This window comes from Pseudomonas sp. COW5 (assembly GCF_026240005.1).
GTDB classification, from domain to species: Bacteria; Pseudomonadota; Gammaproteobacteria; order Pseudomonadales; family Pseudomonadaceae; genus Aquipseudomonas; species Aquipseudomonas kribbensis.
In genome coordinates, this window is record NZ_JAPHVP010000001.1 from 3,886,924 (window position 1) to 4,001,210 (window position 114,287).

Below are 114,287 nucleotides of genomic sequence, written 5' to 3' on the forward strand. Positions count from 1 at the left end.
GCCTTCGATGTCCACTGCCACCGGTTCCGGCGCGTCCAGTGGTTTACGATGATCTTTCTCGCAGCGTGCCTCGATGCCATCGAGAATCCGGTTCGCTTCATCGAAACGGCCATGCTGGGCCAGCCAGCGCGGCGACTCCGGCAGGCGTTTGCGCAGCCACCAGATGAAAAGTGCAAACACCGCACTTGCCAACACCACCCAGCGCCAGCCGGACACCCCGAACGGTGCCTGCGGTACCAGCCACCAGGACATCAGCGCCACCGCCGGTACCGACAGAAACTGCACAAAAAACGCGAAGGCAAACGCCGAACTGCGCATGCGTTTTGGCACCAGTTCCGAGAGGTAGGCGTCGATGGTCACCAGCTCGATGCCGAGGCCGATGCCCACCAGAAAACGCATGCAGATGATTCCCAGCGCCGAACTCTGCACGCCCATCAGCACCGTGGCCACGGTGTACCAGACCAGCGCGAAGGTGAAGATCGCCCGTCGCCCGAAGCGATCCGCCAAAGGGCTGAGCAAGCTGGCACCGAGAAACAGGCCGAGAAACGTCGCCGAGGCGAACGCGGCCTGATCGGAGAAACCGAACACGCCCTGATTGCCGGTAGAGAAGATGCCGTCACGAATCAGGCCCGGGCTGATATAGGCGGTCTGGAACAGGTCGTAGAGTTCGAAGAAACCACCAATCGACAGCAGCGCCACCAGCCGCCAGATCGTGGCGACTGCCGGGAGGCGGTCGATGCGAGCGGAAATCTGTGCGGCGCGTATCGGGTCGATGCCGTCGCGTTGCGCGGCGGCGGGGGCGTGTGCAGTCATGGGCCGATCCATTTTTTTTATGATGGAAAAGCTTAGCCTGCTATCGGAAATCAAGGATTACTTATATCGGCGGCTTAGGCAGGAAAACCGCCGATTTCTTGCAATATCCGCTCACCAATAAGTGATTCATGCTGCGGGTGCCGGATCCGGCAGCGCCGAGGCCGGCAAACCGAACACCTTATCGAACAGCCAGTTGAAGGCGAAGGTGTAGCAGGGGATGAACACGATCAGCGCCAGATCCAGCAGAAAGGCCTGCACCAGACTGATATCCATCCACCAGGCGATCAGCGGAATCAGGAACACGATCAGTGTCAGTTGAAAGCCGACGGCGTGAGCGATGCGCCGTTTGACTGTGCGAGTGCGCGAGACCTGACGGCTTTCCCAGCGCTCGAACAGCGAGGTGTAGATGAAGTTCCAGGTTACGGCGATGGTGGTGATGATCACCGCCAGCGGGCCGGTGCTGCCGGGCGAAGTGCCGGACAACAGGGCCAGGCCGAGGGCCGAGAAGGTCATGCCGATCACTTCATAGAGCGACACGTAGACCAGTTTGCGTTTGACGCCTTGCATGGGGAATTGCCTCTTTCTTGCGACTTGTGGCCAACGGGGCTGGCGAAGGCGACGAAAGATAGCTTCAATAGCGATGATAGAAAAAGTCAGAAGATTTCAGTTTTATTGATAGGTAAAAGATGTGAATTTCAACAGCGAAAGCATCGAGCTGTTTCTCGCCGTGATCGAGCGCGGCTCGTTTTCCGCGGCTGCCAGGGCGTTGGGCAAAGTCCCGTCAGCGGTAAGCATGGCCATCGGCAATCTGGAGGCCGAACTCGGTTATTCGCTGTTCGACCGCAGTCACCGCGAACCGCAACCCACGGCCATGGCGCTTTCGCTGGTGCCCCATGCGCGACTGATCGCCGATCAGCTCAAGCAATTGCAGGTGCATGCGGTGCAGCTGTCGTTGGGGCTGGAGAGCAAGTTGTCGATCGGCGTGGCGACGGATATCGATCGCCGACGGTTACTGGCGGCCATCAAGGAAATCAGTGAGCGCCATCCGCTGCTCGACATCGAAGTACTCACCGCGCCGCAGGATGACGTGCTGGCGCTGCTTCACAGTGGCCGGGTCAGCGTGTGCCTGGCGTTCGCCGGGTTGAGCGTGAACGTGCTGGAGCGCTTTCAGTTTGTCGGCAGTGAACGGATGATCGCCACGCTGGCAGCGGACAGTCCGCTGTTGCAGGGGCAAGATCTGTTTCTCGAGGATCTGGTGCATGTGCGGCAGATCGTGGTCGGCAGCCGCGATTTGCCGATCAGCGAAACCCGGCCGCTGGTGGCCGAATCCCACTGGCGCACCGACAGCCTGGAGACGGCGCTGGAGATGGTCGAGGCGGGGTTGGGTTGGGGCAATTTTCCGTTGTCGGTGGTGCAGCCGTGGCTCGATAGCGGACGATTGAAACGGTTGAATTTCCGCAACATCGAAAACGGTCTGGTACTGCCGGTGCACGCGGTGTGGCTCAAGAGCCAGCCATTGCAGAAGGGCGCGCTGGCTCTTGTGGAGTTGCTGGGCGGTTGAGTCAGGTGCTTTCGCGGATCTTCAATTCGAAGCCCATGTCCTCCACCGGCCGCGCCACGCTGTTGCCGGCCATCAAGGTCAGCATCTGCTCCGCCGCACGCCGGCCGATGGCTTCGCGCGGGGTGTTGATGCTGCTCAGGCGCGGCACCATGTGTTCCGACATCGGCAGGTCATTGAAGCCGAGGATCGCCACTTGCTCGGGGATCCTGATGCCGTTGCGCAGCGCCTCGAGCAGGGCGCCCTGAGCCAGGTCGTCGTTGCCGAAGAAGATCGCATCGACGTCCGGATGCGCCGCCAGCAGTTGCAGGAACAACTCGCCGCCCAGACCCACGGAGGATGAACGCGGGGTCAGCACTTCCAGATCCGGGTCGTAGCGACCGGCCTTCTGCAGTGCTTTACGAAAGCCTTCACCGCGCAACAGGGTGCGCTGGTCGAGCTGCGCGCCGATGTACGCCAGACGCTTGCGGCCACGGGACAGCAAATGTTCGGCGGCGGTTTCCCCGGCGCTGAGCTGGGAGAAGCCGACGCAATTCACGCCAGCGGCGCTGTCCAGCTCCATCATGTACACGCAGGGAATGTTGCTGGCCTCGATCATCCGCCGCGAGGTTTCGGTGCGGTCGAAGCCGGTCAACAGAAGGCCGCGTGGCTGATAGGCCATGTAGTTGCGCAGCAGGTTTTCTTCTTCATCGCGGGAGTAGTGGAAGTTGCCGATCAGCACTTCGAAGCCCTTGGGCGTGAGCACCCGATGAATGGCTTCCAGGGTATCGATGAACAACAGGTTGGCCAGCGAAGGCACCAGCACCACCACCGAATGGCTCTGGGCCGAGGCCAGGGCGCGGGCGGCGGGGTTGACCACGTAGTTGAGTTCCAGCGCGGCTTTCTGGACTTTTTCCACCAGTTCGGTGGCGACGGTGCTGACCCCGCGCAGGGCGCGGGAGGCGGTAATCGGGCTGACGCCAGCCAACCGGGCAACTTCATTGAGGGTGGGACGGCCGGTGGTGCGGGTGTTTTTATCGTTTTTAGGGGTGGTCATCGGGCGGCTTGCCAAACAAAAATCAAGGCACTAAGGTAGCGCTGTCCTTATGCAGCTGCAAATGCGTGAGCGAGGTCCTGCCTGATCCTCGCTTTTTGGCGTTGGGACAAAACCTGCTGCAACCCAAAAAAACGACAAGAAGGCGTCGGCAACTTCTGCCTGTGCACTAGAGTCATAGCTAGCAAAGGTAGCGCTGTCTGCGCGCTGAGGTGTTACATGAATCATCCCATCACCGCCCTGGTCATCATGGGCGTTGCCGGTTGCGGCAAGACGTGCGTCAGCGAGGCCCTGTGCCAATTGAGCGGCGCCACTGCCATTGAAGGCGATACTTTCCATCCGGCCGCGAACATCGAAAAGATGAGCGCGGGGATCCCCCTGAACGACGAAGACCGTGCCGGCTGGCTCGACAGCCTGTGCGATGAGCTGCGTCGTGTTGACGCGCTGGGCGAACGCCCGGTGCTGACTTGCTCGGCCCTCAAACACATTTACCGCGAACGTCTGCGCAGCGCCTTGCCGGGCCTGGGCTTCGTGTTCCTCGAATTGACGCCGGAAGTCGCCGCCGACCGCGTGTCCCATCGCCCGGGCCACTTCATGCCGGCGACGCTGATCGAAAGCCAGTTCGCCACCCTCGAATCGCCGGTAGGCGAGCCGTTGACCCTGGCCCTGAACGCTTCGATCCACAGCGTTGAAGAACTCGCGTCGCAAGCCCACGTCTGGTGGCAGGCCCATGGCCTGAAACAGGCGGTATGAGTGTGATTGTGAAGACAGCGCTGTCCTTTCGACTTCTGATTAACCCGCTTTAATAACAACAACAAACCAGGAGAGACCCCCAATGTTTGGCATGTCCCATGACGCCTACCTGCTGCTTGATGCAGTAGTCACGGTGATCGGGCTTATCGTCCTGATCACCAAGTTCAAGATTCACCCCTTCATTGCCCTGACCATTGCCGCCGCGTTCCTCGGCCTGACGTCCGGCATGCCGATCGGCACCATCATCAAGGCGTTCCAGGACGGCTTCGGTGGCGTGCTCGGTTTCGTCGGCATCATCCTTGCGCTGGGCACCATGCTCGGCAAGATGATGGCCGAATCCGGCGGTGCCGATCAGATCGCCCAGACCCTGATCCGCGCGTTCGGCAAAGAGCGCGTGCAGTGGGCGATGATGTTCGCCGCGTTCCTGGTGGGCATTCCGCTGTTCTTCGAAATCGGCTTCGTGCTGCTGATTCCGCTGGTGTTCATCGTTGCTCGCCGCACCGGCGTGTCGATCATCAAGATCGGTATCCCGCTGCTCGCCGGCCTGTCCGCCGTGCACGGCCTGGTGCCACCGCACCCGGGCCCGCTGCTGGCCATCGGCGTGTTCGGTGCCGACATCGGCAAGACCATTCTCTACGGTCTGATCGTCGCGCTGCCGACCGCCATCATTGCCGGTCCGATCTTCGGTACGTTCATCGCCAAGCACATTCCGGGTACGCCGAATCAGGAACTGGTCGATCAACTGGCCCGTGAAACCGATTCGACCAAGCTGCCAAGCTTCGGCATCACCCTGGTCACCGTGCTGCTGCCGGTGTTCCTGATGCTGCTGAAAACCTTCGCCGACGTGGCGTTGCCGGACGGTCATTTCTTCCGCACCTGGATGGACATGATCGGTCACCCGATCTCGGCGCTGCTGCTGGCGTTGCTGCTGTCGCTGTACACCTTCGGCCATAAGCAGGGCATCGGTTCCCAACAGATGCTCAAGTGGCTGGATGCGAGCCTGGCGCCCACCGCCGCGATCATCCTGATCATCGGTGCCGGCGGCGGCTTCAAGCAGATGCTGGTGACCAGCGGCGTGGGCGACGTGATCGGCCACATGGCGGTCAGCGCGCAGATCTCGCCGATCCTGCTGGCGTGGCTGGTGGCGGCGGTGATCCGTATCGCGACCGGTTCGGCCACCGTGGCGACCATCACCGGTGCGGGCATCGTGGTGCCGGTGGTCGGGATGATTCCGGGCGTGAACCGTGAACTGCTGGTGCTGGCCACCGGTGCCGGTTCCCTGATCCTGTCCCACGTCAACGACGCCGGTTTCTGGCTGGTGAAGCAGTACTTCAACATGACCGTGGCCGAGACCTTCAAGACCTGGACCGCGATGGAAACCATCCTGTCGGTGGTTGGCCTGGGCTTCATTCTGTTGCTGTCGCTGTTCGTCTAACGGCGAATCGCAGGCACAAAAAAACCGCAGCGATGCGGTTTTTTTGTGGGCGACATTTGCGAGTTACCTGGTGCCCAGGCCATCCGCCCGGAACATCCCGCGAATCCCGCGTACCGCCTGACGAATCCGGTCCTGGTTCTCGATCAGTGCGAAGCGTACGTGATCGTCGCCGTATTCACCGAAACCGACACCCGGCGAGACGCAGACCTTGGCCTCGGCCAGCAGCTTCTTGGCGAACTCCAGCGAACCGAGGTGCGCGTAGGCTTCGGGAATCTTCGCCCAGACGTACATCGAAGCTTTCGGGTTCTCGACCATCCAGCCCAGCTCATGCAGGCCCTTGACCAGCACGTTGCGGCGCTGGCGATACTGCTCGGCGATGTCGCGCACGCATTGCTGATCGCCTTCCAGCGCAGCAATCGCGGCCACCTGCAGCGGGGTGAAGGTGCCGTAGTCGTGGTAACTCTTGATCCGCGCCAGGGCGCTGACCAGTTCCGGGTTGCCGACCATGAAACCGATGCGCCAGCCCGCCATGTTGTAGCTCTTGGACAGGGTGAAGAACTCCACCGCGATGTCCTTGGCGCCCGGCACCTGCATGATCGATGGGGCTTTCCAGCCGTCGTAGACGATGTCGGCGTAGGCCAGGTCGTGCACCACCAGCACGTCGTACTGTTTGGCGAGGGCGATCACCCGCTCGAAGAAATCCAGCTCCACGCACTGCGCGGTCGGGTTGGACGGGAAGCCGAGGATCATCATCTTAGGTTTCGGGATCGAGCCGCGAATCGCCCGTTCCAGCTCATCGAAGAAGTCCACGCCCGGCACCAGAGGCACCGACCGCACCTGGGCGCCGGCAATCACGGCACCGTAGATGTGAATCGGGTAGCTCGGGTTCGGCACCAGTACGGTGTCGCCCTGATCCAGGGTCGCCAGCATCAGGTGCGCCAGGCCTTCCTTGGAACCGATGGTGACGATGGCTTCGCTTTCCGGGTCGATGTCGACCTCGTAGCGGTCCTTGTACCAGTTGGAAATCGCCCGGCGCAGGCGCGGAATGCCTTTGGATGTGGAGTAACCGTGGGTGTCTTCACGTTGTGCAACCTGCACCAGTTTTTCAACGATGTGCGGCGGCGTGGCGCCGTCGGGGTTGCCCATGCTCAAGTCGATGATGTCTTCGCCACGACGTCGGGCAGCCATCTTCAGCTCGGCAGTGATGTTGAAAACGTAAGGGGGGAGTCGATCTATGCGCGCAAAGCGGCGCGGCGAACCTTGTTCAGCCATTGTTGCCTCGGATAACGTAAGCGCCCGGAACCGTCCGAGCGACGCTGGTCACTGCGGTGACCTGTGGCGGAAGATAAGGGCAGCGATGGCAGACTGTCCAGCGTGCACGACAACAATTTTTTTCCCAAGGAAAACGGTCAATGGAATTCACCAGCGGCTTCTTGCTGAGCCTTTCGCTGTGCCTGGACATCGGCGTGGCCAACATCGCGATGATCACCCTGGCCATGCAGCGCGGCTATTTTCAGGGTTTTGCCCTGGGCCTCGGCACCTGCGTCGGTGACCTGATCTATGCCGTTCTGGCCCTGGCCGGAATGACCGTTTTGCTGCAATACGAAACCGTGCGCTGGGTGCTGTGGATCGGTGGTTCGGCGCTGTTGATCTACTTCGCGGCGAAGATGATCTATTCGGCAATCCATCACGAGGCGCAACTGGCGGCCACGGCCGAAGTCGGGCAGAACTCCCATCGCAAGGAGTTCTTCCGCGGGATCTTTCTCGCCATGTCGTCGCCGAGCGCCATCCTCTGGTTCGCGGCCGTGGGCGGCACATTGATTGCCCGATCCGGTGGCGGCGGTCCTCTGAGCTCGGCGCTGTTCCTTGGCGGTTTTCTGTGTGCCGGGCTGCTGTGGTCGGCGGGCCTGTGCTTCGCCGCGAGCCATGGCGGCAAACTGCTGGGCGACAAGCTGCTGCGCTATTCCTATATGGCATCTGCAGCGATCTTCTGCTATTTCGCGGTCTACGTGATCGTATCCGGCTATAACGAATTCGTCGGCTCCGGCGCCGCCGATGCGCTGCATACGCTGTAAATGTGCGAATCGGGTTTGGCTTCTATACTCCCAGCCGAACCCACTTTTTTCGTTCCAAGGAGTCGAGTCATGGATGAGCAAAAACGCGTCGAAGTGGCTGAACCTCGCTTCGAACATGGACACTTCCTGCTGATTGCAGGTTTTCGCGATCGCTTCACCAAAGAGACCGTCCAGGACATCCCTGCGCTGTGGGAAAAACTGATCCCGCACATCGGAAATATTCCGGGGCAGAAGGGTGAAGTGACCTACGGCGTGTGCAGCAATTTCGACGGCAACGGCGGTTTCGATTACATGGCCGGGGTCGAAATCAGGAAGCTGGATGACTTCCCGCAGGAAAAGTATCCGTGGATCGAAATCCTCCCGCGCCAGTACGCGGTGTTCGAGCACAAGGGTTCGCTCGACCTGCTGCCGCAGACCCTTGAGTACATCTATAAGACCTGGCTGCCGGCCTCCGAATACAAGGGGCTGAATGCCCCGGAGCTGGAGCGCTACAGCGCCGATTTCAATCCGAAGCTCAAAACCGGCAAGCTGGAAATCTGCGTCCCGGTCGAAAAGAAAACCTGATGGGCAACCGGCAGCGCGAACCTGTTTCGCGCTGCCGTTCTAGCCCTATTTGCCCTTGATCCGTCGCGCCCGCAACAGGTCGATGCCCAGGGTGATGAAGCCGAAGAAGCTGATGCCCAACACCATCAACAAACCGATTTCCACGCTGCTCATAAGCTGTTTCCCCTTCGGGTGATCAGAGACAGTGCTCAGGAATAGACCGTCCCGATTGCGAAGAAAAGCGCTTATACGCAGGCTTTACGCCGCCCGTGCGGATCGATATGAACACCTTATTCCTTTATCCTTGGCGTCCTTGTTTTCACTGATTTCGAGCCGCCATGAACACCGTCATCCGCCACGTCACCGCCGCCGACCTGGACCGCTGCTACGCCATCGAAACCCTCGCCTATGAAGGCGACGAAGCCGCGACCCGCGAGAAGATCGCCACGCGCATCGCCACCTGGCCGGACGGTTTCATCGTCGCGGAAGTGGACGGGCAGGTAGCCGGGTTCATCAACTCCGGCGCGGCGTTCGAGGTGCAGATGTCCGACGAGGCGTTCAAGGAACTGATCGGCCACGATCCGGCGGGGCCGAACGTGGTGATCATGTCGGTGGTGGTGCACCCGGATTATCAGGGCCTGGGTCTGGCCAAGCGCCTGCTGGGCGAGTTCATCGAGCGCATGCGCGCCCAGGGCAAGGCGACGATTCACCTGATGTGCAAGGAACGGCACATCCCGCTGTACGCCGGATTCGGTTTTGCCTACATCAAACCGTCCGAGTCTGACCACGGCGGGATGGCGTGGCACGAGATGATTCTGACGCTGTAAAAACCTCAGTAGAGCGTTTCACGCACCCGCGCCGGGGCCTCGCGATCATAGGCCTCGGAATCGAATTGGCCGTCGTTCAGACGCTTGTGAAACGCGCCCGCCGTCGGCAGTGCCGAGCGCGGTAGATGAGTTTGCGGATTCCACGCATCCGAACGCACAAACGCTTTCGAGCAATGAAAGAACGCCGCGTCCACCGTCACCAGCAACACCGTGCGCGCCGGTTTGCCGTTGACCGCAAAGCTTTCCAGCAACTCCGGATCAGCGCTGATAATTGCGGTGCCGTTCACCCGCAACGTCTCGCCGATCCCCGGAATGATGAACAGCAGCGACACCCGTGGATCGTGCAGCACGTTGCGCAAGGTATCGATGCGGTTGTTGCCCGGACGGTCCGGCAAAGCCAGGGTGCGTTTGTCGATGATTCGCACAAACCCCGGCGCATCACCACGTGGTGAACCGTCGATGCCGTCGGCCCCCACCGAACTGACAATCACCAGCGGCGAAACCCGGACCATCGCCTGATAGTCCTCGTTGAGAAAGCCGATCTGCTTGCGCACTGCCCGCTCGTGGGGCAATCCGTAAATGGCTTCCAGCGCTTCGATTGAATCGATCATCGTTGCTCCCTCGACGATTAGAAGAACAGGCCCATGCGCCGCTCGTAACCGATGCGACCCTTGTACGCTTCGCCGCTGTCGACGAAGCCATATTTGGCGTACAGCGCAATCGCGGCGTCGTTGTCGGCGTCCACCGACAGTTCCAGCCCTTTGATTTCCGGCCAGGCCTGACGCGCCACGTCCGGCAACGCCAGCAGACAAGCCTTGCCATAACCCTTGCCCTGGGCGCGGTGATCGACCTGCAAGGCATGCAGGGTCGCGCTGTGCTCATCGGCCCATTCCGGCAACACCGGCGGGCGCTTGAGCAGCAAGAATGCCACCGGTACGTCTTCGGCCAGCAGCGCAAAACCTTTCACGCCGGGGCCGGGTTTCGACAGCAGCGTGTGCAGGGCGCCGTGGATGTCGCCGGAGAACTTGATCTGCTCGGCGTGGATTTCAATGGCCTCGACCTGTTGGCGTTGGGTGGCGTTCAGGCTTTCGTAAGGCACGAGTCGAGCCGACACGGGAATTTCCTTTTTCCTACAAAGATGAGTCCCGGATTCTAGCGATTTTGTCTTCTTCGGAATTTTTTTGTTTCAGCTGTCGATCCGCCCAGTCGCCGAACGACAAAGGGTGTCTTCACAACAAAAACCAGGGAGAAAACCCATGAATACGCAAGCGCAGATTCAAGCCATCATCGACACCTACCGTCAGGCCGTCATGACCAAGGACGTGGAAAAGGTCATGACCCTGTACGCCGACGACATCCTCTCGTTCGATGCGATCAAGGCCCTGCAATTCAAGGGCAAGGAGGCCTACCGTGCCCACTGGGTGGCCTGCATGGAAATGTGCCCCGGCCCGCACATTTTCGAATTCCACGAAATCGCCATCGAGACGGGCGACAACATCGCCTTCGCCCACTGGGTCGCCAACTGCGGCGGCACCAATGACAAGGGTGAAACCCAGAGTTGCTGGATGCGCGCCACTGCCTGCTATCGGCTGGTCGGCGGAGCGTGGAAAATTGCCCACGAACACTGGTCGGCGCCGTTCGATCCGATGACTGGCTCGACGCTGTTCGATGCGAAACCCTGATCTTCAGCCATAGTTGATCCGTCCGATTCAGGAGAACGCCATGAAGTATTTATGCCTGGTCTACAGTGATGAGCGCCTGCTGCATTCGTCGCCCGACAGCCCGGAAGACGCCGAGTGCTGGGCCTACGCCGAGTCGATCCAGGGCAGCGGCCGGATGGTCGCCGCCGAAGCGCTGGAGTCGGTGCAGACCGCCACCACGGTGCGCATGCGCAACGGCAAGTTGTCGATCACCGACGGCCCGTTCGCGGAGACCAAGGAGCAGTTGGCCGGTTTCTACCTGATCGACGCGCGGGACCTCAATGAAGCGATCCAGGTCGCCGGCAACATTCCGGCGGCCCGGGTCGGCAGCGTCGAAGTGCGTCCCGTGCGGCAGTTGAATGTCTGAGGTCGCGGCCAGGGTCGCGCAGGTCTATCGCGAAGACTCGCGGCGGATCCTTGCGACCCTGATCCGTCTGCTTGGCGATTTCGACCTCGCCGAAGAAGCCTTGCACGAGGCGTTCTTTGTCGCGGTCGAGCGCTGGCAGCAGGATGGTGTGCCCGACAACCCTCGGGCGTGGCTGGTGTCCACCGGGCGCTTCAAGGCCATTGACGTGTTGCGCCGCCGCGCGCGGTTCAAGGCCTCGCAGCCGTTGCTGCTGGCGCAACTGGAAGAGCTGGAACAGTCCGAGTGGGACGTTGAAGACGTGGAAGACGATCGCCTGCGCCTGATCTTCACCTGCTGCCACCCGGCGCTGGCGGCCGATGCGCAAGTGCCGCTGACCCTGCGCGAAGTCTGCGACCTCACCACTGAAGAAATCGCCCGGGCGTTCCTCTCGGCCCCGGCGGCGATTGCCCAACGCATCGTGCGGGCCAAGGCGAAGATCCGTGATGCAAAAATCCCTTATCAGGTCCCGAGCCTGAGCGAATTGCCTGAACGCCTCGACAGTGTGCTGCGGGTAATTTATCTGGTGTTCAACGAAGGCTATTCGGCGTCCGGCGGCGCCCAGGTGACCCGCGAGGATTTGACCCGTGAGGCGATTCGTCTCGGGCGTCTGCTGCTCGAGTTGTTGCCGGATCCGGAGGTCATGGGGTTGCTGGCGTTGATGTTGTTGCATGAATCGCGGCGCTCGGCGCGCTCTTCGCCGGATGGGGAGTTGATTCTGCTGGATGATCAGGATCGCGGATTGTGGAATGCCGAGCTGATTGCCGAAGGCTGTGAACTGGTGGAGCGGGCCCTGACCACGGGGCGTTTCGGGCCTTACTGCCTGCAAGCGGCGATTGCGGCAGTGCACGCCGAAGCATCGACGGCCGGGGAGACGGACTGGGAACAGATCGTCGGGCTGTATGACGTGTTACTGCGGGCGGTGCCGTCGCCGGTGATCGAGTTGAACCGGGCGGTAGCGGTGGCCAAGCGTGATGGGGCGCTGGCGGGGTTGACCTTGATCGAAGGGATTCTGGAGCGCGGGGAATTGCAGGATTACCACCTGGCGCATTCGGCGCGGGCGGAGTTTTGTCGGCAGTTGGGGCGGGTTGAGGAGGCGCGGGTGGCTTATTCGCGGGCGCTGGAGTTGACGCGGCAGGAGCCGGAGCGGCGGTTTATTGAAGGGCGGCTCATGGCTCTGGACCGTCGGCCCTCACCCTAGCCCTCTCCCAGAGGTAGAGGGGACCGATCCGGGGATATTGCAGAAATCCGCCGACCTGAGCGATTTGCTGTGAATCCATAATCGACTCGGTATTTCAGGTCGATGGATGACGCAAGACACTGCGGTCAGTCCCCTCTCCCTCCGGGAGAGGGTCAGGGTGAGGGGGCTTTTGATTTTGCCTTTCGCCATTAGGCCTGTTGCCGAGTAGCAGCCATCACCATCTCCCGAATACAAACCCCCTGCGGCTGCCCATACGCATAGGCAATCGCCGTCGCCACATCTTCGGCGTTCAACACCGTCCCACCCATGTCCTGCTTCCACGCCTGATACCCGGTCTTGATCGCCTCATCCGTGGTGTGGCTCAACAACTCGGTCTCGACCGCCCCCGGCGCAATAGTGGTTACCCGTACGTTATGCGGCGCCAGTTCTTCACGCAGGTTCTCCGACAACCCGTGCACCGCAAACTTGGTGCCGACATACGCCACATGGTTCGGGAAGGTCTTGCGCCCGGCCACCGAGCTGACGTTGATGATGGTGCCGTGCTTGCGCTCGATCATTCCGGCGACCACCGCGTGCACGCCGTTGAGCAGGCCTTTCACGTTGACGTCGAGCATCTGGTCCCACTGCGCCGGGTCCTGTTTGCTCATCTCGCCCAGCAGCATCACGCCAGCGTTGTTGATCAGCGCGTCGGCCGGGCCGAACTGTGTTTCAGCCTCGGCCACAGCGGCCAGCAGCGCGGCGCGGTCGGTGATGTCGACGCGGCGGCTGAGGGTGTTCGGCAGCGCCAGTGCTTCAAGGCGTTCGATGCGCCGGGCCAGCAAGAGCAGCGGATGGCCGGCAGCGCTCAAGCGGCGGGCGGTGGCTTCGCCGATGCCCGAACTGGCACCGGTGATGATGATCAGTGGCTTGCCCATGGTTGGACTCCTGAAATAAGAAAAACAAATAACCAGATTCGGGACGCAGTATATTTAGCCCGCCGGAGGCTGAAAAATGCCTTATTTCTCTGTCTGTCATCGGAATTTCCTATGGATATCCGCCATCTCAAAGCCTTCCTCGCGGTGTTCGAGGAACGCAACATCACCGCCGCCGCGCAACGGCTGTTCATCAGCCAGCCCACGTTGTCGGTGACCATCAAACAGCTGGAAGAAGAACTCGGCGCGACGCTGTTCGTGCGTCAGCCCCGTGGTGTGGAAGTCAGTGACGAAGCCCGGTTGCTGTACCCGCAGGCGCGCCGGATGGTGGCCGAATCCGAGGCGTTGAGCCGGATGTTTCGCGGCCGCGAAAACCGTGCGCCGCTGACCCTCGGCATCGAGGGCGATATCGCCGCCAGCCACATCGAAGCCTTCGTGCGCATGGCCCATCAGGCGTTGCCCAATCTGCTGCTGACCCTGGAAGAAGGTTGTCACGGCGACGGTCGGTTGGCGGTGGAGGAAATGTGCTGCGAGGACGAACTGTTCCTGCCGCTGTGGGAAGAGTCCTATGTGATGGCGCTGCCCCTCGATCATCCGATGGCAAACGTGCAGGCAGGCTGGGCGCCGATCGAGGACTGGATCACCTGCCCGCAACATCCTTCGCATCAGCGGTTGATGGCGCTGTACGGACGCTCGCCGGAAGCGGTGGCGGGGCATGCCGGTTCACTGCAACAGGCGTTGCACATGGTGGCGGCGGGTGTCGGTGTGGCGATGTTGCCGCAGTCATTGGTGAGCGGGCATGAGCGCATCGTCGTGCGTGCGCTGCACCTGCCGGCGCCGACCCGGCGGGTGGGGTTGTGTTATGCGGCGCAGGCGCTGGAATTACCGACGATGCGCGGGTTGCATGAGTTTTTCCAGCACAACCGGCCACCGGCCATTGCCGCTGCCTGAGTCTTCACTCAAGCATCTTGCTTAACAACCAGCTCCCCGCCGGCCCCGGCGGGTACAGCCGCGACCACAGCGCATCGACGAACACCGGTTTCGGCCAGCCGCGCACCTTCAGTTCGACCAGCGAGTCATTGCCGAAATGCTCCACCAGCCAGCGCGGCAGTGGCGCCCAGCCGAAGCCTTTCTGGGCCATTTCCAGCAGCATCAGATAACTCGGCGCCGACCACACTCGGCCTTTGCCGCGACTGTCATAGGGATTGACGATGGTGGCCAGACGCAGCTCGCGATGCTGTTCAAGGACTGTTTGATCGACGGATTCCTGCGTCGTCAATGGATGGTTTCGACCAACGAACAAGGCGATTTCAGTACGTTCGGCAACGGTCGCGGTCGCCAGATCCGGCGGGTAGCTGTCCTGCATTTCGGCGAATGCCAGATGCGCTCGCCCGCGCTGCACCAGTTCGATCAGGTCATCGCACTCGGCGATCAGGCATTCCAGCTCCAGATCCGGATAACGCTGCTCGAACCCCACCAATGCGGCTTCGAAACGGTCGGACTGATAAGTGTCGGAAATCGCCACCGTGAGTTTCGGCTCGACACCCTGAGCCAATTGCCGGGCGGTCATTTCCAGACGGCTGGTGGCGGACAGAATCGCTTCGGCCCGTTGCAGCATCACGTGGCCGGCCGGGGTCAGGGTCGGTTTGCGGCTGCTGCGGTCGAACAGCACCAGGTCCAGGTCGATCTCCAAACTGACGACGGCCGCACTGACGGTGGACTGACTGCGCCCGAGTTTGCGCGCCGCCGCCGAAAAAGAACCTTGGGTCGCCGCCTGGACAAACGCCAGCAACACTTCCTGAGAGGCCATGAGCTATCGCCTTGGTCGATGGTTATTGGTTATGAAGTATCGGTGTGGTGCTGGATCATGGCAACCATCTTCACAGAGGACTTCGGCCATGACTGCCAACAAATCCATCACTGAACGTATCTTCCAGGCCATCGGTTTCGAACTGCTGGCGATCCTGATCTGCACGCCGTTGCTGGCGTGGATCATGGGCAAACCGCTGGTGGAAATGGGCGCCGTCACCATCGCTATCGCGATGTTGGCCCTGGGCTGGAACGTGGTGTTCAACGGCTTCTTCGACCGGATGCTCAAGCGCTGGAACATCGCCCACAACGCCTGGGTGCGGGTGGCACATGCGCTGCTGTTCGAGGGCGGGCTGATCGTGATGGGCGTGCCGCTGATTGCCTGGTGGCTGTCGGTCAGTTTGTGGCAGGCGTTCCTGCTCGACATCGGCGTGCTGCTGTTCTTCCTGCCATACACCTACATCTACCACTGGAGTTATGACGTGGTGCGCGAGCGGCTGGTGATGCGCAATGCTTGCCAGAACTGAAAACAAAAAATCGCAGCCTGCGAGGGCTGCGATTTTTTTGTCCGGACTTTTTCGGGCTTAAAGAAACATCCCGCCCGACGCTTCAATCCGCTGACCGTTGATCCACTGCGCCCCCGGCGACAGCAACAGCGCCAGCGCGCCACCAATGTCATCCGGCTGCCCGGCACGGCCCAGGGCGGTGTTGCTGGCGACCATCGCATTCAGCGCCGAATTGTCGCGCACCGAGCCGCCGCCGAAGTCGGTTTCGATGGCGCCGGGTGCCAGGATATTCACCGCGATCTGTCGCGCACCCAGTTCCTTGGCCTGATATCGGGTCAGCACTTCCATTGCGCCTTTCATCGCCGCGTAGGCGGCATAACCCGGCAGGGTGAATCGGGCCAGACCGCTGGAGATGTTGATGATCCGCCCGCCATCGTTGATCAGCGGCAGCAGTTGCTGAGTCAGGAAGAACGGCCCTTTCAACTGCACATTCATCAGCAGGTCGAACTGTTCCGGCGTGGTGTCGGCGAAGGACGCATGCACACCAATCCCGGCGTTGTTGATCAGGAAATCGAAGCGCGGTTGCCCGAGCTGTTGCAGCGCTTGTTCGATCCGCACGGCGAACTCGGCAAAACCTTCGCTGCGGCCGACATCCAGTTGCAGCATCACGGCGTTGGCGCCAAGTGTTTTCAGTTCCTCGACCAGCGATTGCGCTTCATCGGCGCGGCTGTTGTAGGTGCCAATGATGTCCACGCCTTGCGCGGCGAGGTGCAGGGCGGCGTTCTTGCCGAGGCCACGGCTGGCACCGGTGATCAATGCGATTTTGCGGTTCATGAGATTTCCTCGAGAGCAGTGACGGTTGATGCAGCAAAGTTTATTTATCCGCCGTGGGGTGATAAACAGGCTGAAACCGGAATCACTGGTCGGTCATGCCGAACAATCAACAGGTGGCCCATGAACAAACTGGAACTGCTGCGCACCTTCGTCCGGGTCAGCGAATTGTCGAGTTTCACGATGGCAGGGGAGAGTCTGGGGCTGCCGCGTTCGACGGTGTCCGAGCAGGTGCAGGCGCTGGAAAGCCTGCTCGGCACGCGTCTGCTGCAACGCACCACGCGCAAGGTCCAGGCGACTCAGGACGGCCTCGCGTTGTACGAGCGCAGCAAGGATCTGCTGTCGCACATGGACGAAATCGAAAACCTGTTCCGTCAGGACGAAGCGTCGCTGACCGGGCGGATTCGGGTCGATATGCCGAACATTCTGTCGCGGCGGCTGATCATGCCGAAGCTGCCGGAGTTCATGGCCCGCCATCCGAACCTGGAACTGGAAATCAGCAGCACCGATCGCCGGGTCGATCTGCTCGCCGAAGGCTTCGATTGCGTGGTGCGCATCGGTGCGCAGCCCGACCAATCGGTGGTCGCCCGGCATCTGGGGGACTTCAGCATGATCAACTGCGCCAGCCCTGCGTATCTGGAGCGATACGGCGTGCCGCAGACCCTTGAAGATCTGGCGCAGCATCGGCTGGTGCACTACGTCGGTGTGCTGGGTTCGCGTTCGGAGGGATTTGTCTACGAGCAGGACGGGCAGGTCCATCGCGTACCGATGGCCGGCAGCGTGACGGTCAACAGCACCGATGCCTACGAGTCGGCGTGTCTTGGAGGATTCGGTCTGATCCAGGTGCCGCGCACCGGGATGAATACTTATCTGGATACCGGTGAGGTGGTGACGGTGCTGCCGCAATACACCGCGCCGGCGATGGGCATTTCACTGCTGTACGCCAGGCAGCGGCATCTGCCGTTGCGGGTGCGGGTGTTCATGGACTGGCTGGGGGAGTTGATTCGCTCGACGCTCTGATTCCTGCCGCAAATCCCTGTGGGAGCAAAGGCTCTCACAGGGATCCGGGTTAATCAGAATATCTGGGTAAACAACCAATACAGGCTGCCCGACAGCAGAATCGCCGCCGGTAAGGTCAGCACCCACGCCATCAGCAGATTGCGGATGGTCTTCATCTGCAGGCCGCCACCGTTGGCGACCATGGTCCCGGCCACGCCCGAAGACAACACATGAGTGGTCGACACCGGCAGGCCGAACATGTCGGCGGCGCCGATGGTCAGCATCGCCACGGTTTCCGCCGACGCGCCCTGGGCGTAAGTCAGGTGGGTCTTGCCGATCTTCTCGCCGACCGTGACCACGATCCGCTTCCAGCCGACCATGGTGCCCAGCCCCAACGCAATCGCCACGGCGATCTTCACCCACAGCGGAATGAACCGCGTGGCGTTGTCGATCTGCTGTTTGAACAATTGCAGCTTGCCGGTGGTGTCGGCGTCGAAGGTGCCGACCTTGTTCTTGTCCATCAGGCGAATGGTTTCGCTGGCCAGGTACATGTCGTTACGCACGTTGCCCATGGCTTCGGCCGGAACTTTCGACAGCGAACCGTAGCCTTTCACCTCTTCACCGATATGCCCGGTCAGCGCGGCGAGGGCCGGGATCAATTGCGGCGTGGCTTCCTTGCTGCGCACGTAATCCGAGAGCACCGGACGCGGATCGGCCGGGGCCGGCAGCGGGGCGCTTTTCACCAGCGCCTGCTGGGTGACTTCGGCCACCGCCGCGAACTGCAACGTTTGATCCGCAGGCATGGTGCGGTTCAGGGCGTAAGCCATCGGCAAGGTGCCGACCAGAATCAGCATGATCAGGCCCATGCCTTTCTGGCCGTCGTTGGAACCGTGGGCGAAGGACACGCCGGTGCAGGTGGCGATCAGCAGACCGCGAATCCACCATGGCGGCGGGGTGTTGCCTTCCGGTGCCTTGTACAGCGAACGGTTCTTCACGAACGCACGCAACGCCAGCAGCAACAACGCGGCGCAACCGAAACCCACCAGCGGCGACAGCAGCAGTGCGTAACCGATCTTGGTGGCCTGGGCCCAGTCCACACCACTGGTGCCATCGCGACCGTGCATCAGGGCATTCGCCACGCCGACACCGATGATCGAACCGATCAGCGTGTGCGACGACGAGGCCGGCAGGCCCAGCCACCAGGTGCCGAGGTTCCACAGAATCGCTGCGATCAGCAGGGCGAAGATCATCGCGAAACCGGCGGACGAGCCGACCTGCAGAATCAGCTCCACCGGCAGCAGCGCGATGATGCCGAACGCCACCGCGCCGCTCGAAAGCAACACGCCGAGGAAGTTGAAGAAACCCGACCAGACCACGGCCACGTTCGGCGGCAGCGAGTGGGTGTAGATCACCGTGGCCACGGCGTTGGCGGTGTCGTGGAAGCCGTTGACGAACTCGAAACCCAGCGCAATCAGCAGTGCCACGCCGAGCAGCAGGAACGGCGTCCAGGTGGTGACCACCGTGCCCAGTTCGTGCATGTCGTGCATCAGGCTGTAGGCGGTGAACAGCATCCCCATGGCCAGCACGGCGAAGAACACCACGTAAGTGAAGGGGCCGGTTTTTTTGTCGAGCGCCGGCCTGCCGCTGGAAGCGGAGGCCGGGCTGGCGGTCAGGGAGGGAGTAGCCATGGGAGGACAATCCTGAGCGAGGGAAGGAGTGTCGCCCATGATCGTTGCTAAATATTACAGAGAGACTGCGGCAGATCAGTGTTCGGTGGATTAGCCGATCCACTGATCTGAATTCAGCCTGTAACACTGTGGGAGCGAGCTTGCTCGCGATTGCGGTGTGTCAGCAAAGGAGATGTCATCCAGCTGTCCGCATTCGCGAGCAAGCTCGCTCCCACAAGGGGAATCAGCTCTTAATAATCCCCGCGCTTGCGAAACGCCCAGCGCCCGGCAATCACGGTGAACGTGGCCACCAGCGCCACCAGAATCCAGAACCCTTCCGGATCGGTAGCCAGCGGCACGCCGCCGACGTTCATCCCGAAGAAACCGGCAATGATGTTGATCGGCAGCGCCAGCACTGTGACCACGGTCAGGGTGAACAGGGTGCGGTTGCTCTGCTCGTTGAGGTTGGCGGCGATCTCTTCCTGCAACAGCTTGATCCGCTCGCCGAGGGCCGTAAGGTCGTTGATGATCAGCGCGAACTCCTCGGTGGATTTGCGCAGCTCCTTGACGTCTTCCTTCTGCAACCAGGACGGCGGCCGGTTGAGCAGGCGCAGCAGCGAGCCCGGCTCCAGTGCCAGCAGCCGTTGCAGACGCACCAGCACTCGGCGGTTGGCGCCGAGTTCGGCGCGGTTGGTCGACAGCCGCGAGGAGAGCAGTTCGTCCTCGACCTTATCGACGCTCATGCTGGTCTTGCGCACGATCTGGGTCAGCACTTCGCCCTGGTCGCGCAACAGGTGCACGAGCAATTCCGACGGCGAGCGAAAACATTCGCCGGCCTTCACCGATGAACGCAGCTTGTCCACCGAGTGCAACGGTTGCAGGCGCGCACTGACGATCAGTTTGCTGCGCACGCAAACCCACAGCGTCGACACGTCCGACGACACCATGCTGCTGAGGTTGAACACCACGTCGTTGACCACCGCCAGCAACGCCGAATCGACATGTTCGATGCGGGTCGAGCGCGAACCTTCATGCAGCGCCTCGAAAAATTCCTGGGGCAATTGCAGATGACTTTTCATCCAGCGCTCGCACGCGGCGTGGGCCAGATTCAGGTGCAGCCAGAGGAATTCGCCGCTGTCGCTGTCGTCCTGCAGACAGCGCAGGGCGGTCGCCGAATCCACTTCGCGCCCGCGCTCGCCCGGACGAAAACGGAAGCCGTAAAGCAGGCCAAACAGATCAGGATCGCGATGGCTGATATCCAGGCTGTGGTTCATGAAGTCTCGCTGCAAGGAAGGCGTCTGTTGCGGGATTTGCAGATTCACCTGAGCCGCATCATTGCAATGCAGTGTGACGTTTTGGTGACAGGTAAATAACACCAGAATCAATGCCTTACCGGCGGTCGGATATTTCTCAAGAAGCCCTATGGCACGCCGATCACGCATGAGTTAGGTTGCGCGCCTTCGGCCAAGAGCCAAGGTTCGCCGACATGGATGTCCGGCCACAATTCACGTCTTACCGGACGTGCCTCATCCCTGTCATGAGTACCTGCGATGCTGCAAAAATCCCTGAGAGCGCAAATTCTCGCCCTGCTGAGCGGCAGCCTGTTGGCGATGCTGTTGATCGCGCTGGCCTGCTTTCATTTCCTGTCCAACGGCGTGCAAAGCTACAGCCAGTTGATCGCCGGTCCCTTGCACACCTCGCAACTGATCGACGAAGCCAACCTGCAATTCAAGGTGCAGGTGCAGGAGTGGAAAAACGTCCTGCTGCGCGGCAAGCAATCGGCAGACCTGGCCAAATACTGGGGCCAGTTCGAAGATCGCCAGCGCGATGTGCAGAACATCCTCAGTGAACTGGCCAACCAGAAAGGCCTGGAGTCTTCGCTGAAAACCCGCATCGAACGTCTGCGTGAAGAGCATCGTCTGCTCGGCGCCGCGTACCAGAAAGGTCGCGATGCCTACGTAGCCGCTGGCGCCGATCCGACGGCGGGCGACGTGGCGGTCAAAGGCGTCGACCGCGCCGCCAGTGACCAGATGAGCGAGCTGGTGGCCGAGCTGCGCAAGCAGGGCACCGAGCAGTCGGCACTGATCAGCGCCAGCGCCGATCGCATCGTGATGCTGGGGATTCTGGTGATGCTCGCCTCCGGTCTGTTGATCGGTCTGCTGAGCCTGTGGCTGGTCAACCGCAACCTGGTCGAACCGATCCGCAAACTCATCGACTACGTCACCCAGCTGAGTAAGGGCCGTCTGGTCGAGCGTGTGGTCAGCGACCGTCAGGACGAACTGGGCAATCTGGCTGCTGCGGCCAACACCCTGCGCGATTTCCTCGCCGAAACCTTCAACCACCTGCAGCGCAGCGCCAAGGACCTGGACAGCGCCAGCGGCGAGTTGAACGCCATCGCCACCGTGATGGCCGGCGGCACCAACGAGCAGTTCAACCGCACCGATCAGGTGGCCACGGCGATGAATGAAATGTCCGCCACCGCCCAGGAAGTCGCCCGTCATGCGGCCGACGCGGCGCGTGCTGCCGACGATGCCGACCAGTCCGCCCAGCAGGGTGAGAAGGTCATGCAGAGCACCATCCACAGCATCACCCAGATGCGCGGCGAAATCGCCAACACCGCCACGGTGATCCGTCGTCTGGAAGCCGACAGCGGGCGCATCGGCAAGGTGCTGGAAGTGATTCGCGGCATCGCCGAGCAGACCAATCTGCTGGCGCTCAACGCCGCCATCGAAGCGGCCCGGGCCGGTGAAGCCGGGCGTGGTTTTGCGGTGGTGGCCGACGAGGTGCGCAACCTCGCGCAGCGCACGGCGGAGTCGATCATCGAGATCAACCAGATCATCCAGAGCGTGCAGACCGGCGCGGTGGATGCGGCTCACGCCATCGACAGTGGCCAGACCCGCAGCGATGAAAGCGTCGAGCAAGTGACCCAGGCCGGCGCCATGCTCGAGCGCATCACCCACGCGGTGGAAGCGATCCGCGACATGAACCGCCAGATCGCCACCGCTGCCGAAGAGCAGACCTCGGTGGCCGAAGACATCTCGCGCAACCTGACCGAGATCACTTCGATCGCCAGCACCAACCTCGACAACGTGCAGCGCACCGAAAGCGCCAGCCAGAACCTGCACGGCCTGTCCGGGCAACTCAACGACGTCACCGCTCGCCTGAGCGTCTGACCCACCAGCGACTGTGTACCGGCCTGGTTACCGAGTCGGTACACAGTCGATCTCAAATTCATGTGTGCATCGCCGATGGCCGGTTATCTATAACCGGCATTGGAGATTTCCCATGGTCAGCATCACGTCTGTTTCGATCAATCAGACCGTCACTACACCTACCAGCAAAACATCGATTGCCGACACGGGCGACGACACCTCGACCTCTGCGGCGGCCAGCATCGGGGTGAAGGCCGACACCAGCAAAGTCGCGGCGGGCGGTGGTGCTGCGCCGTCGGGTGACAGCAGCTCCAGCAATGATGAATCGGATACCGTGAAGGAACTGCGCAAGCAGATTGCCGAACTGCAAAAACAATTGCAGGAACAGCAACAGGCGCTGCAAGCGGCTCAGGCCAAGCAGGAAAGTCAGGATGCGAAGGCGGCGGATGTTGCGGCTGCGCAATCGCAGATCGCGACGACGTCGGCTTCGTTGCAGACGGCGACGGCGGCGTTGTTGGCGGCGTTGCAGGAGTCGGATTCGAGTACGTCGGGGGCGTTGGTCAGTACCTCCGCGTGAGGCCTGTTTCCCTCACCCTAACCCTCTCCCGGAGGGAGAGGGAACCGACCGAGTTGAATGTTCGAGTTACGCCGACCTGACAGTTCTGAGTCGAACTCAAGATTTGAAACCCATGGAGATCTGCTCCCTTTCCCCTCTCCCCCTTGGGGAGAGGGCTGGGGTGAGGGGGTGGTTCTCACAGGCGAAACAGAAGTTCCGTCAAACACCAGATACAAAAAAACCGCACGATCCAAAAATCGTGCGGCTTTGTCTTGCAGGGCAATCAGTGATCCTGCTTGTTGCTCAGAACCTTGCCGGTGGCCGCATCCAGATCAACGCCCCATTCCTTGCCATCGGCAGTACGCAGCTCGACTTCGTACTCATAGCCATTGAAGTGATTGTCCAGGTCGGTGTCGACGATGGTCGCGCCCGGGTGCAGGGCCAGGGCAATCTTGTTCAGCTCTTCCAGTGGCTTGATCTTGCCGGATTTGACCAGCTCAGGGATCTGATCGACACGAACATCAGCCTGGGCCAGGCCAGCGGTGAGGGTCAGGGCAGCAGCGGTAAACAGGGCAGTCAGGGTTTTCATCGGTTATTCCTTTGGGTGATTCGTTCAAGTGAGTTCAGGTTAGTCACCGCAACTTAATTCACCCTTAAAAAGCGCCGCAGGTGTTTGCGTCATTTGTTCAATCGCCGTTCGCGGGCAACTTTCATGCTCGGCCTTCGATCAAGGGAGGTGGACATGAAACGCTTTTTTTCGTGGTTGTACGCGCCGGTATTCTGGGTTGGATTCATCGGCGGCGGTATTGGATTGGCGGGGCATTCGCTGCTGTGGTTGATGCCGCTGTTTGTTGTGGCGCTGGCGGTGTCGTTCGCGGCCGAATGGCTGCTGCCTTATGAAGTGAACTGGAATCGCCCGGCCGGCGATCGACGTCGCGACATGCTCCACGCGCTGGTCAATGAAGCGCTGAACGCCATCGGCCTGTTGGCGTTGCCGGGGCTGGTGACATTGCTGGCGATTGACGGTGCATGGCCGTCGAACTGGCCGCTGTGGCTGCAAGTCGGCCTGGCGATTTTCATCGCCGATGCCGGCGTGAGCCTGATGCATTACGCCAGCCACCGGGTGCCGTGGATGTGGCGGTTGCACGCGATTCATCACAGCGTCGAGCGGCTCTACGGGTTCAACGGTTTGATGAAACATCCACTGCATCAATTGCTGGAAGCGACGGCGGGGTTGTTGCCGTTGCTGGTGCTGGGCATTCCGTCCGAGGTAGCGGTGTTGCTGGCGTTCGCCATTGCGATCCAACTGTTGCTGCAGCATTCGAATGTGGACATGCGTGTCGGCCCGTTGCGCTGGATCTTTGCCTGGGCGCCGCTGCATCGCTTTCATCACATGAAGTACGGGCGCGCCGGTGACGTCAATTTCGGGCTGTTCTTTACCTTGTGGGACTGGCTGTTGGGGACCGGTTTTTACACGGCGCATTACCGGATCGGCGAGGGCGATCTGGGCATCGGCAGTCGTCCGGATTTTCCGCGTGACTACGTGGCGCAGTTGCTCGATCCGTTCGAACCGGCAACGCTGGGCAAGGAACCGAAAGTGCCGGACGGCTTGCGACGTTGAGTCAGTCCAGCAGTTGCAGTTCGATGTACTGCAACGCCTGGCGGGCGGTGACGCCGAAGAGTTTTTTCAGGCTGCGGGAGAAGTGCGCCGAATCGGCAAACCCGGCGGCGTGGGCGGCGTTGGTCACCGGACTGCCGGCGATTATTGAAGCCATCGCCAGTCGCAATCGTCGCCACAAGACGAGTCGCCGCACCGGCAAACCGACCTGACTGACGAACAATCGCTGCAACTGACTCATGGACACGTGCGCAGCATCGGCCACGGCACTGGCGGCGACTTTGCTCGACAGCGAGGCATCGACAGTGGCGAGGGCGCGTTCGATTCGCGGGTCATTCAGCGGGCGTCGTGGGCATTGGCCGATGGCGTGATCCAGTGCCGACAACGACAGCTCACTGTCGAACAGCGCATCACGCAGCACTTGGGCGTCAAACCGCAAGGGTTCGGCATACACGGTGAACACGGGATCCGGCGCCTCGACAATCGCATGGCGAGTCTGGGACGTAATCAATAGGCGGGAAGTGGTGACGGTTTCGCCCTCGACCAGCAATGTCACTGGCCGGTCAGGCGCAAGAATCAGTTGATGCGCATAGTGGGAGTGGGGCGCAGTGCGCCCCGACATCCCGTGGATCAGGCCATGGTCGTGCCCCAGCCAGAGGCGGCCTGTCCACGGGGTGTCCGGTTGCATCAGAAACCGTTGTTCTTCAACACCTGATCCACACTGGCGGCGGCCGGGCGTTTGTAGAACTTCAGCAGTTCGCTGGCGCGGTTGGTGAAGATGCCGTCGACGCCGGCAGCCATGACTTTTTCGTAGTCCACCGGCTCATCGACGGTGTAGACGTGGACCAGCAGGCCCTTGTCGTGGGTGTATTTGTTCATCCATGGCTGCACGAGGTCCGAATAGCTCTGATCGCCGCCGTGGGTCAGCTTGGCCGAAGGACCGGTGCCGATGGCACCCTGGGCCTTGGCGTAGTCGATCCATTGCTTGAATTCAGCTTCGGATTTCGGCTCTTGCTTGCCGTAGAAAACGTTCTTGTCCTTCTCGCCGGACTCGGCAAAGGTCACCTTGGATTTCGGTTCGATGCTGCCTTCGCCGACCCACAGCAACAGGATCTTCGGCACCTGCGGCATTTCCTTTTGCAGCAGTTCGAGGCTGTTTTTCTCGAAGGTCTGCAGGATCACCTTGCCGTTGCTCTCGCCGACGCTGGCGACGTTTTTCGCCGGTTTGGCGCCGGCCGGGATCAGCAGGCCGCGAGCCTGGAGTTTTTCCTTCAGGTCATGCTCGATGCCGGGGAACAGTTGCGGTTCCTTGGTCTCGATGTACAGGCCCGGCTTGTGCTGCGGGTTGGCCTGGGCGATGTCGATGATTTCGTCCAGGGTCAGAATCTGCAGGCCGACGTAGGACGGACGCGCGCGATCCGGGTAGGCCTTGTTGTACCAACTGCCGGCGTCCAGAGTTTTCAGTTCGGCCATGGTGAAGGCGTTGGCCGGGCTGTCCTTGCGATCCGGGAACTTGGTGGCGACGTCGGTGGTGCGTTGCAGGTTGTTGTCGTGCAGGGCGAATAGCACGCCGTCCTTGCTGCGCTGCAGGTCCATTTCCAGGTAGTCGGCGCCGAGGTCCCGGGCCAGTTTGTAGGAGGCTGCGGTGGATTCCGGTGCGTCGAAGGAGGCGCCACGGTGGGCGATCACCGCCGGGTGCGGAATGCCCTCGGAGGCAGCGAGTGCAACAGGGCTTGGCTGGGCGGCGGCATGGGCCTGGCCGAGGCCGAGCATCAGGCTCAGCAGCAGAGCGCTTTTGGTAAACGTGGCGGGCATGTCGAGGTCCTTTCGCAGGTATTTTCGAAGATGTCCCTTTTAGCAACTCAAACGAAAACGTGCTATCGCAAGACCGACATAAACGTACTGAAAGCGAAAATTTCCGCACTTTTGTGCGTTTGTTTGCAGTACGCTTGGCCACGGCAACCACCCCGGCAGAGGGTGTGCCTCAATGCCCTGCGTGTAAACCTTCGATCACTCTTGTGAGGTTTACCATGCGCATCACATCCCAACTCATCTGCCAGGCGGCCGACGACCTCAAGGGCTTTGTCGGCCTCAACCGCAAGACCGGCCAGTACATCGTACGTTTCAGCGAAGACTCGTTCGGCATGGACGTGGCCGATGACGGCATCATTCCCGCCAGCGAATTCGTCTGGGCCCCGACCACCGAAAAGACCATGACGTTGAAGCGCGAGCTGATCCAGTTGCTGCTCGATCAGCACATCGACGACCGGATCAACATCACCGAGCCGTTGCGGGTTTACATGAGCAAGCGCGAAGTGCCGGAGATTGAGGCGGTGCGCAGCCTGGTGAAGGGCTGAGGTTCCGCAGCGATTCATTTGCCGCCATCGCCAGCAGGCTGGCTCCCACAATGGATCTGTGGCGTCCACAAATCTCCCTGTGGGAGCGAGCCTGCTCGCGATGAGACCAGTGAGCATACTCCGTGACTCACTTCCCGAACCGATATTCCCGCTCCACCCGACACACCCGCGTATGAAACGCCGAATACCATTCGGCCCGCCCACGCGCCTGAATCACCCGGTGCTCCGGATGCTCGCGCCAGGCCAGAATCGCCGCCTCGCTCTCCCAGTACGAAATCGTAATCCCCACCCCGTCCGCGCCCCGGATCGAATCGATGCCGAGAAACCCCGGTTGCCCGGCCACCAGTTGCATCATGCGCTCGGAGGCCTCGGCGTAGCCGTTGTCGCCCTCGGTGCGGGTCGAAGTAAAGATCACGGCGAAACACTCAGTGTCCGGTTTCATCGAGGTTGCTCCGCGCAGGCTTCGACAAATGCTCGCACCAGTGGTGGCAATTGCCCTTTGAGCGCTGCACGTTCCGGCTGGAACAACGTCGCGACAAAGAACACATGGTTTTTCAGTTCGATGGCGCGCAGATCACCTGCAGAATCGTGGCCCACGGCGTGCAGGTCGTGGGTCAGCAATTCCCGCTCGAACTGCGGATTCACACCAAAACGGCAGCGATAGCCTTCGCGAATCTCGGACGTTTCGTACGCCTTGGCGATCAACGAACCGGGCACCAGATGAATGCTGTCTACCGCTTCCACCAGCGAGCAGGTCAGTGGCGAGAGCACCGCGCGGCTGGAATCGGGTGAGGTTTCGCCGTGCTCGGCATCGGCCCAGCCCAATACGTTGCGGGAAAACTCCAGTACCGCATGTTGAAAACCGCCGCAGGTGCCAAGGAACGGTCGCTGCTGTTCGCGGGCAAAACGGATGGCCCGTAGCGCGCCAGCTTCACTCTTGTAAGGGCTGGCCGGGACGCACCAGAAACCGTCGAAACCTTCGAGCGGTGTATCGAGGTGAATCCTGTCCGTGGCAAACCATTCGAAATCGACGGGTCGGCGAATGTGTTCTGCCGCCAGGCCGAAGGCGACGGGGATGGCTTGGTGGGCGGTGACTTGTGGATCGTAGTCACCGATCAGGGCGATGCGCAGGGCTCTGGATTCCATGAGTGCTCGCTGTGCTTGTTGAGGGATGACGCTCACTATAGATTGGCGTTCACGCACTCAATATGGGCGTTTCCCCAAGTGATTAATGCAGCGACGCACTATCGACTCGACTTCCCGGATCTGGCGCTGATCCTCGCCCTGGTGCGTGGAGGATCTCTGGCCCGGGCCTCGCAGCTGCTGAAGGTCGATGTCTCGACGGTGTTTCGCGCCGTGCGCCGACTGGAAGCCGCACTCGGTCAGCAACTGTTCGAAAAAAGCCGCGCCGGTTACCTGCCCACCAGTCTTGCGCAGACCCTGGCGGAGCAGGCCGAACGCGCCGAGCAGGCACTGGAAGCGGCGCGCATCGGTGTGGAGCAGGGCGGCGAAGTGGTCAGCGGCACGGTGCGCCTGACCTGTACCGATTCGGTGCTGCAAGGTCTGCTGCTGCCGGCACTGGCGCAGTTCATGCCGAACTACCCGGCGCTGACCATCGAACTGAGTACCTCCAACGATTTCGCCAACCTCAGCCGCCGCGATGCCGATATCGCCCTGCGCCTGACGCGTACGCCGCCGGAGCATCTGGTCGGACGGGAACTGGCGAAGATTTCCTACCGGGTCTGTGCCAGTGAGCGTTATCTGCAAAACATCGATGCATCCGATCTGACCGCCATGACCTGGATCGCCCCGGACGATTTCCTGCCCGATCATCCGACCGTGGTCTGGCGCCGCCAGCACTTGCCCGGCGTGACACCGGGCTATCGCTGCAACAGCATGCTGTCGGTGACGGAACTGGTGCGTGCCGGACTCGGCGTCGCGGCGTTGCCGGACTTTCTGATCACCGAAGGTCTGCAAGCCTTGAGCGAACCGCTGCACGGTTACGACACCGCACTGTGGCTGCTGACCCGCCCGGACTGCCGCGCGTTGCGCTCGGTGGTCACGCTGTTCGATGAACTCGGGCGGGCGCTGCGTTTACCGTGATCAGGCCTGCGGGTTCTGGCGCATGTGATCGTGCAACTCGCGGGTCAGGCCTTCGATACGTTCGGTGAGGTTCTTGGTCATTTCGGTGAGCCGGGTGTTCTGCTCCAGCAGCTCCAGCAATTGCGCGGTGTTCTTCGCGGCCTGGACCTGACGCTCGGAATTGGCCACGGCCAGGGCTTCCCGGTGCTGGGCGTCGGCGTCCGATTGCGCTTTGTCCCGTGCGGCCTGACGGGTCTGGGCCAGCAAAATCAGCGGTGCGGCATAGGCCGATTGCAGGCTGAACGCCAGGTTCAACAGGATGAACGGATAAACGTCGAAGGTCGTGATGCCGGACATGTTCAGGCACACCCACAGCACCACGATCAGGGTCTGGGCACCAAGGAAGGTCGGCGTACCGAAGAACCGCGCAAACGCCTCGGCTCGCAAGGCGAACTTGTCGTTGCCGAAGGTTGTGTTGAGGTGGGCGTGGGGGCGGTGGAAGCGCAGGTGATCGACAGGCGCGGCGGGGGATTCGTTTTTTTCGGTGGTCATGACGGACTCGGCAGGGCTTGGGACGTTGAATCACTATAGCCCTGCGTCGCCCGTGTCGGCCTATCCCGGCGCTCGCTCGTTGGCGAACATGCTCACCGCTTCCACGGCTTCGCTGGCGCCATCGCGAATCTGCAGAATCACCGTCCCCGCCTGATCCGCCAGTTCGACGCCTTGCGCCGCGCGTCCACGAGTGCCGTCCATGCTTTTTATCGCCTGGCGGGTTTCGCTCTGGATCAGGCCGATCATGTTGGAAATCTCTGCCGTCGAGCCGCTGGTGCGTGCCGCCAGTTGCCGCACTTCATCGGCCACTACGGCAAAACCACGCCCTTGCTCACCGGCCCGTGCCGCCTCGATTGCCGCGTTGAGCGCCAGCAGGTTGGTCTGGTCGGCAATCGCACGGATGGTGTTGACGATGGCGGTGATCTGCTCGGAGCGCTCGCCGAGCTGGGCGATCAGGGTCGACGACTCGGCAATGTCATCGGCAATTTCGCGCATCTCGCTGGCCGCTTGCTGAATGACTTGAGTGCCTTGCTCGGCGACTTTTCGGGTGGCGACCGAGATGTGGTAAGCGGCGCTGGCGCTGCGGGCGTCCTGCTCGTGCTGCTCGACCCGGGCGGTGACGTCCGAGGCGAATTTCACCACTTTGCACAGGCGCCCGGCGGCGTCGTAGACCGGGTTGTAATTGGCTTCCAGCCAGACGGTTCGCCCGTGTTTGTCGATACGTTCGAACTGCCCGTGGAAAAACTCGCCCTGATTGAGCCGGCGCCAGAAGTCCTGGTAGGCGCTGCTGTTGACCAGATGCGCGGGGCAGAACAAACGGTGATGTTTGCCCTTGAGTTCGGCCTGGGTGTAGCCCATGCGCGTCAGAAAATTCTGATTGGCCGTAAGAATGTTGCCGTCGAGATCGAACTCGATCACCGCCATGGCCCGGTCGATGGCCTGTAACTTGGCGTTGGCTTCGCTTTCCTGCTGCACCTTGGCGGTGACGTCCATGGCGTACTTGACCACTTTCACCACGCGGCCCGACGCATCCTTGATCGGGTTGTAACTGGCTTCAAGCCAGATCGGCCGGCCCTGGCTGTCAACGCGTTCGAAGGTGCCGGACTGGAACTGACCGTTTTTCAGTCGCGACCACAGTTCGGTGTACTGGCTGCTGCGGGCAAATTCCGGTGGGCAGAACTGGCGGTGGGACTGACCGATCACCTGTTCGGCCTTGTAGCCCGTGGTCTTCAGGAAGTTGTCGTTGGCGCGCAGGACCACGGCGTCGAGATCGAACTCGATGACGGCCATGGAGCGGTCGATGGCTTCGAGCAAACCGGATTGCTCGGTGATGGTGTGTTGCAGGTCATCGATGACGGACTGATGGCGATTGAAAAACATGCGGGGTGCGCTCCGGAAATAGGGCTGAGGTGTTGTCCCTGTTCCTGCGCTGGCCGGCCGAACGAGCTGACGACATTGGGCAATGACCACTAAAGTGCCAGCATCCAGGCTGGCGACTCGATCTTATACAAACTTATTAAACTTGTACAAGAAAGTGCAGTGTCACTTTGTCGTACAAATCCTGTCAGGCATTGGAGCGGCTCAGCGCGACGCTGATTGTGTTGCGGCCCGTATGTTTGGCGGTGTACAGCGCCTTGTCGGCATCATCCAGCCAGTGCAGCGCATCCGGGTAGGTCGGGTGAAAACGTGCCAGCCCGATACTCAGGCTGACCCGCAACTCCGGCACATCGGGATGACGGTATTGGTGCAGGGACTGGCGCAGTTGCTCCATCAGCGCTTCGGCTCTGCTCAGTGGCAGGTTGGGCAGGATCACGCAGAATTCGTCGCCGCCGTAACGGCCGGCCAGCTCGCTTTCAGTCAGCAAGGATTTGAGTTCGCGACTGAGTTGCTGGAGCACCGCATCGCCGACGATGTGCCCGTAACTGTCGTTGATCACCTTGAAGTGATCGACGTCGATCAGCGCGAGGGTGGCCTGGCTGTTGTGTTCGCGGCACTGCTGGAACTTGAGGTGCAGCAGGTCTTTCCAGGCCCCGTGGTTGAGCAGACCGGTCAGGCTGTCGGTGCGGCTCAGGGCACTCAGGGTGCGTTTGTGTTCGGCGAGTTTGATCGCCAGCCGATAGCAGACCATGCCCAGCGCCAGCGGATAAAGAGTGAGCATCGGCAGGCACGCCCAGACCTGGGTCTGCGTCGCCGTCAGGGTGAACTTGACCCCGAACAGCGACCAGCCCAGCAACACGCCGATCACTTGGGCGAGGGCGCCGAGCAGGAACAGGCGTCGGCCGCCGGCGGCGACGTTGTTCATGGTCATCATCGACAGAATGGTCACGGTGACCAGCGGATTGAACTGGAAACACGCGGTCCAGAAGCCGCCGAACACCGAGTCATAGAGCAGATTGCGGCGCTCGGCGCGGTAGGGGAAAGCCGAGCGGGTCGACCATTGATAGGCGACGTGTGGCCAGAGAAAACCGTTGAACAGCAGCAGCGCCCAGAGCCACGCCGGCACATTCAATGGATACAGCGCGGCGCCGACGCTGAAGAAACCGATCCCCAATCCAATGGCACGTGGCAAGTAGATACGTCTGGCGAATGACAAGCCTTTGCCGCGTTGGTTTTCCATGATGTTCTTCGCCAGATTCATTCTGAAACACTTTGCAGTGTAATTCTTCAGAGCGACCGTTCATCGGTCAATGACAGACATTGTCATTTATTCCAGCGGGAAAATTCAGTGTCCTTGTGAGCCATTTACGCGGCGCAGACGTGATCTAGAGCTGATAGCAGGCCAGAAACATGTCCAGTGCCGAATCGACCACGGCATTTTGCGTGGCGCTGTCGAGCGAGGGCTGGCCCATGGAAATCTGGGGCCAGAAGGCGAAAGATTTGAGCAGCCCTTGTACCTGATGCGCGGCGAACTCCGGATCGACCGCTTTCAACCGGCCATCTGCCTGGGCAGCGCGGATCCACACGGTCACGCTTTCCTCACGTTCGCCCATGCGCGCCACCATGTTCTGCGCACGCTCGGGTGAGTGGATCGCGGCGGCGATGGCGACCCGGGCCAGATCCATGAAATTGTCGTCCGCCATCATCTGCAGTTTGGCCAGCAGCATCGTTCGCAATTGATCGCGCAAGGGTTGGTCGGGTTGGTACGACACGGCTTGCTCGGTGCTGATCCGTGCCCACAACTGGTTGAGAATTTCGGCGAACAGCTCTTCCTTGCTGGGAAAGTGGTTGTACACCGTGCGCTTCGACACTCCAGCGGTGGCCGCGATCTTGTCCATGCTGGTGACTTCGAAACCGTTGGCACGGAATTCGGAAATGGCCGCCAGGATGATGGCTTCGCGTTTGCGGTCGGTGAGGCGCGTTGGAGCTGTCATAAATTCGATTCGGCAGGAAAAAGGAGGAAATTACACTCGGCAGTTTACTTGTCATCCGGTTTGATGCAACCTAGAAAGTACACCGATCAGTGTAATGTTGCGTTAATCGGTGCAACCTAAAACCAGATGTCCGGCTGATGCGTGCGTGCCTTGGCCATTTATCGTCCCACCGTGGAAAACCGTGAATTGCGCGGTTTTTCTGGAGTCATTCAGTCATGGCCAAATCAATTTCTTCCGCGGTCAGTCCTGTACCTGAAGCTTCGCGCCAGGCCGAAGGGACGTTCCGCAACCACGCGCCGGTGCAGCGCGAAGGTGTGCGCAAGATGCTGCGCATCATGTGGAACATGATCTTCCACAAACCGCGCAATACCCGACCTGCGTCGGCCATTCCTGTGCAGGCACTGACCCGCGCCGACCTGATTGCTGCGCCGAACCACAGCGTCTATCGCCTCGGTCACTCGACCCTGCTGCTGAAGCTGCAGGACAAGTTCTGGATTACCGACCCGGTATTCGCCGAGCGCGCTTCGCCGGTGCAATGGGCCGGCCCGAAACGCTTCCACCAACCACCGATCAGCATCGACGAGTTGCCACCGATCGAAGCCGTGATCCTGTCGCACAACCACTACGACCACCTCGACTACGAAGCGGTGTTGAAACTTGCGGACAAGGTCAACGTGTTCCTCACGCCGCTGGGCGTCGGCGACACGTTGGTCAAATGGGGTATCGATGCCAGCAAGATCCGCCAGTTCGACTGGTGGCAGGGCACCGAAGTCGCCGGCATCCGTTTCATCGCCACCCCGTCGCAACACTTCTCCGGCCGTGGCCTGTTCGATGGCAATCAGACCCTGTGGGCTTCGTGGGTGATCATCGATGGCGACACGCGGATCTTCTTCAGCGGCGACAGCGGCTATTTCGACGGCTTCAAACGCATCGGCGAACAGTTCGGCCCGTTCGACCTGACCCTGATGGAAACCGGCGCCTACAACGTCGAATGGCCCCACGTGCACATGCAACCGGAAGAAACCCTGCAAGCCCACATCGACCTCAAGGGCCGCTGGCTGTTTCCGATCCACAACGGCACGTTCGATCTGGCGATGCATGCCTGGCACGAACCCTTTGATCGCATTCTTGCCTTGGCCTGGGAACGCAGTGTTTCCATCACGACGCCGAAAATGGGTGAGGCGTTTAACTTGATGCAACCCCAGCGTGGGGACGCATGGTGGCTAGAAGTGGAACAGGAGATGTCAGAAAAAGGGCGCGTTGCTTGTAGCGGCTACAAGGCTGGGTGAGTTTTCCTACCAGTACTGGTTCTTGTTGCTGACAGCCGTTTCCTGCGGCTTCGGTAGGCTTGGTCGCGAGTGAAATGACTCACTCGTGATTGGCTTAAACAAGGATTAGAAAATGAAATGCCGCTTTAAACGCAACATGAATACGCTGGCGCAGGCCATCCTGCTCTCGCTGGCCAGCAGCGCTGCCCTCGCGGCGCCTTCCGGTGCTGAACTTGAATACGCAAGCGCCAGCGAGCTCAGTGCAATGATGGTCAGCAACGAACTGACTTCGGTTGCGCTGGTTCAACACCTCATCGCGCGTGTTGCAGATCTGGACAAGCAAGGTCCCACCCTCAACGCCATTATCGAAATGAATCCCGAGGCTCTCGACATCGCGACGGCGATGGATGAAGAGCGTGCGCAAGGCAAGATCCGTGGCCCGCTGCACGGAATTCCGGTCCTGTTGAAGGACAACTTCGATACCGCTGACGCCATGCAAACCAGTGCCGGCTCAATGGCCATGGTCGGACAGCCGGCGACTCAGGATGCTTTTACGGTTCAACAGCTTCGCGAGGCCGGCGCCATCCTGCTGGGCAAAGCCAACATGAGTGAATGGTCGGGCATGCGTGATATGTCACTGCCTTTGGGGTGGAGCGGGCGCGGCGGCCAGGGGAAAAATCCTCACCTGTTGAGCGCAAGTACCTGTGGTTCCAGTTCCGGTCCGGCAACCGCAGTGGCCGCCGGTTTCACACCGCTGGCAGTGGGCACAGAAACCAATGGCTCGATCAGTTGTCCGGCCTCGGCCATTGGCGTAGTCGGCGTCAAACCGACGCTTGGACTGTTCAGTCGTTCCGGCATTGTGCCGATCACTCGCCTGCAAGACACACCGGGCACACTGACCCGTACTGTGCGGGACGCTGCATTGATGTTCAACGTCATGCAAGGCACCGATGCTGCGGACAGCGCCACTGCCAACGCCCCCACAGGAATCGACTACACGGCATTGCTTTCCGATGCCGCTCTGCAAGGCAAGCGGATCGGCTATCCAATCGCGTATACAGGATCCCACGACACGTTACTGACCCCGAATCCGGAGATGCTCGCCGCGATGGCTGTCTTGCGGGAGCAGGGCGCTACGCTGGTCCCATTGACCGTGCGTCTTCCAGACATCGAGGGCTACCTCAATGGTCTGATGGGCGCGATGAAGCATGAGTTGCCCGAGTACCTGGCCAGCCGTCAGGGCTTGCCGATTGATTCATTGCAGACGCTGATCGACTTCAACCAGGCCAACCCCGGTGATGAGCATTACGGCCAGCAGATGCTGGAGGCAATCAACGCCGTTGAACTTACCCATGAGGAGGCGAGTGCACAGATTGCAATCATCAGCCAGAACTTCAAAGACGCTATCGATGAGCAACTGCGCGAACACAACCTGGACGCACTGTTTGCCGAAAACGATGGTTATTCCCAGTTTTCTGCGGCTACCGCAGGCTATCCGGCAATCACCTTGCCCTCGGGCATGAGCGATGACGGTACGCCGACTTCCGTGTTCTTATACGGCCAGCAATGGAGCGAGCCGCAGTTGTTGGCGATGGCGTACAGCTACGAACAGGCTTCGATGGCATTGCGGCAGCCGGGGTTCAAGGAGTAATCAGGCTCACGAGGGTTTCATTGCAAACGGCAGTGAAACCTTCCTTTTGAGTGAGTGGCCGCAATCGCTTTTTTGCGCACGGTTATTCGGCCATGGCCAACTCACCGTGTATTTCTGCAGGGCTGCATCTCCTCACATTCCCCCCACGCCCCGGCGCAAACCCCGGAAAGAACACCAGCCCCTGCGCCTCGAACCGATACGTCAACGCCAGCCGCGCCGAGTCCGCCACTTCCTGCTGCGCCTCGAACCGCTGGATGTCGTCTACCGAAACCTCTGCCTCCCGCGACAGTTGTTCCACACTCCAGCCCAACATCCCTCGGGCCTGGGCGCAGTGGGTCGGGGTGAACTGGAAAAGGGCGATACGTTCGAGGATGAGGTTCATCGCTGAAGAGGCCATGGTGTGCTCCGGGCTCGAGAGTGCTGATGGAAAATCTACTGTGTTTTTGTACAGTTGTTTTCGGCCGGGATCAAACGCATTTTTTGATTTGCCCTAGTTCGCCGCCTCCAACCAGACGGACGGTGCCTGACCGAGGATTCGGCGGAACATCGTCGAGAACGCCGCCGGGCTGTCATAACCGACATCCAGGGCAATCCGCGTCACCGCTTCACCCGCCGCCAGCCGTGCCAGCGCCAGTACCACGCAGGCGCGCTGGCGCCATTGACTGAAACTCAGGCCGGTCTGCTGGCGGAACAACCTGTTGAAAGTGCGCAAGCTTACGTGCAGTTGATCGGCCCAATGCTGGGGGGATTGGTGGGCATTCGGCTGATGAAGAAAGGTCTGACACAGTTCGAGCAGTCTTCCGTCAGATGGCAGCGGGATATGCAAGGGAAGCGGTGCGCTACGCCGCAATTCATGCAGCAACAAATTGATCAGTACGCCGTCACGCCCGGTCAGGTCATACGTCAGCGGCAGCTCCACCGCCTCCATCAGCAATTGCCGCATCAACGGCGACACACTGATCACCTGACAACGCTCACCCAGATCCACCGCCCCCGGCTCGATATACAAACTGCGAGTGCTGACCCCCAGCATCAATACCTCATGCGCCACCCCCGGCGGAATCCACACCGCTCGCTGCGGCGGCACCACCCAGTTGCCGTCATGCGTGCTGACCTGCATCACCCCGGTCGCGCCGTACAACAATTGCGCCCGCCGATGCGTATGACGTGGCAACAGATAGCCGTGGGAATAATCCCTACCGATAGCCACCACCGGGCGCGGCGTGTCATCCAGCAGATTGATCGAAACATTGCGCATCGAGCGGCACCCGGCAGTTGGCGTAAACGCAAACATTATTGGCTGACTTGCTGAAGCAGGCCAAGCGCCGCCGCTCTATCGTCGACCGCTCCCAAGCAACGGACGACGCGCCATGTTCTACCTCCTGCTGACACTCTTCGGCTGCCTGACCGGCGTCACCGCCGTGCTCTTCGGCTTCGGCGGCGGCTTCGTTGTCGTGCCGCTGCTGTACCGCATGCTCACCACCAGCCACGGCACGGACGACCCGATCAGCCAATCCGCCATGCACATCGCCGTCGCCACCTCGACTTGCGTGATGATCGTCAACGCCCTGGTCGCCACCGGCAAACATCGCCGCGCTGGCAACCTCATCCGTGACTACCTGTGGCCCTTGGGCGGTTTCATCGGATTGGGCGCGGTCGTCGGCGCAATCGCAGCGGTGTGGGTCAGCGGCGAAGTCATCCGTTATGCCTTCATCGCCTACCTCGGCGTGACGATTGTCGACTGCCTGCTGCGACGCGGGTTTCTCACACCGTCCGAAGGCGTCATCCCACGGCGATTGGGAACGGTGGAAACGTCCGGCGGTGGGGTAGGCATTGGCGCCATCGCGACGTTTCTCGGCGTAGGAGGAAGCGTCATGACCGTGCCGTTGTTGCGGCGTTGCGGGTTGAGCATGTGCCAGGCGACGTCGATGGCCAATCCATTGAGCGTGCCGGTGGCGCTGGCGGGGACGCTGACGTACATGTTGATGGCGGGGTTCAGCGAGACAGACCTTGGACTATGGTTTATCGGATATCTGGATCTGCTGGCGTTTGCGGTACTGACGTTGGGCTCGATGCTGGGGATTCGATTGGCCACACCGTGGATCGGGCGGATACCGGATCGGGTGCATGCGTGGGTGTATATCGGGTTGCTGGTGATTGTGATGATCAGCATGTGCGTGAGCTGATCCGGACGAAGCTCGATTCCCCGCTACAACATCGACATAATCCGCGGTCACTTTTTGCGGCATTTGCCCGCTTGCTCAAGGAAGAATTGATGTTTCACGGATTGTTGCGCCTTTCCGGCATTTTGGTACTCGCCGTTTTCTTCCATCCCTTGGCATGGGCGGAAAACGCTACGCAGGTTTACACAGGAACGTTGGGCAAGACGGCGATCGTTCTGGAGATGAATACCCGAACGGGAGAGGGGCGTTACTTCTACCAGAAGTACCGTAAGGATCTGGAACTCGAAGGTTCCAGGGATGGGGACACGCTCGAACTCAGCGAAGGTTCGATGATGGACGGAGACTCCCGTCCAACGCTTCGTTTACAGGCTATCGGGAGCAATTGGTCCGGTGAGTGGAGTAATCCGGCCGGGAAAACCCTCAAGGTTGAGTTGCAGCCCGCAATGATTCCGCAAGCCCCCGTCGACTCATTGCCCTATATCGTCAGCCTGCGTGAGACGGCCCCTTACGAGTTTCTGCGGCTGCAAGGAATGAAACTGCAAAAGGGCAAAACCGAAACTTTCATGGGCTACACACTGCAATGGTGGAGCGAGCCCAAATCACAGGCTTCGCTTTTTGAAGTGGTGTCCGGTTATTCCCCGCAAGTGCTTCAACGCATCAACCAACAATTGATGGGCCGATTGTGGGGGGAGGTGATCACGTATTTCGGTTGCTCGGGTGATTACTCTCAATCCAGCCAACCTCTGTGGATGACGCCTTCGGTAATGAGTGTGCGGATTTCAACGGATTATTACTGTGGCGGCGCCTACCCGGACCAAAGCAACGACGCGCTCAACTTCGATGCCTCAACCGGTCAGACACTGACGCTCGAGGACGTTTTGTGGGTAGGGCAAGGTCAGCCGTTGCACTATGAACAACACGATGATTTCAATGCGGGCTCACCCGGTTCTTCTGATGCCTGGTCGAAATACCGTACTACAGAGTTGGCACCCTGGCTGGTCGCACAGCTGCTGAAACTGTATCCCCGGCAAATGACCGTCACCGCAGAGGGCGATAACGACTGTCACTACGACGAGAGCGATCCCTGGCAATTCATGGGGTGGTACTTCACGGAGCAGGGCATCAAGTTTGATCCGTCGTATCCGCATGTCGCGGCAGTGTGCGGATTCGTAGACTGGAGCATCTTGCCGTACTCCCTCGTCAAACAACACCCCGGCGCCGTCAAACTGCAACTACCCCAGGGCTGACCCTCACGCCAGACCTGGCGCTTCACGAATAATGAAGTGATCCAGGTTCTCGATATTGGCATTGAAGACCTCGAAAGGCTTTTCGGGGTTCTTCTTGCCCGGCACCTGCTTCAACTCCGGTGTCACACCATAGAAGAAGCAGAACAACTCCTTGCCGCTGTCGATCGCGTGCTTGATCTCTTCCAGAAACGCCTTGCGCTTGCGGTAGTTGTCGATCAGCTTTTTGTTGAGATAGACACTGACCGGATAAGGCTTCTTCTTGCTGTCATCCGGCTTCTTGAACCAGACCTTGTCCTCGAAATCGATCCGGAAACTGGCGCTGTGAAAGTCCTCGATCTTCTTGATCCGGCCCCAGTAAATCAGCCCCTTGTTGTCCATCAAGTACTCGATTTTCTTGAAGAACGAACTGTACGGCGCCGTATGTTCGCCAATCTTCAACGGCATGCGCTTGAGCAAATCCTTGTCCGCGAAGTTCGAAACGAAACACTCCACGGGGTGGGCGAAGACACTGGTCTTGTCCGGCGCCGTCTCACGAGTCGGCGATTCTTTTGAAGGGGAAGTCGCCACCCGCACCGGATCATCCCGCAACACATCCGCCGCCCCCGTTGGCGCGGCAGGCTTGCGCACATACTCCCGGCGCGTCAGCAACAACTCCGACGGGAAATGCTCCTCTCGCCCGTCATCCAATTCCCCATCCGCCGCCTCAACCCCCGACGCCGACGTCTTCACACTCACATACGGACAACCCGCCACATGCTGCGTACCGGGCAAATTCTTGAAGTGCGGCGTGCGCACGTAATTCACATTCTTGGCGTTGAACGTACCCAACTCGTTGGAAGCATCGAACGCCGAACGACAGGCGTCGTTGGGGCACTGGAAATGCTCCTTCGCAGAATCGAACGCCACCGTCTCATCGAAATTGAGATCGCGAACGTCATAGATCGACAGCTTGTCGTCGAGACTGAGGCAGTAGGCGAGGTCGAATTTCATGGTGGGGCTCGGGTCCTTGAGTGAGGGGAGGGGATTTATCCCCGATGGGTTGTGAAGCTGCCCCAAAACAGACAACTGGGTTAAAGCGTTCTAACTGGCTGACTGCCAAATACCTTGTAGCTATTCAGCCTCTAACCCCTCGACGCTTCTATAAAACTTAGCAGTGAACTCTTCTTTGTCGCTCGAGTAATGGCAACGTCGATGGCAGTTCGGGCACAGGGCTACTGCGTTGCTCGTACGGTCTGTCCCCCCGTTAACGAGATGTTTCAGATGATGAACTTCAAGAAAAGGTTTGCCATCAGCATCTTGGAATGGCGCTTTTTGGCCACACCCTTCGCAAACGCCTTGAGAACGTTTCAAAACCCATTTTTTCACATTTAATTTGCGCGAAAGCCTAACTACCGTCGCGCTAGTCTGCTTCGGGTTGAGTACACCTGGGGGGGCATCATTCAATTCAGGTGCGGAAGGTTCGATCAGCCGGAGTCGAGTCAGCTGAGCGCCTCTTCGTGAGCTGTTTCGTATCGCTTCCATGTCTTTTTTAGCCAGAATCTCTTTGATACGCGTAATGACACCGGAGCCGAGATTTTTCGCGGAAACATAGCCTGTAATTCTCGGCAGCCCCAATAAATCCATCACAGCAGAGATGTTCTGCATGCGGTACTCGACTGACGAGGCGCTGCGTTTGCTCAGCGGGCCTTTTCGCAAGAGTCGATTCTCGTCCGCTTTATTGAATGGCTGATTTTGTTGTTCAAGAACCAGCATTTTCAGATAAGCGTCTACGGAAGCTTCTAGCTCCTCATCACTCCAGCCAGTTTTTTCTTTCGAGGTGTCCATACAGTCGCCGAGGGTTGAAAACCCTCGGACGATACTGAGTGGCCATCACAACTGTCTACGAAAATTCCTACAGAAAATATCGACGTATCTTGCGAGGTCCTACGACCACCATCACTAGCCCATCAAATACTTTGAAGACTGAAACACCCGCGCAACCCTTCGCCACCAAGGCTTCCCCGGTCTCCGCCCTTGTGTCTGATCATTCAGCAGATAAGGCATATCCCGCAGTCGAATCCAGCCCTCATCCTGCCAATGCAGCAAGCTCAACGACATCTCCGGCCAATCCAACAAACTCAACTTCGGCCGATCTGAATGTCCCGAGTGTTCTGCATCACGCAAGGCCGGCACCACCTGCTGAGTCAACCACTCCCGCAACAACCGGTTCCCCGGAACGTAGTGGTACACCAGCAGCGCATACACACCTGATTCGCTGAGCATCAGTTGCTTTTCGGGTTGCCGAAAATACTCAATCCACAAAACGCGACGTTGATCCTTATCTAGCTTGTTGACCATGCGTTCGCACAGATGGAAACCCATCAAACGGCCGACATCGCGGGCGCAGAACCACGTTTGGTTTTCGAGCAGAAGGGCGTGTAGTGCGAGGTTGTGACGCGAGAAGACTGTTACAGAAAAAGGATCGGGCATATCCATTACCTCTACGTTTAGATTTTTGGAGGGCCTGAACCCAACGTAGAGTGGACTTAAGAAATCCCAACGAGCGAGGCAGCTCCACTGACGACATGTGCGTCTGTGTGAATGGCCAAGCTTTCTACGTTGGGTGTTTCTTAGGCACCTGCAATTGAGCTTAGAGGTGCTTGCAGTTGGCTTCAATGCGAAGCGGCTGTAAGTGTTGTAGGAGATTGAGCGCTGCAACGTAGGGATGGAAAAGGACTACCAGCCGCCCATAAAAAAGCCCCGATAAAAAATCGGGGCTTTTTACTTTCTCAACTCGACGACTCAGCAGCAATCGTCAAATCGTGGCGAGCGAGACGATTAGTCCCAGCTCAACGCACCACCAGTTTGGTATTCGATCACACGAGTCTCAAAGAAATTCTTCTCTTTCTTCAAGTCCATAATCTCGCTCATCCAAGGGAACGGGTTAGTAGTCCCTGGATATTCTTCTTTAAGGCCGATCTGCGACAGACGACGGTTAGCGATGAACTTCAGGTAGTCCTCCATCATCGCAGCATTCATACCCAACACACCGCGAGGCATGGTGTCGCGGGCGTATTCGATTTCCAGCTGGGTGCCTTGCAGGATCATCTGCGAAGCTTCTTCCTTCATTTCGGCATCCCACAGGTGTGGGTTTTCGATTTTGATCTGGTTGATCACGTCGATGCCGAAGTTCAGGTGCATGGATTCGTCGCGCAGGATGTACTGGAACTGCTCGGCGACGCCGGTCATTTTGTTGCGGCGGCCCATGGAGAGGATCTGGGTGAAGCCGCAGTAGAAGAAGATGCCTTCCAGAACGCAGTAGTAGGCGATCAGGTTGCGCAGCAGTTCTTTGTCGGTCTCTACGGTGCCGGTGTTGAATTCCGGGTCGGAGATGGCGCGGGTGTATTTCAGGCCCCAGGCGGCTTTTTTCGCGACCGACGGGATCTCGTGGTACATGTTGAAGATCTCGCCTTCATCCATGCCCAGCGATTCGATGCAGTACTGGTAGGCGTGGGTGTGGATCGCCTCTTCGAATGCCTGGCGCAGGATGTACTGGCGGCATTCCGGGTTGGTGATCAGGCGGTACACGGCCAGGGCCAGGTTGTTGGCAACCAGGGAGTCGGCGGTGGAGAAGAAGCCGAGGTTGCGCATCACGATGCGGCGCTCGTCGTCGGTCAGGCCTTCCGGGTTTTTCCAGAGGGCGATGTCGGCGGTCATGTTGACTTCTTGCGGCATCCAGTGGTTTGCGCAGCCGTCCAGGTATTTCTGCCAGGCCCAGTCGTACTTGAATGGCACGAGCTGGTTGAGGTCGGCGCGGCAGTTGATCATGCGCTTTTCGTCAACGGCGACACGGGCGGCGGAGCCTTCGAGTTCGGCGAGGCCTTCGGCGACGTCGAGGGAATCCAGTGCAGCCTTGGCGCGGGCCACGGCGGCCGAGTCTTCGGCGGTCACGGCGCGGGCTTCGAGGGCGGCGGCACCGCCGGCGCTGTCGAGGCGGTCCATGTTGGCTTCGGTAGCGTGGCCGGCGTTGGCGCCTTTTACTGCTACTTCACTGTCTTCTTTGTCGAATTCGTCCCAGCTCAGCATGACGTGTCGTCTCCTGCGTGAGGGCCTGTGCCCGTGTGAAAACTGATTGGTTGGTTTTTCACACGGCCGTACAGGCCGCGTTGGATGTCGTTTTTTGCAGCGGTGCAACGCAGGCAATAAACAGAAAATTTTTACGGGTTTCCGAGAGCCTCTGACGGGCGCGAGTCAGCGTGGACGCTGCTGCGGGGCTTCAGAATGGCTTTGATCCCTGTAAGGGAATATTGCTGACCCGATTGGGCGGCATTATAGGGAAAAAAACACCGGCGTGGGGGAGGGCGAAACAGCGCAGGGCGGTCGAGCGGGAGGGTGATTTCGTTTGGAGCGAGGGTTTACAGGGCTTTCGCCGGGATTGGCCCCGGAGAATTTTTTTTCATTAATTTTTCTGCGTGTGATTGGTTGCTCAAAAAACGAGCAAAAAACCGCGCTTTTCACTATATCTTGTGTTTTGCAACCCTTTTACGTCCCTTCAAACACAACTGAGCCCGACCGAAGCCGGGCTGGAATCGACCCTCGATGTTGCGCTGAGTGATCCGATTCGGTGCAGTCTCAAACCATCAATTGGTGCAGCCGTTACCCATCACGCTGTAACGCAGGATGTGACGCTGGCCAGTGGAGTCGTCGTACTCCATTTTCATCGGTACCACTTCGCAGACATTCGGAACTTCGCTCATCGATACAACTTTGGCGATGTCCAGGTGAGTGGAGTAAGTGTATTCCTCGATGGCCGGTTGTTGCTGTGCGACATCAGTCGGGACCTCGTCTGCCATGGCGGTTGCGCACAGACTGCTGAGGGCCAGAACCAATAAAGCTTTCATTTGAAATTTACCTTCTTGAGGTCGAGTGGGGTCACGCAACCTTTTTGGGGTTGCGTGTGGAACTTCATCGTTTGGTTTGTTACTTCAGAGCTGGATTAACGGCCTTCGTGGGGGCTGTAACGTTGTTAATCACTTTGCCTTGTCGGCGAGGCAGATTTTAGGGAGGCGGGGTGGGTGTAAACAGATGGGGTTTTGATAAACACCTTTGGCAGATTTGGTAACAATCGCTGCCAGGCCAGTAGATTCAAGGCCTGCGAGGTCATCGGCGGCGAGCATCGGGATTATCGCCACGACCTGTAGGGGCTTGTTACTACCATCGTCGAATGGTTCTATACGGTCGCCCCGGCTACAACAGGGTCATACAAAAACAACTATTACACCGAGGTAGGAAAGATGAGTGCGGCTTCTCTGTATCCCGTTCGTCCCGAGGTTCTGGCCAATACGCTGACCGACGAGGCGACCTACAAAGCCATGTACCAGCAGTCGGTCGTCAACCCTGACGGCTTCTGGCGCGAACAAGCCAAGCGCCTCGACTGGATCAAGCCTTTCACCACGGTGAAACAGACTTCGTTCGACGATCACCATGTCGACATCAAGTGGTTTGCCGACGGCACCCTGAACGTTTCCTACAACTGCCTCGACCGTCATCTGGCCGAGCGCGGCGATCAGGTCGCCATCATCTGGGAAGGCGACGATCCTTCCGAAAGCCGCAACATCACCTACCGCGAACTGCATGAACAAGTCTGCAAGTTCGCCAACGCCCTGCGTGGTCAGGACGTGCACCGCGGCGACGTGGTGACCATCTATATGCCGATGATTCCCGAAGCCGTGGTCGCCATGCTGGCCTGTACCCGGATCGGCGCGATTCACTCGGTGGTGTTCGGCGGTTTCTCGCCGGAAGCCCTGGCCGGTCGCATCATCGACTGCCGCTCGAAAGTGGTGATCACCGCTGACGAAGGCATCCGTGCCGGCAAGAAGATTTCCCTCAAGGCCAACGTCGACGACGCCCTGACCAACCCGGAAACCAGCAGCATCCAGAAAGTCATCGTATGCAAGCGCACCGGCGGCGACATCAAGTGGAACCAGCATCGCGACATCTGGTACGAAGACCTGATGAAAGTGGCGGGCACCGTTTGCGCGCCGAAAGAGATGGGCGCCGAAGAAGCGCTGTTCATCCTTTATACCTCCGGCTCCACCGGCAAGCCGAAGGGCGTGCAGCACACCACTGGCGGTTATCTGTTGTACGCGGCCATGACCCACGAGCGCGTGTTCGACTACCGTCCGGGCGAAATCTACTGGTGCACCGCCGACGTCGGCTGGGTCACCGGTCACTCCTACATTGTCTACGGCCCGCTGGCCAACGGAGCGACCACGTTGCTGTTCGAAGGCGTGCCGAACTACCCGGACATCACCCGGGTGGCGAAGATCGTCGACAAGCACAAGGTCAACATCCTCTACACCGCGCCGACCGCGATCCGCGCGATGATGGCCTCCGGCACCGCCGCAGTCGAAGGCGCGGACGGCAGCAGCCTGCGTCTGCTCGGTTCGGTGGGCGAGCCGATCAACCCGGAAGCCTGGGACTGGTACTACAAGAACGTCGGCAAGTCCCGTTGCCCGATCGTCGATACCTGGTGGCAGACCGAAACCGGCGGCAACATGATGAGCCCGCTGCCGGGCGCCCATACCCTGAAGCCAGGTTCGGCCGCACGTCCGTTCTTCGGTGTGGTGCCGGCGCTGGTGGACAACCTCGGCAACATCATCGAGGGCGAGGCCGAAGGCAATCTGGTGATTCTTGATTCGTGGCCAGGACAGGCGCGCACTCTGTACGGCGACCACGATCGTTTCGTCGATACCTACTTCAAGACCTTCCGTGGCATGTATTTCACTGGTGACGGCGCGCGTCGCGATGCCGATGGTTATTACTGGATCACCGGTCGCGTGGACGATGTGCTCAACGTGTCCGGCCACCGCATGGGGACCGCCGAGATCGAAAGTGCGATGGTCGCTCACCCGAAAGTCGCCGAAGCGGCGGTGGTCGGTGTGCCGCACGACATCAAGGGGCAGGGCATTTATGTCTACGTCACCCTGAAGAATGGCGAAGAGCCGAGCGAGCAACTGCGCCTGGAACTGAAGAACTGGGTGCGCAAGGAGATCGGGCCGATTGCTTCACCGGACGTGATCCAGTGGGCGCCGGGGCTGCCGAAGACCCGTTCGGGCAAGATCATGCGCCGAATCCTGCGCAAGATCGCTACCGCCGAATACGAAGGTCTGGGTGACATCTCCACCCTGGCCGATCCAGGCGTGGTGCAGCATCTGATCGATACGCACAAGACCATGAACGTCGCGTAAGCGGCGGGTCTGAAGTGCAGAAAGCCCTGTCCGGTTTCGCCGGGTGGGGCTTTTTTGTGTCTGATGTTTTTGTAGCGTCGGGGTGGGCCTCTTCGCGAGCAAGCCCGCTCCCACAGGGGGCGTGTTTGGCGCGGGTCAAGTGTGGGAGCGGGCTTGCTCGCGAAGACGGCCTGTCATTCTCCTCAGTGTTCCCCTGTCTTGCCTCATCGGCATCCAGCCAATAATTATCGGTGTCACCTGTCAGAGCATTCCCACTGTTACCCGTCATCCTTCAAGTAACTGAATGTGTAACCGCCCGCCCCGCAACGGGGCAATGAGAAACGCATCGCCCCGTTTTAGAGCCTCAAAACGACCGGTGAAAAATAAGACATCACCCCGCGCTTGCCGGATTAGAAGGGTTTGCGAATAATAGGCCCGCAATTTGCAGCATAGATCGGTTCACTGTCTTTCGCTCTTGCATGAAATTGCGGAGCTGTCAATGTGCTCAAGCGGGTTTCTCGGTGCTTCTGTAATTAGTTGTCGCATTGAAGAAATATCGGCTTCGGGCCTGTCGTTAGAATGCCGATCACTCGCTCGTCGTGGCTCGCGTTGAAGCCTTCAGGGTTTTGTTCGGAAATATCGCACGCACGCAGCAACCGCTTTCGTTCCACCCATTCGCATATTGGGCTGTCGCTCACTCTGCCGTTTTTGCCCTTTACCGATGGAGTCCCAAGATGAAGAAACTTGTGCTGCTTGGCGCCCTGGCACTGTCCGTGCTGTCCCTGCCGACATTCGCCGATGAAAAGCCTCTGAAGATCGGTATCGAAGCGGCTTACCCTCCATTCGCATCCAAAGCCCCGGACGGCAGCATCGTCGGTTTCGACTACGACATCGGCAACGCACTGTGCGAAGAAATGAAGGTCAAGTGCCAGTGGGTCGAGCAAGAATTCGACGGTCTGATCCCGGCACTGAAAGTGCGCAAGATCGACGCGATCCTCTCGTCCATGTCGATCACTGAAGACCGCAAGAAGTCCGTGGACTTCACCAACAAGTACTACAACACCCCGGCCCGCCTGGTCATGAAGGAAGGCACCGTGGTCAGCGACAAACTGACCGAGCTCAAGGGCAAGAACATCGGCGTGCAGCGTGGTTCGATCCACGAGCGTTTCGCCCGTGAAGTCCTGGCTCCGCTGGGTGCCGAGATCAAGCCATACGGCTCGCAGAACGAAATCTACCTCGACGTGGCCGCCGGTCGCCTCGACGGCACCGTGGCGGACGCCACCCTGCTGAACGACGGCTTCCTGAAAACCGACGCCGGCAAAGGCTTTGCGTTCGTCGGCCCGCAGTTCACCGATGAAAAATACTTCGGCGACGGCGTAGGCATCGCGGTACGCAAGGGCGACGCCCTGAAAGACAAGATCAATACTGCCATCGCGGCCATCCGCGAAAACGGCAAGTACAAGCAAATCCAGGACAAGTACTTCGACTTCGACATTTACGGCAAGTAAAGACGTCGCTCGACCCGTCCGAAATGGCGCAAGCAACAGGATCTCTGCGGTTTGCGCCATTTTTTCATCCCAACTTTCGAGGACCTGAATCATGTTGAAAGGCTACGGGGCTGTCATCCTCGATGGCGCTTGGCTGACGCTTCAGCTCGCCTTGTCGTCCATGGCCCTGGCCATCGTTCTCGGGCTGATCGGTGTCGCATTGCGCCTGTCGCCAGTGCGCTGGCTGGCCTGGCTGGGCGATCTGTATTCCACGGTGATCCGCGGGATTCCCGACCTGGTGCTGATCCTGCTGATCTTCTACGGCGGTCAGGACCTGCTCAACCGCGCCGCCCCGATGCTCGGCTATGACGAGTACATCGACCTGAACCCGCTGGCCGCCGGCATCGGAACCCTTGGTTTCATCTTTGGTGCGTACCTGTCGGAAACCTTCCGTGGTGCGTTCATGGCGATCCCCAAAGGTCAGGCCGAAGCGGGCATGGCGTACGGCATGAGCAGCTTCCAGGTGTTCTTCCGGGTGCTGGTGCCGCAGATGATCCGTCTGGCGATTCCGGGGTTCACCAACAACTGGCTGGTGTTGACCAAGGCCACCGCGCTGATTTCCGTGGTCGGTCTGCAAGACATGATGTTCAAGGCCAAGCAGGCGGCCGACGCCACCCGCGAGCCTTTCACCTTCTTCCTCGCAGTGGCGGCGATGTACCTGGTGATCACCAGTGTCTCGTTGCTGGCGCTGCGTCACCTTGAGAAGCGCTACTCGGTAGGCGTAAGGGCGGCTGATCTATGATCTTCGACTACAACGTCATTTGGGAATCGCTGCCGCTGTACCTCGGCGGCCTGGTGACCACCCTCAAGTTGCTCGCGCTGTCGCTGTTCTTCGGTCTGCTCGCGGCGTTGCCGCTGGGGCTGATGCGCGTCTCCAAGAACGCCGTGGTCAATGGTGCGGCGTGGCTCTACACCTACGTGATTCGCGGCACGCCGATGCTGGTTCAGCTGTTCCTGATCTACTACGGTCTGGCCCAGTTCGAAGCCGTGCGTGAAAGCTTCCTCTGGCCGTGGCTGTCCAGCGCAACGTTCTGTGCGTGCCTGGCGTTCGCGATCAACACCAGCGCCTACACCGCCGAAATCATCGCCGGCAGCCTGAAGGCCACGCCGAACGGTGAGATCGAAGCGGCCAAGGCCATGGGCATGTCGCGGGTCAAGATGTACAAGCGCATCCTGCTGCCGTCGGCCCTGCGCCGGGCGCTGCCGCAGTACAGCAACGAAGTGATCATGATGCTGCAGACCACCAGTCTGGCGTCCATCGTGACCCTGATCGACATCACCGGCGCGGCCCGTACCGTCAACGCGCAGTTCTACCTGCCGTTCGAGGCATACATCACCGCCGGCGTGTTCTACCTGTGCCTGACCTTCATTCTGGTGCGCCTGTTCAAGCTGGCCGAGCGTCGCTGGCTGAGCTACCTGGCCCCGAGGAAGCACTGATATGGAACGCATCGACCACGTTCTGCCGTGGAGCCACCTGGGCAGCGAACGCCGGATTTCGGTCTTTCGCTTCGGTGGCGGCGAGCGCAAGGCCTACATCCAGGCCAGCCTCCACGCTGACGAACTGCCCGGCATGCGCACCGCCTGGGAACTGAAAAAACGCCTCGGCGAACTCGAAGCCAAAGGCCTGCTCAACGGCGTCATCGAACTGGTGCCGGTGGCCAACCCGCTGGGTCTTGGCCAGTTGCTGCAAGGCAATCATCAGGGGCGTTTCGAGGCCGGCAGCGGCAAGAATTTCAACCGTGATTTCGTCGAGCTCAGCGCCCCCGTGGCCGCAAAGCTTCAAGGACAACTCGGTGATGATCCGCACGCCAACATCCGTCTGATCCGTCAGGCGATGGCCGATCATCTGGCCGCATTACCCGAAGCAAGCAGCCAGTTGCAAGGTATGCAGCGTATCCTGCTGCAACACGCCGCGACTGCCGATGTGGTGCTGGACCTGCATTGCGACTGCGAAGCCGCGCTGCACATGTACGCCTTGCCGCAGCACTGGCCGCAGTGGCGTTCGCTCGCCGCGCACCTGGATGTGAAAGTCGGCCTGCTGGCGGAAGATTCCGGCGGCAGCTCGTTCGATGAAGCCTGTTCGTTGCCGTGGCTGCGTCTGTCGCGTCTGTTCCCGGACGCGCAGATTCCACTGGCGTGCCTGGCGACCACCGTCGAACTGGGTGGTCAGGCCGACACCACGCCGGCGCAGGCCGAAGCCTGGGCCGAAGGCATTCTGGCGTTCCTCGCCGAGCAAGGCCTGATCCGTGGCGAGTGGCCAAGCGCTGAGCGCGAACCATGCGAAGGCATGCCGTTCGAAGGCACGGAGCTGCTCCTGCCGCCGCATCCCGGCGTGGTGAGTTTTCTGCGCAAGCCCGGCGAGTGGGTTGAAGCCGGTGACAAGATTTTCGAAGTGATCGATCCGCTGTCGGATCGGGTCAGCACGGTGTGTGCTGGTACGTCCGGGGTGCTGTTTGCCATTGAGCGGCTGCGTTACGCCCAACCCGGTTTCTGGCTGGCCAAAGTGGCGGGGCGCGATGCGCTGCGCGACGGCCCTTTGCTCAACGACTGACTGTTTTTGTGAGAACCGACCGCATGTACAAACTTGAAGTCCAAGACCTGCATAAACGCTATGGCAGTCACGAAGTGCTAAAGGGCGTTTCCCTGAAAGCGGCCGCCGGCGATGTGATCAGCATCATCGGCTCCAGTGGCTCCGGCAAAAGTACTTTCCTGCGTTGCATCAACCTGCTCGAGCAGCCGCACGCGGGCAAGATCCTGCTCAACAACGAAGAGCTGAAACTGGTTGCCAACAAGGACGGCGCGCTGAAAGCCGCTGATCCGAAACAGCTGCAACGCATGCGTTCGCGCCTGTCGATGGTGTTCCAGCACTTCAACCTGTGGTCGCACATGACCGCGCTGGAAAACATCATGGAAGCGCCGGTTCACGTGCTGGGTGTGTCCAAGGCCGAAGCCCGCGAGAAAGCCGAGCACTACCTGAACAAGGTCGGCGTGGCCCATCGTAAAGACGCGTTCCCTGGACACATGTCCGGCGGCGAGCAGCAGCGTGTGGCAATCGCCCGTGCGCTGGCGATGGAACCGGAAGTGATGCTGTTCGACGAACCGACTTCGGCCCTTGACCCGGAACTGGTCGGCGACGTGCTGAAAGTCATGCAGGCCCTCGCTCAGGAAGGCCGGACCATGGTGGTGGTGACTCACGAAATGGGCTTCGCCCGTGAAGTATCTAACCAGTTGGTGTTCCTGCACAAAGGCGTCGTCGAAGAAAGCGGCAACCCGCGTGAAGTGCTGGTCAATCCGCAGTCGGAACGTTTGCAACAATTCCTCTCGGGCAGCCTCAAGTAATCGCTCCCGTTATGCACCAAATTAGGTCATGCTGCGCAGCGCGCCAGATGGTCTAATTTGGTTGCAGCCGATTTCGGTTTTTCCCTCTGTTTACGTTTCGGATCGCCCGCCATGACTGCCCATCGAATTGGTTTCCTGATTTGGCCCAGCACTAAAGCTCTGACTTTGGCGCTGGCAGAGGAGGCCTTGCGTGTTGCCCAGCGTGTGCATCCGGACGTGGTTTACGAGTTGTCGTTCCTGCAGGCCGAAGCTCCGACCGAAGGTGAATGGCAACTGCCCGGCGAACCCTGGGCCGGCAAGCTCGAAAACTTCCAGAAACTGTTCCTGCTCGCCGATGAGCCACCGACGACGTTGGCGCCGGCACTCAGCAGCGCGCTGAAACAATTGGTGCGCGCCGGTTGTGTGATCGGCGGTCTGTCGGCCGGTGTGTATCCGCTGGCGCAACTCGGCCTGCTCGACGGTTACCGCGCAGCCGTGCACTGGCGCTGGCAGGACGATTTCGCCGAGCGCTTCCCGAAAGTCATCGCCACCAGTCATCTGTTCGACTGGGATCGTGATCGCCTGACCGCGTGCGGCGGCATGTCGGTGCTCGATTTGCTGTTGGCGGTACTGGCCCGTGACCACGGTGCGGAATTGGCCGGTGCGGTCTCCGAAGAACTGGTGGTCGAACGCATCCGCGAAGGCGGCGAGCGTCAGCGCATTCCATTGCAGAACCGTCTCGGCTCCAGCCATCCGAAGCTCACCCAGGCGGTGCTGCTGATGGAAGCCAACATCGAAGAGCCGCTGACCACTGACGAAATCGCCCAGCACGTGTGCGTGTCCCGTCGCCAGCTGGAGCGGATCTTCAAGCAATACCTCAACCGCGTGCCGAGCCAGTACTACCTGGAACTGCGCCTGAACAAGGCCCGGCAGATGTTGATGCAGACCAGCAAGTCGATCATCCAGATCGGCCTGTCCTGCGGTTTCTCCTCGGGGCCGCATTTCTCCAGCGCCTATCGCAACTTCTTCGGCGCCACGCCACGGGAAGACCGCAACCAGCGGCGCAGCAGCAGTCCGTTCGAATTGTCGTCGGTGCCGCCCGAGCGCGGCTGATTCTCGAATGACAGCGCCATACGTCATGGCGCTGTTGTTTCAGACACTTTTCAATTCTCCATCTCGACACTGGGACGACTGCGCACCGGCGGATGCTCGAGCACGCCGTCAACATTCAGCGTTATGCCCGTTTCCTGGTAATAAGCCCGGATTTGCTGCATGGCCTGAGCGGAGAAAGGATTGCCGCGCAGGTCGTAGCGGTCACCGACATACGCCGGCACCTCCATCAGTTCGTCCGGCATTTCGCTGATTTCATTGCCCGACAGATCCACTTCCATCCAGTTGAAATTATCGAGCACCCCCTTCGGGATTTCGCGAATGCCGGTGGTGCTCAGGTCCAGATCGGTAAGTCCCTGCAAATTGCTGAGGTCGGGTGTCAGCCCGAGCGGGTTGTCATGCAGATGCAGCAGATCAAGGTTGTCCAGTGTGGCCAGTCCTGCCACATCGCGCGGCGACAGCGTGAGATCGCACGCCGGCAGGCTCAGCGTGTTGAGCCGTCTCATCTGGAAGATGGCCTCAGGGATATGGTTCAGTTCATAGCCTTGTATATCGACGCTTTCAAGATTGCGAAACGCCTCAAGGAATCGGCCGATCCTTGGCGAGTAGTCACTGGTGCTGACCAGATGCAGATCCGAAACGTGGCCGAGGTCGGCGCTCAGCGTCGGCAATTCACCACGGATCGGTAGCCTGAAAACGAAGTGGTATTCACGGGCGTCCGCACCTTCCACCGGTGTTTTGCGCCAGCAAGTCAACAAGGCCTCTCTGAACGCCGTCCTGTGTTGTTCCTCCAACAGACGATCCTCTGGTGAGAGGGGGAGGCCGGTCAGGTGGTGGTCGGGTATGGCGGTCTCCCAGGCCGCCAGCTCTCCCAGCAGTCCGACGAATTCGGCTTCCCGGCGGGCCAGTTCGATCCGGCCATCGGCGAGCGTGCCTTCGAGCCGATAGATGAAGACGCTTGCCTGCTCATCGTTCAGCGCAGGATAAAGTGTCCGGACGCGTGCGATGTCGGCAGGCTCGGCCAATACGCCAAGGTCTTCTCCGGTTCTGCGGTAGTAGGCCTTTATCTGCTCACGCGTGGCGACACCCAATGGATTGTTGCCGAAGTCAAAGCCTTTGCTGGCAGCGGCGGGCAGATCGAAGATTTCCGTGGGCAATTCGGTCAGGCGATTGCCGCTGAGAATGGCTGTTTCCAACCAGGGCGGATCCAGCAAGCCCGGGGGTAATGCGGATATCCCGGTGTTCGCAAGGTCGAGAAACTCCAGATTCGGCAACGTGCGCAGATCGAATAACCGGCCCAACGGGTTGTTGTAAAGATCGAGCCTCACCAAATGAGTCAATGACGATAGCGTTGCAATCCCGTCGTCATCCAGCACGACTCCGCAGTTGCTCAGAACCAGTTGCTGGAGATCCGTCATCCCGGTCAGTGCTTGCGGAATTTCTGCCAACGCCAGGTCCCGTAATTCGAGGGAGTCGAGCCCGGTAAATCCGCGCAGAAAACCGGAGCCGGCTCTTAGCTGGGGGTTGCCGGTGATCGATAGCGTCGTGACATACGCAAAGTCTGCATGCAAGGCCGGGAGGTCACCGATGAAAGCCGGGTTCAGATTGAGGGCGGGGGTTCTCGATTCAGGGGTTTGTAGAGACCTTTCACGCCAGAACGATTCGATCTCCAGTCGGAACATGATGCGATTGGCACGCTCGGCGGAGCGGTCACTCTCGGTCAGAAGAATGTCACTGACCGGGTAGCGTTCGGGGATATCGGTTACCCATTGTTCAAGGTCACCTTCAAGCTGTCGCAGCTCGGTTTCCCAGCGCTGGATCTGTAGCCGACCGTCCTCAAGGGTTCCCGGGAGCAGGTACAGCACTCGATTGGCGTCATCATTGTCCAGGGACGGGAACAGCTCACGGATACGATCGACGTCTTCCGGTGGCATTGATACGCCAAAGTTCTGCCTGAACTGCCGGTAACACAACTTGATGCGTTCGCGTGTGGCGACTGACAGTGGATTGTCGGCAAAGCTGAACTGCCTCGGCGTACGGGCAGGGATATCGAAGAGGATTTCGGGCAATTCGCGGAACTGGTTACGCTCGAAATTGGCGACAACGAGGCGGGGATGATCGAACAGACCGTCGGGCAAGTTCGAAATCCCGCTGTTGATCAGGCGCAGTTGCGTCAGGGCGGGCAGCGTTTCCAGATCGGGTGATGTCCCCAACGGGTTTCTGCTCAGGTTCAGGTATTGCAGGTTGCTCAGGGAAGACAGGGTGGTCCGGCTTTGTGGTGTCAGTGTCAATCGGCAGTTTTCCAGCACCAGTCGTTCAAGCGTGGATATACGCAATGAGGTCAGCGGGTTCTGTCCAAGATCGAAATCGTGCAGTTCCAGGTGGCGCAAGGCTGAGAAGGGTTGCAGGAACGCATTGATGTCGCCCAGTGCTGCGTTGCCTGTCAGTGATACCTCGCGGATGTGGCTGAAGTCTGCGGTCAGAGTCGGTAACTCCCCGATGAATGTCAGGCTGGCAATCAACGAGTCACCACGCTGCCTGGGGCTTTCTGGCAGTCGTGCTCGCCACAGTTCCTGCAACAGATCGGCAAAGGCTGTCCTGGCCGAATGTTCCGCGAACAATTGTGGAGGGGCCAGTGGCTGAGCGCTGAAAGGGTGGGTCCGGGGAACGGCCGTTTTCCATTGCGTCAGATCCGTTGTGAGTTGTTCGATCTCCGCTTTCCAGTGCCTGAGCTGGCCACGGCCATGCTCCAGGTCGCCCGGCAAACCATAGAAGACGTCACTGGCCTCCTCGTTATCCAGGGCGGGAAACAGCGCCTGGGTGGCGGCGATGTCGGATTGTTCGGCAAGTATTCCGAAATCCACACCGGTTTCACGGCTGTAGCGTTTGATCCTTTCCAGCGTGTCGAGGCTGAGTGGATTACCGGAAAAGTCGAATCCTTCGCTGGCTGAGGCGGGCATTTCAAACAAGGCATCGGGCAGTTCGCTGATTTGATTGTCGCTGACAATGGCTGTTCGCAACGTCGGATGTCCGTGCAGCCCCGTGGGTACATCGCTGATCCCGGTATGGGAAAGATCCAGGTAAAGAAGTTCGGGCAGGCTGCCGGCGTCGGGTGCTCGGCCCAGCGGGTTGTTGGGCAGCTCGAGGGATTCGAGTTCACGCATTGCCGCCAGCGCGGCCTGTAGTTCTCCGGTGAGTTCAACGCCACAGTTATTGAGCAGCAAAGTATCCAGAGCAGGCAGGCTTGCTAGTGTTTCCGGCAACTGATCCAGCGCAAAGTCGTGGAGGATCAGGCGCTTCAGCCGGGGAAAGCTTTTGAGGAATGGAGCGGTGGCCTGTATTTGCTTGTTGCCATTCAGGGACAGTGCCGTGATATGACTGAAATCGGCCGTCAGAGCGGGCATATCGCCCATGAACGAGGCTTGCGCCGAAAACACGTCTGCCCTCGTCAGTGGATGTGCGGTCGAACGATGGCGCCAGAGTCGCTCAATCCTTCCGGCAAATATCTCTCGCTCGTAAAACTGGTTGAAGTGTTCGTTGGGCGTCAGTAGCTCGCCCGTGGACGGATTGCGGTTCGGCGTATCTCGCGCCCAGGCAGCCAGGTCGGTGGTCATGCGGGTCAGTTCGTTTTCCCAGCGATCCAGCTGAAGGCGGCCCTGTGCCAGGGAGCCGGGCAACTCGTAGATCAGTTCGCTGGATTGACGATCGTTCAGGTCGGTGAACAGTGCCTTGATCCGGTTTATATCCGCCTGATCGGGGCGCACGCCCAGATCGCTGCCGGTCCGGTTGAAATAGATCTTCACCTTTTCGCGAGTCGCAACGGACAGCGGGTTGCCGAAAAAGTCGTACCCGGCGGTGGCGGACGCGCCTCGTTCGAACAATGAATCAGGCAATGCGGTGATCCGGTTGTCGGTGAGCCAGACACTGATAAGTCGGGGATGACCCAGCAGACCGGGCGGGATATCGGAGATCCCTGTGCTGGACAGATTCAGATGCGACAGATCAGGCATGAAGTTGACATCGAAGGTTGCTCCCAGCGGATTGCCTTCCAGATCCAGCGCGGTCAACCCGTTGAGGGAGGACAGCAGTGACTGGTTTTCCGGGGTAAGGACGATGCTGCAACTTTGCAACGTCAGTTGTTTCAGCTCGGGGAGGGTCATCAGGCGCGACGGAAGCCTGTGCAGGTCGAAATCACGCAGATCCATGCGGACCAGGCCCGGAAAGCTTTCGAGAAAGGCGTTCACGGCGCCGGGGTGGCTACTGCCGATCAATTCCAGATCGCTGACGTGGCTGAAGTCGGCCGTCAGAGCGGGCAGGTCGCCCACCACTGGCTGCGAAAAGCGCAACTGGTAGCCGTGAGGTCCTTGTGTCTCCCTGCGCCAGCAACTGCGCAGGGTGTGGGCGAGCGTCTGGCGATCGCGCAGGGCGGCCATTCGTTGTTCGTCTGACAGCCGGGTGTTGTCTGTCGGGCTGGTTTCCGGGAGATCGAACATCCACTGATTGAGGTCGCTATCGAGTTGAGCGTATTCAAGCTGAAGACGCGACAGCTCGGCGATCGCCCCGATCGGGTGGCGTTCAAGTCGCCGGGCCATGGCGATCTGTTCTGCTTCGGATATTCTCGGGTAGATCTGCCTGATCCGGTTCTCCAGCGTATGGGGTGTTCGTCGGGACTGTGGCGGATTGCGTGAGTAACCATCGGTGCCCAGCAAGCGCAAGGTATCCATGACGGGAGGCGGCACAGGGTCAGGCAACATTGCCAGCCTGAGTTCGGTGCGGGGCAGCGGATTTTCACAGATGGCTCGCCTGAGTTTTTTTCCCTCGCCGATCTGCAGGTTCAATGCCTGGCGTTGTGCGTCCGGCAGGGCTTGCAGGACGGCAGTGTAGAAATCGGTCGGACCGAAAAGATCCAGCCCCTGTTCGTCCTGTGGTTGCCAGAAGTCATCGGAGGTGCGGATCAGTACTTTTTGAATCACAGCCTCGGCCGGCCCGGTGCTGTCGAGTAACCGTCCGTTCCGGGACTGAGCGCGAACTTCAAAGCGAACCTCCCCGGACCAGCCCGGCAACTGTTGAAGGCTGTGCAAGGCCAGGGTGTCGGTGTCGGGATTGTGTACCGAGTCCAGTTCCAGTCCTTCATAGGCGCGGCTGATGCTCAGTTCCTGCCAGGCGTGTTCTGCCAAAATCTGTTGCCGTTCAGGCCAGTGTCCTCGGCTGATTTCCACCAGCTCCGCACCCGTAGCCGTGTTCAGTAATTCTTCGGTGATCCTGGCGGGCAACTGTGGTTCGTGCCGGGCCACATGCCTGACGAGGGGGGCGTCGCGATGCTGGAGTGCCTGATAACGTGCCTCGAAAAGTGAAGTGCGATGCTGTCGGGCGATCTGTGCGAGTCTGGCTCTCAGCTTGCGGCTGCGTGCCTCGAGGGCGAGCATCTCGCCGAACGCCTCTTCCAGCAGCGTGTTGATTTCCGGCTCGCTGAGGGTGTGAAGCAGAGTCTTGAGCAAGTCACCCCCTTCAAGTCTGTCCTGTCGTAACTCTGTCAGTGGAAGCTGGTCATTGGTCGTGGATTGCCATGCGATTTCACCCCGCTCGTCGATAAAACACAGCCTTTTGCTGTCTGGCCACAGACTCTGTTGCTTGAGTAGCTGGAGCTGGATCAGCGGATCGGCATTCAGATACTCCTCGGGGTTGTCGCTGGCGATTCGGTCAATGAAGACTTGCAGTTCCTGATCGATCCTGAAGCGCTGGATGCTGTCAGCCAGCAGTGGTGGCACACGCTCCTGGTCGACGTGCATTTTGCGCAGCGCATCTTCCGAGTAGCCGCTGACCTTGAGGATGCGCTCGCGTCGGGCGGGGGAGAAGGTTTCGACGCTATGACCGATGCGTTGCAATGCGGTCGCGCTGTCCCACTCGAGCGGTCGTTCAAGCTCGGTGTGGAAGGCGCCCTCGCCGTTGTGGCGCACGATGGGGCGGTAGGCGTCCGCGCGGGTCGGATGCTCGATGTACAGTTTGCCTGGATGCTCGTGATCGCTGACTTCGTAATGGGTCCGGTCGACGGGGAGCAGCCTTTTCCCTTGGTGCCGGTGCAGCCCCTGTGGGTCGGGCCCGGACCCTTTGGGTGGCTGGATCTGGCGCGCGTACGGCTGCAGGTCCGGTTTCCAGTACAGCGTCTTGCCGTTGCGTAGTTTCACGGGCTGGAAACGGTCGATCAGTGCAATGAGCTCGGCCGGCAATACCTTTGGCAGCTCCTGGACGGCGATGACGCCGCCGATGCCGAAGGCGCCGAGCTGGATCAGCGAATCCAGCGCGCCGAACATGTGTTCGGCGACTTCTGTGCTGAGCCCTTCGGCCCAGTCGACGACGCCTTCGAATACTTCGTCGAGAAACTGATAGGCCATGTACGCCATCATCATTTCGCCCAGAAAGGGTACGAAGGGCATCAGCACGAACGAAGCCATTTCAAGAATCGAAGAGGCAACCCGGGTGAAGGCGTCCCAAATCGCCCAGCGGGCGTTGCGATCGACCGTGGCGGTGGGGACTGCGATCGTTGCCGCGTCATTGAAAATCTTGTTCAGCTTTCGTTGATAAAGCTGATCCAGCAGTCGGCCCTCGATGGGCGTGACGGCAAATTGCAGATCGGGCTTGTCGACGGGCGTATCCCGCCAGGCGGGCAATAAGCTGCCGGGTTCCGTAGGGTGCCATTTCACCCGGCTCAGGCGCTGTCCGAGGTCGGCGAAAAAATACCCGCGCTGGTCGTGGGCAACGAAGCGGCTGAAGAACTTCTGATAGTCCGGGCTACGAAGTTGACGCGTCAGCTCGCGCATCATCTCTGCGGTCGAAGCGTACTCCTTGACCGGATGTTCGGGGTCGTCCGGCACATAGGCCACCACTCTGACCGGGTTGCGTGCCTGCTGCAGATCCGGCGCGAAGAGAACGATGCCGGTCAGCTTCGACGACATCATGCTCAGGTCATGGCAAAGCAGTGCCTGTCCATTGACTCGCATGCCTTGCAAATCGTCGAGCAAACTGCCAATCAGGCGTGCGTACAACTCGCTGACATCGCCATTCATTTTTGCCATGTGCAGGGCGGCCTGGAGGGAGGCCTTTTCGCTGACGTTGATGCGCTGACGCAGCACTGCGCCGGCAACGGGGTCGTTGATAGCCAGGTTTTCTTCAAGATACGACTTGTAGCGGGCGCCGATGTCCAGTTCCCGGCACAGGCGGGTGAACGCCGCGATGCTCAGGCGTGCCTTTATCTGCGGCAGGGTTTCGAACTGACCTGACGGTGATGGCCTGGTAGTGAAGGTCGACTCGCTGGAGTAAGCGTCAGCTTCGGTTTCGTCTTCTTCGAAGTTGTGCAGCGCTGCATCGAGCAGTGACACCGTCCAGGTCCGGCTGCCGGTGGTGATCGGGAATCCGGGCGTTGTCACCGGGATGTAGAGGTGCAGGAATGTGTTCCTGACATCCACGTCCAGACTGAATCTGCTCTTCAGCGCCTGGGTCAGGATCGGCTCGGCGTAAGCGCTGACGTCCTGCAGATGCTCAAGTGTCCGGTCGATGGTGTTTTGCACGCTCATGCGCTGGGCGATGAGCGCTCTCAATTCATCGTGTTGCGCCTTCGGCGCTTTTTTCAGTGTGTCGGTGAGCGTGTGGCGATTGTGTTTCAGGGCCTGGCGGCGTACGGCCGAGGCTTTGCCGAGCCATTCCGGGAAAGCGTTTCTGAGAGGTTCGTAGTGCTCGGGGGGATTGAGCGCTGTGTGGGCTGCAATCTGTCCGGTGGATGCCTGCATCGGGTCTGTCCATGTACGTCGGGAAACTGTCAGCAAACCAGAGATCTCGGCAGTGGATGCGGTACATATGTATGACAGGCCGGTACATGCCAATTGATATGCTCTTGGAGCTGCTGCAATTGTCGGCGACGGTTTAAACTGCGCCTTTGCGACGCTATATGTCGCATTGCCGTAAACCCGGGAAAAACCGGGGTTTGCGCTATAAGAAGTTGTCGCTTGGCGACAAGGCCGGGCTGAAAACTGTCCTTACAATCCCCCCATCGCTCGCCAGTTTCAGGCGGGTGGCCCTCATCAGGAGACTCCGATGTCCGTTGAGCACGCTGCGGTAGAACGCGCCGATTTCGACCAGGTAATGGTTCCCAACTACGCGCCTGCCGCTTTCATTCCGGTGCGTGGCGCCGGTTCCCGCGTCTGGGACCAGGCCGGCCGCGAGCTGATCGACTTTGCCGGCGGCATCGCCGTCAACGTATTGGGCCACGCGCATCCGGCGCTGGTCGGTGCCTTGACCGAGCAGGCGAACAAGCTGTGGCACGTGTCCAACGTGTTCACCAACGAACCGGCCCTGCGTCTGGCGCACAAGCTGATCGACGCCACCTTTGCCGAGCGCGTGTTCTTCTGCAACTCCGGCGCCGAAGCCAACGAGGCCGCCTTCAAGCTGGCCCGTCGCGTCGCATTCGACCGTTTCGGCACCGAGAAGTACGAAATCATCGCTGCGCTCAACAGCTTCCACGGCCGCACCCTGTTCACCGTGAACGTCGGTGGCCAGTCGAAGTACTCCGACGGTTTCGGCCCGAAAATCACCGGCATCACCCACGTGCCGTACAACGATCTGGCGGCACTGAAAGCCGCTGTTTCGGACAAGACCTGCGCGGTCGTTCTGGAGCCGATCCAGGGCGAGGGCGGTGTGCTGCCGGCCGAGCTGGCGTACCTGCAAGGCGCCCGTGAACTGTGCGACGCGAACAACGCGCTGCTGGTGTTCGACGAAGTGCAGACCGGCATGGGCCGTACCGGCAACCTGTTCGCCTACCAGCATTTCGGTGTGGTTCCGGACATCCTGACCAGCGCCAAGAGCCTGGGCGGTGGTTTCCCGATCGCCGCAATGTTGACCACCGAAGCGCTGGCCAAGCACCTGGTCGTCGGCACGCACGGCACCACTTACGGCGGCAACCCGCTGGCGTGCGCTGTGGCCGAAGCGGTGATCGACGTGATCAACACCCCTGAGGTACTGAACGGCGTCAACGCCAAGCACGACAAGTTCAAGACCCGCCTGCAACAGATCGGCGAGAAGTACGGCCTGTTCACCCAGGTGCGTGGTCTCGGTCTGCTGATCGGTTGCGTGCTGAGCGATGCCTGGAAAGGCAAGGCCAAGGACATCTTCAACGCCGCTGAAAAAGAAGGCCTGATGATTCTGCAGGCCGGCCCGGACGTGATCCGCTTCGCCCCGAGCCTGGTGGTTGAAGACGCGGATATCGACGCCGGTCTGGATCGCTTCGAACGTGCTGCAGCGAAACTGACCCAAGCCTGATTCATGCAAGACCACCCGGCGCCTGTCTTCATCGGCAGGCGCCGGGACAAATTTCCTGTGCCGGGCCTGCCCGGCATTTTTTTCCCGAGTCGGCGCTTTCGCCGACCTGAAGTAGAGAAAGGAGTGACACCATGCTGGTGATGCGCCCTGCGCAAATGGCTGATCTGGGCGAGGTACAGCGTCTGGCTGCGGACAGCCCGATTGGTGTCACTTCCTTGCCGGATGACGTTGAACGCCTGAGCGACAAGATCGCCGCGAGCGAAGCCTCGTTTGCCGCCGAAGTGAGCTTCAACGGTGAAGAGAGCTACTTCTTCGTCCTTGAAGACACCGCCACCGGCAAACTGGTGGGCTGCTCGGCGATCGTTGCGTCGGCCGGTTATTCCGAGCCGTTCTACAGCTTTCGCAACGAGACCTTCGTGCACGCTTCCCGCGAGCTGAAGATCCACAACAAGATCCACGTGCTCTCGCAATGCCACGACCTGACCGGCAATAGCTTGCTGACCAGTTTCTACGTGCAGCGCGAGCTGGTGGGTTCGCCCTGGGCCGAACTCAACTCCCGTGGCCGTCTGCTGTTCGTGGCCAGCCATCCGGAGCGTTTCGCCGATTCGGTGGTGACCGAGATCGTCGGTTACAGCGACGAGAACGGCGACTCGCCGTTCTGGGACGCCATCGGTCGCAACTTCTTCGACCTGAACTACGCCGAGGCCGAGCGTCTGTGTGGCCTGAAAAGCCGCACGTTCCTCGCCGAACTGATGCCGCATTACCCGATCTACGTGCCGCTGCTGCCGGACTCCGCTCAGGAAGCGATGGGCCAGGTGCACCCGCGTGCGCAGATCACCTTCGACATCCTGATGCGCGAAGGCTTCGAGACCGATCACTACATCGACATTTTTGACGGCGGCCCGACCCTGCATGCGCGTGTCTCGGGGATCCGTTCGATCGCCCAGAGCCGTGTGGTGCCGGTGAAGATCGGCGAGCCGGTCAAAGGTGCCGGGCGCCAGTATCTGGTGGCCAATGCCCAGTTGCAGGACTACCGCGCGGTATTGCTGGAACTGGATTACGCACCGGGCAAACCGGTGACCCTGGATCTGGAAGCGGCCGAAGCCCTGGGCGTCGGTGAAGGTGCCAGCGTGCGCCTGGTGGCGGTTTAACGCCTTAGCGAGTTTCACGGGTGGCCACGGCGGCCCGTTTGAGGAGATAGCATGATTGTTCGTCCCGTACGCAGCAGCGATTTGTCCGCTCTGATCGACCTGGCCCGCAGCACCGGCACCGGCCTGACCACCTTGCCGGCCAACGAAGAGCGCCTGACCCACCGGGTCGGCTGGGCCGAGAAGACCTTTCGCGGTGAAGCCGGCCGTGGCGACGCGGACTACCTGTTCGTGCTCGAAGACGACAACGGGCGCGTGGTGGGGATTTCCGCCATTGCCGGCGCCGTCGGCTTGCGTGAGCCGTGGTACAACTTCCGCGTCGGCCTGACCGTCAGCGCCTCGCAGGAGTTGAACATCTATCGCGAGATCCCGACGCTGTTCCTGGCCAACGACCTGACCGGCAACTCCGAGCTGTGCTCGCTGTTCCTGCACGCCGATTATCGCACCGGCCTCAACGGTCGCATGCTGTCCAAGGCGCGGATGCTGTTCATCGCCGAATTCCCTGAGTTGTTCGGCAACAAGATCATTGCCGAGATGCGCGGCGTATCCGATGAAGCCGGCCGTTCGCCGTTCTGGGAAAGCCTGGGCCGTCATTTCTTCAAGATGGAATTCAGCCAGGCCGATTACCTGACCGGCGTCGGCAACAAGGCGTTCATCGCTGAACTGATGCCGAAATTCCCGCTGTACACCTGCTTCCTGTCGCCGGACGCGCGCAATGTCATAGGCCAGGTGCACCCGGACACCGAGCCGGCACTGGCGATGCTCAAGAGCGAAGGCTTCAGCTATCAGGGTTACGTCGACATCTTCGACGCCGGCCCAGCCATCGAGTGCGAGACCAGCAAGATCCGCGCGGTGCGTGACAGCGAGGCGCTGGTGCTGGCCATCGGCACGCCGGGCGACGACGCCACGCCGTTCATCATCCATAACCGCAAACGCGAAGACTGCCGCATCACGGCTGCGCCGGCCCGTCTGGCCGCCGGTACGCTGGTGGTCGATCCGCTGACCGCCAAACGTCTTCAACTCAACGCTGGCGATCAGGTTCGCGCCGTGGCGTTGTCCGCTGCCCGGGAGTCGAAATAATGAATTCGCTATACATCGCAGGTGAGTGGCTGGCCGGTCAGGGCGAGGCCTTTCAATCGCTGAACCCGGTGACCCAGCAAGTGCTGTGGTCAGGGGAGGGCGCCACCGCCGCTCAGGTCGAGTCGGCCGTGCAGGCTGCGCGTCAGGCGTTCCCGGGCTGGGCCCGTCGCACGCTCGAAGACCGCATCAGCGTGCTCGAAGCGTTCGCCGCCGCGCTGAAAAACCACGCCGACGAACTGGCCCGCACCATCGGTGAGGAAACCGGCAAGCCACTGTGGGAAGCCGCGACCGAAGTCACCAGCATGGTCAACAAGATCGCGATCTCGGTGCAGAGCTACCGCGAACGTACCGGCGAGAAGAGCGGCCCGCTGGGCGACGCCACCGCCGTGTTGCGCCACAAGCCCCACGGCGTGGTCGCGGTGTTCGGTCCTTACAACTTCCCCGGCCATTTGCCGAACGGCCACATCGTGCCGGCGCTGCTGGCCGGTAACAGCGTGCTGTTCAAACCGAGCGAGCTGACCCCGAAAGTCGCCGAGCTGACGGTCAAGTGCTGGATCGAAGCCGGTCTGCCGGCCGGCGTGCTGAACCTGCTGCAAGGCGCTCGCGAAACCGGTATCGCCCTGGCGGCGAATCCGGGCATCGACGGTCTGTTCTTCACCGGTTCCAGCCGTACCGGCAATCACCTGCACCAGCAGTTCGCCGGGCGTCCGGACAAGATCCTCGCGCTGGAAATGGGCGGCAACAACCCGCTGGTGGTTGATCAGGTCGCCGATCTCGACGCAGCGGTGTACACGATCATTCAGTCAGCGTTCATTTCTGCCGGTCAGCGTTGCACCTGCGCCCGTCGTCTGCTGGTGCCGCAAGGCGCGTGGGGCGACAGCCTGCTCAAGCGTCTGGTGGAGGTCAGTTCGACCATCGAGGTCGGCGCGTTCGATCAGCAGCCGGCGCCATTCATGGGCTCGGTGGTTTCCCTCGGCGCGGCGAAAGCGTTGATGGATGCCCAGGCGCATCTGTTGGCCAACGGCGCTGTGTCGCTGCTGGCAATGACTCAACCACAGGCTCAGTCGGCGCTGCTGACCCCGGGCATCGTTGATGTGACGGCGGTTGCCGATCGCTCCGACGAAGAACTGTTCGGCCCGTTGCTGCAAGTGATCCGCTACGCCGATTTTGCGGCGGCGATTGCTGAAGCCAACGACACTGCATTTGGTCTGGCCGCTGGCCTGCTGTCGGATTCCGAAGAGCGCTACCAGCAGTTCTGGCTGGAAAGCCGTGCCGGTATCGTCAACTGGAACAAGCAACTGACCGGTGCGGCGAGCAGCGCGCCGTTTGGCGGTGTCGGCGCTTCGGGCAACCACCGCGCCAGCGCCTACTACGCGGCGGATTACTGCGCGTACCCGGTGGCCTCGCTGGAAACTCCAAGCCTGGTGTTGCCGGCGGCACTGACGCCTGGCGTGAAGATGGCGTGATGCCCATCGCTGGCAAGCCGGCTCCCACAAGGACGATGAGTTCCCTGTGGGAGCTGGCTTGCCAGCGATGGCCGCGCCGCGGTCTTACTGAATAGTTACTGAAGCCTATAACAACAGATTCTCGTGGAGCCTCGCTGATGAAATCCTTTGAAGTCAATTTTGACGGTCTAGTGGGGCCGACCCATAACTACGGTGGTCTGTCCTACGGCAACGTTGCGTCCCAGAGCAACAGCCAGCAATCCTCGAACCCGAAGGAAGCGGCGCTGCAAGGCCTGGCGAAAATGAAAGCGCTGATGGAAATGGGCTTTCAGCAGGGCGTTCTCGCCCCCCAGGAGCGTCCGGACGTGGCCGCTCTGCGCCGTCTGGGCTTCAGTGGCACCGACGCCCAGGTGATCGAGCGCGCCGCGAAAGAAGCGATGCCGCTGCTGGTCGCCAGTTGCTCGGCGTCGAGCATGTGGGTGGCTAACGCCGCCACGGTCAGCCCGAGTGCCGATACCGCTGACGGTCGCGTGCACTTCACCGCCGCCAACCTGAACTGCAAATACCACCGCAGCATCGAGCACCCGACCACCAGTCGCGTACTTGGTGCGATGTTCGCCGACCAGCAGCACTTCGCTCACCACGCCGCATTGCCGGCGGTAGCGCAGTTCGGCGACGAAGGCGCAGCCAACCACACACGTTTCTGCCGTGAGTACGGCGATGCCGGTGTCGAGTTCTTCGTGTTCGGTCGCAGTGCGTTCGACACCCGTTACCCGGCACCGCAGAAATACCCGGCGCGCCAGACCCTCGAAGCGTCGCAAGCTGTCGCCCGTCTGCACGGCCTGCGTGACGACGGCGTGGTCTACGCGCAGCAGAACCCGGCGGTGATCGATCAGGGCGTGTTCCATAACGACGTGATCGCGGTGGGCAACGGCGAGGTGCTGTTCTATCACGAGGACGCGTTCCTCGACACCGAGAACATGCTGGCCGAACTGCAAGCCAAACTGGCCAAGGTCGGCGGCACGTTTCAGTCGGTCTGCGTGCCGCGTTCGGCGGTTACCGTGGACGACGCGGTGCGTTCCTATCTGTTCAACAGCCAGTTACTGTCGCGTCCTGACGGTTCGATGCTGCTGATCGTGCCGGAAGAGTGCCGTGGCAACGAGCGCGTGTGGAATTACCTGCAAGGTCTGACCAGCTCCGGCGGGCTGATTCGCGAAGTGAAGGTCTTCGACCTCAAGCAAAGCATGCAGAACGGCGGTGGCCCGGCGTGCTTGCGACTGCGCGTCGCGCTCAACGAAACCGAGCTGGCGGCCGTCAACCCAGGGGTTATCATGACCGCCCCGTTGTACGGTTCGTTGACCGCATGGGTTGAAAAGCACTACCGCGACCGCCTGAGCGAAAGCGATCTGGCGGACCCGCAATTGCTGCTTGAATGCCGGACGGCACTGGATGAACTGACGCAAATCCTTAAACTGGGCGCGGTTTATCCATTCCAGATCAATTGATGACCGGTGCGCCGTTTCGTCGCGGCGCACGGTTCCATCTCCCCAAGAGAGCGTAAAACATGAGCGATTCCCTGCAGCTGATCCTTGAAGACACCGACGGCACGCAACTGCAAACGTCCTGCACCCGCGTCGCGGTCATGTGGCAAGGCAAAGAGCTGTGGATCCAGCAAGACGGCCGCGGCCAGCTGCTGATCGGCGTGGACGTCGAAGAAGGCGACGAAGAGTACGCCAACCTGCTGCTGCGCCCATTGGCGACTAATCTGGTAAGTCTGCAACTGGAGATGGAACCGGCTGACCTCGGCGACGATGACGGTCACGTGCACGGCCCGGATTGCAACCACGACCACTAAGGAAACCGCTCTATGCTCGCCCTCGGCAAACTGCTTGAACTGACCCTCGCCGGCCGCGAACCGGCGGAGAAGACTCAACTGACTGTCGAAGGCGTGCGCATGCGCTGGCTGAGCGAGGGTGCGCTGGAAGTCCGGCCACCCGAAGCGCGCGACAATGGCCTGGACCTGCTGCTGTCGGCAGGCATCCATGGCAACGAAACGGCACCGATCGAATTGCTCGACCGGCTGCTGCATGACATCGCTCGCGGCGACCTGAAGCCGCGCGCACGCATTCTGTTCCTGTTCGGCAATCCGGAAGCGATTCGCAAGGGCGAGCGTTTCATCGAACAAGACGTCAATCGGCTGTTCAACGGCCGTCACGAACAAAGCAGCGGTTCCGAAGCCCTGCGCGCCTGTGAGCTGGAACGACTGGCCGCGAGTTTTTTCAGCGTGCCGGATCGGCAGCGTCTGCACTACGACCTGCACACGGCGATTCGCGGTTCGAAGATCGAACAGTTCGCGTTGTATCCGTGGAAGGAAGGTCGTCAGCATTCCCGTCTGGAGCTGGCCCGCCTGCGCGCCGCCGGGATGGAAGCGGTGCTGTTGCAGAACAAACCGTCGATCGTCTTCAGTTCCTATACCTACGACAAGCTCGGTGCCGAGTCCTTCACGCTGGAACTGGGCAAGGCGCGGCCGTTCGGGCAGAACGCCGGGGTTAATGTGTCGCTGCTGGAAACCCGTCTGAAGCAGATCATCGAAGGCGCCGAGCCGGAGATGGCCGAGCAGGGCCTGGACGGTCTGCAACTGTTCAGCGTGGCCCGGGAAATCATCAAGCACAGCGATTCGTTCCGCCTGAACCTGCCGGCGGACATCGAAAACTTTTCGGAACTGGATGTGGGGTATGTGCTGGCCGAAGACCTGGCCAATACCCGCTGGATCATCGAAGAGCAGGGCGCGCGGATCATCTTCCCCAATCCCAAGGTCAAGAACGGCCTGCGGGCGGGCATTCTGATCGTGCCGACCACTGACGAACATCTCGCCTGACCCGATTTTCGGTTCGACATAAACCACTGTGGGAGCGGGCTTGCTCCCACATTTGGATTTGAGCGAGGCTGAGACCTCACTCAGTTCCGGATCGGTTTACACCGCTACAGCACGCGGCTCGGTGCGGCGCAACGCACGCACTTTCTGCAGCGTATCCGCGCAAGTCTTCGCCGCTTCCTGACCCTTGTGCACGAAATGCTCGAAGAAGAACTTGTAGTGTTCTTCGCCGGCATGGAAGTGGTGCGGGGTCAGGGATACCGAGAACACCGGCACTTCGGTTTCCAGCTGAACCTGCATCAGGCCGCTGACCACCGACTGGGCAACGAACTCGTGACGGTAGATCCCGCCGTCCACCACCAGGGCGGCGGCAACGATACCGGCATAACGGCCGGTCTTGGCCAGCAGCTTGGCGTGCAGGGGCATTTCAAAGGCGCCGCCGACTTCGAAGAAATCGATGTCCGACTCCTGATAGCCCTGGGCGATCATTTCGGCGAGGAAACCTTTACGGCTCTGATCGACGATTTCCTTGTGCCAGCAGGCCTGGATGAACGCGACGCGCTCGCCGTGAGGGTGTTTGCTTTTGCTGTCGATAGCGGTGGGTTGCATGTTCTGACTCCTGTTTGTGTGAAAAACAGGGCGTTATGAATCGAAAGGGATTCAAGGGTACGCACGCTCGCGCAAACACGGCGGACGGCCCTTTGGCGTCAATCCCGTTCTCTCTTCATCCGGACTGTGACCGTCGGCCCCGGAATCACACCGGGTCTGCTGACCTTGCCGCCGTTCACGGTTTTCTGCCGTGTCCGTCACCAAGCGCTCGCGGGCTATGCGCATTGCGCGCAATTACCGCCGGTGGGGAATTGCACCCCGCCCTGAGAACGTTTCGCCCCCCTTTATCGGGCGGCGCAGCGTTTTTAACACAGATCGGCGGGCTGTGCATTGCGCCTTTGTGATGATTGCCATCGGATTTTTCGAAGCGTGGAAACGACTTTTCCTTGCGCAAGGGTTGATTAATCCGCGCCATGCCCGCAGTAATTCCTCTACGAAAAGGGATTTCCCCTGCTGACCAGAGGCCAGGTTCATGAGCGTTATCGATCTTCGCAGCGACACCGTCACCCAACCGACTCCCGCCATGCTCGACGCGATGACCGCGGCGGCCACCGGGGATGATGTGTATGGCGAAGATCCGACGGTCAATCGTCTGGAAACCGAACTGGCAAAACGGCTGGGTTTTGCCGCCGCGCTGTTCGTCCCGACCGGCACCATGAGCAATCTGCTGGGTTTGATGGCGCACTGCGAGCGCGGTGACGAGTACATCGTCGGCCAGCAGGCGCACACCTATAAGTACGAGGGCGGCGGTGCGGCGGTGCTAGGTTCGATCCAGCCGCAGCCGCTGGAAGTGCAGGTCGATGGCTCGCTGGACCTGGATCAGGTGGCAGCGGCGATCAAGCCTGACGACTTCCACTTCGCCCGCACCCGCCTGCTGGCACTGGAAAACACCATGCAGGGCAAGGTGTTGCCGATGGAGTATCTGGCCCGGGCACGCAAATTCACTCTGGACAATGGCCTCCAGCTGCATCTGGACGGTGCACGGCTATACAACGCGGCGGTCAAGCTCGGCGTTGATGCCCGTGAGATCACGCAACATTTCGATTCGGTATCGGTGTGCCTGTCCAAAGGCCTCGGCGCGCCGGTCGGTTCGGTGCTCTGCGGTTCGGCCGGGTTGATCGGCAAGGCGCGGCGCTTGCGCAAGATGGTCGGTGGCGGCATGCGTCAGGCCGGTTTGCTGGCGGCTGCGGGGTTGTATGCACTGGATCACCATGTCGAGCGTCTGGCGGAGGACCACGCCAACGCGCAATTTCTGGCCGAAGGCCTGCGCGAGGCCGGTTTCACCGTCGAGCCGGTGCAGACCAACATGGTTTACGTGCAGATGGGCGACCGCGCGGAAGCGATCAAGGCGTTTGCCGCCGAGCGCGGGATCAAACTGAGCGCTGCCGCCCGTCTGCGGATGGTCACGCACATGGACGTCAATCGCTCGCAAATCGAGCAAGTGATCGCGACATTCGTCGAGTTTTCGCGCAAGTGACAGCGTTAGCCCCTCAATTGACCGTTTCTATCGTATAAACACGCTGTACCCCGCGCGCAGGGCCGATATAATGCGGCCCTTTGCCGTCGTTTCGTCTGTTGACGTTTCGTACAGGCCTTTGGCCGCAGCCTCCGTGGAAGAACCTAATGAAAAGCGCAGAAATCCGTGAAGCCTTCCTTCGCTTCTTCGAAGAGCAAGGCCACACCCGTGTAGCCTCCAGCTCTTTGATTCCGGGCAACGACCCAACCCTGCTGTTCACCAACGCGGGGATGAACCAGTTCAAGGACTGCTTCCTGGGCCAGGAAAAGCGCGCGTACACCCGCGCCGTCTCCAGCCAGAAATGCGTGCGCGCCGGCGGCAAGCACAACGACCTGGAAAACGTCGGTTACACCGCCCGTCACCACACCTTCTTCGAAATGCTGGGTAACTTCAGCTTCGGCGATTACTTCAAGCGTGATGCCATCACCTACGCCTGGAACTTCCTGACCTCCGAGAAGTGGTTGAACCTGCCGAAGGAAAAGCTGTGGGTCACCGTCTACGCCAGCGATGACGAGGCCTACGATATCTGGACCAAGGAAGTCGGTGTGCCGGCCGAGCGCATGGTGCGCATCGGCGACAACAAGGGCGCGCCTTACGCCTCCGACAACTTCTGGACCATGGGCGATACCGGCCCGTGCGGTCCTTGCACCGAGATTTTCTACGATCACGGCGCCGACATCTGGGGTGGCCCACCGGGCTCGCCGGAAGAAGACGGCGACCGTTACATCGAAATCTGGAACAACGTGTTCATGCAGTTCAACCGCACCGCCGATGGCGTGTTGCACCCGCTGCCAGCGCCGTCGGTGGACACCGGCATGGGCCTGGAGCGGATCAGTGCCGTGCTGCAGCACGTTCACTCGAACTATGAAATCGACCTGTTCCAGAGCCTGCTGGCCGCTTCGGCCAAGGCCATCGGTTGCAGCAACGATAACCAGGCGTCCCTGAAAGTCGTGGCTGACCACATCCGTTCCTGCGGCTTCCTGATTGCCGACGGCGTGCTGCCTTCCAACGAAGGCCGTGGCTACGTGCTGCGCCGGATCATTCGTCGCGCCTGCCGTCACGGCAACAAGCTGGGTGCGAAGGGCAGCTTCTTCTACCAGATCGTTGCCGCTCTCGTGGCCGAGATGGGTGAAGCCTTCCCAGAGCTGAAATCCCAGCAGGCGCACATCGAACGCGTACTGAAAGCCGAAGAAGAGCAATTCGCCAAGACCCTGGAGCAGGGCCTGAAGATCCTCGAGCAGGATCTGGCCGAGCTCAAAGGCGACGTGGTTCCGGGCGATGTAGTGTTCAAGCTCTACGACACCTACGGTTTCCCGATGGACCTGACCGCGGACATCGCCCGCGAGCGCAGCCTGACCATCGACGAAGCCGGTTTCGAGCGTGAAATGGAAGCCCAGCGCGTCCGTGCACGTTCCGCCAGCTCCTTCGGCCTGGACTACAACAGCCTGGTCAAGGTTGACGTCGATACCGAATTCACCGGTTACCACGCCACCAGCGGTTCGGCGAAAGTCGTTGCTCTCTATAAAGATGGCCAGTCCGTGGACGTCTTGAGTGAAGGGCAGGAAGGCGTTGTTGTTTTGAACAAGACGCCGTTCTACGCAGAATCCGGCGGCCAGGTTGGCGATTGCGGTTATCTGCAGGCCGGCAACAGCCGTTTCGACGTGCGCGACACCACCAAGACCGGAGGCGCATTCCTGCACCACGGTGTACTGGCGTCGGGCAGCCTGATCGTTGGCGCGCCGGTGGAAACCCACGTCGAAGCCGACGTGCGTCACGCCACTTCGCTGAACCACTCGGCCACTCACTTGCTGCACGCTGCGTTGCGCAAAGTGCTGGGCGATCACGTTCAACAGAAAGGCTCGCTGGTCGACAGTCAGCGCCTGCGCTTCGACTTCAGCCACTTTGAAGCGATCAAGCCGGAGCAAATCAAGGCTCTGGAAGACATCGTCAACGCCGAGATCCGTAAGAACTCTGCCGTTGAAACCGAAGAAACCGACATCGAAACCGCCAAGCAGAAAGGCGCGATGGCGCTGTTCGGCGAGAAGTACGGCGACAACGTGCGCGTGCTGAGCATGGGCGGCGATTTCTCCGTCGAGCTGTGTGGCGGTATCCACGCCAACCGTACCGGCGACATCGGCCTGCTGAAAATCATCAGCGAAGGCGGTGTGGCATCGGGTGTGCGTCGTATCGAAGCGGTCACCGGCGCTGCGGCGCTGGCTTACTTGAACGCTGCTGAAGAACAACTCAAGGAAGCGGCCAGCCTGGTCAAGGGCAGCCGCGAAAACCTGATCGACAAGCTGTCGGCTGTACTGGAGCGCAACCGCGCGCTGGAGAAGCAGCTCGAGCAGTTGCAGGCCAAGGCCGCCGCTGCTGCCGGCGACGATCTGTCGGCTTCGGCTGTGGACGTCAAGGGCGTGAAGGTGCTGGCCGTGCGTCTGGATGGTCAGGACGGCAAGGCGCTGCTGGCGCTGGTCGATCAGTTGAAAAACAAACTCGGCCGCGCAGTGATCCTGCTCGGCAGTGTCCATGAGGAAAAGGTCGTACTGGTTGCAGGCGTGACCAAGGACCTGACTGGCCAACTCAAAGCCGGTGATTTGATGAAACAGGCTGCTGCGGCAGTGGGCGGGAAGGGCGGTGGTCGTCCGGACATGGCGCAGGGCGGCGGTGTCGACGCCGGCGCACTGGATAGCGCACTGGCGCTGACCGTTCCATTCGTCGAGCAGGGTTTATAAGACGGTCTGTCGGGCCCGCAGTCTAGTGGCGGGCCCGGCGGCTGTTCGAGTGATTATTGGGCGCCCTTCATGGGCAGAGGCGGCTTTGAAATGGCTTTGATCGTACAGAAATTTGGAGGCACCTCGGTCGGCACTGTCGAGAGAATCGAGCAGGTCGCCGACAAGGTTAAGAAATTCCGCGATGCCGGCGATGACCTGGTGGTTGTGCTGTCTGCAATGAGCGGCGAGACCAACCGTCTGATCGATCTGGCCAAGCAAATCAGTGGCGAAGATCAGCCGGTTCCGCGGGAGCTGGACGTGATCGTGTCCACCGGTGAGCAGGTGACGATCGCCCTGTTGGCCATGGCGCTGATCAAGCGCGGTGTGCCGGCGGTGTCGTACACCGGCAACCAGGTACGGATCCTGACGGACAGTGCGCACAATAAAGCGCGTATCTTGCAGATTGATGACCAGAAGATTCGCGGTGATCTGAAAGCAGGTCGCGTGGTTGTGGTCGCCGGTTTCCAGGGTGTCGATGAGCACGGCAACATCACGACCCTGGGTCGTGGCGGTTCCGACACTACCGGCGTGGCGCTGGCCGCTGCGTTGAAGGCTGACGAGTGCCAGATCTACACGGATGTCGACGGTGTCTACACCACTGACCCGCGTGTGGTATCGGTCGCTCAGCGTCTGGACAAGATCACCTTCGAAGAGATGCTGGAAATGGCCAGCCTCGGTTCCAAGGTGCTGCAGATCCGCGCGGTGGAGTTCGCCGGCAAGTACAACGTTCCGCTGCGCGTACTGCACAGCTTCAAGGAGGGTCCGGGCACCCTCATTACTATTGATGAAGAGGAAACCATGGAACAGCCGATCATTTCCGGCATCGCTTTCAACCGCGATGAAGCCAAGCTGACCATCCGTGGCGTGCCAGACACCCCGGGCGTGGCGTTCAAGATTCTCGGCCCGATCAGTGCCGCGAACATCGAAGTCGACATGATCGTGCAGAACGTCGCGCACGATAACACCACCGACTTCACCTTCACCGTGCACCGCAACGACTACCAGTCCGCGCAGACCGTGCTGGAAAACACCGCTCGCGAGATCGGTGCCCGTGAAGTCGTCGGCGACACCAAGATCGCCAAGGTCTCGATCGTCGGCGTCGGCATGCGTTCACACGCAGGCGTGGCCAGCCGCATGTTCGAATCCCTGGCGAAGGAAAGCATCAACATCCAGATGATCTCGACTTCGGAAATCAAGGTTTCCGTAGTGATCGAAGAGAAGTACCTGGAGCTGGCTGTGCGCGCCCTGCACACGGCTTTCGAACTGGATGCTCCGGCCCGTCAGGGCGAGTAATCCTGGTCAATGAAGGGCGCGGTCTGACCGCGCCCTTTATTTTTTGAATGGCGCGAGCCCTGAACTGTTCTTTTGCTCGCGCTGGTCAATACTCAGGCATGTAGGGCTACGATCGCTCCGGTTGTAGGTCGGGTGCCTTTTTTTTGCAGACTGTTGTCCCTGAAATGATTCGCGTGAGGAGAAAGGTATGCTGATTCTGACTCGTCGGTGCGCAGAAAGCCTGATTATCGGTGATGGCGAAATCACCGTGACCGTGCTCGGCGTCAAAGGAAATCAAGTGCGTATCGGCGTCAATGCCCCGAAAGAGGTCGCCGTGCACCGTGAGGAAATCTACCTGCGTATAAAGAAAGAGAAGGACGAAGAACCAAGTCATTAATTTTTATTGATTTTTATGTTTGCAAACGGGGAAAAGGTTAGTTAAGATACGCCCCGTGTTGCGGAGAGCTGGCCGAGTGGCCGAAGGCGCTCCCCTGCTAAGGGAGTACACCTCACAAGGGTGTCGGGGGTTCGAATCCCCCGTTCTCCGCCATTATTTGCTTAGTACGTTGTAATCTGGCTTTTTCTGTAAGTTGTTGAAATTAATAGAAAAAGTGGTTGGAATAGAGATTAGACGGGCTATAATGCGGCGCAACAAATGCACTCGTAGCTCAGCTGGATAGAGTACTCGGCTACGAACCGAGCGGTCACAGGTTCGAATCCTGTCGAGTGCACCATATACCAGAAAGCCCGCGTTTAACGCGGGCTTTTTGCTGTCCGGGATTTGAGTTTTCCTGTCACGCATCCTTTCTCATCAAAATCGACCTGAGCACTGCGGCCTCGTTTGAGGTCGTAACGATAAGTCGTTGCCGAATTGCGGATGCTGATCTTGTCAGGCTTGCCCAGGGCGCTTTCAACATCCTGTTGGCTCATGCCGGCGATGATTCGTTGATTGATGATTGCTTCGCGCTTCTGTCGTGCGTCGATCAGATCTCCGCATTTGTCTTGTGTCCGACCTACGACGGCCATTTCTCGCTTTCTGATATTCATGCCGGATATTTCTTCGTGTCGGGCTTCGGGTATCAATGCCACTGTCGAGCCGGGCGAGTAGGGGCGTACCTCTTGAAGTAAAAGGCGCTCATTGTTCGCGCAACTCAGCGTCGTGAATGTGAGGCTGCCGTCAGCAGCTTCGCAGCGGTGAAGTGTCGTTGTGTTCCCTATGGACGGGAGGTAGAGCAGGGCGGTCAGCATGAATCGGGATGTTTTCGATGGCATTCGGCGTCCTCCATGACGATCCCTTTCAAGCGTAGTCGGCAGTTTTTTCACCGCCGGTGTGTTTTCTTTTCAGGATGAGTCGTCCGAGTCTGAAGAGTCAGGACAGTGCTCAGCTTTGTCTCGCAAGCGCTTGTTTCAGCCTAGATTTTTAACGTTTAAAACCGTCAGGCGGTGTATCATTGCGCCCGTCAGCCCCGCCGGGGCTTATGGAAAACCTCCATGGACTTACCCAGTAGTTACTCAGTACCCCGTTTTACCAATCATGAATTGACTGATTGATCCTTCCGGCGTGCCCCGCTGCTGGGAGTGGAGTTCGCCTATGTCCGAAATCGAAGTAAAGAAAACACAGGAAAGCCTGCAGGATCGCCTGGCTCAGGTCGTTGAGCTGCTGCAGCGCCAACGGGTCGTCGAAGACCTGACTCATCGCCAGGAAGGCGCACATCATGACCGGGTCGAGAACCTGGTCCACCGGCAAAATCTCGTCGAGCTGCAACGCAAGCTCGATGATCTGCACTCTGCCGACGTTGCCTACATTCTTGAAGCCCTGCCGCTGGACGATCGTCTGACGCTCTGGCAGTTGGTCAAGGCTGATCGCGACGGCGACATTCTTCTCGAAGTATCCGACTCCGTTCGTGAAACGCTGATCGCCGACATGGACGATCACGAGCTCCTGGCTGCCGCCAAGGACATGGATGCCGACGAACTTGCTGACCTGGCCTCCGAGCTGCCGCGAGACGTCGTCCATGAGCTGATGGAGACTCTGGATCAGCAGCAACGCGAGCGCGTGCGTTCGGCTCTCTCCTACGACGAGGAGCAGGTTGGTGCGCTGATGGACTTCGAGATGGTGACTATTCGCGAGGATGTCAGTCTCGAAGTGGTCCTGCGTTACCTGCGCCGTCTCAAAGAGCTGCCGGGTCATACCGACAAGCTGTTCGTGGTCGATTACGACGGCGTACTCAAGGGTGTGCTGCCGATCAAGCGATTGCTGGTCAATGATCCGGAGAAACAGGTTTCCGAAGTGATGGCCAGTGATCCGGTGAGTTTCCACCCGGACGAAGATGCCTACGACGCCGCACAGGCATTCGAGCGTTACGACTTGATCTCGGCCCCGGTGGTCGACAAGAACGGCAAGCTGATTGGCCGTCTGACCATCGACGAAATGGTCGACCTGATTCGTGAGGAGAGCGAAAGCGAAGTCCTCAACATGGCGGGTCTGCGGGAAGAGGAAGATATTTTCGCTTCCGTCTGGAAATCTCTGCGCAACCGTTGGGCGTGGCTGGCGATCAACCTGATCACCGCGTTCGTCGCGTCGCGGGTGATCGGCCTGTTCGAAGGGTCGATCGAGAAGCTGGTGGCGCTGGCCGCTCTGATGCCGATTGTGGCGGGTATCGGCGGCAACTCCGGCAACCAGACGATCACCATGATCGTTCGCGCCATGGCACTCGATCAGGTCAGCACGGGTAATACTTCGCGTCTGATGCGCAAGGAGCTCGCCGTTGCGTTGATCAACGGTCTGGTCTGGGGTGGAGTGATCGGTGTAGTGGCTTACATGCTCTACGGCAGTTGGTCGCTTGGCGTGGTGATGACGGCAGCGATGACGCTCAACCTGTTGCTGGCGGCGTTGATGGGGGTGTTGATCCCCATGACGCTGGCCAAGATGGGGCGAGACCCGGCAATGGGGGCCAGCGTGATGATTACGGCCATGACCGATAGTGGTGGTTTCTTCATCTTCCTGGGGTTGGCGACAATTTTCCTGCTCTGATCTCCTGTATCGAAACAGCCCGCCGATTGGCGGGCTTTTTTTCGTCCTTGAAATCCCGGATTGCGGGCAAAAAAAAGCCAGCATTCATGCTGGCTTGAGATATTCGATTTGACTCAGGATGCGTCTGCGGCCATTTCGGCGTCGTGGGCGATCAGAGAAACCAGTGCGTTCTGCTGGCGATGGGAGAGTTGACGGAAGCGTTGCAGTAACTCGCGTTCGTGCAGCGAAAGCTCCGGGCTGTCGAGGCGCATGCTCAGCTCTTCGCCCAGTGCGCCTTCCTGAATAAGACTCTGCTCAAGGCGCGCAATGATCTCGGAGTTCATGCTGCGATGATGATTGCGAGCCACCTCGGCAATGCGTTCACGCATTCCGTCTGGCAGGCGTACGACGAACTTGTCAGCCGTACGGCTGGAATAAATTGCCTGTTTCAATGGGCGCATATATTTAACCGGTTAGTTCAGGGGAGCGGTTCTCGGGATTGGCCGCAGGATGAGTCGTAGGACAAGCATCCGCGCCAAATGGTTCAACCTGAATTGTTAAGAGGCTCGCATCATGCCTCAAAATTGCCAGATCATTGGCGTCAATTCTGTGACAAATATTGATCCGGGTAAAGGCGTAATGCCAGCACCAATTATCAGAAATGCGGACTGGTTTGAAAAGAATGCGTCGGCCCGTATCGCTGACCGCGTCCTGATGTGCAGGAGCTGATGCCCGAAGGCGCCAGACCGTGCATGCTATGCGGCTAGAATCCTTGTTCCTTACCTTGTACAGGATAGTGGCAAATGGCCGATTTACTAGGGGCGTGCACCTGCTGGGGGGCGTTTTCAGGATGGATGGCAAGCTTATTTATCTGATGGGGCCATCCGGCTCGGGCAAGGACAGTCTCATCGAGGCTGTGCGTGAGCGTTTGCATCTGCTGGATTGTGAGGTCATGCGTCGCGTCATTACTCGGTCGGCGGAATCTGTGGGGGAGGATGCGCTCAGTGTCACTCCTGAGGAGTTTGATCGACGCCGACGCGCCGGTGAGTTTTCATTGTCATGGCGGGCGAACGGACTCTCCTATGGTATTCCTGCTGAAATGGACCAGTGGTTGAAAACCGGGCGCCACGTATTGGTAAACGGATCGCGCGCGAATCTGCGTCAAGCGCTGGAGGATTATCCGACGTTGTTGCCGGTTTTGTTGACAGTCAGGGAAGAGGTGTTGCGGGAGCGTCTGCTTAAGCGTGGACGAGAGACGCTTGAGCAAATCGATGCCAGGCTTGCTCGCAACACCTTGTTCCTGGAAAGGAGGTCAATCAGTAGACCTGTGTTCCAGCTCGATAACTCTGGCGAGTTGGCGGTGGCCGCTGATCATTTTGTGGAGTGGGTGAAGCTCAACGTAGTACCGGATCAAATTTGAACTTGCGGCCGGCTGCCAGTGCAAGCAAGAACAGCACTGCAAAAACGGCGCAACCGATCAGGGGCGGGGTGACTTCGGTTTGTTCGAACAGCGAAAAATGCAGGGCGCCGCTCAAAAAGGCGAGGATCAAAAATCCTGCCGCTGACTTGGACATGCTGTACTCCTGAAGATGAATCAAAACACCAGGCGATCGATCGATTTGGCTTGCGACGTCTCGAGGGGCGCGCTGACTTCCTGTGAGTGGCTGCCCTGGTCACTCAGCACTGCCCACTGTGGCGCCTTTTGTACCTGCAAGTAATGCGGCATACGCTGTGCAACCGGTTCAGTGCTCTCGGGGGCAAAGTGAAAAGCCACCAGAATCGCTAAAGCGATCGCGTTTGCAAGCAAGAGGGTGCGGTTCATGAGGCTGATCTCCGATCGTTCTTCTGCAGAACAGGCGAAGCAGTCGTCATGCCAACAGTTTAACCGCTGTTAAGTCCTTTAAAAACAAGCATTTAAGAGGCATCTTAAAAAATGGCGCATTGCAATGTGCAATGACGGTTATTTTGAGATGATGCAAATTGCACGGTAAATTGCCCTTCGAGATTGCGGGGCACCTGCCTACACTTAAAATGCCATACGGACGACATGACAAATCAAGGTTCGGCCGTTAACATGCTCGCCGTCCGTCGCGCAGCGTCTGCAAGCGACAACGCGTGTGTCTCAGTAGCTCAATTGGATAGAGCATCCCCCTCCTAAGGGGAAGGTTGGCAGTTCGAACCTGCCCTGGGACACCATCTATACAAAACCTTCTTTGTTGATGTCCGCCGGCCTCACGGTTGATTATCGCTTTCTGTTGTTTTCATATTTCTTTGATTTGCTGAAGCGGCGCGGGCTGGTTGCGTCTTGTGGGTGGATCATTGCTTCTGAACTGATCCTCAGCTTCCTGTCTTGTAATGCAGTCGGTTCGATGGGTATTGCTTGGCTTTGCGTTTTCATGGAGCCCGAATGTTCTTCTCTCTATATATAGAGGAGCATGAGGGGGGGGCATTGGGTACGGTTGCTCGTTGCGCTGAATGCGCGCTGATATTTGGATCTTTCGACAGTGCTGGGCTTCTGATTGATAGAAAAACAAAATTAAAGGTTGACGGCAGATTCTGAGTCTCTATAATTCGCCCCACTTCCGGCGCAGTCGAAACGGAAAACTCCTTGAGATTCAATGAGTTATGTAGGTTTCGATGGCGGGCTGCTTCAGATCATCGAAGCCTGGAAAGAGTTGGAAATGCCGGTTCTTCTGGTGCTTTCAACGGTTCGGTCTTCTCGATCGAAAGCGGAGAAAAAGAGGTGTTGACAGCGGCGTGTAACGCTGTAGAATTCGCCTCCCGCTAACGAGAGATCGGAAGCGCAAGTGGTTGAAGTTGTTGAAGAAATCTTCGAAAACTTCTGAAAATAATCACTTGACAGCAAATGAGGCTGCTGTAGAATGCGCGCCTCGGTTGAGACGAAAGATCTTGACCAACCGCTCTTTAACAACTGAATCAAGCAATTCGTGTGGGTGCTTGTGGAGTCAGACTGATAGTCAACAAGATTATCAGCATCACAAGTTACTCCGCGAGAAATCAAAGATGTAACCAACGATTGCTGAGCCAAGTTTAGGGTTTCTTAAAAACCCAAAGATGTTTGAACTGAAGAGTTTGATCATGGCTCAGATTGAACGCTGGCGGCAGGCCTAACACATGCAAGTCGAGCGGATGAAGGGAGCTTGCTCCTGGATTCAGCGGCGGACGGGTGAGTAATGCCTAGGAATCTGCCTGGTAGTGGGGGACAACGTTTCGAAAGGAACGCTAATACCGCATACGTCCTACGGGAGAAAGCAGGGGACCTTCGGGCCTTGCGCTATCAGATGAGCCTAGGTCGGATTAGCTAGTTGGTGAGGTAATGGCTCACCAAGGCGACGATCCGTAACTGGTCTGAGAGGATGATCAGTCACACTGGAACTGAGACACGGTCCAGACTCCTACGGGAGGCAGCAGTGGGGAATATTGGACAATGGGCGAAAGCCTGATCCAGCCATGCCGCGTGTGTGAAGAAGGTCTTCGGATTGTAAAGCACTTTAAGTTGGGAGGAAGGGTTGTAGATTAATACTCTGCAATTTTGACGTTACCGACAGAATAAGCACCGGCTAACTCTGTGCCAGCAGCCGCGGTAATACAGAGGGTGCAAGCGTTAATCGGAATTACTGGGCGTAAAGCGCGCGTAGGTGGTTCGTTAAGTTGGATGTGAAATCCCCGGGCTCAACCTGGGAACTGCATCCAAAACTGGCGAGCTAGAGTATGGTAGAGGGTGGTGGAATTTCCTGTGTAGCGGTGAAATGCGTAGATATAGGAAGGAACACCAGTGGCGAAGGCGACCACCTGGACTGATACTGACACTGAGGTGCGAAAGCGTGGGGAGCAAACAGGATTAGATACCCTGGTAGTCCACGCCGTAAACGATGTCAACTAGCCGTTGGGAGCCTTGAGCTCTTAGTGGCGCAGCTAACGCATTAAGTTGACCGCCTGGGGAGTACGGCCGCAAGGTTAAAACTCAAATGAATTGACGGGGGCCCGCACAAGCGGTGGAGCATGTGGTTTAATTCGAAGCAACGCGAAGAACCTTACCAGGCCTTGACATCCAATGAACTTTCCAGAGATGGATTGGTGCCTTCGGGAACATTGAGACAGGTGCTGCATGGCTGTCGTCAGCTCGTGTCGTGAGATGTTGGGTTAAGTCCCGTAACGAGCGCAACCCTTGTCCTTAGTTACCAGCACGTTATGGTGGGCACTCTAAGGAGACTGCCGGTGACAAACCGGAGGAAGGTGGGGATGACGTCAAGTCATCATGGCCCTTACGGCCTGGGCTACACACGTGCTACAATGGTCGGTACAAAGGGTTGCCAAGCCGCGAGGTGGAGCTAATCCCATAAAACCGATCGTAGTCCGGATCGCAGTCTGCAACTCGACTGCGTGAAGTCGGAATCGCTAGTAATCGCGAATCAGAATGTCGCGGTGAATACGTTCCCGGGCCTTGTACACACCGCCCGTCACACCATGGGAGTGGGTTGCACCAGAAGTAGCTAGTCTAACCTTCGGGAGGACGGTTACCACGGTGTGATTCATGACTGGGGTGAAGTCGTAACAAGGTAGCCGTAGGGGAACCTGCGGCTGGATCACCTCCTTAATCGACGACATCAGCTGCTCCATAAGTTCCCACACGAATTGCTTGATTCATTGAAGAAGACGAAAGAAGCAGCCCGAAATTGGGTCTGTAGCTCAGTTGGTTAGAGCGCACCCCTGATAAGGGTGAGGTCGGCAGTTCGAATCTGCCCAGACCCACCAATTTTGTGTGGGAAACGCCTGTAGAAATACGGGGCCATAGCTCAGCTGGGAGAGCGCCTGCCTTGCACGCAGGAGGTCAGCGGTTCGATCCCGCTTGGCTCCACCACTACTGCTTCTGAAGTAAGAGCTTAGAAATGAGCATTCCATCGATTTGATGGTGAATGTTGATTTCTAGTCTTTGACTAGTTCGTTCTTTAAAAATTTGGGTATGTGATAGAAAGATAGACTGAACGTTACTTTCACTGGTAACGGATCAGGCTAAGGTAAAATTTGTGAGTTCTCTTAGTTGAGAAATTCGAATTTTCGGCGAATGTCGTCTTCACAGTATAACCAGATTGCTTGGGGTTATATGGTCAAGTGAAGAAGCGCATACGGTGGATGCCTTGGCAGTCAGAGGCGATGAAAGACGTGGTAGCCTGCGAAAAGCTTCGGGGAGTCGGCAAACAGACTTTGATCCGGAGATGTCTGAATGGGGGAACCCAGCCATCACAAGATGGTTATCTTGCACTGAATACATAGGTGCAAGAGGCGAACCAGGGGAACTGAAACATCTAAGTACCCTGAGGAAAAGAAATCAACCGAGATTCCCTTAGTAGTGGCGAGCGAACGGGGACTAGCCCTTAAGTGGCTTTGAGATTAGCGGAACGCTCTGGAAAGTGCGGCCATAGTGGGTGATAGCCCTGTACGCGAAAATCTCTTAGTCATGAAATCGAGTAGGACGGAGCACGAGAAACTTTGTCTGAATATGGGGGGACCATCCTCCAAGGCTAAATACTACTGACTGACCGATAGTGAACTAGTACCGTGAGGGAAAGGCGAAAAGAACCCCGGAGAGGGGAGTGAAATAGATCCTGAAACCGTATGCGTACAAGCAGTGGGAGCAGACTTTGTTCTGTGACTGCGTACCTTTTGTATAATGGGTCAGCGACTTATTTTCAGTGGCGAGCTTAACCGAATAGGGGAGGCGTAGCGAAAGCGAGTCTTAATAGGGCGTCTAGTCGCTGGGAATAGACCCGAAACCGGGCGATCTATCCATGGGCAGGTTGAAGGTTAGGTAACACTGACTGGAGGACCGAACCGACTACCGTTGAAAAGTTAGCGGATGACCTGTGGATCGGAGTGAAAGGCTAATCAAGCTCGGAGATAGCTGGTTCTCCTCGAAAGCTATTTAGGTAGCGCCTCATGTATCACTGTAGGGGGTAGAGCACTGTTTCGGCTAGGGGGTCATCCCGACTTACCAAACCGATGCAAACTCCGAATACCTACAAGTGCCGAGCATGGGAGACACACGGCGGGTGCTAACGTCCGTCGTGAAAAGGGAAACAACCCAGACCGTCAGCTAAGGTCCCAAAGTTATGGTTAAGTGGGAAACGATGTGGGAAGGCTTAGACAGCTAGGAGGTTGGCTTAGAAGCAGCCACCCTTTAAAGAAAGCGTAATAGCTCACTAGTCGAGTCGGCCTGCGCGGAAGATGTAACGGGGCTCAAACCATACACCGAAGCTACGGGTATCACGTAAGTGATGCGGTAGAGGAGCGTTCTGTAAGCCTGTGAAGGTGAGTTGAGAAGCTTGCTGGAGGTATCAGAAGTGCGAATGCTGACATGAGTAACGACAATGGGTGTGAAAAACACCCACGCCGAAAGACCAAGGTTTCCTGCGCAACGTTAATCGACGCAGGGTTAGTCGGTCCCTAAGGCGAGGCTGAAAAGCGTAGTCGATGGAAAACAGGTTAATATTCCTGTACTTCTGGTTATTGCGATGGAGGGACGGAGAAGGCTAGGCCAGCTTGGCGTTGGTTGTCCAAGTTTAAGGTGGTAGGCTGAGATCTTAGGTAAATCCGGGATCTTAAGGCCGAGAGCTGATGACGAGTTGCCTTTAGGCGACGAAGTGGTTGATGCCATGCTTCCAAGAAAAGCTTCTAAGCTTCAGATAACCAGGAACCGTACCCCAAACCGACACAGGTGGTTGGGTAGAGAATACCAAGGCGCTTGAGAGAACTCGGGTGAAGGAACTAGGCAAAATGGCACCGTAACTTCGGGAGAAGGTGCGCCGGTGAGGGTGAAGGACTTGCTCCGTAAGCCCATGCCGGTCGAAGATACCAGGCCGCTGCGACTGTTTATTAAAAACACAGCACTCTGCAAACACGAAAGTGGACGTATAGGGTGTGACGCCTGCCCGGTGCCGGAAGGTTAATTGATGGGGTTAGCTAACGCGAAGCTCTTGATCGAAGCCCCGGTAAACGGCGGCCGTAACTATAACGGTCCTAAGGTAGCGAAATTCCTTGTCGGGTAAGTTCCGACCTGCACGAATGGCGTAACGATGGCGGCGCTGTCTCCACCCGAGACTCAGTGAAATTGAAATCGCTGTGAAGATGCAGTGTATCCGCGGCTAGACGGAAAGACCCCGTGAACCTTTACTATAGCTTTGCACTGGACTTTGAATTTGCTTGTGTAGGATAGGTGGGAGGCTTTGAAGCGTGGACGCCAGTTCGCGTGGAGCCATCCTTGAAATACCACCCTGGCAACTTTGAGGTTCTAACTCAGGTCCGTTATCCGGATCGAGGACAGTGTATGGTGGGTAGTTTGACTGGGGCGGTCTCCTCCTAAAGAGTAACGGAGGAGTACGAAGGTGCGCTCAGACCGGTCGGAAATCGGTCGTAGAGTATAAAGGCAAAAGCGCGCTTGACTGCGAGACAGACACGTCGAGCAGGTACGAAAGTAGGTCTTAGTGATCCGGTGGTTCTGTATGGAAGGGCCATCGCTCAACGGATAAAAGGTACTCCGGGGATAACAGGCTGATACCGCCCAAGAGTTCATATCGACGGCGGTGTTTGGCACCTCGATGTCGGCTCATCACATCCTGGGGCTGAAGCCGGTCCCAAGGGTATGGCTGTTCGCCATTTAAAGTGGTACGCGAGCTGGGTTTAGAACGTCGTGAGACAGTTCGGTCCCTATCTGCCGTGGACGTTTGAGATTTGAGAGGGGCTGCTCCTAGTACGAGAGGACCGGAGTGGACGAACCTCTGGTGTTCCGGTTGTCACGCCAGTGGCATTGCCGGGTAGCTATGTTCGGAAAAGATAACCGCTGAAAGCATCTAAGCGGGAAACTTGCCTCAAGATGAGATCTCACTGGAACCTTGAGTTCCCTGAAGGGCCGTCGAAGACTACGACGTTGATAGGTTGGGTGTGTAAGCGCTGTGAGGCGTTGAGCTAACCAATACTAATTGCCCGTGAGGCTTGACCATATAACACCCAAGCAATTTGCGTCGAAAGGCCAGATTGCGGTGTGTGAAGACGCAAGAACCGAAAGTTCGAGTTCACAAAACACCGAAAACTATCCATACCCAATTTGCTGAAGCGAGGCCATCCGGCCACGAGTCAGTACCCGAATTTCTTGACGACCATAGAGCGTTGGAACCACCTGATCCCATCCCGAACTCAGAAGTGAAACGATGCATCGCCGATGGTAGTGTGGGGTTTCCCCATGTGAGAGTAGGTCATCGTCAAGATTAAATTCCGAAACCCCAATTGCGAAAGCAGTTGGGGTTTTGTTTTGCCCGCAGGAAAGTTTCTGTTTCTGCTAACCCATTTAGACCTGGCCAAGGTTTCTCGCTTAAAGAAGCCCCGCGCAGGATGACCTGACGGGGCTTTTTTATTGTGCGCTTCACAGATTATTCTGCGGCGCCGCCTCCGACTTCGCCAATCGAAGTACTGATCTCGATAATGCGTCGGCGTCCGTTGACCTCGAAGCTACGCTCCTCGTCTCCCGAACCTGGCTTGCGCAAGGTCAGCTGCCCAAATAATCCGCGTTTTTCGCTGTAGGTTCCGAACCAATTGTTCAATCTTGCAATAAAGCATTCGGTGCCAATAATCACCGGGAAGTCAGCCACCGATTCTATGGCGTAATAGCCCGCGCCATAGCTGTAATACTCCTCAACGTCTTTGGCTGACGGAGGAATGGGGCAAATCGGCTGCCTCTCCTGCGTGGAATCGGATGGCACTTGATCCATACCGACCAAGCCTTGGGTGAGTGCACGTTGCAATTCAGGCTTCAGCTTGTAAGTGGTGTTGCTGACTTCATGCTGCTGTGTGAGTGGAATGTGCAGTTGATAGCGGTAGCGAACTTTGACGGTAGGTACCTGGCGGTTGATTTGCAGAGGGCTGAGCAGGTAGACCTGATCAACACCATATCCACTGTCACGATAGGCGACGTAAACCTTTCCGCGAATGCTGATCCAGCTCACTGATTGATTGGCACCGCGATCATTGATCGAGTACAGCGAACTGCCGGCAACTGATTCCTGACCGAGCGCGGCTGTTCTGCGGATAAATCTATCGCCATCACGGCGGTAGGTTTCGATGAACGTGAACAGCCCCGTACCGCCTGTATAAATCTGAACAATCAGGTCGCGATGACCGTCGCCATCCAGATCAAGCAAGGTAAACGAGGTTCGACCGAGTTCGGTGTCGGCATCCAGGTTCGAGGCTTGCAAGGCGCTCCATTCGCTCTGGCTAACGCCTTTGGGAGCGGTCTTGGGGAAGTGCGTTTTTTCGGAGTATTGATCGTCATCAGGCTCAGCAGAAAATGAGGTCTGGCCATTTTTGATCGTCAGGGCGTCGAGTGCTCGCTCCAGCGCAAACTCCGGATCGATTTTGTTTGCCGCCCGGATGTTCTTTTGCAGATCCTCCAGAACCTCTTGGTCGATCTCATTCGGTTTGTAGACAACAGCTTCCTTCCACTGCGCCTGCAACAACTGCAAGCGTTCACGATAGCTTTGCCCGAGGCACGAAATGTTGTCGACACACTCGTTCCGTGCTTTCAGCCAAAGCCGTTGAGTACGCTTGAGGTCCGGCAGTTTATCAGTGGGGTTTTTCATCAATCCCCGATAAACCACTCCCATTTGCGCATCCAGTTCATATAGCCCTTTATCGGCACAAATAGTGTTTTCGACGGTGTTTACCGCTTTTGTGCAGTCCATTCCGGTCGCCATTGCCTGCTGGAGAAACAGCAGAATACCGGCGGACACGATGTAGCGTCCTTTGATGTACACGATCCAAGCCTTTTATGAGGGGGGAGCAGCCGAGCAGGCCAGTTGTTGCATAAGGAATCTTGAAGTGTCTGCTTCAGAGAACGTCACTTCTGGCCGATAACCCGATCGGCACTTGCAATCTCATCGGCTGCGCATGAAATCGCTTGATAGCATTTAGCCTCCAGTTATCATCTGCGCGCTTGTGAAAGCCCTCGGTTCTTCTACTTCAATTGTCTGGAAATCCTCGATGCTGTCGTATCACCAAAAGAGTTTTCTGATCGTCGATGATTTCTCGGATTTCCGCAGTTCCGTACGCTCGATGTTGCGCGAGTTGGGCGTCAAGGACGTGGACACCGCCGACACCGGTGAGCAGGCGCTGAAAATGTGCGCGCAGAAGTCCTACGATTTCATCCTTCAGGACTTCCACCTGGGTGACGGCAAGAAAAACGGTCAGCAGGTGCTGGAAGACCTGATGATGGAAAAGCTGATCAGCCACGAAGCCGTGTTTGTGATGGTCACCGCAGAGACTAGCCAGGCGATGGTACTCAGTGCCCTGGAGCATGAGCCGGACGCCTATCTGACCAAGCCGTTCAACCGGATTGGCCTGGCTCAACGTCTGGAGCGTCTGGAGCAGCGCAAAACCCTGCTCAAGCCGATTCTGCAGGCCCTTGACCGTGGTAAACCGGTCGAGGTGCTCAACGCCTGTATCGCCCTGTGCAAGCAGGACATCCGCTATTCGCCGCTGTGCCTGCGCTACCGCGCCGATGCCTTGCGCGACATGAATCAGAACGAAGCACTTGAGCGTTTGTATGACAGCATCATCGCCGATCGGCCGTTGCCGTGGGCCTTTGCCGGACTGGGCAAGTTGCTGTTCAAGCGCGGTCAGGTGGCCCAGGCCAAAGGCGTGTATGAAAAAGCCCTGAAAGTGTTTCCGATGATGCCGGCGCTGTACGACGGCATGGCAGATGTTCTTGTGGCCGAAGGTGATACCAAAGGCGCACAGCGGACGCTGGAAGAGGCGATTCGCCTGTCGCCACTGGCGGTACGCCGGCAAGCGTTGCTCGGCAAACTGGCAATGGCCAACGAGGATTTCGACACGGCGTCGCGGGCTTACCGTCAGGCTGTGGCGCAGGGGGCGCAGTCGCGCTTCAAGGATCCGGAAAGCAACCTGGGTCTTGCCCATGCGCTGATCAGCAAGGGCAGCGAAAAGGGCCTCGATACCCGCACGCGGCTGGAGATCAATACCACCCTAAGTGCTGTGGCCAAGGAAAACCCGACCGATCCAGGCCTGCAGATTCGCGCGCGCCTGATGAAGGCCACCAGTCTGTTGCTCAACGACGCCGAGACCGCCGAGAAGCTCACCGAGCAAGCGCTGATGCGTCTCGACGGTATGGAGCAGTTCATGAGTCCCGAGGCGGCGCTGCTGGTCGCCAAGCAATTGCAGATGCTGGGGCAGGCCGAGGCGGGCACGTCGATGCTCAAGAGCTGTGCGGAAATCTACGGCGATGACCCGACGGTGATGAAAGACATCGCCAAGCTCACCGACGACCCGACTATTCTCAGTTCCAGTAATGCCGCCGCCGACCTCAACCGTCAAGGCGTGCGCGTGTACAAGACCGGCAATCTGGTGGAGGCCCGCGAGGTGTTCCGCAAGGCGCTGAAGATGCAACCGAAGAACATCAGCATTGCGCTGAACATGGCGCAGTCGCTGCTGCATGGCACCGACACCAGTGTGCCGTCTGCGGAGCTGGAAGAATGTCGGGCCTGCCTGAAACTGGTGGGCCTGATGCCCGACACCGACGCGCGTTATCCGCGTTATCAGAAGCTGAAAAGCAAGGCGTTTGGCGAATGAACCAAGACGAGCAGGCACTGGATTTTTCCACGGTGATCGCCTCCACCGTGCACGACATGAAGAACTCTCTGGCCATGCTGATGCAGGCACACAGCCAATGGTTGGCGCGCCTGCCCGAAGACCAGCGTCAGGTGCCGGAGCAGGGCGTGATCGACTTCGAGTTCGCCCACCTCAACGGCATGCTGGTGCAGTTGCTCGGGCTGTACAAGCTCGGGGTCAACCAGATGCCGTTGCAGCCGGCCTATCACGAACTGGACGATTTCATCGAGGCGCAATTGGCGGCCCATCAAGAGGTTTTCGCCAGTCGCGGCATTGTCGCAACTTACGAAGTCGACCCGCTCAGTCCATTGGGTTTCTTCGATCGTGAACTGATCGCCTCGGTGCTCGGCAACTGCATCAACAATGCGATCCGCTATGCCCGTGAATCGCTGCTGATCACCGTCAGCGACGAGGCCGGGCAACTGGTGTTGAGCATCAACGACGACGGCGACGGTTACCCGGTCGAGATGCTCGAGCGTCAGGCCGATTATGTGCAGGGCATCAATCACAGCAGCGGCAGTACCGGCCTCGGTCTGTACTTCGCCGGGCGCATCGCGGCACTGCATCAGCGCAACGGTGTCGGCGGTCGTACCGAGATCCGCAATGGCGGGCCATTGGGTGGCGGCGTATTCAGTATTTACTTGCCCTGATTCACGAATTCATCGACAGGCATTCTTTTTGTTGGCCGCTGCTTGATATTCCGAACAGCTGAAGCCTATTTTGTCCGGGTCGCCGTTCGCGGCTCGCACAATAACAAGGATTGCGTCATGACAACCGATGGCCAGCGTTCACTCGCGCAGCGATTGACGGGCATTGATGAAATTGAATGTGTCACGCCGGATTTGAACGGCGTGCCACGGGGCAAGGTAATGACCGCCGAGGGTTTCCTCGAAGGGCGGCGTTTGCAGATGGCCCGGGGGGTGCTGCTGCAATGCATCATGGGGGGCTATCCCGCTGCACGGTTCTACGGCAGCGATGACGGCGACCTCGCGCTGGTGGCCGATCCTGCGCAGATCCATCCTCTACCGTGGAGCCAGGAGCCGCGTGCGCTGGCCATCTGTGATGCCGATGAGCTGACCGGCGAGAGCTCCAACCTGTCGACCCGTGGCCAGCTCAAGAAGGTCATTGCCCGTTATGCGGCCCTCGGCCTGGCGCCGGTAGTGGCGACTGAACTCGAATTCTTTGTGTTCGCCCCGAACACCGATCCGACGCAACCATTCCAGCCACCGGTCGGCCTTGACGGTCGTCGCGAGGACGGTCACTCGGCGTTCAGCGTCAGCTCCAACAACGGTCTGCGACCGTTCTTCAGTGAAGTCTATAAATGCATGGCGGCCCTGGGCCTGCCGCGCGATACCTTCATGCACGAAATGGGCGTCAGCCAGTTCGAGATCAACCTGTTGCACGGTGATCCGCTGTTGCTGGCTGACCAGACATTCCTGTTCAAGCATCTGCTCAAGGAAGTCGCGCTCAAGCATGGCCTGACCGTGGTCTGCATGGCCAAGCCTTTGGCGCACACGCCGGGCAGTTCGATGCACATCCATCAGAGCATCGTCGAGATCGGCAGCGGCAAGAATGTGTTCAGCGACGAGAACGGTCAGCCGACCGCGATGTTCCGCCACTTCATCGGCGGGCAGCAGGCGGGCATGGCGGACTTCACCGCGCTGTTTGCGCCGAACGTCAATTCCTACCAGCGCCTGTGCCATCCGTTTGCCTCGCCGAACAATGCTTGCTGGTCCCACGACAATCGCGCGGCGGGTCTGCGGATTCCGGCCAGTTCTCCGGTCGCCCGTCGGGTCGAGAACCGTTTGCCGGGCGCCGATGCCAACCCGTACCTGGCGATTGCCGCGAGCCTGGCAGCCGGTCTGCACGGCATCGAGCATGAGCTGGAGCCAAGTGCGCCGATCCAGGGTGAATTCGAAGTGCCGGACAATCTTTCGCTGCCGTGTACGTTGCACGCCGCGCTCGAGCGTCTGAAGCGCAGCCAGTTGGCCAAGGAACTGTTCGGCAAGGAGTTCATCGAAGGCTACATCGCTTCGAAGACTATGGAACTGACCAGTTTCTTTGATGAGATCACCCCCTGGGAACGGCGCGTTCTGGCAGCCCAGGCCTGACGAAATGTCGTCATCGGGCTATCGTTCGATAGCCCGACACTCACCGCAAGGAGCCGCTCGGAACGCCGATGCGCCAAATCTGGAAATCCTTTCGAGCGCTGTATTTCGCCTCGCTGATGATGTTGATCGGCTCGGGCCTTCTTTCTACTTATCTGGCGTTGCGTCTTGCGGCCGACCATGTCGACGGACTGTGGGTCGGTGCGCTGATGGCGGCCAACTATTTCGGTCTGGTGCTGGGCGGCAAGATCGGTCACCGGTTGATTGCCCGGGTCGGGCATATCCGTGCCTACTCGGCGTGTGCCGGGATCGTCGGCGCGGCGGTGCTCGGTCATGGTCTGGTGGACTGGCTGCCGGCCTGGCTGGTGCTGCGGACCATCGTCGGCCTCGGCATGATGTGCCAGTACATGGTGATCGAGAGCTGGCTGAACGAGCAGGCCGACGCCAACCAGCGCGGCGTGGTGTTCAGCGGCTACATGATTGCCTCGTATCTGGGGCTGGTGCTCGGTCAACTGATTCTGGTCATGCACCCGGGCCTGGGCCTGGAACTGCTGATGCTGGTTGCCCTGTGTTTCGCCCTGTGTCTGGTGCCGGTGGCACTCACCCGGCGGATTCACCCGGCGCCGTTGCATCCGGCACCGATGGAGCCGCGCTTCTTCATCAAGCGCGTGCCGCAGTCGTTGAGTACGGTGCTCGGGGCAGGGTTGATCATCGGCTCGTTCTACGGTCTGGCACCGCTGTATGCATCGCAGCAGGGGTTGTCCACCGAACAGGTCGGTCTGTTCATGGGTACCTGCATTTTTGCCGGGCTGCTGGTGCAATGGCCGTTGGGCTGGTTGTCCGACCGTTATGACCGGGCCTTGCTGATCCGCTGCTTCGCCGGGTTTCTGGCTATAGCCGCATTGCCACTGGCGATCATGCCGCAGGTGCCGCTGGAGATTTTATTCGTCGTCGGCTTCCTGTGTTCACTGGTGCAGTTCTGCCTGTATCCGCTGGCCGTGGCGTTCTCCAACGACCATGTCGAAGGCGATCGGCGGGTGTCGCTGACGGCGATGCTGCTGGTGACCTACGGAGTGGGCGCCAGCATCGGGCCGTTGCTCGCCGGCGTGTTGATGAAAATGTTCGGCAGCCAGAGCCTGTATGCGTTCTTCACCTTTTTCGCGCTGGTGCTGGTGTGGCGCATCCGGCCGAAAGCCGTGACCAATCTGCACCAGGTCGACGACGCACCGCTGCATCACGTGGCGATGCCGGACAGCATGTCCAGTTCACCTCTGGTGGCGGCGCTCGATCCACGGGTCGACGAGCAAGTGGTGCAGGAGCAGATGCAGACCACGGTTGCACCTGAACCGGCACCCGAAACTGCCACTGAACCTGAATCACCTGTTGAGCCGGATGCCGGCAACGACAATCCTGCGCCGGACATCAGTGGCGCCAGGCCCTGATCCTGAAAAAACACAAGGCATAAAAAAACGGGCAGTCACCGCAAGGGACTGCCCGTTTTTCATGGTGCATGCGAATCAGAGATCGTCTTTGTCGAAGCGCCGTGCTTCACGTTGCAGCTGATAGACGAAACGCTCGACGTTGCGCGCTGCCGGGCCGCTGATGTTGTGAAAGCGCAGGCCGGCAAAGGTGATGTTGAGTTTTTCTTCGAAGTGCAGGTAACGCAGCTCGACCGCCGCTGGCTGGTTGCCGAACAGCGGCGGGGCGATCAGGCGATCGTAGACCTGGCCCAGTTGCAGACGGTCGGTGATATCGCCTTCGAAACGCAGCTTGCAGCCGGTGGCGGAGATATCCAGCAGTTTGCCACCGATTGGCGATTTGAGCTTTTCGCCGCCCAGTTCGACGCTCACCAGATCGGTCAGCTTCAGTGCGGCGCGGAAGGCGTTGCGGCGCTGGTGATAGACCACTTCGGTGGGCATCTCGCCGACATAGAAGCGGTCACCGTCGGATTCCTTGATGTCCAGCGTGCCGTTGTATTCCCAGGCGATGCGCACGCCTTCGTGGAAACCTTCGACCTTGAAGGGTTCGCCGGCCAGCAGGAAGCGCTCGCCATCGCGCGGGATCATTTCGTCCAGGGCAATGGTCGCGGTTTCCCGGTCGACCTTGATCAGGTAGCTCTGGAAGCGCTGGCTGCGCTCGTGAAAGGTGATGATCAGCGGATCGTGGCTCTCTTGCAGCTGGCGCAGATTGCTGGAGATCTCCAGGGGCGTGGTAAGCACCTTTGGGGGCTGCGGAGCGTCATCATTGGACACGTTAAATCAATCTCCAGACAAATTTTGACTACGACTGGCCAGTATTTTGCCAGCATGTATCGCGCGTTGATAGGGCGCAAGCATGGAAGAAAGCATCACGCCTGGCTGAGCGCGCGCGGTTTCTGCAGTTTGGAGAAGGTGCCGCTGGCATCGTAGAGCGCGGGAGGCTCGCCACCGGTGAGGATTTTCAGCTGATTGGCCGTGGCGGCCTGCTGCATCACGATCGACTGGCCATTCTTGACGTTGGCCGCCTGGCACTGGGCGATCAGGTCAGTCAGGACATCGCTCTGGCTTAGCAACTGATCGCCGATGCTCGACTGGCTGGCCAGTTGTTCAAGGCCCTGGCGGTCGAGCGACAGATTGAGGCTGGCGAGGATTTCGCTGCGCTTGCGGCCATGCTGCTCGAGCAGAATGATCAATGCCTGTTTGCGCGCCAGAATTTCTTCCAGCAGGGGCATGTCGCGACCGTGCAAGGCGAGGGACTCGGTATGCAGTAACTCCAGCAGTTGTTGAGCTGGAGCAAAGTCGTCGGTGATCAGTTGCAATAAAGTAGTGTCGTGCATGGCTGGCCTTGGGTTTTAAGCGTCCAAAAGCCTGGCGCAGGCCGAGGCCTAGCGCTGGGCTTCGAAGTTGAGCAGTTTGCTGGCTACACGGTTGCTGTCGACTTTGTAGCTGCCATCGGCAATCGCTGCTTTCAACTCGGCCACACGGGCTTTGTCGACGGCAGGCTGATCGCGCAGCTTGTCAGTGACCTTCTGCAACTGTTGAGCCTCATTGCTGAGGTGTACCGATTCCCCGCTTTTTGCGGTACTGGCCTGTTCGGCCGGGGTATTCAGCGGCGCGGAAGTGCCGGTTTCGGCGGTTTCCTTGGGCGCGCTGGTACGTGTACTGCCCGTAAGTGACGAGGAGCTGTTCAAACGGCTGAAATCGATGACCATGTTAAAAACCTCTGGGAATTTGGACGCTTGCCATGTTCTCGGCCATCCCCTGGAAAACTTTAGGCTCTTTTACCAATGAGCCTGCATGCGCCGCACAGATCCTGCTGCGGCACAGTTTAGGGAACAGCTCAGGTTGGCGCCAGTTTTCTGCGCGATCACTCACGAGGCTTTCCTGTCATTGCTCCAGTCGTTGCTCACATTGCCACTTCCACCTGGCCCGGCGCCATGACCTGCGCCTTGATGACCCGCTGGGAATTGAGGTTTTTCACTCGGATCTGTTCTTTCAGGCCGCCATTGGACAGCGCCTCGCCCGGCATGCGCACGGACAGCGTGCCGCTACGGGCGGTAATCACCACTTGATCACCTTTGCGAACGACTTCCGCCTGTTCCAGATGCACAAGGGTAATCACCTGATCGGCGACCGTTGGTCGGGTCAATTTCTGCCCGATCGCCTCATCCACCGACGTCAGAAAGCCCTGGTTGATCAGGCTGACATCATGCTCGCGCAGGGTCACGTCCTGGGGCTCGATGATGCCGGCGCGCTTGAGCGGGCGAGTGGTGGTCACGACCGGGCGAAACAGGCGGACTTGAGCGGGTACGAACACGGTCCAGGGGGAGGCGCCTTCACAGCGGACCTTGACGGTCACACGACCCAAAGGACGCCCCGGACTCTCCAGGGACGCTGTCAATTCCTTGTCGCACATAGGCATGCGCATGCGCGGATCGAGCTGCTTGACCTCGATTTCATAACGCCCTTCTGTTTGACTGGTAGCCAGATAGTCTTCTACGGTGAATTCAAGAAAGCCCTGAGTGACGCCGATAAGCATGTCAGGCAAGGTAACCGCATCAGCACTGGCAGGGCTGCCCGCGAAAAACAGGCAAGCGGCAGACACCGCGCAAAGTCCTCTGCGGATAGGGGATGTCAGGCGTCGGAAAAATGTCGTTTGAATGTTCATACGAGTTAAAAAGCAAGCGCCGTGCCGTTTAGCAATGAATGTGCGTCGCAACAACACTTGGCGTTGGTGTAGGAGTCTGGGCATGGCTGGTGTAATGGATTCGGTGAACCAGCGCACGCAACTGGTGGGGCAGAATCGCCTGGAGCTGTTGTTGTTCCGTCTCGACGGCCAGCAGCTCTACGGGATCAACGTGTTCAAGGTTCGGGAAGTGCTGCAGTGCCCGCAACTGACGTTGATGCCCAAGTCCAGTCCTGTCGTGTGCGGGGTGGCGAATATCCGGGGGGCGACCATTCCGATCCTCGATCTGGCAATGGCGACCGGCTCCGGGGCGTTGAAAGACAAGAACAGTCCGTTCGTGATCATTACGGAATACAACACCAAGACCCAGGGTTTCCTGGTGCGCTCGGTGGAACGTATCGTCAACATGAACTGGGAAGAGATCCATCCGCCACCCAAAGGGACCGGTCGCGATCATTACCTGACTGCTGTGACTCGGGTGGACAATCAGTTAGTCGAAATCATCGACGTCGAGAAGGTGCTGGCGGAAGTCGCACCGACACCGGAAGCGATTTCGGTCGGCGTGGTGGATGTCGAGACCCAGAGCAAGGCATTGTCGTTGCGGGTGCTGACGGTCGATGACTCGTCGGTGGCGCGCAAGCAGGTGACGCGTTGCCTGCAGACGGTCGGTGTCGAAGTGGTGGCGCTGAACGACGGCAAGCAGGCGCTGGATTACCTGCGCAAGCTGGTCGACGAGGGCAAGAAGCCGGAAGAAGAGTTCCTGATGATGATCTCCGACATCGAGATGCCGGAGATGGACGGGTACACCCTGACGGCGGAAATCCGCGGCGACCCTCGCATGCAAAAGCTTCATATCATCCTGCATACTTCGTTGTCGGGTGTGTTCAACCAGGCGATGGTCAAGAAGGTCGGTGCCGATGACTTCCTGGCCAAATTCCGTCCTGATGACCTGGCATCCCGGGTAGTCGACCGGATCAAAGCAGCAGATATCAGCTAGGGACCTCCGTCCCTGGCGGTCAACACGATTTAAGAGGCGGCATCATTTGTCTACGGGTAATTTGGATTTCGAACAGTTCCGGGTCTTCCTGGAAAAAGCCTGTGGCATTTTGCTCGGTGAAAACAAGCAGTACCTGGTCTCGAGCCGTCTCAACAAACTGATGGAGCAGCAAGGCATCAAGTCCCTGGGTGAGCTGGTACAGCGCATCCAGACCCAGCCGCGCAGCGGTTTGCGCGAGCAGGTGGTCGATGCCATGACGACCAACGAAACCCTGTGGTTTCGTGACACCTATCCGTTTGAAGTCTTGAAGAACAAGGTGCTGCCCGAGGCGATCAAGGCTGCTCCCAACCAGCGTCTGCGGATCTGGTCGGCGGCCTGCTCGTCGGGTCAGGAACCCTATTCGCTGTCGATGTCGATCGACGAGTTCGAGCGGACCAACATCGGTCAGTTGAAGATGGGTGTGCAGATCGTCGCCACGGATCTGTCCGGCAGCATGCTGACCAACTGCAAAACCGGCGAGTACGACAGCCTGGCGATCGGTCGCGGTCTGTCCGCTGATCGTCTGCAGCGCTACTTCGACCCGAAAGGGCCGGGGCGCTGGGTGATCAAGGCGCCGATCAAGAACCGGGTGGAATTCCGCTCGTTCAATCTGCTTGACAGCTACGCCAGTCTTGGCAAGTTCGACATCGTGTTCTGCCGCAACGTGCTGATCTACTTCTCCGCCGAGGTGAAGAAAGACATCCTGTTGCGCATTCACAGCACGCTGAAGCCGGGCGGTTATCTGTTCCTCGGCGCTTCCGAAGCGCTGAACGGTTTGCCGGACCATTACCAGATGGTCCAGTGCAGCCCGGGGATCATTTACCAGGCGAAGTGACCGGCACCGGCAACACAAAAAACGGGAGTCCTCGGGGGCTCCCGTTTTTTTATGCCTGAGATTTTTTGCGGTGGCGGCAAGCGGCAGAAAAGCGGCATCCGGCGGAAACCCGTTGCCGCTTTTCTGGCATTGCCGCCTTGCCGACCCCCTGCAAAGCCCCGGAATCCGGGGCTTTTTAAAACTGGCACGACGCTTGCTATAACCCTGTTACGAAAAACCCGGTCACCTGAAGGTTCCCGACATGAGCATCAGCTTCGATAAAGCGCTCGGAATTCACGAAAAAGCCCTGGGCTTCCGCGCCCAGCGTGCCGAAGTCCTGGCCAACAACATCGCCAACGCCGACACCCCGAACTACAAGGCTCGGGATCTGGATTTCTCCAAAGTGCTCGAAGCACAGAGCCAGAAGAACGCCAACGGCACCATCGCCCTGAACATGACCAACAGCCGTCACATCGAAGCTGAAGGCCTGGGCAATGGCGACGAGTCGCTGATGTATCGCACGCCGATGCAGCCGTCGATCGACCAGAACACCGTTGACGCCCAGCTGGAACAGTCGAACTACGCGGAAAACGCCGTCGGCTTCCAGGCCAGCTTCACGCTGCTCAACAGCAAATTCAAAGGGCTGGTGTCAGCCCTGCGCGGAGAGTAATCCATGTCCCTGTCCAGCGTTTTCAACATTGCCGGCAGCGGCATGAGCGCCCAGACCACGCGTTTGAACACCGTGGCTTCGAACATCGCCAACGCCGAAACCGTCTCTTCGAGCATCGACCAGACCTATCGCGCCCGTCACCCGGTGTTTGCCACCATGTTCCAGGGCGGCCAGAGCGGCGGCAGCAACTCGCTGTTCCAGAACCAGGACGCCGCAGGCCAGGGCGTGCAGGTGCTCGGCGTGGTCGAAGACCAGAGCAACCTCGAAGCGCGCTACGAGCCAAATCATCCGGCCGCCGACGCCAAGGGCTACGTCTACTACCCGAACGTCAATGTGGTGGAAGAAATGGCCGACATGATTTCCGCGAGCCGGTCCTTCCAGACCAACGCCGAAATGATGAACACCGCCAAAACCATGATGCAGAAGGTACTGACCCTCGGTCAGTAATAAGGGGCGACTGCCATGAGTGTTACCGATACCACCAGCAGCCTGAGCATGAAGGACATCCTGGCGAACTCGTCGAAAAAGACCAGTTCGACCACCGGTGACGGCATCGCTTCGGCCACCAACAGCGCCACCGGCGGCCAGGCCCTGGGCAAGGACGCGTTCCTGCAACTGCTGGTGACCCAGCTGAAAAACCAGAACCCGCTCGACCCGCAGGACAACAGTGCATTCGTTGCCCAGCTCGCGCAGTTCAGCAGCCTCGAGGGGATCACCACCCTCAACAGCACCGTGAGTTCGCTGGCCGGCAACTACAACTCGTCGCAAGCCCTGCAGGCTTCGTCGCTGGTCGGCCGCAACGTGATCGTGCAGACCAACTCGGTCCAGCTCGACGATCCGAGCAAAGGCATGACCGGCTCGGTCACCGTTCCGTCGTCGATTGCCGGCGGCACCGTCAGCATCACCGACAGCAGCGGCACGGTCGTTCGCACCATCGATCTGGGCAGTCGCGCCGCAGGCAATGCGAGCTTCACCTGGGACGGCAAGGACAAGGACGGCAACCTGGTGAAGACCGGTACCTATACCGTCAAGGCCAACGCCTCGATCAATGGCACCGCGACCGACCTGGCAACTTATCTGCCGGCCACCGTCACCAGCGTGACGATCAGCCAGACCGGTGGCGAGCTGATGCTCAACCTGTCCGGCAAGGGCACCGTCGCCCTGTCCAAAGTACAAACCATTGGTATATAGAGCCGACTAACCGGCACAAAGGAGTGGAATATGTCTTTCAATATCGGCCTTAGCGGTCTCTATGCAGCCAACAAGCAACTGGACGTGACCGGCAACAACATCGCCAACGTCGCGACAGCCGGTTTCAAATCGTCCCGCGCAGAATTCGAAGACGTCTACTCGGCGACTCGCCTGGGTAGCGGCAGCAAGGTCATCGGCAACGGCGTGCGCCTGGCCAACGTTTCCCAGCAGTTCACCCAGGGTGACATCAACAACACCGGCAACGTGCTGGACATGGGGATCAACGGTTCCGGCTTCTTCACCCTGAGCAACAACGGTTCGGTGTCCTACACCCGTGCCGGTACGTTCAAGGTCGACAAGGACGGCTACATCACCAACACCGACTACACCTCGCGTCTGCAGGGCTATGGTGTGGATTCCAACGGCAAGATCATCAACGGCGTGTTGACCGACCTGAAGATCGATACCTCGAACCTGGCGCCGAAGTCCACCTCGCTGGTCACTTCGACCATCAACCTGAACTCGACCGCTCCGGTGATCGACGACACTGTGGCGGCCGGCAAATTCGACCCGACCAACACGGCGACCTACACCAAGTCGTTCAGTACTCCGATCTATGACAGCCAGGGCAACCAGCACACCATGGATCAATACATGGTCAAGACCGGTGCCAACACCTGGAAGGTCTACACCTTGGTAGACGGTCGTAACCCGGATGCTACCGGCAGTGATCCTAAGGTCACCGCGCCAGTGGCTTCCACCATGACCTTCGACTCCACTGGCAAACTGACTCAGGTCAGCACTCCGCCAGCCACGATCAGCAGTGACCTGAAGCTCACTGGCTGGGTGCCCGGGACTGTGACCAATGGTGTCTGGTCTGCCAACGGTGCTTCGGCGAACCCGGCCGGCATCACCATCTCCATGGCCAAGACCACTCAATACAACGCGGATACCGCGCGTTCGATTCCGACCCAGGATGGTTACGCCACCGGCCAGATCACCAACCTGACCATCGACGGTACCGGTACCCTGTTCGCCAACTTCAGCAACAACCAGAGCAAGGCCATCGGCCAGGTTGCGCTGGCCAGCTTCACCAACGAGCAGGGCCTGCAACCGATTGGCGGGACCAGCTGGAAAGAGACTTTCGCTTCGGGTATCCCGGGCTACGATGCGCCGGAAACCGGTACCCTGGGTTCGGTCGTATCCAACTCGCTGGAAGAGTCGAACGTTAACCTGACCAACGAGCTGGTGGATCTGATCAAGGGCCAGAGCAACTATCAGGCGAACGCCAAGACCATCTCGACCCAGAGCACCATCATGCAGACCATCATTCAGATGACCTGATTTTTGGTTGTTCAAGGAGCCCCTCTTTTTGAGGGGCTTTTTTTTGTTTGGCGTGGCGTCCTGGTGGACGGCCATGCTGTGGTTGATTGGGTGAATATCCGTTGTTTCGGGTGTGGCGGCTGGCGGTTTCGCCCTTACGGCGAGTCCCTTTTTCAAACGCCAAAAAGGAACCAAAAGGCTGGGCCCCGGCGTTCGGCACCTCGCTGAGGCTCGGTGTTCCTTCGTTCCGGGATTCATCCGGGGGGCATCGCCTCCGGTTTGCTTCGCTGCACCTCCTCTCGATGTGTTTGGCTTCGCCAAACGGCGCTACGCGCCCACCCCCGGATAAATCCCTCCACTCAGCCTGTCGAAGGGGCCAGTACGTCAAAAGCGGTACTCGAGCTAACGCTCATTGTGTTGAGTGGTGGAAAGGCAAAGGCAAAGGCAAAGGCAAAAGCAAAAGCAAAAGCAAAAGGCAAAAAGCAAAAGGCAAAAGCAGGTGCGGGATGTTTGCTTTTTAAGACTTGAGTTCAACTCGGTATTTCACGTCGGCGTATCTCTCCAAAACAACTCGGTCGGTTCCCTCTCCCTTCGGGAGAGGGTTAGGGTGAGGGCGGCTTTTGCTTTTTACGCGGCCAAAAGAAAACCCCCGACAAACCAGAAGTCTGTCGGGGGCTTCTCGATCAGGCGTCTCGCAACGCCTGATTCAGCTCAGCTTATTGGCAAGCTTCGCAATCCGGCTCGTCGATGGCGCATGCCTTCGGTACTGGAGCAGGGCCGGCTGGCGCTGCCAGGACCGAATCGTCACCGTGGTTGCCGCCGCTGGAAACAGCGTTCAGCTTGCCGGTGTTGATGGTCGACTTCTCGGTGCTGGTCGCGGCCAGGGCGCGGAGGTAGTAGGTGGTTTTCAGACCACGGTACCAGGCCATGCGGTAGGTCACGTCCAGCTTCTTGCCCGATGCGCCGGCGATGTACAGGTTCAGCGACTGGGCCTGGTCGATCCACTTCTGACGACGGCTGGCGGCGTCAACGATCCACTTGGTGTCCACTTCGAACGCGGTCGCGTAGAGCTCTTTGAGTTCTTGCGGGATGCGCTCGATCTGCTGAACCGAACCGTCGTAGTACTTCAGGTCGTTGATCATGACCGAGTCCCACAGACCGCGAGCCTTAAGGTCGCGAACCAGGTACGGGTTGATCACGGTGAATTCGCCCGACAGGTTCGATTTCACATACAGGTTCTGGTAGGTCGGTTCGATCGACTGCGATACGCCGGTGATGTTGGCGATGGTCGCGGTCGGTGCGATGGCCATGATGTTCGAGTTACGGATGCCTTTCTGTACACGGGCGCGAACCGGTGCCCAGTCCAGGGACTCGGTCAGGTCGACGTCGATGTACTTCTGGCCACGTGCTTCGATCAGGATCTGTTGCGAATCCAGCGGCAGTACGCCTTTGGACCACAGCGAACCCTGGAACGTCTCGTACGAACCGCGCTCGTCAGCCAGGTCGCAGGAAGCCTGGATCGCGTAGTAGCTGACCGCTTCCATCGACTTGTCGGCGAACTCGACGGCAGCGTCGGAACCGTAAGGGATGTGCTGCAGGTACAGCGCGTCCTGGAAGCCCATGATGCCCAGGCCGACCGGACGGTGGCGGAAGTTGGAGTTCTTCGCCTGCGGTACCGAGTAGTAGTTGATGTCGATCACGTTGTCGAGCATGCGCACGGCGACGTCGATGGTGCGCTTGAGCTTGGCGGTGTCCAGCTTGCCGTCGACGATGTGGTTCGGCAGGTTGATCGAGCCCAGGTTGCAGACCGCGATCTCGTCCTTGTTGGTGTTCAGGGTGATCTCGGTGCACAGGTTCGAGCTGTGGACCACGCCGACGTGCTGCTGCGGGCTGCGCAGGTTGCACGGGTCCTTGAAGGTCAGCCATGGGTGGCCGGTTTCGAACAGCATCGACAGCATCTTGCGCCACAGGTCTTTGGCCTGGATGGTCTTGAACAGCTTGACCTTGCCCGGGTACTCGGTCAGGGCTTCGTAGTACTCGTAGCGCTCTTCGAAGGCCTTGCCGGTCAGGTCGTGCAGGTCCGGTACTTCGGACGGCGAGAACAGGGTCCACTTGCCGTCATCGAAGACACGCTTCATGAACAGGTCAGGAATCCAGTTGGCGGTGTTCATGTCGTGGGTACGACGACGGTCATCACCGGTGTTCTTGCGCAGCTCGATGAACTCTTCGATGTCCATGTGCCAGGTTTCCAGGTAGGCACACACAGCGCCTTTGCGCTTGCCACCCTGGTTAACTGCAACGGCGGTGTCGTTCACTACTTTCAGAAACGGAACCACGCCCTGGGACTTGCCGTTGGTGCCCTTGATGTACGAACCCAGTGCACGAACCGGGGTCCAGTCGTTGCCCAGGCCGCCGGCGAATTTCGACAGCATGGCGTTGTCGTGGATCGCGTGGTAGATGCCCGACAGGTCGTCCGGAACGGTGGTCAGGTAGCAGCTCGACAGCTGTGGACGCAGGGTACCGGCGTTGAACAGGGTCGGGGTCGAAGCCATGTAGTCGAACGAGGACAACAGGTTGTAGAACTCGATCGCACGGTCTTCTTTCTGCTTCTCTTCGATCGCCAGGCCCATGGCCACGCGCATGAAGAAGATCTGCGGCAGTTCGAAACGCACGCCATCCTTGTGGATGAAGTAACGGTCGTACAGGGTCTGCAGGCCCAGGTAGGTGAATTGCTGGTCGCGCTCGTGGTTGATCGCCTTGCCCAGTTTTTCCAGGTCGAAGGAGGCCAGCACAGGGTTCAGCAGTTCGAACTCGATACCTTTGGCGACGTAGGCCGGCAGCGCCTTGGCGTACAGGTCGGCCATTTCGTGGTGGGTCGCGCTCTCGGCGACGCCCAGGAAGCCCAGGCCTTCGGCACGCAGGGTGTCCATCAGCAGGCGGGCGGTCACGAACGAGTAGTTCGGCTCGCGCTCGACCAGGGTGCGCGCGGTCATTACCAGAGCGGTGTTGACGTCGTTCAGGGCCACGCCGTCGTAAAGGTTCTTCAGGGTTTCGCGCTGGATCAGGTCGCCGTCGACTTCGGCCAGGCCTTCGCAGGCTTCGGTGACGATGGTGTTCAGGCGGCCCATGTCCAGCGGCGCGAGACTGCCGTCGGCGCGGGTGATGCGGATCGACGGATGCGCCTGAACCGGAGCATCGGCGGTGGTGCGGGTGGCGCGTTCCTTGGAACGGGCGTCGCGGTAGATCACGTAGTCGCGAGCCACTTTCTGCTCGCCGGCACGCATCAGGGCCAGTTCGACCTGGTCCTGGATTTCTTCGATGTGGATAGTGCCGCCCGAAGGCATGCGACGCTTGAAGGTCGCGGTGACCTGTTCGGTCAGGCGGGCAACGGTGTCGTGGATTCGCGACGAGGCGGCAGCGGTGCCGCCCTCAACTGCGAGAAACGCTTTGGTGATAGCGACGGTGATCTTGTCATCGGTGTAAGGAACGACAGTGCCATTACGCTTGATCACACGCAGTTGACCAGGCGCGGTGGCAGCCAGATCCGAATTCGAATCGGCGGCCTGCGGCAAGGTGCCCTGCGGGTTCTCGCGAGTTGTGTCGGTTTGCATGGGTGTCTCCACGTTCTCTATGTTTGTTTGGGCACCATCACGGTGCCCACCGTTCCGTCCTGAAGCACTACGACCGGCCAGCGCCGGGTAACGACTTCGGGACAGTTCAGGAAGTGGGCCTTGTGGGCGCCGCTTCCATGCCGAAGTCTTCGGTTCGCGCGATACGCGTGAAACCGCATTCCTTTCGGGGAGCAGTTTCGGACTGCAACACCCGTACCGTTTACGCCGTGATCGGCTGAAAAACGGTAGCCATCCGCAGGCGCGGTTTGGGCTTCTGAAAATACGTTTGGTTCAACCCGACAATGGCAATAAAAAGCCTTGAATTCACTGTCCGGTTTGTGTTTGGTTTTTGGCGCGAACCCCTACATGTAGGGTTTTTTTGGGCGCGGGCTACAAGATAATGCGTTTTGGGGGGCGATTGCAACGGACAGCCTGTGGATAACCCTGTGCGTAAATTGTGTGCGAAACAGGGAAAACCTTTGTAGGCCGTGAACCTGCTGAGCTAGACCGTTTGTCACTGTTTTTTCGCCGGGAAAAACGCTTCAGCGGATTTTTAAGGGCGCGAACCCTATCACAAAAAACGGCCTTGTCCGAACGCATTTACCGACTTGTGTTCTCGCTGTACGCCGTTTATACAATCGGCCCTGACGCACGCATTCTTATCCTCCTTAAAGATGACAAAAAGACGGGAGGATCCTTCCTTTATTCGCAGCATCGGCAAGCAGAGGTCACCCGTGGAGCAAGAAGCCTGGCAGGTATTGATAGTCGAGGACGACCAGCGTCTGGCCGAACTGACCCGCGAATACCTGCAAGCCAACGGATTGCGCGTGGAGATCGAAGGCAACGGGGCGCTGGCGGCGGCGCGGATCATCAAGGAACAGCCGGACCTGGTGATCCTCGACCTGATGCTCCCCGGTGAAGATGGCCTGAGCATCTGCCGCAAGGTGCGCGACCAGTACGACGGGCCGATCCTCATGCTGACCGCGCGCACTGACGATGCCGACCAGATCCTCGGCCTCGACATCGGCGCCGATGATTACGTGTGCAAACCGGTTCGCCCACGCCTGTTGCTGGCGCGCATCCAGGCGTTGTTGCGACGCAGTGACGCACCGGAGCCGGCGGCGGGCAAACCACGCCGTCTGCAATTCGGCCCGCTGGTGGTGGACAACGCCTTGCGCGAAGCCTGGCTGAGCGACAGCGGCATCGAGTTGACCAGCGCCGAATTCGATCTGCTGTGGCTGCTGGTGTCCAACGCCGGGCGCATCCTGTCGCGGGAAGAAATTTTCACTGCACTGCGCGGGATCGGCTACGACGGTCAGGACCGCTCGATCGATGTGCGCATCTCGCGCATCCGCCCGAAGATCGGCGATGACCCCGATCACCCGCGCCTGATCAAGACCGTGCGCAGTAAAGGTTATCTGTTCGTGCCTGAAGCCTGCGTAGAACTGCCGCTGTGAATTCGATCTTCCTGCGCATCTATGGCGGTATGTGCGCGGCGCTGATTCTGGTGGCGGTGCTGGGCGTGCTGGCGCTGCACCTGCTCAATCAGGTGCGCAGCGAGCAATACCGCGAGCGCCTGGCCCACGGCACGTTTTCGTTGATGGCCGACAATCTGCAACCGATGAACGAGACCGAGCGCCACCGCGCCTTGCTGGTGTGGGAGCGGCTGCTGGGGATTCCGCTGACGTTGCAGACGTTCACCCAGACCGATCTCGATCTGACCCAGCGTACCCGCGTGCAGCGCGGCCAGGCCCTGGTCGAGCAGACCGGGCCGCACGCGGCCAAGGTCTACCGTCTGGTCAGCGACAAGGAGCAGTTGGTGCTGGTCGGTGAGGTGCAACAGATCAGCGAGCAACTGGCCCGGGCGACCATCTACCTGCTGGCCGATGAACTGGTGCGGGTGCCGGTGGGCGAGCAGCCCAAACGCCTCGCGCAATTGAAGGAAGAGAAGGGATTCGGCTTCGATCTGCGGCTGGTCACCGTGAACGAGGCCGACATGGATGAAGACCAGAGCCGTCGCGTGTCGGAAGGCGATACGGTGATGGCGCTGGGCAAGGGCGGCGATTCGATCCGGGTGTTCGCCGGGATGGTCGGCACGCCGTGGGTGCTGGAAATCGGTCCGCTCTATCAAATGAATCCGTACCCGCCGCAATGGCTGGTGCTGATCGCCGCATTGGGTCTGACCCTGATCGGCCTCATCGTCTATTTATTGGTGCGTCAGCTCGAACGGCGATTGCGCGGTCTCGAAGCGGCGGCCACGCGCATCGCCAAGGGCAGTCTGGAAACCCGTGTGCCGGCACGCGGTGCCGACTCGGTGGGCAAACTGGCGGCGGCGTTCAACGGTATGGCCGAGCACCTGCAACAGTTGCTGGCGATCCAGCGTGAGTTGGTGCGCGCGGTGTCCCATGAGTTGCGCACGCCGGTGGCGCGGCTGCGATTCGGTCTGGAAATGATCGGTTCGGCCACCACCCCGCAAGCGCTGGAAAAGTACCGTGAGGGCATGGACCACGACATCGAGGACCTCGATAAGCTGGTGGACGAAATGCTCACCTATGCGCGGCTGGAGCAGGGCTCGCCGGCGCTGACCTTCCAGCGCATCGATCTCGATGCACTGGTCAATCAGGTGATCGAAGAACTGGCGCCACTGCGTGCCGACGTCACGGTGCAACGTGGTTTGTGCTTGTCGGCGGCTGATTGCGACGATGCCTGGGTCGAGGCCGAACCGCGCTACCTGCATCGCGCCTTGCAGAATCTGGTGGGCAACGCCATGCGCCATGCGCGCTCGAAGGTCACGGTCAGTTATCAGGTCGGGCAGATGCGTTGCCGGGTGGATGTCGAGGACGACGGCCCGGGTGTGCCGGAAAGTGCCTGGGAGAAAATCTTCACGCCGTTTCTGCGGCTGGACGACAGCCGTACCCGGGCGTCTGGCGGACACGGGTTGGGATTGTCGATTGTGCGGCGGATCATTCACTGGCATGACGGCCGGGCGCTGATTGGCAAGAGCAAGAGTCTGGGCGGTGCGTGTTTCAGCCTGAGCTGGCCGCGGAATCAGGAGCGGCGTTGAAACTCGCGTTGGTCAGGCTGGCCCTTTCGCGAGCAAGCTCGCTCCCACAGGTCAGCGCATTCCAGGGTGGGAGCGAGCTTGCTCGCGATAGGGGCATTCCAAACAGTACAAACCTTCAGGCAGGAATGCTGACCAGACTCAACAACTGCCCGTCGTGCACCCCGAACTGTGCATCCAGTTCGGTCCCGTTGCGCCATTCGCTGGACAGGTCCGTCAGCAGGCGCAGCCTCACATGACCTTGCTCGGTCCATTCGAGCATTTCGGCGTGCTCGAAATAGAAGCGCTTCTGGACGATCGGGTACAGCGCCTTGAACAAGCTCTCCTTCACTGAAAACGTCAGTGTCACCCACAATGCCAATTGATCGCGGGCGCCGGCGGCCATGCGCTGCATCTCCTCTGGCGTCAGAATCTCCCCGGCCAGGCGCTCGGCCCGTTCGGCGTTGAGCAGGTTTTCCAGATCCATGCCCAGCCCGCGCCAGTGTCGTTTGTTGGCGACAATCGCCGCCGCCCGACCGGTGCTGTGGGTGATCGAGCCGCAGATATGTGCCGGCCACACCGGTGCACGATCCTCGCCAATCGCCGGAACACTGCTTGAACCTTCCAGTTGTTGCAGCGCGGCCCGGGCGCAGATCCGCCCGGCGAGAAACTCCGCCTGACGCTTGGCCACTGAACGCTGGATGCTCGGCGGCGGCTCGATGGCGCTGCGACGGAAGTCATCGCCGAGCAATTGCGACGGATCGAAGTGGGTGCTCAGCAGCACGGTGTCCGGCAGCACGGTCGGCAATGGCCAGTGGGCATCGAGCGGGGTGCAGCAGGCGGGGAGGAGAGGGCTGGAATTCATGGCGGGCATTTTGCCGGGTTGCTTTGAGGCTGGATAGTGCGCAGGTGTGGAACGTTCCCGCGCAGGGCGCGGGAACCAGTGGGCTCAGCCAAAGATTTGCTTGAAGAAGGCCTGCATGTCCGCCCAGGATTTTTCATCCGCAGCCTTGTTGTAGCCGATGTCCGGGCTGCCGTGATCGCCGTGGCTCAGACGATCCGCATCGGGGTTGGTGAAACCATGCTTGGCGCCGTCGAGGCTGACGAATTTATAGTTGGCGCCGGCCTTGTCCATTTCAGACTTGAACGCCGTGACGTTGTCGGCGGTGACCATGCTGTCCAGCGCGCCGTGCTCGACGAGAATTTTGGCCTTGACGCTGCCGGGCGTCGCCGGGGTCTTGGTGGCGAGTGCCCCGTGGAAGCTCACCACGCCGGCCAGTGGCACACCCTGACGCGCCGCATTCAACACCACGCCGCCGCCGAAGCAGTAACCGATGGCGGCCAATTTGCCGGTGTCGGTCTGTGGCTGTTTTTTCAGCAGGTCGAGGCCGGCCTCGAAGCGTTTGCTGGCGGCATCGGCGTTCTGCGTGGCCGCCTGCATGAACGCCATCGCGTCTTTCGGGTGCTCGGTGTTCTTGCCGTCACCGTACATGTCGATCGCCAGGGCGCTGTAGCCGAGGCCGGCGAGATCCCGGGCGCGGCGCTTGGCGTAGTCGTTCAGGCCCCACCATTCATGGACCACCAACACACCGGGGCGAGGGCCCTTGATCGCGTCGTCATAGGCGTAATAACCGATCAGTTTCGTACCATCGGCGCTCTGGTAAGGTATTTCCTCGGTCTTGATCGCAGCCGCGCTGAGGCTGCTGAAGGCGAGCAGGGTGAGGGCAAGGAACAGACGCATGATCGGGTCTCCTGACAATAAAAGGTCAAGACAGCCTAGTTCATTTGATTGCGCCCGGGTTCAGGGTGCGTTCAGGGCAGGTACAGGCCGGGTTCAGTAATCTTGAACCACGTCCGAGGGATGAAATGAACAGGACCCTCAAAAGCGGCAGTACACCGTTGTCGCAGGTATGCTGTTGGAGATGCTGATTGGCCCGGGAGAGTGTCATGAAACTGTTGGTCGTCGAAGATGAAGCGCTGTTGCGCCATCACCTGCAAACCCGCCTGACGGAAAGCGGTCACGTGGTCGAGTCCGTGGCCAATGCCGAAGAGGCGCTGTACCAGACCGGGCAATTCAATTTTGACCTGGCGGTGATCGACCTCGGTCTGCCGGGCATGGGCGGGCTCGATTTGATCCGCCAGTTGCGCCAGGACGGCAAGAGCTTTCCGATCTTGATCCTCACCGCCCGTGGCAACTGGCAGGACAAGGTCGAAGGCCTGGCCGCCGGCGCCGACGATTATCTGGTCAAGCCGTTCCAGTTCGAAGAGCTGGAAGCACGGCTCAATGCGCTGCTGCGTCGCTCCAGCGGTTTTACCCAATCGTCCATCGTCGCCGGGCCGCTGTTGCTCGACCTCAATCGCAAGCAGGCGACCCTCGATGAACAGCCGCTGGCGCTGACCGCCTACGAATACCGGATTCTCGAGTACCTGATGCGCCACCACCAGCAAGTGGTGCCCAAGGATCGCCTGATGGAACAGCTGTACCCGGACGACGACGAGCGTGATCCGAACGTGATCGAGGTGCTGGTCGGGCGTTTGCGGCGCAAGCTTGAAGGCCCGGCCGGGTTCAAGCCGATCGACACGGTGCGCGGGCTGGGCTATCTGTTCAATGAGCGCTGCACTTGATCCGTTCGCTTCGTGTTCGCTTGATGTTGGCCGCCACGACGTTGGCGGTGTTCTTCATGCTCGCCTTGCTTCCGGCGATGCAAGGGGCGTTCAGCCTGGCGCTGCAGGATTCCATCGAGCAGCGCCTGGCTTCGGATGTCACTACCCTGATTTCTGCTGCACGGATTGAAAACGGTCGGCTGGTGATGCCGATGCAGTTGCCTGACGAGCGTTTCAACCTCGCCGACTTCCGTCTGCTCGGCTACATCTACGACCGCGAAGGTCATCTGGTCTGGCGCTCGAAAGCGACCCAGGAAGAGCAGATCAACTACAAACCGCGTTACGACGGAATGGGCAGCGAGTTTGCGCGGATTCGCGAAGCCAGCGGTCAGGAGTTCTTCGTCTACGACGTCGAAGTCAAACTGCTCGGCGGCAAGAACGCGGCGTTCAGCATCGTCGCGCTGCAACCGGTACGCGAATACGAAACCACCCTCGAAGGCCTGCGGGAAAACCTCTACCTCGGCTTCGGTGCTGCGTTGCTGGTGCTGCTCTCGCTGCTGTGGATCGGCCTGACCTGGGGCCTCAAGGCGCTGCGCAGGCTCAGTCAGGAACTGGACGAAATCGAAAGCGGAACCCGCGAAAGCCTCACCGAACAGCACCCCCGTGAACTGCTGCGCCTGACCGGCTCGCTCAACCGCTTGCTGCACAGCGAGCGTCAGCAACGCAGCCGTTACCGAGACTCCCTCGACGATCTGGCCCACAGTCTGAAAACCCCGCTGGCGGTGTTGCAGGGCGTCAGCGAAGACATGGCCCAGCGCCCCGAAGATCGCGATCAGGCCTGGGTGCTGCAAGCCCAGATCGAACGCATGAGCCAGCAGATCAGCTACCAGTTACAACGCGCCAGCTTGCGCAAAAGCGGTCTGGTGCGCCATCAGGTGCGCCTGCGCCCGGTGCTCAAAAGCCTGTGCGACACCCTCGACAAGGTCTACCGCGACAAGCGCGTTCGCGTGGCATTCGACCTGCCGGAACACTGCTATCTGCCGATCGAGCAGGGTGCCTTGCTGGAAATGCTGGGCAACCTGCTGGAAAACGCCTATCGCCTGTGCCTGGGTGAAGTGCGCATCAGCGTGCGCGAAACCCTGGCCGGGATCGAGTTGTGCATCGAAGACGACGGTCCCGGCGTGCCACAGCATCAGCGTGCGCGGATCCTTGAGCGCGGCGAACGTCTGGATCGCCAGCACCCGGGGCAGGGGATCGGTCTGGCGGTGGTCAAGGACATCATTGAGAGCTACAACGCCAAATTGACCCTGGGCGATTCACCGATGGGCGGGGCAGCGTTCAGGATTCATTTTCCGGCGGTTTAGTCGTTGCCTTCTTCCCCCGTCTCGCCGGCACCGAGTGTGGATGAGTCAATCAATCATGGACTGCGGGTTTGGACGAGAAGCGGCTTCAAGATCCATCAGACCCCGTCCATATGCCTCAGTGTTTGAATAGATGCCAGTTCGGTTCGCGGTGCTCAGCAAGCGTTCGCGGACTTGCTGGGGCGTGAGTTCGGGATAGCGGCTTTGCAGGGCTGCCAACGCTCCGCTGACCAGTGCGGCAGCGGGGGATGTACCGGCAGTCTCGGTGTATTGACCATTCTTGTTGGTGGTCAACAAACCTTGGTCGGTACCCGAATCACCACCGGGTACAGCGATGCACCAGTCTGCTGCCACGCCGCAGTAGTTGGATTTTGCATTGATGGTGCTGCCATCGCTTTTCAGGGCAACCACCGCGATCCAGCCTTTTTCAAGTTCGGGCAAGGCGACTGGCAAACCAGGTTCAGCCAAAGGTTCCCGTTTCAGTTCGTTACCGGTCGGGAACACAAATACAGCGCCGCCCTGAACCATTTTTCGGGCGCTCGCCAACGACTCCGGCATCACTTGGTTATAGCGTGCCTCATTGATCTCGGTCGCCGGGATGGCATTGGCCCATGAGTTGTTGAAGAATCGTGCCCCCTCTTCGAAACCGGCCTGCCAGGATTGGGCAATTTCACTATCAAAGAAAAAAGGTTCGTTGTCGTCTCCGAAGCGATAGGGGATCAATTGGGCGTCGAAGGCGATTCCGTGCATGCCTTTGTCATCCTTGTTGGCGGCCAGGATGCCGGCCATCTGGGTGCCGTGACCTATCCGGTCAAAGGTACCGACCCGGTTTTCTACATAATCGAATCCCGGACTACCCAGCCTTCCCTGAAACTCCGGCAGCTTGTCGTTCAGGCCCGAATCGACAAGGGCTACCGCCACGCCCTGACCGGTACCGCCACGCGCATAAAGAGCTGAAGCGTTAACGATTGCCAGAGCTTTCTGGGCTTGATACTCCGGTGTCTCGAATGGCGCCGGATCAATGGAGGGCTGTACTGGGGGTGTCAGGCAACCCGTCAGCAGAAGTGGCAAAACAAGCGTGGTGATGGTTGAAGTGGATAATTGAGGCATGGTCGTTCCTTCGTTGACCTCCGTGCACATCAGGCTTCCTGCGAGATGTCAGTTTGTGGAGGGGGGGGGTCTGGGAGGAGAACCCTACCAGCAGAAAGGAAGGTACGGCAGGGCGGCAAAGTGCCCTGTTTGTTTCATTCTATGGCGACTGATTCTTCTCACAGCTCCTGCGCCCGATAAGCCCCCGGCGTCAGCCCCGTCCACTTCTTGAACGCTCGATGAAACGCTGACGGCTCGGAGAACCCGAGCTGTTCGGCGATCTGTTGCAACGACAGATCGGCCCGCCCCAGGTGATAGATCGCAATGTCCCGGCGCAGCTGATCCTTCAACTCCTGAAAACTGGTGCCTTCCTCGCGCAAATGCCGGCGCAGGGTTTGCGGGCTGATGTGCAGGTGCGCCGCGACGGCTTCCAGGTCCGGCCAGCGCGCACTGTCATGGCTGAGCAAGCGGCGCAATCGGCTGCTGAGGCTGTTGCCGTCGTCCGGGCGAGACAGCAGGTCGGCGGGAGAGCGTTCGAGAAAGTGCTTGAGTGTGCGCTCGTCCTGCAACAGCGGCATGTGCAGATAGCGACTGTGAAACACCAGACTGCTTTGCGGCGCCGAAAACGCCAGCGGACACGAGAACAGCAAATCGTACTCCGCCCCGTGCGCCGGTTTCGGGTAGCTGAAACTTGCCTGTTCCAGGCGAATCCGCTGGCCGATCAGCCAGCTGCCGAGGCGATGCCAGATCACCAGCAGGCTCTCGGAGAGAAAGTGATCCGGGTCCCACCATTGCGCATCGTCGAGGCTCAGACGCACCCATTCGTCTTCATGGGTCAGGGTCAGGCGCGGAGCGTCGGGGAATAGGCTATAAAACAATAAGCCGCGCTGCAGAGCCTTTTCCAGGCTGCGGCAATGGATGACGGCGTGGCACATCATGGCGAAACTGCCGGTCTTGCTGGGCGCGTTGCCGAAGCCCAGGCATTCGTCGTCCAGGGCCTGCCACAGGTTCTGGATCAGTCGGGTGAACAGTTCCGGGGCGATCCGCGCACGGGGCTCGTCGAGCAGTTCGGAACTGATGCCCAGTTGCAGCAGCAGGCCCGAATAATCGAACCCGCGACGGCGCGCGCCGACAAGGGCTGCACGGGCGAAGTGACTGGCGATGGTGCGTTCGCGCATGGGTGGCAAATCCTTCCTCTGGCGACCGATGGTAGCCGGCGGCTCTGATCCGCAACAAGGCGGATTTCCGCCAAATTGTAGGACGAGAGCAGGTGCGTTGGCGGAAATCCGCCACACTTGAGTAACCGGATGGTGACACAGAAAAACCTGCATCCCCTGATATCAAAAGGCTTGCAGCGATTTGCACCAAAGTGGCACGACGTTTGCGATAAGAGCGACAGAAGCGTGCGCCGAGCCGGTCCGGGCAAGCGCCGTTCGACACAACAAATCCCTCCAGTGCAGGAGGGTTCGCAATTCAAGTGTCGCGTTCAACAGATGGATGTTGCCACGCGGGACTCTTGAGGAACTTTGCAATGACGACTCGTCAGCCACTGTACAAATCCCTGTATTTCCAGGTGATCGTCGCAATCTGTATCGGTATTGCGCTCGGCCACTACTACCCGCAGTTCGGCGTGGCCGTTAAGCCGCTGGGTGACGGGTTCATCAAACTGATCAAAATGATCATCGCCCCGATCATCTTCTGCACCGTGGTCAGCGGCATCGCCGGCATGCAGAGCATGAAGTCGGTCGGCAAGACCGGCGGTTACGCACTCCTGTACTTCGAAATCGTTTCGACCATCGCCCTGCTGGTCGGCCTGATCGTGGTCAACATCGTGCAGCCGGGCAACGGCATGCACATCGATGTCGCCACCCTCGACGCCTCGAAAGTCGCCACCTACGTGCAGCAAGGCGCTGACCAGAGCGTTGTCGGCTTCCTGCTCAACGTGATCCCGACCACCATCGTCGGCGCGTTCGCCACCGGTGACATCCTGCAAGTGCTGATGTTCTCGGTGATCTTCGGTTTCGCCCTGCACCGCCTGGGTGCCTACGGCAAGCCGATCCTGGACTTCATCGATCGCTTCGCCCACGTGATGTTCAACATCATCAACATGATCATGAAGCTCGCGCCAATCGGTGCCTTCGGTGCGATGGCGTTCACCATCGGCGCCTACGGTGTCGGCTCGCTGGTGCAGCTGGGTCAACTGATGGCGTGCTTCTACATCACTTGCCTGGCGTTCATCCTGATCGTGCTGGGTGCCATC

The 114,287-nt window shown here is 59.4% G+C and carries 99 protein-coding genes, 5 tRNA genes, 3 rRNA genes and 1 riboswitch (2 of these 108 only partly in view); of the genes, 64 read left to right on the forward strand and 43 right to left on the reverse strand.

Going from position 1 to position 114,287, the window contains the following annotated elements:
* On the reverse strand, positions 1 to 813 hold the 5' portion of the coding sequence (locus OQ248_RS17705) for an MFS transporter (RefSeq protein WP_265813460.1). The gene continues 612 nt to the left of window position 1, outside the view; the window shows 813 of its 1,425 coding nt (coding positions 1-813); it begins with the start codon at positions 811 to 813; the stop codon falls past the left edge of the window.
* A 126-nt stretch (positions 814 to 939) separates the two neighbouring features.
* Positions 940 to 1,380 (reverse strand): PACE efflux transporter, encoded by a 441-nt coding sequence (locus tag OQ248_RS17710; RefSeq protein WP_265813461.1) that lies wholly within the window; start codon positions 1,378 to 1,380, stop codon positions 940 to 942.
* Positions 1,381 to 1,501: 121 nt separating this feature from the next.
* On the opposite strand from OQ248_RS17710, the gene OQ248_RS17715 reads away from it, so the two are divergent.
* A complete protein-coding gene (locus OQ248_RS17715) occupies positions 1,502 to 2,374 on the forward strand; it encodes a LysR family transcriptional regulator (protein WP_265813462.1) in 873 nt (290 codons plus the stop codon).
* 1 nt (position 2,375) lies between these two features.
* Here OQ248_RS17715 and OQ248_RS17720 read toward each other — a convergent pair whose 3' ends face one another.
* The gene (locus OQ248_RS17720; protein ID WP_065259320.1) at positions 2,376 to 3,407 is read right to left on the reverse strand and encodes a LacI family DNA-binding transcriptional regulator; all 1,032 of its coding nucleotides are present in this window, start codon (positions 3,405 to 3,407) and stop codon (positions 2,376 to 2,378) included.
* A gap of 216 nt (positions 3,408 to 3,623) precedes the next feature.
* Here OQ248_RS17720 and OQ248_RS17725 point away from each other — a divergent pair, with 216 nt between their 5' ends.
* The gene (locus OQ248_RS17725) at positions 3,624 to 4,157 is read left to right on the forward strand and encodes a gluconokinase (RefSeq protein WP_085730316.1); all 534 of its coding nucleotides are present in this window, start codon (positions 3,624 to 3,626) and stop codon (positions 4,155 to 4,157) included.
* Positions 4,158 to 4,239: 82 nt separating this feature from the next.
* Entirely contained in the window at positions 4,240 to 5,592 is a 1,353-nt protein-coding gene (locus tag OQ248_RS17730; protein ID WP_085709678.1) for a GntP family permease, read from the forward strand.
* A gap of 63 nt (positions 5,593 to 5,655) precedes the next feature.
* Here OQ248_RS17730 and alaC read toward each other — a convergent pair whose 3' ends face one another.
* Positions 5,656 to 6,864 carry an alanine transaminase gene (alaC, locus tag OQ248_RS17735; RefSeq protein WP_265813464.1) on the reverse strand — a complete coding sequence of 403 codons (1,209 nt, stop codon included), beginning with the start codon at positions 6,862 to 6,864 and terminating at the stop codon, positions 5,656 to 5,658.
* A gap of 140 nt (positions 6,865 to 7,004) precedes the next feature.
* Here alaC and OQ248_RS17740 point away from each other — a divergent pair, with 140 nt between their 5' ends.
* The 3 genes from OQ248_RS17740 to OQ248_RS17750 all read left to right on the forward strand — a co-directional run bounded on the left by OQ248_RS17740 (position 7,005) and on the right by OQ248_RS17750 (position 9,037).
* Positions 7,005 to 7,667, forward strand: coding sequence for a LysE family transporter (locus tag OQ248_RS17740; protein WP_265813465.1), 663 nt, complete (start codon positions 7,005 to 7,007; stop codon positions 7,665 to 7,667).
* A gap of 69 nt (positions 7,668 to 7,736) precedes the next feature.
* Positions 7,737 to 8,231: a GyrI-like domain-containing protein gene (locus OQ248_RS17745; RefSeq protein ID WP_085709681.1), complete on the forward strand. Its 495-nt coding sequence runs from the start codon at positions 7,737 to 7,739 to the stop codon at positions 8,229 to 8,231.
* Between the two features lie 317 nt (positions 8,232 to 8,548).
* The gene (locus tag OQ248_RS17750) at positions 8,549 to 9,037 is read left to right on the forward strand and encodes a GNAT family N-acetyltransferase (RefSeq protein WP_085730321.1); all 489 of its coding nucleotides are present in this window, start codon (positions 8,549 to 8,551) and stop codon (positions 9,035 to 9,037) included.
* A gap of 5 nt (positions 9,038 to 9,042) precedes the next feature.
* Here the strand turns inward: OQ248_RS17750 and OQ248_RS17755 are convergent, their stop codons facing one another.
* Positions 9,043 to 9,648 (reverse strand): pyridoxamine 5'-phosphate oxidase family protein, encoded by a 606-nt coding sequence (locus tag OQ248_RS17755; protein WP_265813466.1) that lies wholly within the window; start codon positions 9,646 to 9,648, stop codon positions 9,043 to 9,045.
* A 17-nt stretch (positions 9,649 to 9,665) separates the two neighbouring features.
* The gene (locus OQ248_RS17760) at positions 9,666 to 10,151 is read right to left on the reverse strand and encodes a GNAT family N-acetyltransferase (RefSeq protein WP_119427903.1); all 486 of its coding nucleotides are present in this window, start codon (positions 10,149 to 10,151) and stop codon (positions 9,666 to 9,668) included.
* Positions 10,152 to 10,293: 142 nt separating this feature from the next.
* Between OQ248_RS17760 and OQ248_RS17765 the strand changes: the two genes are divergently transcribed.
* The 3 genes from OQ248_RS17765 to OQ248_RS17775 are packed head-to-tail and all read left to right on the forward strand — an operon-like array spanning position 10,294 to position 12,341.
* A complete protein-coding gene (locus tag OQ248_RS17765; protein WP_265813467.1) occupies positions 10,294 to 10,719 on the forward strand; it encodes an SgcJ/EcaC family oxidoreductase in 426 nt (141 codons plus the stop codon).
* Between the two features lie 40 nt (positions 10,720 to 10,759).
* A complete protein-coding gene (locus OQ248_RS17770) occupies positions 10,760 to 11,104 on the forward strand; it encodes a YciI family protein (RefSeq protein WP_007951101.1) in 345 nt (114 codons plus the stop codon).
* Positions 11,097 to 12,341: an RNA polymerase sigma factor gene (locus tag OQ248_RS17775; RefSeq protein WP_265813468.1), complete on the forward strand. Its 1,245-nt coding sequence runs from the start codon at positions 11,097 to 11,099 to the stop codon at positions 12,339 to 12,341. Before OQ248_RS17770 ends, OQ248_RS17775 begins: the two co-directional genes overlap by 8 nt.
* Before the next feature lie 188 nt (positions 12,342 to 12,529).
* On the opposite strand, the gene OQ248_RS17780 is transcribed toward OQ248_RS17775, so the two are convergent.
* Positions 12,530 to 13,255, reverse strand: a complete 726-nt coding sequence (locus OQ248_RS17780; protein WP_265813469.1) for an SDR family oxidoreductase — start codon at positions 13,253 to 13,255, stop codon at positions 12,530 to 12,532.
* A gap of 111 nt (positions 13,256 to 13,366) precedes the next feature.
* On the opposite strand from OQ248_RS17780, the gene OQ248_RS17785 reads away from it, so the two are divergent.
* Positions 13,367 to 14,203, forward strand: coding sequence for a LysR family transcriptional regulator (locus OQ248_RS17785; RefSeq protein WP_265813470.1), 837 nt, complete (start codon positions 13,367 to 13,369; stop codon positions 14,201 to 14,203).
* Positions 14,204 to 14,207: 4 nt separating this feature from the next.
* Here the strand turns inward: OQ248_RS17785 and OQ248_RS17790 are convergent, their stop codons facing one another.
* Positions 14,208 to 15,062 carry a LysR family transcriptional regulator gene (locus OQ248_RS17790; RefSeq protein WP_265813471.1) on the reverse strand — a complete coding sequence of 285 codons (855 nt, stop codon included), beginning with the start codon at positions 15,060 to 15,062 and terminating at the stop codon, positions 14,208 to 14,210.
* An 88-nt stretch (positions 15,063 to 15,150) separates the two neighbouring features.
* On the opposite strand from OQ248_RS17790, the gene OQ248_RS17795 reads away from it, so the two are divergent.
* Positions 15,151 to 15,588, forward strand: a complete 438-nt coding sequence (locus OQ248_RS17795; protein ID WP_265813472.1) for a multidrug/biocide efflux PACE transporter — start codon at positions 15,151 to 15,153, stop codon at positions 15,586 to 15,588.
* Positions 15,589 to 15,645: 57 nt separating this feature from the next.
* Here OQ248_RS17795 and OQ248_RS17800 read toward each other — a convergent pair whose 3' ends face one another.
* Positions 15,646 to 16,401: an SDR family oxidoreductase gene (locus OQ248_RS17800; protein ID WP_265813473.1), complete on the reverse strand. Its 756-nt coding sequence runs from the start codon at positions 16,399 to 16,401 to the stop codon at positions 15,646 to 15,648.
* A gap of 120 nt (positions 16,402 to 16,521) precedes the next feature.
* On the opposite strand from OQ248_RS17800, the gene OQ248_RS17805 reads away from it, so the two are divergent.
* A complete protein-coding gene (locus tag OQ248_RS17805; RefSeq protein WP_265813474.1) occupies positions 16,522 to 17,418 on the forward strand; it encodes a LysR family transcriptional regulator in 897 nt (298 codons plus the stop codon).
* Between the two features lie 53 nt (positions 17,419 to 17,471).
* Here the strand turns inward: OQ248_RS17805 and OQ248_RS17810 are convergent, their stop codons facing one another.
* Positions 17,472 to 19,085, reverse strand: coding sequence for an inorganic phosphate transporter (locus OQ248_RS17810; protein ID WP_265813475.1), 1,614 nt, complete (start codon positions 19,083 to 19,085; stop codon positions 17,472 to 17,474).
* A 230-nt stretch (positions 19,086 to 19,315) separates the two neighbouring features.
* Positions 19,316 to 20,338: a transporter gene (locus tag OQ248_RS17815; RefSeq protein WP_265815110.1), complete on the reverse strand. Its 1,023-nt coding sequence runs from the start codon at positions 20,336 to 20,338 to the stop codon at positions 19,316 to 19,318.
* 276 nt (positions 20,339 to 20,614) lie between these two features.
* Between OQ248_RS17815 and OQ248_RS17820 the strand changes: the two genes are divergently transcribed.
* Positions 20,615 to 22,237, forward strand: a complete 1,623-nt coding sequence (locus tag OQ248_RS17820) for a methyl-accepting chemotaxis protein (RefSeq protein WP_265813476.1) — start codon at positions 20,615 to 20,617, stop codon at positions 22,235 to 22,237.
* A gap of 112 nt (positions 22,238 to 22,349) precedes the next feature.
* Entirely contained in the window at positions 22,350 to 22,793 is a 444-nt protein-coding gene (locus OQ248_RS17825; RefSeq protein ID WP_265813478.1) for a hypothetical protein, read from the forward strand.
* Between the two features lie 262 nt (positions 22,794 to 23,055).
* Here OQ248_RS17825 and OQ248_RS17830 read toward each other — a convergent pair whose 3' ends face one another.
* On the reverse strand, positions 23,056 to 23,361 hold the full coding sequence (locus OQ248_RS17830; protein ID WP_265813479.1) for a PepSY domain-containing protein: 306 nt from the start codon (positions 23,359 to 23,361) through the stop codon (positions 23,056 to 23,058).
* Between the two features lie 153 nt (positions 23,362 to 23,514).
* Here OQ248_RS17830 and OQ248_RS17835 point away from each other — a divergent pair, with 153 nt between their 5' ends.
* The gene (locus OQ248_RS17835; protein ID WP_265813480.1) at positions 23,515 to 24,393 is read left to right on the forward strand and encodes a sterol desaturase family protein; all 879 of its coding nucleotides are present in this window, start codon (positions 23,515 to 23,517) and stop codon (positions 24,391 to 24,393) included.
* 1 nt (position 24,394) lies between these two features.
* On the opposite strand, the gene OQ248_RS17840 is transcribed toward OQ248_RS17835, so the two are convergent.
* Together OQ248_RS17840 and OQ248_RS17845 are read right to left on the reverse strand one after the other, a co-directional pair.
* Entirely contained in the window at positions 24,395 to 25,078 is a 684-nt protein-coding gene (locus OQ248_RS17840; RefSeq protein ID WP_265813481.1) for a helix-turn-helix domain-containing protein, read from the reverse strand.
* Positions 25,078 to 26,205, reverse strand: a complete 1,128-nt coding sequence (locus tag OQ248_RS17845) for a glycerophosphodiester phosphodiesterase (RefSeq protein ID WP_248742510.1) — start codon at positions 26,203 to 26,205, stop codon at positions 25,078 to 25,080. The genes OQ248_RS17840 and OQ248_RS17845 overlap by 1 nt, the downstream gene beginning before the upstream one ends.
* A 215-nt stretch (positions 26,206 to 26,420) precedes the next feature.
* Between OQ248_RS17845 and OQ248_RS17850 the strand changes: the two genes are divergently transcribed.
* Complete coding sequence (locus tag OQ248_RS17850; RefSeq protein ID WP_119427915.1) at positions 26,421 to 26,747, forward strand: DUF2025 family protein; 327 nt, start codon at positions 26,421 to 26,423, stop codon at positions 26,745 to 26,747.
* Between the two features lie 127 nt (positions 26,748 to 26,874).
* On the opposite strand, the gene OQ248_RS17855 is transcribed toward OQ248_RS17850, so the two are convergent.
* A complete protein-coding gene (locus OQ248_RS17855; protein WP_085709700.1) occupies positions 26,875 to 27,189 on the reverse strand; it encodes an antibiotic biosynthesis monooxygenase in 315 nt (104 codons plus the stop codon).
* The gene (locus tag OQ248_RS17860) at positions 27,186 to 27,893 is read right to left on the reverse strand and encodes a CTP synthase (protein WP_265813482.1); all 708 of its coding nucleotides are present in this window, start codon (positions 27,891 to 27,893) and stop codon (positions 27,186 to 27,188) included. Before OQ248_RS17860 ends, OQ248_RS17855 begins: the two co-directional genes overlap by 4 nt.
* 15 nt (positions 27,894 to 27,908) lie before the next feature.
* Here OQ248_RS17860 and OQ248_RS17865 point away from each other — a divergent pair, with 15 nt between their 5' ends.
* Positions 27,909 to 28,850 (forward strand): LysR family transcriptional regulator, encoded by a 942-nt coding sequence (locus OQ248_RS17865; protein ID WP_265813483.1) that lies wholly within the window; start codon positions 27,909 to 27,911, stop codon positions 28,848 to 28,850.
* Here the strand turns inward: OQ248_RS17865 and OQ248_RS17870 are convergent, their stop codons facing one another.
* From OQ248_RS17870 to OQ248_RS17885, 4 genes are all read right to left on the reverse strand, one after another.
* Positions 28,851 to 29,381, reverse strand: a complete 531-nt coding sequence (locus OQ248_RS17870; RefSeq protein WP_114884959.1) for a DUF1003 domain-containing protein — start codon at positions 29,379 to 29,381, stop codon at positions 28,851 to 28,853. It abuts the gene before it with no gap.
* A gap of 60 nt (positions 29,382 to 29,441) precedes the next feature.
* Entirely contained in the window at positions 29,442 to 30,761 is a 1,320-nt protein-coding gene (locus OQ248_RS17875; RefSeq protein WP_265813484.1) for a PAS domain-containing methyl-accepting chemotaxis protein, read from the reverse strand.
* Between the two features lie 184 nt (positions 30,762 to 30,945).
* Complete coding sequence (locus tag OQ248_RS17880; RefSeq protein ID WP_265815111.1) at positions 30,946 to 31,998, reverse strand: diguanylate cyclase; 1,053 nt, start codon at positions 31,996 to 31,998, stop codon at positions 30,946 to 30,948.
* 145 nt (positions 31,999 to 32,143) lie between these two features.
* Entirely contained in the window at positions 32,144 to 32,752 is a 609-nt protein-coding gene (locus tag OQ248_RS17885) for a TetR/AcrR family transcriptional regulator (RefSeq protein WP_085709705.1), read from the reverse strand.
* A gap of 215 nt (positions 32,753 to 32,967) precedes the next feature.
* Here OQ248_RS17885 and OQ248_RS17890 point away from each other — a divergent pair, with 215 nt between their 5' ends.
* Positions 32,968 to 34,041 (forward strand): MBL fold metallo-hydrolase, encoded by a 1,074-nt coding sequence (locus OQ248_RS17890; RefSeq protein WP_265813485.1) that lies wholly within the window; start codon positions 32,968 to 32,970, stop codon positions 34,039 to 34,041.
* A gap of 112 nt (positions 34,042 to 34,153) precedes the next feature.
* A complete protein-coding gene (locus OQ248_RS17895; protein ID WP_265813486.1) occupies positions 34,154 to 35,671 on the forward strand; it encodes an amidase family protein in 1,518 nt (505 codons plus the stop codon).
* An 82-nt stretch (positions 35,672 to 35,753) separates the two neighbouring features.
* On the opposite strand, the gene OQ248_RS17900 is transcribed toward OQ248_RS17895, so the two are convergent.
* On the reverse strand, positions 35,754 to 36,068 hold the full coding sequence (locus OQ248_RS17900; protein WP_265813487.1) for an XRE family transcriptional regulator: 315 nt from the start codon (positions 36,066 to 36,068) through the stop codon (positions 35,754 to 35,756).
* Positions 36,069 to 36,161: 93 nt separating this feature from the next.
* Entirely contained in the window at positions 36,162 to 36,929 is a 768-nt protein-coding gene (locus OQ248_RS17905; RefSeq protein ID WP_265813488.1) for a helix-turn-helix transcriptional regulator, read from the reverse strand.
* 112 nt (positions 36,930 to 37,041) lie between these two features.
* Here OQ248_RS17905 and OQ248_RS17910 point away from each other — a divergent pair, with 112 nt between their 5' ends.
* Both OQ248_RS17910 and OQ248_RS17915 read left to right on the forward strand, forming a co-directional pair.
* A complete protein-coding gene (locus OQ248_RS17910; RefSeq protein WP_265813489.1) occupies positions 37,042 to 37,857 on the forward strand; it encodes a sulfite exporter TauE/SafE family protein in 816 nt (271 codons plus the stop codon).
* Entirely contained in the window at positions 37,845 to 39,101 is a 1,257-nt protein-coding gene (locus OQ248_RS17915; protein ID WP_265813490.1) for a hypothetical protein, read from the forward strand. The genes OQ248_RS17910 and OQ248_RS17915 overlap by 13 nt, the downstream gene beginning before the upstream one ends.
* A 3-nt stretch (positions 39,102 to 39,104) precedes the next feature.
* Here OQ248_RS17915 and OQ248_RS17920 read toward each other — a convergent pair whose 3' ends face one another.
* From OQ248_RS17920 to OQ248_RS17940, 5 genes are all read right to left on the reverse strand, one after another.
* The gene (locus OQ248_RS17920) at positions 39,105 to 40,091 is read right to left on the reverse strand and encodes a hypothetical protein (RefSeq protein WP_265813491.1); all 987 of its coding nucleotides are present in this window, start codon (positions 40,089 to 40,091) and stop codon (positions 39,105 to 39,107) included.
* Between the two features lie 120 nt (positions 40,092 to 40,211).
* Positions 40,212 to 40,925 (reverse strand): HNH endonuclease, encoded by a 714-nt coding sequence (locus tag OQ248_RS17925; protein ID WP_265813492.1) that lies wholly within the window; start codon positions 40,923 to 40,925, stop codon positions 40,212 to 40,214.
* A 114-nt stretch (positions 40,926 to 41,039) separates the two neighbouring features.
* Positions 41,040 to 41,570 carry a Bro-N domain-containing protein gene (locus tag OQ248_RS17930; protein WP_265815112.1) on the reverse strand — a complete coding sequence of 177 codons (531 nt, stop codon included), beginning with the start codon at positions 41,568 to 41,570 and terminating at the stop codon, positions 41,040 to 41,042.
* Positions 41,571 to 41,918: 348 nt separating this feature from the next.
* Complete coding sequence (locus OQ248_RS17935) at positions 41,919 to 43,166, reverse strand: ribonucleotide-diphosphate reductase subunit beta (RefSeq protein WP_085709714.1); 1,248 nt, start codon at positions 43,164 to 43,166, stop codon at positions 41,919 to 41,921.
* Positions 43,167 to 43,720: 554 nt separating this feature from the next.
* Positions 43,721 to 43,981 (reverse strand): DUF2790 domain-containing protein, encoded by a 261-nt coding sequence (locus OQ248_RS17940; protein ID WP_085709715.1) that lies wholly within the window; start codon positions 43,979 to 43,981, stop codon positions 43,721 to 43,723.
* Between the two features lie 393 nt (positions 43,982 to 44,374).
* On the opposite strand from OQ248_RS17940, the gene acs reads away from it, so the two are divergent.
* The 7 genes from acs to argR all read left to right on the forward strand — a co-directional run bounded on the left by acs (position 44,375) and on the right by argR (position 52,287).
* Positions 44,375 to 46,330, forward strand: coding sequence for an acetate--CoA ligase (gene acs, locus OQ248_RS17945; RefSeq protein WP_114884931.1), 1,956 nt, complete (start codon positions 44,375 to 44,377; stop codon positions 46,328 to 46,330).
* A gap of 713 nt (positions 46,331 to 47,043) precedes the next feature.
* A complete protein-coding gene (locus OQ248_RS17950) occupies positions 47,044 to 47,817 on the forward strand; it encodes an ABC transporter substrate-binding protein (RefSeq protein ID WP_065261786.1) in 774 nt (257 codons plus the stop codon).
* A gap of 91 nt (positions 47,818 to 47,908) precedes the next feature.
* Complete coding sequence (locus tag OQ248_RS17955) at positions 47,909 to 48,598, forward strand: ABC transporter permease (protein WP_265813493.1); 690 nt, start codon at positions 47,909 to 47,911, stop codon at positions 48,596 to 48,598.
* Entirely contained in the window at positions 48,595 to 49,293 is a 699-nt protein-coding gene (locus OQ248_RS17960; RefSeq protein WP_085709717.1) for an ABC transporter permease, read from the forward strand. Before OQ248_RS17955 ends, OQ248_RS17960 begins: the two co-directional genes overlap by 4 nt.
* A 1-nt stretch (position 49,294) precedes the next feature.
* Complete coding sequence (locus tag OQ248_RS17965) at positions 49,295 to 50,407, forward strand: succinylglutamate desuccinylase/aspartoacylase family protein (RefSeq protein ID WP_265813494.1); 1,113 nt, start codon at positions 49,295 to 49,297, stop codon at positions 50,405 to 50,407.
* Between the two features lie 23 nt (positions 50,408 to 50,430).
* Positions 50,431 to 51,195 (forward strand): ATP-binding cassette domain-containing protein, encoded by a 765-nt coding sequence (locus tag OQ248_RS17970; protein WP_003227281.1) that lies wholly within the window; start codon positions 50,431 to 50,433, stop codon positions 51,193 to 51,195.
* 111 nt (positions 51,196 to 51,306) lie between these two features.
* Positions 51,307 to 52,287, forward strand: a complete 981-nt coding sequence (gene argR, locus OQ248_RS17975) for a transcriptional regulator ArgR (protein WP_085709719.1) — start codon at positions 51,307 to 51,309, stop codon at positions 52,285 to 52,287.
* 50 nt (positions 52,288 to 52,337) lie between these two features.
* On the opposite strand, the gene OQ248_RS17980 is transcribed toward argR, so the two are convergent.
* Positions 52,338 to 60,068 (reverse strand): DUF6543 domain-containing protein, encoded by a 7,731-nt coding sequence (locus OQ248_RS17980; protein ID WP_265813495.1) that lies wholly within the window; start codon positions 60,066 to 60,068, stop codon positions 52,338 to 52,340.
* 304 nt (positions 60,069 to 60,372) lie between these two features.
* Between OQ248_RS17980 and OQ248_RS17985 the strand changes: the two genes are divergently transcribed.
* The 7 genes from OQ248_RS17985 to astE all read left to right on the forward strand — a co-directional run bounded on the left by OQ248_RS17985 (position 60,373) and on the right by astE (position 68,144).
* On the forward strand, positions 60,373 to 61,593 hold the full coding sequence (locus OQ248_RS17985) for an aspartate aminotransferase family protein (RefSeq protein WP_248742491.1): 1,221 nt from the start codon (positions 60,373 to 60,375) through the stop codon (positions 61,591 to 61,593).
* A 131-nt stretch (positions 61,594 to 61,724) separates the two neighbouring features.
* Positions 61,725 to 62,744 carry an arginine/ornithine succinyltransferase subunit alpha gene (gene aruF, locus OQ248_RS17990; protein ID WP_025112905.1) on the forward strand — a complete coding sequence of 340 codons (1,020 nt, stop codon included), beginning with the start codon at positions 61,725 to 61,727 and terminating at the stop codon, positions 62,742 to 62,744.
* Between the two features lie 51 nt (positions 62,745 to 62,795).
* Positions 62,796 to 63,821 carry an arginine N-succinyltransferase gene (gene astA / locus OQ248_RS17995; RefSeq protein WP_027612638.1) on the forward strand — a complete coding sequence of 342 codons (1,026 nt, stop codon included), beginning with the start codon at positions 62,796 to 62,798 and terminating at the stop codon, positions 63,819 to 63,821.
* The gene (astD, locus tag OQ248_RS18000; protein WP_265815113.1) at positions 63,818 to 65,287 is read left to right on the forward strand and encodes a succinylglutamate-semialdehyde dehydrogenase; all 1,470 of its coding nucleotides are present in this window, start codon (positions 63,818 to 63,820) and stop codon (positions 65,285 to 65,287) included. The genes astA and astD overlap by 4 nt, the downstream gene beginning before the upstream one ends.
* A gap of 137 nt (positions 65,288 to 65,424) precedes the next feature.
* The gene (gene astB / locus OQ248_RS18005) at positions 65,425 to 66,771 is read left to right on the forward strand and encodes an N-succinylarginine dihydrolase (RefSeq protein ID WP_265813496.1); all 1,347 of its coding nucleotides are present in this window, start codon (positions 65,425 to 65,427) and stop codon (positions 66,769 to 66,771) included.
* Positions 66,772 to 66,830: 59 nt separating this feature from the next.
* Positions 66,831 to 67,121, forward strand: a complete 291-nt coding sequence (locus OQ248_RS18010) for a hypothetical protein (RefSeq protein WP_011335531.1) — start codon at positions 66,831 to 66,833, stop codon at positions 67,119 to 67,121.
* Between the two features lie 12 nt (positions 67,122 to 67,133).
* Positions 67,134 to 68,144, forward strand: a complete 1,011-nt coding sequence (astE, locus tag OQ248_RS18015; protein ID WP_265813497.1) for a succinylglutamate desuccinylase — start codon at positions 67,134 to 67,136, stop codon at positions 68,142 to 68,144.
* Positions 68,145 to 68,240: 96 nt separating this feature from the next.
* Here astE and OQ248_RS18020 read toward each other — a convergent pair whose 3' ends face one another.
* Positions 68,241 to 68,750, reverse strand: coding sequence for a 6,7-dimethyl-8-ribityllumazine synthase (locus tag OQ248_RS18020; RefSeq protein ID WP_134827824.1), 510 nt, complete (start codon positions 68,748 to 68,750; stop codon positions 68,241 to 68,243).
* 102 nt (positions 68,751 to 68,852) lie between these two features.
* Positions 68,853 to 69,025, reverse strand: a riboswitch (FMN riboswitch).
* Positions 69,026 to 69,222: 197 nt separating this feature from the next.
* Here OQ248_RS18020 and ltaE point away from each other — a divergent pair.
* The 6 genes from ltaE (at position 69,223) to OQ248_RS18050 (ending at position 75,043) form a co-directional block, all read left to right on the forward strand.
* Positions 69,223 to 70,227: a low-specificity L-threonine aldolase gene (gene ltaE, locus OQ248_RS18025; protein WP_265813498.1), complete on the forward strand. Its 1,005-nt coding sequence runs from the start codon at positions 69,223 to 69,225 to the stop codon at positions 70,225 to 70,227.
* A gap of 146 nt (positions 70,228 to 70,373) precedes the next feature.
* On the forward strand, positions 70,374 to 72,998 hold the full coding sequence (alaS, locus tag OQ248_RS18030; protein WP_265813499.1) for an alanine--tRNA ligase: 2,625 nt from the start codon (positions 70,374 to 70,376) through the stop codon (positions 72,996 to 72,998).
* A 90-nt stretch (positions 72,999 to 73,088) separates the two neighbouring features.
* Entirely contained in the window at positions 73,089 to 74,330 is a 1,242-nt protein-coding gene (locus tag OQ248_RS18035) for an aspartate kinase (protein ID WP_007951048.1), read from the forward strand.
* Positions 74,331 to 74,517: 187 nt separating this feature from the next.
* A complete protein-coding gene (gene csrA, locus OQ248_RS18040) occupies positions 74,518 to 74,706 on the forward strand; it encodes a carbon storage regulator CsrA (protein ID WP_002554426.1) in 189 nt (62 codons plus the stop codon).
* A 62-nt stretch (positions 74,707 to 74,768) separates the two neighbouring features.
* A tRNA-Ser gene (locus OQ248_RS18045) sits at positions 74,769 to 74,859 on the forward strand.
* A gap of 107 nt (positions 74,860 to 74,966) precedes the next feature.
* Positions 74,967 to 75,043 (forward strand) — tRNA-Arg (locus OQ248_RS18050).
* 19 nt (positions 75,044 to 75,062) lie between these two features.
* Here the strand turns inward: OQ248_RS18050 and OQ248_RS18055 are convergent.
* The gene (locus tag OQ248_RS18055) at positions 75,063 to 75,581 is read right to left on the reverse strand and encodes a cell envelope protein SmpA (RefSeq protein WP_265813500.1); all 519 of its coding nucleotides are present in this window, start codon (positions 75,579 to 75,581) and stop codon (positions 75,063 to 75,065) included.
* Positions 75,582 to 75,900: 319 nt separating this feature from the next.
* On the opposite strand from OQ248_RS18055, the gene mgtE reads away from it, so the two are divergent.
* The gene (gene mgtE, locus OQ248_RS18060; protein ID WP_085709728.1) at positions 75,901 to 77,343 is read left to right on the forward strand and encodes a magnesium transporter; all 1,443 of its coding nucleotides are present in this window, start codon (positions 75,901 to 75,903) and stop codon (positions 77,341 to 77,343) included.
* 113 nt (positions 77,344 to 77,456) lie between these two features.
* Here the strand turns inward: mgtE and OQ248_RS18065 are convergent, their stop codons facing one another.
* The gene (locus OQ248_RS18065) at positions 77,457 to 77,783 is read right to left on the reverse strand and encodes an Arc family DNA-binding protein (protein ID WP_003178899.1); all 327 of its coding nucleotides are present in this window, start codon (positions 77,781 to 77,783) and stop codon (positions 77,457 to 77,459) included.
* Between the two features lie 389 nt (positions 77,784 to 78,172).
* Between OQ248_RS18065 and phnN the strand changes: the two genes are divergently transcribed.
* Entirely contained in the window at positions 78,173 to 78,742 is a 570-nt protein-coding gene (gene phnN / locus OQ248_RS18070; protein WP_265813503.1) for a phosphonate metabolism protein/1,5-bisphosphokinase (PRPP-forming) PhnN, read from the forward strand.
* Here phnN and OQ248_RS18075 read toward each other — a convergent pair.
* Both OQ248_RS18075 and OQ248_RS18080 read right to left on the reverse strand, forming a co-directional pair.
* Complete coding sequence (locus tag OQ248_RS18075; RefSeq protein WP_085709730.1) at positions 78,717 to 78,896, reverse strand: PA3371 family protein; 180 nt, start codon at positions 78,894 to 78,896, stop codon at positions 78,717 to 78,719. The genes phnN and OQ248_RS18075 overlap by 26 nt on opposite strands.
* A 20-nt stretch (positions 78,897 to 78,916) precedes the next feature.
* Positions 78,917 to 79,144 (reverse strand): hypothetical protein, encoded by a 228-nt coding sequence (locus tag OQ248_RS18080; RefSeq protein WP_248742483.1) that lies wholly within the window; start codon positions 79,142 to 79,144, stop codon positions 78,917 to 78,919.
* Positions 79,145 to 79,441: 297 nt separating this feature from the next.
* On the opposite strand from OQ248_RS18080, the gene OQ248_RS18085 reads away from it, so the two are divergent.
* The 6 genes from OQ248_RS18085 (at position 79,442) to rrf (ending at position 85,604) form a co-directional block, all read left to right on the forward strand.
* Positions 79,442 to 79,518: transfer RNA gene (locus OQ248_RS18085), tRNA-Arg, on the forward strand.
* A gap of 885 nt (positions 79,519 to 80,403) precedes the next feature.
* Positions 80,404 to 81,940 (forward strand): 16S ribosomal RNA (locus OQ248_RS18090).
* An 81-nt stretch (positions 81,941 to 82,021) separates the two neighbouring features.
* Positions 82,022 to 82,098, forward strand: a tRNA-Ile gene (locus tag OQ248_RS18095).
* Positions 82,099 to 82,128: 30 nt separating this feature from the next.
* Positions 82,129 to 82,204 (forward strand) — tRNA-Ala (locus OQ248_RS18100).
* Between the two features lie 245 nt (positions 82,205 to 82,449).
* Positions 82,450 to 85,340: ribosomal RNA gene (locus tag OQ248_RS18105) — 23S ribosomal RNA — on the forward strand.
* A 148-nt stretch (positions 85,341 to 85,488) separates the two neighbouring features.
* A 5S ribosomal RNA gene (gene rrf / locus OQ248_RS18110) occupies positions 85,489 to 85,604 on the forward strand.
* The 16S, 23S and 5S rRNA genes sit together here with 2 tRNA genes alongside, the layout of an rRNA operon.
* A 162-nt stretch (positions 85,605 to 85,766) precedes the next feature.
* Here rrf and OQ248_RS18115 read toward each other — a convergent pair.
* Positions 85,767 to 87,146, reverse strand: a complete 1,380-nt coding sequence (locus OQ248_RS18115) for a lysozyme inhibitor LprI family protein (protein WP_265813504.1) — start codon at positions 87,144 to 87,146, stop codon at positions 85,767 to 85,769.
* A 226-nt stretch (positions 87,147 to 87,372) separates the two neighbouring features.
* On the opposite strand from OQ248_RS18115, the gene OQ248_RS18120 reads away from it, so the two are divergent.
* The 4 genes from OQ248_RS18120 (at position 87,373) to OQ248_RS18135 (ending at position 92,566) form a co-directional block, all read left to right on the forward strand.
* Positions 87,373 to 88,977, forward strand: a complete 1,605-nt coding sequence (locus OQ248_RS18120) for a tetratricopeptide repeat-containing response regulator (protein ID WP_265813505.1) — start codon at positions 87,373 to 87,375, stop codon at positions 88,975 to 88,977.
* Positions 88,974 to 89,666: a HAMP domain-containing sensor histidine kinase gene (locus tag OQ248_RS18125; protein ID WP_085711010.1), complete on the forward strand. Its 693-nt coding sequence runs from the start codon at positions 88,974 to 88,976 to the stop codon at positions 89,664 to 89,666. Before OQ248_RS18120 ends, OQ248_RS18125 begins: the two co-directional genes overlap by 4 nt.
* 219 nt (positions 89,667 to 89,885) lie before the next feature.
* Positions 89,886 to 91,127 carry a glutamine synthetase family protein gene (locus tag OQ248_RS18130; RefSeq protein WP_170931624.1) on the forward strand — a complete coding sequence of 414 codons (1,242 nt, stop codon included), beginning with the start codon at positions 89,886 to 89,888 and terminating at the stop codon, positions 91,125 to 91,127.
* A gap of 68 nt (positions 91,128 to 91,195) precedes the next feature.
* Entirely contained in the window at positions 91,196 to 92,566 is a 1,371-nt protein-coding gene (locus OQ248_RS18135) for an MFS transporter (protein WP_265813506.1), read from the forward strand.
* Positions 92,567 to 92,641: 75 nt separating this feature from the next.
* Here OQ248_RS18135 and OQ248_RS18140 read toward each other — a convergent pair whose 3' ends face one another.
* The 4 genes from OQ248_RS18140 to flgA form a co-directional block, all read right to left on the reverse strand.
* Positions 92,642 to 93,376, reverse strand: coding sequence for a flagellar brake protein (locus tag OQ248_RS18140; RefSeq protein ID WP_114884861.1), 735 nt, complete (start codon positions 93,374 to 93,376; stop codon positions 92,642 to 92,644).
* Between the two features lie 95 nt (positions 93,377 to 93,471).
* A complete protein-coding gene (locus OQ248_RS18145) occupies positions 93,472 to 93,939 on the reverse strand; it encodes a flagellar protein FlgN (protein WP_114884859.1) in 468 nt (155 codons plus the stop codon).
* Positions 93,940 to 93,987: 48 nt separating this feature from the next.
* Positions 93,988 to 94,314: a flagellar biosynthesis anti-sigma factor FlgM gene (gene flgM, locus OQ248_RS18150; protein WP_085711005.1), complete on the reverse strand. Its 327-nt coding sequence runs from the start codon at positions 94,312 to 94,314 to the stop codon at positions 93,988 to 93,990.
* Positions 94,315 to 94,508: 194 nt separating this feature from the next.
* On the reverse strand, positions 94,509 to 95,270 hold the full coding sequence (gene flgA, locus OQ248_RS18155) for a flagellar basal body P-ring formation chaperone FlgA (RefSeq protein ID WP_119429788.1): 762 nt from the start codon (positions 95,268 to 95,270) through the stop codon (positions 94,509 to 94,511).
* A gap of 82 nt (positions 95,271 to 95,352) precedes the next feature.
* Between flgA and OQ248_RS18160 the strand changes: the two genes are divergently transcribed.
* The 6 genes from OQ248_RS18160 (at position 95,353) to flgE (ending at position 100,343) form a co-directional block, all read left to right on the forward strand.
* Positions 95,353 to 96,285 carry a chemotaxis protein CheV gene (locus OQ248_RS18160; RefSeq protein WP_065258844.1) on the forward strand — a complete coding sequence of 311 codons (933 nt, stop codon included), beginning with the start codon at positions 95,353 to 95,355 and terminating at the stop codon, positions 96,283 to 96,285.
* A 46-nt stretch (positions 96,286 to 96,331) separates the two neighbouring features.
* Positions 96,332 to 97,159, forward strand: coding sequence for a protein-glutamate O-methyltransferase CheR (gene cheR / locus OQ248_RS18165; protein WP_007960327.1), 828 nt, complete (start codon positions 96,332 to 96,334; stop codon positions 97,157 to 97,159).
* Between the two features lie 241 nt (positions 97,160 to 97,400).
* Positions 97,401 to 97,808 carry a flagellar basal body rod protein FlgB gene (gene flgB, locus OQ248_RS18170; protein ID WP_025112931.1) on the forward strand — a complete coding sequence of 136 codons (408 nt, stop codon included), beginning with the start codon at positions 97,401 to 97,403 and terminating at the stop codon, positions 97,806 to 97,808.
* Between the two features lie 3 nt (positions 97,809 to 97,811).
* The gene (gene flgC, locus OQ248_RS18175; RefSeq protein WP_054593596.1) at positions 97,812 to 98,255 is read left to right on the forward strand and encodes a flagellar basal body rod protein FlgC; all 444 of its coding nucleotides are present in this window, start codon (positions 97,812 to 97,814) and stop codon (positions 98,253 to 98,255) included.
* Positions 98,256 to 98,270: 15 nt separating this feature from the next.
* Positions 98,271 to 98,999: a flagellar hook assembly protein FlgD gene (flgD, locus tag OQ248_RS18180; protein ID WP_265813507.1), complete on the forward strand. Its 729-nt coding sequence runs from the start codon at positions 98,271 to 98,273 to the stop codon at positions 98,997 to 98,999.
* Positions 99,000 to 99,029: 30 nt separating this feature from the next.
* On the forward strand, positions 99,030 to 100,343 hold the full coding sequence (flgE, locus tag OQ248_RS18185; protein ID WP_085730399.1) for a flagellar hook protein FlgE: 1,314 nt from the start codon (positions 99,030 to 99,032) through the stop codon (positions 100,341 to 100,343).
* Positions 100,344 to 101,038: 695 nt separating this feature from the next.
* Here the strand turns inward: flgE and OQ248_RS18190 are convergent.
* Positions 101,039 to 103,933 (reverse strand): ribonucleoside-diphosphate reductase subunit alpha, encoded by a 2,895-nt coding sequence (locus OQ248_RS18190; protein ID WP_114884855.1) that lies wholly within the window; start codon positions 103,931 to 103,933, stop codon positions 101,039 to 101,041.
* 734 nt (positions 103,934 to 104,667) lie between these two features.
* Between OQ248_RS18190 and OQ248_RS18195 the strand changes: the two genes are divergently transcribed.
* Both OQ248_RS18195 and OQ248_RS18200 read left to right on the forward strand, forming a co-directional pair.
* Entirely contained in the window at positions 104,668 to 105,390 is a 723-nt protein-coding gene (locus tag OQ248_RS18195; protein WP_085711000.1) for a response regulator, read from the forward strand.
* The gene (locus OQ248_RS18200) at positions 105,387 to 106,997 is read left to right on the forward strand and encodes an ATP-binding protein (RefSeq protein WP_265813509.1); all 1,611 of its coding nucleotides are present in this window, start codon (positions 105,387 to 105,389) and stop codon (positions 106,995 to 106,997) included. The genes OQ248_RS18195 and OQ248_RS18200 overlap by 4 nt, the downstream gene beginning before the upstream one ends.
* A gap of 115 nt (positions 106,998 to 107,112) precedes the next feature.
* Here OQ248_RS18200 and OQ248_RS18205 read toward each other — a convergent pair whose 3' ends face one another.
* Both OQ248_RS18205 and OQ248_RS18210 read right to left on the reverse strand, forming a co-directional pair.
* Positions 107,113 to 107,838: a 4'-phosphopantetheinyl transferase superfamily protein gene (locus OQ248_RS18205; protein WP_265813510.1), complete on the reverse strand. Its 726-nt coding sequence runs from the start codon at positions 107,836 to 107,838 to the stop codon at positions 107,113 to 107,115.
* Between the two features lie 84 nt (positions 107,839 to 107,922).
* Positions 107,923 to 108,714, reverse strand: a complete 792-nt coding sequence (locus OQ248_RS18210; protein ID WP_265813511.1) for a dienelactone hydrolase family protein — start codon at positions 108,712 to 108,714, stop codon at positions 107,923 to 107,925.
* Positions 108,715 to 108,920: 206 nt separating this feature from the next.
* On the opposite strand from OQ248_RS18210, the gene OQ248_RS18215 reads away from it, so the two are divergent.
* Both OQ248_RS18215 and OQ248_RS18220 read left to right on the forward strand, forming a co-directional pair.
* Positions 108,921 to 109,598: a response regulator transcription factor gene (locus OQ248_RS18215; protein WP_085710996.1), complete on the forward strand. Its 678-nt coding sequence runs from the start codon at positions 108,921 to 108,923 to the stop codon at positions 109,596 to 109,598.
* A complete protein-coding gene (locus OQ248_RS18220) occupies positions 109,595 to 110,941 on the forward strand; it encodes an ATP-binding protein (protein WP_265813512.1) in 1,347 nt (448 codons plus the stop codon). Before OQ248_RS18215 ends, OQ248_RS18220 begins: the two co-directional genes overlap by 4 nt.
* A 45-nt stretch (positions 110,942 to 110,986) precedes the next feature.
* On the opposite strand, the gene OQ248_RS18225 is transcribed toward OQ248_RS18220, so the two are convergent.
* Entirely contained in the window at positions 110,987 to 112,048 is a 1,062-nt protein-coding gene (locus OQ248_RS18225) for a S8 family peptidase (protein WP_265813514.1), read from the reverse strand.
* Between the two features lie 158 nt (positions 112,049 to 112,206).
* Positions 112,207 to 113,205: an AraC family transcriptional regulator gene (locus OQ248_RS18230; RefSeq protein WP_265813515.1), complete on the reverse strand. Its 999-nt coding sequence runs from the start codon at positions 113,203 to 113,205 to the stop codon at positions 112,207 to 112,209.
* A gap of 353 nt (positions 113,206 to 113,558) precedes the next feature.
* Between OQ248_RS18230 and OQ248_RS18235 the strand changes: the two genes are divergently transcribed.
* Positions 113,559 to 114,287, forward strand: the 5' portion of a protein-coding gene (locus OQ248_RS18235; RefSeq protein WP_085710993.1) for a dicarboxylate/amino acid:cation symporter. Its footprint extends 606 nt past the window's final position; only the first 729 of its 1,335 coding nucleotides appear in the window; it begins with the start codon at positions 113,559 to 113,561; its stop codon lies off the right edge, out of view.

Coding starts and splice junctions, on each gene's coding strand:
- OQ248_RS17890 (WP_265813485.1), top strand. CDS start 32,968: ATGGCCAAATCAATTTCTTCCGCGGTCAGTCCTGTACCTGAAGCTTCG.
- OQ248_RS17960 (WP_085709717.1), top strand. CDS start 48,595: ATGATCTTCGACTACAACGTCATTTGGGAATCGCTGCCGCTGTACCTC.
- OQ248_RS17920 (WP_265813491.1), bottom strand. CDS start 40,091: ATGAAATTCGACCTCGCCTACTGCCTCAGTCTCGACGACAAGCTGTCG.
- astA (WP_027612638.1), top strand. CDS start 62,796: ATGATTGTTCGTCCCGTACGCAGCAGCGATTTGTCCGCTCTGATCGAC.
- OQ248_RS17710 (WP_265813461.1), bottom strand. CDS start 1,380: ATGCAAGGCGTCAAACGCAAACTGGTCTACGTGTCGCTCTATGAAGTG.
- OQ248_RS17980 (WP_265813495.1), bottom strand. CDS start 60,068: ATGCAGGCATCCACCGGACAGATTGCAGCCCACACAGCGCTCAATCCC.
- OQ248_RS17775 (WP_265813468.1), top strand. CDS start 11,097: ATGTCTGAGGTCGCGGCCAGGGTCGCGCAGGTCTATCGCGAAGACTCG.
- OQ248_RS18210 (WP_265813511.1), bottom strand. CDS start 108,714: ATGCGTCTGTTCCTTGCCCTCACCCTGCTCGCCTTCAGCAGCCTCAGC.
- OQ248_RS18125 (WP_085711010.1), top strand. CDS start 88,974: ATGAACCAAGACGAGCAGGCACTGGATTTTTCCACGGTGATCGCCTCC.
- OQ248_RS17820 (WP_265813476.1), top strand. CDS start 20,615: ATGCTGCAAAAATCCCTGAGAGCGCAAATTCTCGCCCTGCTGAGCGGC.
- OQ248_RS17965 (WP_265813494.1), top strand. CDS start 49,295: ATGGAACGCATCGACCACGTTCTGCCGTGGAGCCACCTGGGCAGCGAA.
- OQ248_RS18020 (WP_134827824.1), bottom strand. CDS start 68,750: ATGCAACCCACCGCTATCGACAGCAAAAGCAAACACCCTCACGGCGAG.
- OQ248_RS17845 (WP_248742510.1), bottom strand. CDS start 26,205: ATGCCCGCCACGTTTACCAAAAGCGCTCTGCTGCTGAGCCTGATGCTC.
- OQ248_RS17855 (WP_085709700.1), bottom strand. CDS start 27,189: ATGAAACCGGACACTGAGTGTTTCGCCGTGATCTTTACTTCGACCCGC.
- OQ248_RS18075 (WP_085709730.1), bottom strand. CDS start 78,896: ATGTCCAAGTCAGCGGCAGGATTTTTGATCCTCGCCTTTTTGAGCGGC.
- OQ248_RS17930 (WP_265815112.1), bottom strand. CDS start 41,570: ATGCCCGATCCTTTTTCTGTAACAGTCTTCTCGCGTCACAACCTCGCA.
- OQ248_RS18130 (WP_170931624.1), top strand. CDS start 89,886: ATGACCGCCGAGGGTTTCCTCGAAGGGCGGCGTTTGCAGATGGCCCGG.
- OQ248_RS18190 (WP_114884855.1), bottom strand. CDS start 103,933: ATGCAAACCGACACAACTCGCGAGAACCCGCAGGGCACCTTGCCGCAG.
- flgD (WP_265813507.1), top strand. CDS start 98,271: ATGAGTGTTACCGATACCACCAGCAGCCTGAGCATGAAGGACATCCTG.
- acs (WP_114884931.1), top strand. CDS start 44,375: ATGAGTGCGGCTTCTCTGTATCCCGTTCGTCCCGAGGTTCTGGCCAAT.
- astE (WP_265813497.1), top strand. CDS start 67,134: ATGCTCGCCCTCGGCAAACTGCTTGAACTGACCCTCGCCGGCCGCGAA.
- OQ248_RS18160 (WP_065258844.1), top strand. CDS start 95,353: ATGGCTGGTGTAATGGATTCGGTGAACCAGCGCACGCAACTGGTGGGG.
- OQ248_RS17850 (WP_119427915.1), top strand. CDS start 26,421: ATGCGCATCACATCCCAACTCATCTGCCAGGCGGCCGACGACCTCAAG.
- OQ248_RS18225 (WP_265813514.1), bottom strand. CDS start 112,048: ATGCCTCAATTATCCACTTCAACCATCACCACGCTTGTTTTGCCACTT.
- OQ248_RS17725 (WP_085730316.1), top strand. CDS start 3,624: ATGAATCATCCCATCACCGCCCTGGTCATCATGGGCGTTGCCGGTTGC.
- OQ248_RS17840 (WP_265813481.1), bottom strand. CDS start 25,078: ATGCAACCGGACACCCCGTGGACAGGCCGCCTCTGGCTGGGGCACGAC.
- OQ248_RS17955 (WP_265813493.1), top strand. CDS start 47,909: ATGTTGAAAGGCTACGGGGCTGTCATCCTCGATGGCGCTTGGCTGACG.
- astB (WP_265813496.1), top strand. CDS start 65,425: ATGAAATCCTTTGAAGTCAATTTTGACGGTCTAGTGGGGCCGACCCAT.
- flgC (WP_054593596.1), top strand. CDS start 97,812: ATGTCCCTGTCCAGCGTTTTCAACATTGCCGGCAGCGGCATGAGCGCC.
- OQ248_RS17830 (WP_265813479.1), bottom strand. CDS start 23,361: ATGAAAACCCTGACTGCCCTGTTTACCGCTGCTGCCCTGACCCTCACC.
- OQ248_RS17805 (WP_265813474.1), top strand. CDS start 16,522: ATGAACAAACTGGAACTGCTGCGCACCTTCGTCCGGGTCAGCGAATTG.
- OQ248_RS17870 (WP_114884959.1), bottom strand. CDS start 29,381: ATGACCACCGAAAAAAACGAATCCCCCGCCGCGCCTGTCGATCACCTG.
- OQ248_RS18055 (WP_265813500.1), bottom strand. CDS start 75,581: ATGCCATCGAAAACATCCCGATTCATGCTGACCGCCCTGCTCTACCTC.
- OQ248_RS18205 (WP_265813510.1), bottom strand. CDS start 107,838: ATGAATTCCAGCCCTCTCCTCCCCGCCTGCTGCACCCCGCTCGATGCC.
- OQ248_RS17810 (WP_265813475.1), bottom strand. CDS start 19,085: ATGGCTACTCCCTCCCTGACCGCCAGCCCGGCCTCCGCTTCCAGCGGC.
- OQ248_RS17780 (WP_265813469.1), bottom strand. CDS start 13,255: ATGGGCAAGCCACTGATCATCATCACCGGTGCCAGTTCGGGCATCGGC.
- OQ248_RS17905 (WP_265813488.1), bottom strand. CDS start 36,929: ATGCGCAATGTTTCGATCAATCTGCTGGATGACACGCCGCGCCCGGTG.
- argR (WP_085709719.1), top strand. CDS start 51,307: ATGACTGCCCATCGAATTGGTTTCCTGATTTGGCCCAGCACTAAAGCT.
- ltaE (WP_265813498.1), top strand. CDS start 69,223: ATGAGCGTTATCGATCTTCGCAGCGACACCGTCACCCAACCGACTCCC.
- aruF (WP_025112905.1), top strand. CDS start 61,725: ATGCTGGTGATGCGCCCTGCGCAAATGGCTGATCTGGGCGAGGTACAG.
- flgM (WP_085711005.1), bottom strand. CDS start 94,314: ATGGTCATCGATTTCAGCCGTTTGAACAGCTCCTCGTCACTTACGGGC.
- OQ248_RS17950 (WP_065261786.1), top strand. CDS start 47,044: ATGAAGAAACTTGTGCTGCTTGGCGCCCTGGCACTGTCCGTGCTGTCC.
- OQ248_RS17730 (WP_085709678.1), top strand. CDS start 4,240: ATGTTTGGCATGTCCCATGACGCCTACCTGCTGCTTGATGCAGTAGTC.
- OQ248_RS18215 (WP_085710996.1), top strand. CDS start 108,921: ATGAAACTGTTGGTCGTCGAAGATGAAGCGCTGTTGCGCCATCACCTG.
- alaC (WP_265813464.1), bottom strand. CDS start 6,864: ATGGCTGAACAAGGTTCGCCGCGCCGCTTTGCGCGCATAGATCGACTC.
- OQ248_RS18230 (WP_265813515.1), bottom strand. CDS start 113,205: ATGCGCGAACGCACCATCGCCAGTCACTTCGCCCGTGCAGCCCTTGTC.
- OQ248_RS17745 (WP_085709681.1), top strand. CDS start 7,737: ATGGATGAGCAAAAACGCGTCGAAGTGGCTGAACCTCGCTTCGAACAT.
- OQ248_RS17765 (WP_265813467.1), top strand. CDS start 10,294: ATGAATACGCAAGCGCAGATTCAAGCCATCATCGACACCTACCGTCAG.
- OQ248_RS17985 (WP_248742491.1), top strand. CDS start 60,373: ATGTCCGTTGAGCACGCTGCGGTAGAACGCGCCGATTTCGACCAGGTA.
- OQ248_RS17970 (WP_003227281.1), top strand. CDS start 50,431: ATGTACAAACTTGAAGTCCAAGACCTGCATAAACGCTATGGCAGTCAC.
- OQ248_RS17790 (WP_265813471.1), bottom strand. CDS start 15,062: ATGGCCTCTCAGGAAGTGTTGCTGGCGTTTGTCCAGGCGGCGACCCAA.
- OQ248_RS18080 (WP_248742483.1), bottom strand. CDS start 79,144: ATGAACCGCACCCTCTTGCTTGCAAACGCGATCGCTTTAGCGATTCTG.
- OQ248_RS17925 (WP_265813492.1), bottom strand. CDS start 40,925: ATGGACACCTCGAAAGAAAAAACTGGCTGGAGTGATGAGGAGCTAGAA.
- OQ248_RS17895 (WP_265813486.1), top strand. CDS start 34,154: ATGAAATGCCGCTTTAAACGCAACATGAATACGCTGGCGCAGGCCATC.
- phnN (WP_265813503.1), top strand. CDS start 78,173: ATGGATGGCAAGCTTATTTATCTGATGGGGCCATCCGGCTCGGGCAAG.
- OQ248_RS17835 (WP_265813480.1), top strand. CDS start 23,515: ATGAAACGCTTTTTTTCGTGGTTGTACGCGCCGGTATTCTGGGTTGGA.
- OQ248_RS18135 (WP_265813506.1), top strand. CDS start 91,196: ATGCGCCAAATCTGGAAATCCTTTCGAGCGCTGTATTTCGCCTCGCTG.
- OQ248_RS18145 (WP_114884859.1), bottom strand. CDS start 93,939: ATGCACGACACTACTTTATTGCAACTGATCACCGACGACTTTGCTCCA.
- OQ248_RS18010 (WP_011335531.1), top strand. CDS start 66,831: ATGAGCGATTCCCTGCAGCTGATCCTTGAAGACACCGACGGCACGCAA.
- OQ248_RS17815 (WP_265815110.1), bottom strand. CDS start 20,338: ATGAACCACAGCCTGGATATCAGCCATCGCGATCCTGATCTGTTTGGC.
- flgA (WP_119429788.1), bottom strand. CDS start 95,270: ATGAACATTCAAACGACATTTTTCCGACGCCTGACATCCCCTATCCGC.
- OQ248_RS17770 (WP_007951101.1), top strand. CDS start 10,760: ATGAAGTATTTATGCCTGGTCTACAGTGATGAGCGCCTGCTGCATTCG.
- csrA (WP_002554426.1), top strand. CDS start 74,518: ATGCTGATTCTGACTCGTCGGTGCGCAGAAAGCCTGATTATCGGTGAT.
- OQ248_RS17940 (WP_085709715.1), bottom strand. CDS start 43,981: ATGAAAGCTTTATTGGTTCTGGCCCTCAGCAGTCTGTGCGCAACCGCC.
- mgtE (WP_085709728.1), top strand. CDS start 75,901: ATGTCCGAAATCGAAGTAAAGAAAACACAGGAAAGCCTGCAGGATCGC.
- OQ248_RS17875 (WP_265813484.1), bottom strand. CDS start 30,761: ATGTTTTTCAATCGCCATCAGTCCGTCATCGATGACCTGCAACACACC.
- OQ248_RS18065 (WP_003178899.1), bottom strand. CDS start 77,783: ATGCGCCCATTGAAACAGGCAATTTATTCCAGCCGTACGGCTGACAAG.
- OQ248_RS17740 (WP_265813465.1), top strand. CDS start 7,005: ATGGAATTCACCAGCGGCTTCTTGCTGAGCCTTTCGCTGTGCCTGGAC.
- OQ248_RS17785 (WP_265813470.1), top strand. CDS start 13,367: ATGGATATCCGCCATCTCAAAGCCTTCCTCGCGGTGTTCGAGGAACGC.
- flgB (WP_025112931.1), top strand. CDS start 97,401: ATGAGCATCAGCTTCGATAAAGCGCTCGGAATTCACGAAAAAGCCCTG.
- flgE (WP_085730399.1), top strand. CDS start 99,030: ATGTCTTTCAATATCGGCCTTAGCGGTCTCTATGCAGCCAACAAGCAA.
- OQ248_RS17880 (WP_265815111.1), bottom strand. CDS start 31,998: ATGGAAAACCAACGCGGCAAAGGCTTGTCATTCGCCAGACGTATCTAC.
- OQ248_RS18035 (WP_007951048.1), top strand. CDS start 73,089: ATGGCTTTGATCGTACAGAAATTTGGAGGCACCTCGGTCGGCACTGTC.
- OQ248_RS17750 (WP_085730321.1), top strand. CDS start 8,549: ATGAACACCGTCATCCGCCACGTCACCGCCGCCGACCTGGACCGCTGC.
- OQ248_RS18120 (WP_265813505.1), top strand. CDS start 87,373: ATGCTGTCGTATCACCAAAAGAGTTTTCTGATCGTCGATGATTTCTCG.
- OQ248_RS17900 (WP_265813487.1), bottom strand. CDS start 36,068: ATGGCCTCTTCAGCGATGAACCTCATCCTCGAACGTATCGCCCTTTTC.
- OQ248_RS17800 (WP_265813473.1), bottom strand. CDS start 16,401: ATGAACCGCAAAATCGCATTGATCACCGGTGCCAGCCGTGGCCTCGGC.
- OQ248_RS17910 (WP_265813489.1), top strand. CDS start 37,042: ATGTTCTACCTCCTGCTGACACTCTTCGGCTGCCTGACCGGCGTCACC.
- OQ248_RS17860 (WP_265813482.1), bottom strand. CDS start 27,893: ATGGAATCCAGAGCCCTGCGCATCGCCCTGATCGGTGACTACGATCCA.
- OQ248_RS17795 (WP_265813472.1), top strand. CDS start 15,151: ATGACTGCCAACAAATCCATCACTGAACGTATCTTCCAGGCCATCGGT.
- OQ248_RS17935 (WP_085709714.1), bottom strand. CDS start 43,166: ATGCTGAGCTGGGACGAATTCGACAAAGAAGACAGTGAAGTAGCAGTA.
- OQ248_RS17885 (WP_085709705.1), bottom strand. CDS start 32,752: ATGACAGCTCCAACGCGCCTCACCGACCGCAAACGCGAAGCCATCATC.
- OQ248_RS17720 (WP_065259320.1), bottom strand. CDS start 3,407: ATGACCACCCCTAAAAACGATAAAAACACCCGCACCACCGGCCGTCCC.
- OQ248_RS17825 (WP_265813478.1), top strand. CDS start 22,350: ATGGTCAGCATCACGTCTGTTTCGATCAATCAGACCGTCACTACACCT.
- alaS (WP_265813499.1), top strand. CDS start 70,374: ATGAAAAGCGCAGAAATCCGTGAAGCCTTCCTTCGCTTCTTCGAAGAG.
- OQ248_RS17755 (WP_265813466.1), bottom strand. CDS start 9,648: ATGATCGATTCAATCGAAGCGCTGGAAGCCATTTACGGATTGCCCCAC.